Source organism: Zestosphaera sp., assembly GCA_038843015.1.
Lineage (GTDB): Archaea > Thermoproteota > Thermoprotei_A > Sulfolobales > NBVN01 > Zestomicrobium.
This window is the reverse complement of sequence record JAWBSH010000003.1, coordinates 115,343-200,072: the sequence shown is the minus strand read 5'-3', so window position 1 is coordinate 200,072 and position 84,730 is coordinate 115,343. Positions and strand designations below refer to the sequence as shown.

General features: G+C 43.1%; 77 protein-coding genes and 2 tRNA genes (1 of these 79 only partly in view). 39 read left to right on the top strand and 40 right to left on the bottom strand.

Features of this window, described 5'->3' with window-relative positions:
* Positions 1 to 85: 85 nt before the first annotated feature.
* Both QXL29_03735 and QXL29_03730 read left to right on the top strand, forming a co-directional pair.
* On the top strand, positions 86 to 310 hold the full coding sequence (locus QXL29_03735; GenBank protein MEM2283704.1) for a hypothetical protein: 225 nt from the start codon (positions 86 to 88) through the stop codon (positions 308 to 310).
* Between the two features lie 298 nt (positions 311 to 608).
* The gene (locus QXL29_03730) at positions 609 to 794 is read left to right on the top strand and encodes a hypothetical protein (GenBank protein ID MEM2283703.1); all 186 of its coding nucleotides are present in this window, start codon (positions 609 to 611) and stop codon (positions 792 to 794) included.
* A 5-nt stretch (positions 795 to 799) separates the two neighbouring features.
* Here QXL29_03730 and QXL29_03725 read toward each other — a convergent pair whose 3' ends face one another.
* Positions 800 to 1,549, bottom strand: coding sequence for a hypothetical protein (locus QXL29_03725; GenBank protein ID MEM2283702.1), 750 nt, complete (start codon positions 1,547 to 1,549; stop codon positions 800 to 802).
* Positions 1,550 to 1,646: 97 nt separating this feature from the next.
* Positions 1,647 to 1,721, bottom strand: a tRNA-Val gene (locus tag QXL29_03720).
* A gap of 297 nt (positions 1,722 to 2,018) precedes the next feature.
* On the opposite strand from QXL29_03720, the gene galT reads away from it, so the two are divergent.
* Positions 2,019 to 3,020, top strand: coding sequence for a galactose-1-phosphate uridylyltransferase (gene galT, locus QXL29_03715; GenBank protein MEM2283701.1), 1,002 nt, complete (start codon positions 2,019 to 2,021; stop codon positions 3,018 to 3,020).
* Positions 3,004 to 4,296, top strand: coding sequence for a galactokinase family protein (locus tag QXL29_03710; protein MEM2283700.1), 1,293 nt, complete (start codon positions 3,004 to 3,006; stop codon positions 4,294 to 4,296). Before galT ends, QXL29_03710 begins: the two co-directional genes overlap by 17 nt.
* A 10-nt stretch (positions 4,297 to 4,306) precedes the next feature.
* Here the strand turns inward: QXL29_03710 and QXL29_03705 are convergent, their stop codons facing one another.
* Positions 4,307 to 5,647 carry an MFS transporter gene (locus QXL29_03705; protein ID MEM2283699.1) on the bottom strand — a complete coding sequence of 447 codons (1,341 nt, stop codon included), beginning with the start codon at positions 5,645 to 5,647 and terminating at the stop codon, positions 4,307 to 4,309.
* A 249-nt stretch (positions 5,648 to 5,896) separates the two neighbouring features.
* Positions 5,897 to 7,348 carry a beta-galactosidase BgaS gene (gene bgaS, locus QXL29_03700; protein ID MEM2283698.1) on the bottom strand — a complete coding sequence of 484 codons (1,452 nt, stop codon included), beginning with the start codon at positions 7,346 to 7,348 and terminating at the stop codon, positions 5,897 to 5,899.
* A gap of 661 nt (positions 7,349 to 8,009) precedes the next feature.
* Here bgaS and QXL29_03695 point away from each other — a divergent pair.
* Positions 8,010 to 8,083: transfer RNA gene (locus QXL29_03695), tRNA-Pro, on the top strand.
* A 126-nt stretch (positions 8,084 to 8,209) separates the two neighbouring features.
* On the opposite strand, the gene QXL29_03690 is transcribed toward QXL29_03695, so the two are convergent.
* Both QXL29_03690 and rgy read right to left on the bottom strand, forming a co-directional pair.
* Positions 8,210 to 8,644, bottom strand: a complete 435-nt coding sequence (locus tag QXL29_03690; GenBank protein MEM2283697.1) for an OsmC family protein — start codon at positions 8,642 to 8,644, stop codon at positions 8,210 to 8,212.
* Between the two features lie 10 nt (positions 8,645 to 8,654).
* A complete protein-coding gene (gene rgy / locus QXL29_03685; protein ID MEM2283696.1) occupies positions 8,655 to 12,269 on the bottom strand; it encodes a reverse gyrase in 3,615 nt (1,204 codons plus the stop codon).
* A gap of 372 nt (positions 12,270 to 12,641) precedes the next feature.
* Between rgy and QXL29_03680 the strand changes: the two genes are divergently transcribed.
* The 6 genes from QXL29_03680 (at position 12,642) to QXL29_03655 (ending at position 18,411) form a co-directional block, all read left to right on the top strand.
* The gene (locus QXL29_03680) at positions 12,642 to 12,908 is read left to right on the top strand and encodes a ribbon-helix-helix domain-containing protein (protein MEM2283695.1); all 267 of its coding nucleotides are present in this window, start codon (positions 12,642 to 12,644) and stop codon (positions 12,906 to 12,908) included.
* 108 nt (positions 12,909 to 13,016) lie between these two features.
* Positions 13,017 to 13,535, top strand: coding sequence for a hypothetical protein (locus QXL29_03675; protein MEM2283694.1), 519 nt, complete (start codon positions 13,017 to 13,019; stop codon positions 13,533 to 13,535).
* Between the two features lie 211 nt (positions 13,536 to 13,746).
* Positions 13,747 to 14,769, top strand: a complete 1,023-nt coding sequence (locus tag QXL29_03670) for a BMP family protein (GenBank protein MEM2283693.1) — start codon at positions 13,747 to 13,749, stop codon at positions 14,767 to 14,769.
* 77 nt (positions 14,770 to 14,846) lie between these two features.
* Entirely contained in the window at positions 14,847 to 16,418 is a 1,572-nt protein-coding gene (locus QXL29_03665) for an ABC transporter ATP-binding protein (protein ID MEM2283692.1), read from the top strand.
* Positions 16,415 to 17,485, top strand: coding sequence for an ABC transporter permease (locus QXL29_03660; GenBank protein ID MEM2283691.1), 1,071 nt, complete (start codon positions 16,415 to 16,417; stop codon positions 17,483 to 17,485). The genes QXL29_03665 and QXL29_03660 overlap by 4 nt, the downstream gene beginning before the upstream one ends.
* Positions 17,482 to 18,411, top strand: a complete 930-nt coding sequence (locus tag QXL29_03655; GenBank protein ID MEM2283690.1) for an ABC transporter permease — start codon at positions 17,482 to 17,484, stop codon at positions 18,409 to 18,411. Before QXL29_03660 ends, QXL29_03655 begins: the two co-directional genes overlap by 4 nt.
* A gap of 8 nt (positions 18,412 to 18,419) precedes the next feature.
* On the opposite strand, the gene QXL29_03650 is transcribed toward QXL29_03655, so the two are convergent.
* From QXL29_03650 to QXL29_03630, 5 genes are all read right to left on the bottom strand, one after another.
* The gene (locus QXL29_03650; protein MEM2283689.1) at positions 18,420 to 19,175 is read right to left on the bottom strand and encodes an Mrp/NBP35 family ATP-binding protein; all 756 of its coding nucleotides are present in this window, start codon (positions 19,173 to 19,175) and stop codon (positions 18,420 to 18,422) included.
* Positions 19,172 to 19,567 (bottom strand): hydrogenase nickel incorporation protein HypA, encoded by a 396-nt coding sequence (hypA, locus tag QXL29_03645; GenBank protein ID MEM2283688.1) that lies wholly within the window; start codon positions 19,565 to 19,567, stop codon positions 19,172 to 19,174. The genes QXL29_03650 and hypA overlap by 4 nt, the downstream gene beginning before the upstream one ends.
* Positions 19,568 to 19,932: 365 nt before the next feature.
* On the bottom strand, positions 19,933 to 21,237 hold the full coding sequence (locus QXL29_03640; GenBank protein MEM2283687.1) for an MATE family efflux transporter: 1,305 nt from the start codon (positions 21,235 to 21,237) through the stop codon (positions 19,933 to 19,935).
* Positions 21,238 to 21,257: 20 nt separating this feature from the next.
* On the bottom strand, positions 21,258 to 22,394 hold the full coding sequence (gene hypD, locus QXL29_03635) for a hydrogenase formation protein HypD (GenBank protein ID MEM2283686.1): 1,137 nt from the start codon (positions 22,392 to 22,394) through the stop codon (positions 21,258 to 21,260).
* Positions 22,395 to 22,442: 48 nt separating this feature from the next.
* Positions 22,443 to 23,933, bottom strand: a complete 1,491-nt coding sequence (locus tag QXL29_03630) for a DUF2139 domain-containing protein (protein MEM2283685.1) — start codon at positions 23,931 to 23,933, stop codon at positions 22,443 to 22,445.
* 77 nt (positions 23,934 to 24,010) lie between these two features.
* Here QXL29_03630 and QXL29_03625 point away from each other — a divergent pair, with 77 nt between their 5' ends.
* The 5 genes from QXL29_03625 (at position 24,011) to QXL29_03605 (ending at position 30,145) form a co-directional block, all read left to right on the top strand.
* Positions 24,011 to 24,562, top strand: a complete 552-nt coding sequence (locus QXL29_03625; protein MEM2283684.1) for a hypothetical protein — start codon at positions 24,011 to 24,013, stop codon at positions 24,560 to 24,562.
* 22 nt (positions 24,563 to 24,584) lie between these two features.
* Positions 24,585 to 25,853 carry a SufS family cysteine desulfurase gene (locus tag QXL29_03620; protein ID MEM2283683.1) on the top strand — a complete coding sequence of 423 codons (1,269 nt, stop codon included), beginning with the start codon at positions 24,585 to 24,587 and terminating at the stop codon, positions 25,851 to 25,853.
* A 133-nt stretch (positions 25,854 to 25,986) separates the two neighbouring features.
* On the top strand, positions 25,987 to 27,063 hold the full coding sequence (locus tag QXL29_03615) for a hypothetical protein (protein ID MEM2283682.1): 1,077 nt from the start codon (positions 25,987 to 25,989) through the stop codon (positions 27,061 to 27,063).
* Positions 27,063 to 29,267, top strand: a complete 2,205-nt coding sequence (locus tag QXL29_03610) for a hypothetical protein (protein MEM2283681.1) — start codon at positions 27,063 to 27,065, stop codon at positions 29,265 to 29,267. Before QXL29_03615 ends, QXL29_03610 begins: the two co-directional genes overlap by 1 nt.
* A gap of 2 nt (positions 29,268 to 29,269) precedes the next feature.
* Positions 29,270 to 30,145 (top strand): hypothetical protein, encoded by an 876-nt coding sequence (locus QXL29_03605; protein ID MEM2283680.1) that lies wholly within the window; start codon positions 29,270 to 29,272, stop codon positions 30,143 to 30,145.
* Between the two features lie 330 nt (positions 30,146 to 30,475).
* Here QXL29_03605 and QXL29_03600 read toward each other — a convergent pair whose 3' ends face one another.
* Genes QXL29_03600 through QXL29_03585 form a run of 4 tightly spaced genes read right to left on the bottom strand, consistent with a single transcriptional unit; the run spans position 30,476 to position 35,055 of the window.
* Positions 30,476 to 31,153, bottom strand: a complete 678-nt coding sequence (locus tag QXL29_03600; GenBank protein MEM2283679.1) for an HAD-IB family phosphatase — start codon at positions 31,151 to 31,153, stop codon at positions 30,476 to 30,478.
* Positions 31,154 to 31,191: 38 nt separating this feature from the next.
* A complete protein-coding gene (locus tag QXL29_03595; GenBank protein MEM2283678.1) occupies positions 31,192 to 31,824 on the bottom strand; it encodes an indolepyruvate oxidoreductase subunit beta in 633 nt (210 codons plus the stop codon).
* A complete protein-coding gene (locus tag QXL29_03590) occupies positions 31,817 to 33,667 on the bottom strand; it encodes an indolepyruvate ferredoxin oxidoreductase subunit alpha (protein MEM2283677.1) in 1,851 nt (616 codons plus the stop codon). The genes QXL29_03595 and QXL29_03590 overlap by 8 nt, the downstream gene beginning before the upstream one ends.
* A gap of 32 nt (positions 33,668 to 33,699) precedes the next feature.
* Positions 33,700 to 35,055: a CoA-binding protein gene (locus QXL29_03585; GenBank protein MEM2283676.1), complete on the bottom strand. Its 1,356-nt coding sequence runs from the start codon at positions 35,053 to 35,055 to the stop codon at positions 33,700 to 33,702.
* A 124-nt stretch (positions 35,056 to 35,179) separates the two neighbouring features.
* Here QXL29_03585 and QXL29_03580 point away from each other — a divergent pair, with 124 nt between their 5' ends.
* Together QXL29_03580 and QXL29_03575 are read left to right on the top strand one after the other, a co-directional pair.
* Positions 35,180 to 35,761: a phosphoribosyltransferase gene (locus QXL29_03580; protein MEM2283675.1), complete on the top strand. Its 582-nt coding sequence runs from the start codon at positions 35,180 to 35,182 to the stop codon at positions 35,759 to 35,761.
* Between the two features lie 120 nt (positions 35,762 to 35,881).
* Entirely contained in the window at positions 35,882 to 36,541 is a 660-nt protein-coding gene (locus QXL29_03575; protein MEM2283674.1) for an MBL fold metallo-hydrolase, read from the top strand.
* A gap of 24 nt (positions 36,542 to 36,565) precedes the next feature.
* On the opposite strand, the gene QXL29_03570 is transcribed toward QXL29_03575, so the two are convergent.
* Entirely contained in the window at positions 36,566 to 36,745 is a 180-nt protein-coding gene (locus tag QXL29_03570) for a CopG family transcriptional regulator (protein MEM2283673.1), read from the bottom strand.
* 129 nt (positions 36,746 to 36,874) lie between these two features.
* Between QXL29_03570 and QXL29_03565 the strand changes: the two genes are divergently transcribed.
* Complete coding sequence (locus QXL29_03565; protein ID MEM2283672.1) at positions 36,875 to 37,228, top strand: hypothetical protein; 354 nt, start codon at positions 36,875 to 36,877, stop codon at positions 37,226 to 37,228.
* A gap of 97 nt (positions 37,229 to 37,325) precedes the next feature.
* Here QXL29_03565 and QXL29_03560 read toward each other — a convergent pair whose 3' ends face one another.
* From QXL29_03560 to QXL29_03535, 6 genes are all read right to left on the bottom strand, one after another.
* Positions 37,326 to 38,414 carry a tyrosine--tRNA ligase gene (locus tag QXL29_03560; protein ID MEM2283671.1) on the bottom strand — a complete coding sequence of 363 codons (1,089 nt, stop codon included), beginning with the start codon at positions 38,412 to 38,414 and terminating at the stop codon, positions 37,326 to 37,328.
* Between the two features lie 397 nt (positions 38,415 to 38,811).
* The gene (locus tag QXL29_03555; GenBank protein MEM2283670.1) at positions 38,812 to 39,192 is read right to left on the bottom strand and encodes a thioesterase family protein; all 381 of its coding nucleotides are present in this window, start codon (positions 39,190 to 39,192) and stop codon (positions 38,812 to 38,814) included.
* A gap of 64 nt (positions 39,193 to 39,256) precedes the next feature.
* Positions 39,257 to 39,949 (bottom strand): hypothetical protein, encoded by a 693-nt coding sequence (locus tag QXL29_03550; protein ID MEM2283669.1) that lies wholly within the window; start codon positions 39,947 to 39,949, stop codon positions 39,257 to 39,259.
* Positions 39,936 to 41,204: an ABC transporter ATP-binding protein gene (locus QXL29_03545; protein ID MEM2283668.1), complete on the bottom strand. Its 1,269-nt coding sequence runs from the start codon at positions 41,202 to 41,204 to the stop codon at positions 39,936 to 39,938. The genes QXL29_03550 and QXL29_03545 overlap by 14 nt, the downstream gene beginning before the upstream one ends.
* A complete protein-coding gene (locus QXL29_03540) occupies positions 41,204 to 41,941 on the bottom strand; it encodes an ECF transporter S component (protein MEM2283667.1) in 738 nt (245 codons plus the stop codon). Before QXL29_03540 ends, QXL29_03545 begins: the two co-directional genes overlap by 1 nt.
* Positions 41,942 to 42,021: 80 nt before the next feature.
* On the bottom strand, positions 42,022 to 43,341 hold the full coding sequence (locus QXL29_03535; protein MEM2283666.1) for a pyridoxal-phosphate dependent enzyme: 1,320 nt from the start codon (positions 43,339 to 43,341) through the stop codon (positions 42,022 to 42,024).
* A gap of 74 nt (positions 43,342 to 43,415) precedes the next feature.
* Between QXL29_03535 and QXL29_03530 the strand changes: the two genes are divergently transcribed.
* Complete coding sequence (locus QXL29_03530; protein ID MEM2283665.1) at positions 43,416 to 43,871, top strand: NUDIX hydrolase; 456 nt, start codon at positions 43,416 to 43,418, stop codon at positions 43,869 to 43,871.
* 10 nt (positions 43,872 to 43,881) lie between these two features.
* On the opposite strand, the gene asnS is transcribed toward QXL29_03530, so the two are convergent.
* Complete coding sequence (gene asnS, locus QXL29_03525; protein MEM2283664.1) at positions 43,882 to 45,183, bottom strand: asparagine--tRNA ligase; 1,302 nt, start codon at positions 45,181 to 45,183, stop codon at positions 43,882 to 43,884.
* Between the two features lie 205 nt (positions 45,184 to 45,388).
* On the bottom strand, positions 45,389 to 46,963 hold the full coding sequence (locus QXL29_03520; protein MEM2283663.1) for an acyl-CoA carboxylase subunit beta: 1,575 nt from the start codon (positions 46,961 to 46,963) through the stop codon (positions 45,389 to 45,391).
* A gap of 109 nt (positions 46,964 to 47,072) precedes the next feature.
* Between QXL29_03520 and QXL29_03515 the strand changes: the two genes are divergently transcribed.
* Positions 47,073 to 47,549 carry a biotin/lipoyl-containing protein gene (locus QXL29_03515; GenBank protein MEM2283662.1) on the top strand — a complete coding sequence of 159 codons (477 nt, stop codon included), beginning with the start codon at positions 47,073 to 47,075 and terminating at the stop codon, positions 47,547 to 47,549.
* Between the two features lie 23 nt (positions 47,550 to 47,572).
* Here the strand turns inward: QXL29_03515 and QXL29_03510 are convergent, their stop codons facing one another.
* A complete protein-coding gene (locus tag QXL29_03510) occupies positions 47,573 to 48,565 on the bottom strand; it encodes a nucleotidyltransferase domain-containing protein (protein ID MEM2283661.1) in 993 nt (330 codons plus the stop codon).
* An 89-nt stretch (positions 48,566 to 48,654) separates the two neighbouring features.
* Here QXL29_03510 and QXL29_03505 point away from each other — a divergent pair, with 89 nt between their 5' ends.
* From QXL29_03505 to gyaR, 3 genes are all read left to right on the top strand, one after another.
* Complete coding sequence (locus QXL29_03505) at positions 48,655 to 49,815, top strand: amidohydrolase family protein (GenBank protein MEM2283660.1); 1,161 nt, start codon at positions 48,655 to 48,657, stop codon at positions 49,813 to 49,815.
* Positions 49,766 to 50,434 (top strand): 2,5-diamino-6-(ribosylamino)-4(3H)-pyrimidinone 5'-phosphate reductase, encoded by a 669-nt coding sequence (locus QXL29_03500; GenBank protein MEM2283659.1) that lies wholly within the window; start codon positions 49,766 to 49,768, stop codon positions 50,432 to 50,434. Before QXL29_03505 ends, QXL29_03500 begins: the two co-directional genes overlap by 50 nt.
* Positions 50,435 to 50,533: 99 nt before the next feature.
* Positions 50,534 to 51,541 carry a glyoxylate reductase gene (gyaR, locus tag QXL29_03495; GenBank protein MEM2283658.1) on the top strand — a complete coding sequence of 336 codons (1,008 nt, stop codon included), beginning with the start codon at positions 50,534 to 50,536 and terminating at the stop codon, positions 51,539 to 51,541.
* A gap of 24 nt (positions 51,542 to 51,565) precedes the next feature.
* Here gyaR and QXL29_03490 read toward each other — a convergent pair whose 3' ends face one another.
* Positions 51,566 to 51,868, bottom strand: a complete 303-nt coding sequence (locus QXL29_03490) for a histidinol dehydrogenase (GenBank protein MEM2283657.1) — start codon at positions 51,866 to 51,868, stop codon at positions 51,566 to 51,568.
* A gap of 23 nt (positions 51,869 to 51,891) precedes the next feature.
* Between QXL29_03490 and QXL29_03485 the strand changes: the two genes are divergently transcribed.
* The 3 genes from QXL29_03485 (at position 51,892) to QXL29_03475 (ending at position 55,178) form a co-directional block, all read left to right on the top strand.
* A complete protein-coding gene (locus tag QXL29_03485) occupies positions 51,892 to 52,518 on the top strand; it encodes a hypothetical protein (GenBank protein MEM2283656.1) in 627 nt (208 codons plus the stop codon).
* A 126-nt stretch (positions 52,519 to 52,644) separates the two neighbouring features.
* Positions 52,645 to 53,625: an alpha/beta hydrolase gene (locus tag QXL29_03480; protein MEM2283655.1), complete on the top strand. Its 981-nt coding sequence runs from the start codon at positions 52,645 to 52,647 to the stop codon at positions 53,623 to 53,625.
* Between the two features lie 98 nt (positions 53,626 to 53,723).
* Entirely contained in the window at positions 53,724 to 55,178 is a 1,455-nt protein-coding gene (locus tag QXL29_03475; protein ID MEM2283654.1) for a NosD domain-containing protein, read from the top strand.
* A gap of 54 nt (positions 55,179 to 55,232) precedes the next feature.
* On the opposite strand, the gene QXL29_03470 is transcribed toward QXL29_03475, so the two are convergent.
* From QXL29_03470 to QXL29_03445, 6 genes are all read right to left on the bottom strand, one after another.
* On the bottom strand, positions 55,233 to 56,519 hold the full coding sequence (locus tag QXL29_03470; protein MEM2283653.1) for a glycerate kinase: 1,287 nt from the start codon (positions 56,517 to 56,519) through the stop codon (positions 55,233 to 55,235).
* Between the two features lie 721 nt (positions 56,520 to 57,240).
* A complete protein-coding gene (locus QXL29_03465) occupies positions 57,241 to 58,965 on the bottom strand; it encodes an energy-coupling factor transporter ATPase (GenBank protein MEM2283652.1) in 1,725 nt (574 codons plus the stop codon).
* Between the two features lies 1 nt (position 58,966).
* The gene (locus QXL29_03460; GenBank protein ID MEM2283651.1) at positions 58,967 to 59,779 is read right to left on the bottom strand and encodes an energy-coupling factor transporter transmembrane component T; all 813 of its coding nucleotides are present in this window, start codon (positions 59,777 to 59,779) and stop codon (positions 58,967 to 58,969) included.
* 112 nt (positions 59,780 to 59,891) lie between these two features.
* Complete coding sequence (locus tag QXL29_03455) at positions 59,892 to 60,902, bottom strand: alcohol dehydrogenase catalytic domain-containing protein (GenBank protein ID MEM2283650.1); 1,011 nt, start codon at positions 60,900 to 60,902, stop codon at positions 59,892 to 59,894.
* A gap of 66 nt (positions 60,903 to 60,968) precedes the next feature.
* A complete protein-coding gene (locus tag QXL29_03450; GenBank protein MEM2283649.1) occupies positions 60,969 to 61,712 on the bottom strand; it encodes a purine-nucleoside phosphorylase in 744 nt (247 codons plus the stop codon).
* Positions 61,705 to 61,914, bottom strand: coding sequence for a hypothetical protein (locus tag QXL29_03445; GenBank protein MEM2283648.1), 210 nt, complete (start codon positions 61,912 to 61,914; stop codon positions 61,705 to 61,707). Before QXL29_03445 ends, QXL29_03450 begins: the two co-directional genes overlap by 8 nt.
* Before the next feature lie 157 nt (positions 61,915 to 62,071).
* Between QXL29_03445 and QXL29_03440 the strand changes: the two genes are divergently transcribed.
* The 3 genes from QXL29_03440 (at position 62,072) to QXL29_03430 (ending at position 64,582) form a co-directional block, all read left to right on the top strand.
* Positions 62,072 to 62,347, top strand: coding sequence for a hypothetical protein (locus tag QXL29_03440; protein ID MEM2283647.1), 276 nt, complete (start codon positions 62,072 to 62,074; stop codon positions 62,345 to 62,347).
* A 5-nt stretch (positions 62,348 to 62,352) separates the two neighbouring features.
* On the top strand, positions 62,353 to 63,192 hold the full coding sequence (locus QXL29_03435) for a QueT transporter family protein (protein MEM2283646.1): 840 nt from the start codon (positions 62,353 to 62,355) through the stop codon (positions 63,190 to 63,192).
* A 70-nt stretch (positions 63,193 to 63,262) separates the two neighbouring features.
* Complete coding sequence (locus QXL29_03430; protein MEM2283645.1) at positions 63,263 to 64,582, top strand: amidohydrolase family protein; 1,320 nt, start codon at positions 63,263 to 63,265, stop codon at positions 64,580 to 64,582.
* A gap of 57 nt (positions 64,583 to 64,639) precedes the next feature.
* On the opposite strand, the gene QXL29_03425 is transcribed toward QXL29_03430, so the two are convergent.
* Together QXL29_03425 and QXL29_03420 are read right to left on the bottom strand one after the other, a co-directional pair.
* On the bottom strand, positions 64,640 to 65,296 hold the full coding sequence (locus QXL29_03425; protein MEM2283644.1) for an orotidine 5'-phosphate decarboxylase / HUMPS family protein: 657 nt from the start codon (positions 65,294 to 65,296) through the stop codon (positions 64,640 to 64,642).
* Between the two features lie 120 nt (positions 65,297 to 65,416).
* Positions 65,417 to 67,003 (bottom strand): D-aminoacylase, encoded by a 1,587-nt coding sequence (locus QXL29_03420; GenBank protein MEM2283643.1) that lies wholly within the window; start codon positions 67,001 to 67,003, stop codon positions 65,417 to 65,419.
* 177 nt (positions 67,004 to 67,180) lie between these two features.
* Between QXL29_03420 and QXL29_03415 the strand changes: the two genes are divergently transcribed.
* From QXL29_03415 to QXL29_03390, 6 genes are read left to right on the top strand one after another with little or no spacing between them, the layout of a single operon-like run.
* Positions 67,181 to 68,815: an ABC transporter substrate-binding protein gene (locus tag QXL29_03415; GenBank protein MEM2283642.1), complete on the top strand. Its 1,635-nt coding sequence runs from the start codon at positions 67,181 to 67,183 to the stop codon at positions 68,813 to 68,815.
* A 19-nt stretch (positions 68,816 to 68,834) separates the two neighbouring features.
* The gene (locus tag QXL29_03410; protein ID MEM2283641.1) at positions 68,835 to 69,779 is read left to right on the top strand and encodes an ABC transporter permease; all 945 of its coding nucleotides are present in this window, start codon (positions 68,835 to 68,837) and stop codon (positions 69,777 to 69,779) included.
* Positions 69,776 to 70,648 carry an ABC transporter permease gene (locus QXL29_03405; protein MEM2283640.1) on the top strand — a complete coding sequence of 291 codons (873 nt, stop codon included), beginning with the start codon at positions 69,776 to 69,778 and terminating at the stop codon, positions 70,646 to 70,648. The genes QXL29_03410 and QXL29_03405 overlap by 4 nt, the downstream gene beginning before the upstream one ends.
* A 5-nt stretch (positions 70,649 to 70,653) precedes the next feature.
* On the top strand, positions 70,654 to 71,628 hold the full coding sequence (locus QXL29_03400; protein MEM2283639.1) for an ABC transporter ATP-binding protein: 975 nt from the start codon (positions 70,654 to 70,656) through the stop codon (positions 71,626 to 71,628).
* A 5-nt stretch (positions 71,629 to 71,633) separates the two neighbouring features.
* Positions 71,634 to 72,647, top strand: a complete 1,014-nt coding sequence (locus QXL29_03395) for an ATP-binding cassette domain-containing protein (protein MEM2283638.1) — start codon at positions 71,634 to 71,636, stop codon at positions 72,645 to 72,647.
* 25 nt (positions 72,648 to 72,672) lie between these two features.
* A complete protein-coding gene (locus QXL29_03390) occupies positions 72,673 to 74,028 on the top strand; it encodes a serine hydrolase (protein MEM2283637.1) in 1,356 nt (451 codons plus the stop codon).
* Between the two features lie 222 nt (positions 74,029 to 74,250).
* Here QXL29_03390 and QXL29_03385 read toward each other — a convergent pair whose 3' ends face one another.
* The 4 genes from QXL29_03385 to QXL29_03370 form a co-directional block, all read right to left on the bottom strand.
* Positions 74,251 to 75,444, bottom strand: a complete 1,194-nt coding sequence (locus QXL29_03385; protein ID MEM2283636.1) for an amidohydrolase — start codon at positions 75,442 to 75,444, stop codon at positions 74,251 to 74,253.
* A gap of 48 nt (positions 75,445 to 75,492) precedes the next feature.
* Complete coding sequence (locus QXL29_03380; protein MEM2283635.1) at positions 75,493 to 76,122, bottom strand: MBL fold metallo-hydrolase; 630 nt, start codon at positions 76,120 to 76,122, stop codon at positions 75,493 to 75,495.
* 138 nt (positions 76,123 to 76,260) lie between these two features.
* A complete protein-coding gene (locus QXL29_03375; GenBank protein ID MEM2283634.1) occupies positions 76,261 to 77,820 on the bottom strand; it encodes a hypothetical protein in 1,560 nt (519 codons plus the stop codon).
* A gap of 614 nt (positions 77,821 to 78,434) precedes the next feature.
* Positions 78,435 to 79,064: a DUF973 family protein gene (locus QXL29_03370; GenBank protein ID MEM2283633.1), complete on the bottom strand. Its 630-nt coding sequence runs from the start codon at positions 79,062 to 79,064 to the stop codon at positions 78,435 to 78,437.
* A 493-nt stretch (positions 79,065 to 79,557) separates the two neighbouring features.
* On the opposite strand from QXL29_03370, the gene QXL29_03365 reads away from it, so the two are divergent.
* Positions 79,558 to 79,968 carry a hypothetical protein gene (locus tag QXL29_03365; protein ID MEM2283632.1) on the top strand — a complete coding sequence of 137 codons (411 nt, stop codon included), beginning with the start codon at positions 79,558 to 79,560 and terminating at the stop codon, positions 79,966 to 79,968.
* A 52-nt stretch (positions 79,969 to 80,020) separates the two neighbouring features.
* A complete protein-coding gene (locus tag QXL29_03360) occupies positions 80,021 to 81,373 on the top strand; it encodes a digeranylgeranylglycerophospholipid reductase (protein ID MEM2283631.1) in 1,353 nt (450 codons plus the stop codon).
* Here the strand turns inward: QXL29_03360 and QXL29_03355 are convergent.
* Both QXL29_03355 and QXL29_03350 read right to left on the bottom strand, forming a co-directional pair.
* Complete coding sequence (locus QXL29_03355) at positions 81,370 to 83,181, bottom strand: radical SAM protein (GenBank protein MEM2283630.1); 1,812 nt, start codon at positions 83,179 to 83,181, stop codon at positions 81,370 to 81,372. The two genes, QXL29_03360 and QXL29_03355, sit on opposite strands and share 4 nt — an antisense overlap.
* A gap of 118 nt (positions 83,182 to 83,299) precedes the next feature.
* Positions 83,300 to 84,229: an AIR synthase related protein gene (locus tag QXL29_03350; protein ID MEM2283629.1), complete on the bottom strand. Its 930-nt coding sequence runs from the start codon at positions 84,227 to 84,229 to the stop codon at positions 83,300 to 83,302.
* Positions 84,230 to 84,301: 72 nt separating this feature from the next.
* Here QXL29_03350 and QXL29_03345 point away from each other — a divergent pair, with 72 nt between their 5' ends.
* On the top strand, positions 84,302 to 84,730 hold the start of the coding sequence (locus tag QXL29_03345) for a transglutaminase family protein (GenBank protein ID MEM2283628.1). It continues 882 nt past the right edge of the window; 429 of the gene's 1,311 nt are visible here — the first part of the coding sequence; the start codon lies at positions 84,302 to 84,304; its stop codon lies off the right edge, out of view.

Genomic DNA, 84,730 nt, shown 5'->3' with positions numbered 1-84,730 from the left:
TACAGGGACTTAGACTTGCAAAGCGGTTACCCAAGTAAAGATAAGATAGACAAACTAGGACTAGATGTAGCGTTCAGTTAAGGTGGTGTCCCTGGCAACTATTAAGGTAAAGGTGTATCCAGATCTTGAGAAAACTGTGGTTGTAGAAGTCGATAACACAAAAGCCAAGGAGGTTATAGAGACTCTCAAAAATTTACTGAATCTTCAAGGACAGTACGTCTTGGTTATGAACGGAAGGATAATGAATGATGATGAATACGTAGATGATCATTATGTAATAACGCTAGTCCCAATAGTTGAGAGTGGTTAGGTTATTTAAGTGATGTTCGCGATTGATACGAGGAAGCGATTAGGTTACTTCGTGTTTCAGGCCTGCCTAAAAAGCTAAAACTGCTGTAGACTCCCGATTGAATGACCAGCGCCATGTAGAGTACTGTTCTAAGTTGTTGAAGATAATGTTGGCCGTCTTCAAGGTGAGGGGAAGGTAAATATAACTACAAAAACTCCCGTGAGTGAGCTTAAGATCGGGCTTTCCATTATGAAGACTAACTTTTTCCCTTTTAATTAACTTAAATTTTGTTATCACGGTATGAGATCTGGTGCTCTGCATGGGTAAGCCTGCGTTAGAAGTTGTTGAGGAGATCTTAGTTGAGGGCGGTAAGAGGTATAGAATAAGGCTAGTCAATACTAACATCACATTCAACGTCTCAGCAAGTAGTCCTGAGGAAGCTGTTGAGAAGGCTGCTGAGTTAGCTCTCAAATTAGGGCTTGTAGCCACCAAGAAGGGAGAGTAGGTAGTTTATCTAGGAGCTACCCAAGAAGTTATGTTTACTCCCTCCTCACTCGAAAGACTAACTTTTAGCGGTAGTGAAGGACCAAATTCTAGCGTCGCTACGTCAAAGACTGAAAGTACTGGTATGAGCGTCTTAAGTAAGTCTATGTCGTAAGTACTTACCGCGGCTCCTGAATAAGTAGACGTTAGTTCGAGGAGGTGCTTACCTCTCTCAAGAACTACCATATACTCTCTCCCCTCACTCGAAGAAGTGAACTCTACAGAGTCTCTAGAATACTTCATAGTTAGTTCTTCACCAACTAACTTAGCGTCTTTTATTATTTTCTGGAGTATTGAAGTCTCTACTCTAACTAGCACCGGCAACTCTACTTGTACGGGGTCTACAGGACCCTCTAACCCAGCGACCCTCACATCATAACTTCTCTCAACACCTGATTTACTGTTTATTAACTTAGCCTTAATAATCCCGCCTCCCTCCTCATAACTGAGCTGTATAGTATCATTTCTGCCCAGCTTCTTCAGAACCTTACTAAACTCGTCTCTCTCTAGAGTTAAGTCATTGACCCCGCTCGCACTGTATTCTGTGAAAGAACTACTAGGGATATTCACCTCAATCAAAATACTCTTGTCAGGGCTTAAGCCCCTAATCAAGAAACCCTCCTCAGATACTCTAAGAGGCACATCACTAAGAGGCTTAGTAGAACTCAAAACATACTTCCTAAAAAGGAGGCCCTCCGAATACTTAATACTAAACATACACACCACCAGCCAAGACTTCTTAAACCAAATATATAATTACAACTCAAACTTAAAAAACAACGAAGACCTCGATCACCGCAAGAAGCTTGAGGAGTGGGCCCGCGGGGACTCGAACCCCGGACCTCCGCCGCGTCAGGGCGGCGTCCTAACCAGGCTAGACGACGGGCCCAACCACTAAAAACATAAAACAAAACCTAATAAATCTTAAGCTGTGAGTTCCTCAATTGTTTCAGGACATCATTAGCGAGGAGCTCGCCCTCCAGGATTAATTTATAATCATCGCTACTTTCGGGAAGGGTCCTCATCTTAAGTGCATCAACAAGCTCTCACCCTCTAGTAGAAGAGCCCCAGTACTAAGCATAAAAGCAATACTAAACTAACTGATGCATATGGGAAAGTCGTCTCGAAATTCGAGTTTTGAGGAATTTTAACTAGGGTTAAGCTGTTATATTATTTGGGTAAGTAGATGCATGAGATTCGCTGGAATCCCCTCATAAAGCAGTGGGTCATAATAGCTCCTCATCGGGCTACCAGACCTTGGAGACCTGGAGAAGAAAGCACTCCATGTCCTTTTTGTCCAGGAGCTCCAGAACTTAAACAAGCTGGTTTATGGGATGTAGTAGTATTACCTAATAAATACCCTGCACTCACTCCTAGCCCGCCTTCAGCACCTGAAACTATATTCCCACCGTATAAGGTCTTAAATGCTAGAGGAGTAGCTGAAGTAGTTGTTGAGACTCCACAACACGAGGGGGACTTACATACGCTTACCCTAGAGCACGCGTGGAAAGTAGTTAAAGTCTACAAAGAAGAATTTGAGAAGCTTTCTAAGCTAGATTACGTGAATTATGTCGCTGTCTTCAGGAATAAAGGAAAGGAAGTAGGGGTTTCCCTACCGCATCCTCATTCCCAGATATACGCCCTACCTTTTATCCCTTCTAGGATAGAAGCAGAAATAGAAGCGTTTCAACAATATTGGAGAGAACACAATAATTGCATTCTCTGCGATATACTAAGCTACGAATCTACAGAAAAGTCTCGAGTCATATATGAAAACGAAGCCTTCACAGTCTTGCTACCGTTTTACGCAATGTGGCCTTACGAGCTACACGTGTATGCCAAGAAACACGTGAAATCTCTTAACGAATTGAGTGGCGAAGATTTAAGATTCCTCGCTGATGCTCTGAGGGTAGTCACGGCAACTTACGCCACACTACTAAAACGTGATGCTCCATACATTATGGTACTACACAATCACCCTTCTAAAGGGAGCTACGTATATCATTTTCACGTAGAGTTTTATCAACCCTACAGAGATGAAGAAAAGCTGAAGTATGCGGCAGGGATTGAATGGGGTTACTGGGTCTTTACGTATGACGGAGTGCCTGAAGAGAAAGCTAGTGAGTTGAAAGATGCTTGCAGAGAGAGTGTTAAGATGTTGGGTGACGTACTTGGACAGTGCTTCTGAGGTCATAGAGAGAATTTCAAGAGAATACGAAAACTTTTTCTCTACACTACCTCCTCTAATTGTGTCCGCGCCTGGACGCTTAGACTTCCTGAACACACACCAAGACTATAAGGGGCTGCCAGTCGTTTCAGTAGCTATCAATAAAAGAACTTATGTTGCATTATCTAGGGCTGAGTCAATCTCACGTGTTGTCTCAGTTAACTTATGTGGGGAGGTTAGTGAATGCGTTGATATATTCGATGCCCACACAACATCACTTAGGGAGGAGGGGTGGTTTGGTAACTACGTTAGGTCAGTCATTATGGCTCTTCGCGAGAGAGGGGCGAGTATAAGAAACTTCAATATGCTTATCTCTAGTGAGGTACCTATAGCGTCGGGACTAGCCAGTAGTGCTGCGTTGCAAGTAGCTGTAGTCACGGGCCTAAGCGAGTTATTCGGGTTAAGACTATCTAGACAAGAAATTGCTGAGTTAGCTTATCATAGCGAACATGACTTGATGGGAATTCCGTGCGGTAGGCTTGACCAGTATGGTTCAGTGATGGGCGGTGTGACTCTAATAGAAACGAAACCTCCCTTCAGGACCAAGACATACAATAAAGTATCTTTAACTTTCGCGGTCCTGGACTCAGGCATTAAGCACTCTACTAGAAGCGTGCATTCGACCCGGATAAGCGAGCTTGTTGAAGGATTACGTGATTTGTTGAAGCGTCCTGAAACTCCTCACAATATAAGAGCTCTCCTCAGCGAGGATGTCTATGAAACCAGGTGGGCTGACCTCAAACTAGAGGATCTCACACCACTACTAAATAACGTGAGCCCTGCCTCGAGCAAGAGAATACTCTTCACACTAAAAATGCATTCATCTACTGTGCTAGCGTTGAGGTTGATAGAAGAGGGCTGGACTAAAGAGCTAAGTAGACTAGTAGAAGACGTTATAGGAGAGGAATGCCCTCACTGCTTAAGTTCTTCTTCGGAATCAAGCGATAACATGTTGAGACTCCTCGGCGGACTAATCAATTACCAGCATGTCTTGCTGAGAGATTTATATGATGTAAGCACTCCGGAGTTAGAAATCATTAGGAATAAGGCCCTGGAGGCAGGCGCTCTAGGAGTAAAAATATCCGGTGCAGGCATGGGGGGTTCCCTACTCGCGTTAGTCGAGAGTCGAGAGAAGGGACTCGAAGTAATTCGCCAAACCAGGGATGTTATACGGAGAGGGTGGGTCGTCTCAATTGATGAGGGTGTTAGAGTTGACAAAAATAAGCTAACGAAATAAAAATTAGCTTTTAAATACCTCTCTCAGCCAGAGTCCTTCTTAACTTTGCCTTGTCCTTCTTGTAAGTCTTTAATGCAGGAAGCCATAAGAGCGCACAAGGAATCCACAGAAGGCTCACGGCTACCAAACCATGTAGCATGTTATCAGGTTCTGAAACACCACTAGAGAGAAAGAATACCATGAACGCACTGGCTACCATCGGACCGAAAGCCGAGCCTATGTTATCTGTTATGTTGAATATTCCAAAAATGGTTCCCCTATGTTCAGGTAATGAGACCTCACTGAGGACTGCAGGCACGTTGGGGGCGGCAAAAGTGACGAAAGTCATTCCCAGCAAACTAATAATTAATACCGGCATTAACGCCGCCAATGATTCTACCCCGTATGGGTAGGGGTATGAGAGAAGCGATATCACTGTGAAGGTTCCTATGAGAATCCCCGTGAAAGGAACTAATAATCTCCCATTAGACAAACCCTTGCTCACAAGCTTATCTGAGAGTAGTCCACCGATGAAGTATCCTACCATCATCCCCATCCCGGCCACGAACACTATGAGTGTTGCTGTCCCTTCAGACAGACCCCACTTCTCCTGGAAGAATGTGGGTGCCCAGTAAGGTATAGCGCCCCAAGGGAAAGTTCCAGGTACTCCCTGTAGATACATAAATATTAATGTGGGGGTAGTGATCAAGGCAGTAAGGAAGTCCCTCAAATTAATCCTGAACCTGTATTCACGTCCTGCCTCGTAGAGTCTCCTAATTTCTGGCTCAGCATACCCTAGCTTTACTTCCTTAACAACTGACAGAAACAGGGGGACTAAAATAAAGTTAGGTGCAGCCGCCAACATAAAAGGAACCCTCCAACTCAGGCCAAAACTCAGAGTTATGCCAGCTAATAACATTCCAAGAAGTACCCCGAAACCAGACCCGAAATTATACAACGCGTAACCTCTTCCTCTTTCCTCCGGAGAGTATAAATCAGAGATTAACGCTCTAGCTACTGGAGCCGCCCCGTTTATCCCGATACCTGTTAACGCGCGAAGAATTAATATCTGATAATAATCGTTGGCAAAGGCAGTCAGAAAGCACGGAATTTCACCAACTAGCACGGCTGTAGCAAACAGTGACCTCCTGCTTAACTTGTCTGCGAGATATCCCCATACGAACGTTGTAATGATCCCAGACAGTACAGGAATAGTTCCAAGCAAGCCAGCATAGTAATACCAGTCGTCGCCACCAATTATCATCCCTTCACTTCTTAAAGTCCTCAACATTGGAGCTACTAGGTTTTGATCTGCGTAAAGCATCATTAACATAGCAATGAAGAATAATACTATAATCTTCTTTGAGACCATACTACACACCCCAAACTGTGGTAATGCTTCCTTAGATTTGTCACTAATAATATTTTCTTCAATTACAATAAAATAGATTTACTAATTCTCTCAGCAACTAATACACTATTCCTGCGGAGGCAAAAATACTTCTAACTAATGTAGCTACTCTATCATGGGTCATTAACTAAGTTAAAGGCAAAAGTTCATTAATTTAGAGGCGTTGCGTTGGCTCAACAGGGTTTAACAGACCTTATTTAGCTAAGAATGTCACGTAAATAGAAGTTCCTCAGGTATTTCGCGCCTTGACGCGATCTCTCTATAGAGTAGGGCACTAGGTCTTAAATATCGTTTCTTCGTTGTCAAATCTACTTTAACTAATCCAAACTTCATGTTGTAGCCGGCGGCCCACTCATAATTATCTATCAGAGCCCAGTGTAGGTAACCCCTGACATCAACTCCCTTCTCCATAGCTTTCATAGTACTTAAGAGATGCGTTAATATGTAGGAGGACCTGTACTTGTCCGTGGCGTCTGCTATTCCGTTTTCGCTGACTATTATTGGTAGTTTATACTTATTGTAGGTTTCAACTAATATCTTCTCTAAACCTTCAGGGTAGACTTCCCACCCGAAGTCGCTACAGGGTCTGCCAGCCTTACTCAACCCCTCAGAGGCGCAGAGAAATCCGTAGCCTGGGACATACTTCCAACCCATAGCTACTCTCTTATCTGACGTGACAACCATTCTAGTGTAGTAATTCACGCCTATCCAGTCAAGCTTGTCTTTCAAAGAATCTGAAGAAATTAACATAGACGACCCTCGCGTAACAGAGTCTATGAATAAGTAATTATACATGTATGAGGCGTTAGATGCTGCGGAGAGGTCGTCTGGATTTTCGATGTTTAGGGGCTCGAAACACATGAAGTTATGTATTAGGCCGACAGGCTTTCTAGTAACTTCTTTTAGAGCATCGTAAGCCCTAGCATGGGCTATTACTTGATTTCTTAAGGCTATCATAGTATACTCAAGACTTGCGAGTCCTGGAGGAAATCCAGATTTGACGTTTAGGTAGCCTGCAGTAGCTAACGCGTTTGGTTCATTGAGTGTGCTCCACATATCCGCTAAATCGTAGAATTCGTTCGCTACTAAGTGAGCATATTTAGCGAATTCTATTATCGAGTCGTCACTTAACCAGCCTGAGGGCGCTGAACTAATACCACGCAACCTCAACTCTATCGGGTGGTGAATCCAGGAAGGAAGGGTAAAGTGATTTAAGTTAAGTATGAGTTTCTTCCCCCTATCACTCCAGTCCTTAAACAACTTCTTGTAAGTCTCTATAGCATTCTTATTAGCTAGTTCTCGAAGAGAATTCAAAGCACTCTCACTAACCTCAACACGAGTTATGACCCCCTCTTCGTCTCTCTCCACAGACACTTGTACTTGCTTCGTAGATTCAGGAAATATCCTGCTCCACTCTATTCCTAATCTCAACGTGTCGGCACCTAATTTCTCAGCTATGTCGTGGTCTGCCTTATACAGCGTTAGATAGCCGGGACCCTCTTCAGGTAGGTGACCACTCACAATACCTGAGATGATATTATTAGGGTCGTGGACCCACACCCACCAGTCCGTGTTAGGGTCTACTTGCTCAGGAAACCCCATCTCAAATTGAAAGCCTGATTCACTAAAACCAAGTAAGAAGTTCTGTGGGATCTTTACCATACACTACTCACATATAATATAACAGTTATCAAGATAAAACTTTTAATGCCTTAAAAACACGAGCACGAAGTAAAGATTAACGCTAGCACTTCAGAAGCTCTCAGAGATTACCGTTTCCCGTCCTAGGTTTTTCTAGGACGGGTTGTGCCTCTACCCCGCGATTCACTGTGGCTACTAGCCACTCCACGCGGGGGTCATGAGCACCCTTCAAGCCCAACGGCACGGGGCTCACATCTAGTTCCATCTTCAGGTGGCTTGAAGTATCTCTCATCATCATGAAAAAAATCCTACAAAAACCTTTATAAACCTAACACACTAAAACAGTTGTGAACCCTACTTAAAATATGCCCTATCTGAAAACAAGCATTTTAGCTCCTTACAATTCGCAACCAGCAATTATTTTTAATACTTACAACTCCTAAAGATTGAGACATTTTCGAGAAACTAAGACCATAAGTTTAGTTTTATTCACTTTACTATAATAAAGTAGTTTTATAGTCTTCTTGACTGCTGAGTCTTGAGCGGATGATTAGGAGAAAACTAAGACTTAAACTTGGAGGTTGTTAGCAGGTTTATCTCTTGATAGTTTATCTTAAAGACTTAAGAAGTTTGACTTGTTGTGATTAGCTTTATATATTTGGGTTTCTAGTTTTGTTAGGTGGGGGCCGTAGTTTAGCTTGGTAGAATGCGGGGCTTGGGTCCCCGTGGTCCGGGGTTCAAATCCCCGCGGCCCCACCTAACAGTAGTTTTAAGCTCTTCAAGAAAAAGAGGTTTTGAACTACTTGAGCTTAAAAATACGTGGCTAGAATTTCTAAACTCTTTTTATATTCTTGTCTTGACGCTACCTCAGTTATGCGAAAACTAAATATTTTTAACGTTAGTTATTACTGTAGTAACGTTAGATAAGTTATCGCCTACTGGACAGCGCTCCTCAACTAACTTGATCCATTTTCTTAGAGTTTCTAAGTCTGCGTCACTTTTGACTAGAACTTCAGTTCTTATTTCTTTATAGCCTGCTCTCTCTCCAACACCTGTTGTAAACTTGCTCGGGTTGAGCACTCCCTCTACACTCACTTCTAGAGTCTCAATATTTATTCCTAAGTCTTTAGCTACTAAAGTCCCGACTATATTTATGCATCCAGCTAGAGCAGCCAAAACGTATTCTACAGGGCTTGGCGCCTCACCCCCCACCTTATCTGTCACTACCTCGTAGTTGCCGCACTTCACGACCATCTTAGTCGGTGAAACTCTCTTACCATTAACTCTTATTATCATGTCTTTCATTTCTGTTTTCACGTCTAATCACCTAGTTATTTGATTTGACAGAGCTAATAAGTTTAGTAGCTCTATAAGCTCTTATATTCTTAATCTCTCTGTAAAATTCTCTCAAGACGCTTTCGGGGCTCTCCCTACCTGCTTCTATCAAATCTATCTTTTCTTGAAGCTTTCTAGTCCTTTCTTCATTAATTAAGTCACTGAATTTTTCGTTAAGGAATTTGAATACTTCCCTACCCCTAGAAGTAGCTACTAACTTGCCTTTCCCGACCTCTATCGCGTAGCCTCTCCTCCTAAGTATGTCTAAGATTTTAGCGTATGTTGACGGCCTCCCTATACCTCTGTCCTTCATGAGCTCTACTAAATCGCTATAAGTGTATAGAGGGTGTTCTGGTACTGCTCTAGAACTAACTTCAAGAACTACGTACTCGCCGTCCCTCAAGTTACCGAGACTGACGACGTTAAAGTACTTGTTTAGCTTGCTAAAGCCTTCCTCCACTACCTTAGTCACGAAAGTAAATTCTTTAACGAATTCGTTAAAGACTAGCTTAAACGAAGTCTTTTCAACTTTTGAAGGACTCATTTGACTAGCTATAAACCTCTTGAAGATAAGGTCGTATAGCCTGTAATCATCTGGTCTTAAAAGCACTGCGAAAGAGATCACGCCGGCAGCTCTCAAAGCCTTAATCTGTTTAGAATCAAGAGGTCTCGTAGGCCTTATACACTCGTGAGCGCCTTCCCTCTCCCATTTCCTCCCCTGAAAGAACTCTTCTCCGAAGACTCTCTGTATGTAGTCTTTAGCTATAGAAACACCTAGAGAACTAACAGTAGTGCTGTCTGTCCTATGGTAAGTTATGAGTCCGGCTTCAAAAAGCCTCTGAGCAGACTCCATGACCTTACTAGCAGAGACTTTCAAGACTCTAGTAGCTTCAGAAAGCATGGTGTCTGTGGTATAAGGAGGCGGCGGGTAAATCTCCTGAAGACTTCTCCGAACATCTGTCAAAATAACCTTGCCAGCCTTCCTAACAGCGTCAGCGAACCCTTTAGGAGCCTTAAAAATTAGGGGAGCATCAACTCCCTCAAGCTTTAAAGTCACTAATTCAGCCTTTATCTTGTGTTTGTTCGTGCGATCAACAATCCAGCCGAGAACAGGAGTCTGCACTCTCCCAGCAGATAGGAAGTTAAGGTTAAATTTCCTCCACAGTACAGGACTTAAGCTAAAACCAATCCATCTATCCTCAATTCTCCTGACTATCTGAGCATGAACCATAGACTCACTAACTGAAGTCAAGTTATTAAGTGCTTCAGTCAAACCCCTGCGAGTGACTTCGTGAAACTTAACTCTGTAGATATTGTTGTTTAGGGGCTTAAGCAGTAAGGTTATGTCCCAGGCTATCTTCTCGCCCTCGGCGTCAGGGTCTGTACCAACTAAAATCTCGTCTACCTGAGAGGCTAGCTTCCTAAGAACTTCTATGACAGGCTTACTCTCGACGAATACCTCACTACCACATGATGGGCACTTCACTTCATCTTCAGGCACGTCCCTCCCACACTTAACACACCTTCTTATAGGCTTGTAGATTGGTCTGAATAAAGAACCCTTCACCAATACTCCGAAGCGTCCTTCATCAGTAACTAAGTCTAGAATATGACCTCCAGTAGCAGTGATTATCATTAACCTGTTCTCAGTAAGTACTTCGTATGTCTGTAACCCACTAATCACTCTCTTAGTAGGTCTTCCGAAGAGCCTAGCTATGGTTCTAGCCTTATTAGGCGATTCAACAACAAATAAGGTAGTCTTCATGAGTTCCCTCCCCCTAACCCTCAACTTTCCCTCAAGAGCCTGCCTCACTCTAACTCTATCTCTATCTACCTCCTTCAAAACCCTGCTAACAAGCTTCTCATCATACTCTACAAACTCTACAGTCTCTAACAACCACTTGAGATCTCTTAATAACGCGTTGAAGGCCTTCTCCTCATCAACTACTAAAACGCTTAAACCCTTCGTGAGTCCCCCAACGTACAGCCTTGAAGTCCTCCCGCTCGCCTGGATATAGGATATTGCGTCAGGTATTACAAAGAAATACTCTCCTTCTCTACCACCAAACGTTATAGTCTTACTCTCTTTAAGTTTATTGATTACTTCAGGGTCTTTCAACACTTTATTCATGAACCGCAACGACTCTTCAGCAACTCTCCTCACGAACTCCTGATAATCACTAAGTTCTCTACCATTTTTCAGAGCCTCACGCACTAGTTCTAGAGTCTCTCTACTAGCTGTTCTGATCTTGATTAAGCCTCCCAGAATCTTATCGAATTCTTCCGGATACTTACTGTACACAGCGTCTCTAATCTCATTAAGTAGTATCAACCACCTGCTCGGCTGGAAATCCTCTACACTTATCCTTAACCTAAACTTAGGAACTCCCGCGAACACAGCATACCTTACTCTTTCAGGCAGGTCAATACCTCTAGTTAGGGGACTCCTATACGATGCAATACCTACTAAAGCATCTAATTCTCCCTCAACAAACTTATTAAACACTCTCTTTCTAGAACCTAAGTAAGCCTCAACTCTAAAACCTCTTCCCTTAAGAAAGTCTGTTAACCTCTTTACGTACTCAGCTCCTTTATCCATGGGTACGTAAATGAGGCCTCCGCCGCCAGCCTTCTTAATAATCTCGGCAACCAATTCCTCGATAGTCTCGTTACGCGGTCTAACATAGAAGTCAGTAATGTTTCTCCCTATTTCTGTTTTACCCCCTACTGTGAACCCGTAGAGAGTGTTAAGCATTTTTATCCTCTTAGTTCTTCGAGCTGTCTGTGTGGCACCACTAACTACTATAATTCCCTTAATTCTCTCCTGTAGAGAAGTCCTCAGCTTGTGTGCCTCATCAAGTACTCGCCTAGCCTCCTCAGGATTTTCTAGAGCTAACTTCCTAGCCTTACTCTCAAGTTCTTGTACCTTGTTAGCTAGTTCCTCGTCCTCGCCTGCCACACCTAACATCCTCAAAACGATCTCAACACTCTTACTCCTCCTGAGGAAGCTATCCACGTCATCTATGAAGGCAATGCTTACCGGCTGCCTTAACTCAGGCTTCTTCATCAGCGAAGCTGGGGTCGTTATTATTATAGAAGCCTCACTGACTTCCATAATAGCTTCTTTCTTATTCTTCTCAGTCATTAAGCTGTGATAAGCTACCACCCTAACATCACTCAACCCTAACTTATCGCGAATACTGAGAGTCTTGCTATGTACTTGACTAGCTAGCAGGCTCGTAGGAACTAATATTAAGGATCTCCTACCTTCTCGAGCCGCGTATAAGGCCAGCATAATCTGCATCGTAGTCTTGCCGCTACCAGTAGGCGCTATCATAGCAAAGCTCTCGTTGTTAAAGAACCTGCGTGCCCAGAGTCTCTGAAGACCCCACATCCTAGAATTAACTACTTTAAGAAACACCTCATCTACTTCCTTAACCTTCTCTTCAATTATTTTAAGCTTGCGGAGATACCCGTCTCTCATTAGCTCTAATTCTCTCTTAGAAGACAAACAACTCGAGCAAGGTAAACCCTTAGCCAACCTATTCGACTCTACATCACCACCACAGTTAGGGCACAAACCCCTGAACACGGCTTCTATAGTCATGTCTCTGTACCTTTGCTACCCATCCTAAAATACTACTAAGATGTATGGAGGCTTAAAAATCTAAGCGCTCGCGGCGATCTAGCTAGGCTCTCTCAATACAACTAAGTCGAGCAAGCCACACTCAAGATCCCTTACCCGACCCTCTACTAAACTACGTATTCGGGGTGGGGAGACCAGAAATTATAACTTTTTTATTCCTACGTAAAGTCGTAAAAAGTAATACTCATTAGCCCTAATAATACAGGCCTCACAAATAATGAAAAAATGCTTAGGTATTATTCAATGCCTAATGACTAATATTCTTTAGACCTTAAAAAGGTCTAGTCGCCGTCTTTTTTATGAAGCTATGTAAATAATATAGTGGTGATACTAATGTTCGTTATGGAACTTGACGTTAAGAGGACTAAAACCCTCACGTTAAGAGTTCCCGCAGGAATCAACGACTTGCTTGAGAGAGCTTACAGAGACTTAGGCTACTCAACTAAGAGTGACTTCATAAGAGAAGCTGTAAGAGAGTACATAGACGAAGTCCTCAAAAAATCTACGTATAACATCAACGTAAGTAGCGAGAAATTAAAAACTACTAATAAGTCTAGGTCTCTCCCAATTAAGAATACACGACTACTCCTGATACGATAATTAATCTAAACTATCTCACAACACTTCATGCCAGAACCTCCTCAGATCAACTTAGACGTCAGTTTAAAGCTTTAAAAACCTGCCTGAAAGTTTTAGTGGTGCTAAAGAATGTTCAAGAATGCTTTAGAAGTAGTTGATGAAGCTCTGAGAGCTTACGAAGATATGAGGACTAGAGAATTCTCTGAGTTTAGTAGAGTAGGACTTATTAGCGTAACTATAGTAAGCGAAGTACTCACTAAGATAAAGTCACTAGTGACCACACTCTCCACGATTGAGGCAAACTTAGAAAGCTCAAGACCGGCAATACTTAAGTTGTGTGAAGGCCTAACCTACGTTAGTAGCGACCAAACAACTTCAGTAATTCATAGATCACCTCTTGCAACAGTCTCATACAACAGCAAGGAAGGCGAGGTATCAGTAAGTAACAAACACTTAAGCATTACTTTAAGAGACAAGACGCTAGAGATTAAATTTAGGAGCCACACAACTAGCATCAACTTACTCACTAAAGAAGACTTAGAGAAGCACGCCAACTTAATTAAAGCACTAGCATCAGAAAAATTACAGTTAATAAGTTACTTAATGACAATAACAGAATCTTGCAGAAAGAAATTAGGCCTAAGATAACGAACCTCCCAGTAAGACCAGAGAACCTTACCTTAATCAATAGTCAAGCCATGCTGACCAAATTAAAAAATCTCTAATTTTAAGTTTAGTTACATGAATTACTATCAGAATTCATTATCACGTGTTTAAGACATTTCAAGAACACTAACATCATATATGTATACAAATATTTTTAAGTCTCAAAAAGAACTTACAAGCAGGGGTGACATAGTTGGCTCTTTCAAAAACATTCGTCATAGCCGTAGTAGTCATAATAGCTATTGTAGCTGGTTTAACTGGTTACTACGTCGCCACGTTAACACGTCCCCCAATTACAGAGAGAGTTAAGATAGCTTTCATATTCCCCGGCAGCGTCACTGACACTGCGTGGAATGAAGCAGGCTATAGAGCGATGGAGGCTTTCCGCGGTCGGCACCCAGAAGTAGATATTGCGTGGGTCCAGGGAGTGTATGATCCGGCTCAGATTGAATCAACCATAAGGAGTTACGTGGAGCAAGGATTTAACCTGATAATAGGTGTAGGTTTCCAATTTGGGGAACCCATGGCTAAGATTGCCGGAGAGGTAACACGAGAAGTTTACTTCTTAGCTATTGCTGGAGCTCCTCAATATAAGGGCCCGAAAGTTAGCGTGGGTGATGTGAGAACAGATCAGTCGTGTTTCGTAGCCGCCTATATAGCTAGCAAAGTCACTAAAACAGGCCATATAGGCTATGTTGCCGGCATGGCGGTAGCAGAACTCTCTAGGTGCGAGATCGGTCTTAGGAAGGGTCTTGAGTATGTGGGTTTGAATCCTGACCAAGTACTTCACGTGGTTTATACAGGAGACTTCCACGACGTACCTAAAGCGAAACTAGCAACAACTGCTTTAGTTGAGCAGTACAGAGTTGATGTGGTTAAGACTATGGGTGATGGATGTCAGCTAGGCGGGATTTCAGGCGCTAAAGACGCAGGAGTCTACGTTATGATGAGCGGCACCTATCATCCAGAGATATACCCAGAAGGCCTCTTACTAGCTGAGATCTGGGATTGGAGTGTCATATTCGAGCAATTCTATCAAGACTACCTGAGCGGCAAACTTAAAACAGCCGGCGGCCAGGAATACTGGCTAAGCTTAGAAAATGGCGGTCTAAAGCTAGCGTCTGGAGGCGCCTTACCTTCCGAGATCTGGTCAAGCGCGCAGGAAATAATTAATAAGATAATTAGCGGGCAAATATCAACAGGTTTTACTCCTTAAGCTCAAACAACTTTAATTAAAGACTAAACTTCTTTTTCTCTCAAAATATTTTCTCCATAGAACTGGAGGTGCATGTAGTGATTCAGGAACCCATACTAAGGATGAAGAACATAGTCAAGAAATTCCCGGGAGTAGTGGCAGTCGATCACGTTGACTTAACTCTCAATAGAAGTGAAGTGTTAGCGATTCTTGGCGAAAACGGCGCAGGCAAAACTACGCTTATGAACGTGCTTTACGGTTTATTACGTCCAGATGAAGGAGAAATCTACATAGAGGGCAAGAAAGTTTCTCATCACTCACCGATCGACGCTATTAGGAATGGTATTGGTATGGTCCACCAGCACTTCACGCTTGTAGAAGATTTAACAATTTCAGAAAACATAATTTTAGGCTTGAAAGAATTTGGTTTCTTTATCGACATGAAGAAAATAACGCGAGAGATAGAGGAATTCGCTGGTAAGTTAGGTTTAAAGATTAACCCTAACGTTAAGGTGTGGCAGCTCTCCGCAGGAGAAAAACAGAAGGTTGAGATATTAAAAGCTCTTTTCAGAAACCCAAGAATCTTAATACTTGACGAGCCTACTTCAGTCCTCACCCCTCAAGACACTAAGGAACTCTTTAAAGCCATACGAAAACTGAAACAGAATGGCTTATCAATAATATTTATATCACACAAACTTGAGGAAGTTCTTCAGATAGCAGATAGGATCGTAGTTTTAAGACGTGGTAAAGTCGTGGGAGAGTTACTCAGAAATGAAGCTGAACCTAGACTCTTAGCTGAATTGATGGTAGGCAGAGAAGTACTTCTAGAAGTTAAAGCAACACCTAAAGCGCAGGTAGGTGAGGTTATTCTAGAAATTCAAGGGCTAGAAGCCTTAGGAGATAGAGGCAACCTAGCTCTAAGGGGGGTCAGCATGAAAATCAAGAGTGGTGAAATCTTAGGTATTGCAGGAGTCTCAGGTAATGGTCAGAAAGAACTAGCTGAAACCATTTACGGGTTAAGGAAACCAACACGAGGAAAGATATTCTTCTTAGGACGTGACATAACTAAGAGTAGCGTTCTCGACAGGATCCAGTTAGGAATTTCCTATATTCCAGCAGAGAGACTGAAGTACGGTGTGGTGGGAGATTTACCACTCTACGAGAACGCAATACTGACTAGAATCGCGGAAAACCAAATCATTAATAGTCTCCCGGTAGTGCCCCCGAGCTTAAGACCCATGAATATCAAAGTTATAGAGAAATTCGCCACAGACTTGATAAGTAGGTACAGCGTAGTCACGCCCTCTCATAAAACGTTGGTTAGGAATCTCTCGGGCGGAAATATTCAGAGAGTAATTGTTGGCAGGGAGATTGACAGGAAACCCAAGCTTCTCATAGCTGAAGAGCCTACAGCCGGGCTCGATATCGCTGCCACAGAATTCATTAGAGAGAAGCTTATTGAATTAAAGAACAACAACTGTAGCATATTGTTAATATCTAGCGATCTTTCAGAACTATTGTCATTAAGTGATAAGATCGCCATAATGTACAATGGCGAGATAGTCGGAGCATTTAAACCCGGCGAGCTCGACATAGACGACATCGGGTTAATGATGTCTGGATATAAGAAAATGCTTAGGGAGAGGATTGATTTATATTGGGCGTGACTTTAGTATTTAGAGAACGGGAAGTTAGCTTAGCACACATACTGATACTGCCTTTACTCGCTGTAGGAGTAGCGTTCTTAGCTGGTTCGTTATTAATGATATGGGCGAACGTTGACCCGTTAGTTGGTTACGCATCATTTCTTAGCGGCTCTCTAGGAGGATATGTGCAAGTAACCGACACTCTCTTAAGAACCACGCCTTTCCTCTTAATGGCTGTCGGCATAGCGTTCTCTAATAGGTCAGGAGTTCTAAACGTTGGTGCAGAGGGTCAGTATTTAATGGGTGCCATAGCAACAACTGCCACCGCACTCTACCTGCAGAGTGTCGGCATAAACCCCGTGGTAGTTCTAATAATTAGCGTAATTGCGGGAGCAACCGCAGGAGCTCTCTGGGCCTCTGTTGCAGGTTTTATGAAAGCGTACTTCGAGATTAACGAAATTGTGGTCACGGTGATCATGAATTGGCTAGCATTAAAAATTATGCAGTGGTTATTGAGAGGTCCGTTAAAGAATCCCCTCTCTCAGATGTGGCCTATGTCACCACCCGTAGGTGTTAAGCTACCCATAATATTACCGGGAACAAGACTTCACGCAGGCTTTATTCTCGCTCTAGTGATAGCTCTCTTAACACACTACATTCTCTTCAAGACCAAAACAGGTTTCATGGTGAGAGTGTTAGGGAGTAACCCCAACGCAGCCAAGTACTCTGGCTTGCCAGTTAAGAAACTCATAGTCTTCAGCCTAGCATATAGTGGTGCGTTAGCAGGCTTAGCAGGAGGGATAGAAATTCTCGGAGTTTTCCACTTCTTGTATGAAGGCATAGCCGTCGGCTTAGGCTATACCTCAATAATCGCCTCATTGCTTGGAAGAAACAATCCAGTAGGAATAATAGGTTCTTCGCTAATCTTCGGAATGATATATAACGGGACCGTCTATTTACAATCAGCTACAGGCTTAACATACACGTTCTCTAAAGCAGTTGAGGGATTAATCTACATATTCTTCATGCTGTTCACTATATTGATACTTTACGAAGTAAAATTAGTTGTTAAGAGGGAGGAGTCATGAGTCTAGAATTAGTTCAATCTATAATAGGTCTAGGCTTAGCTATGTCAGCTCCTGTAGCCATCTCTAGCTTAGGCGAGGTATTTAGTGAAAGATCAGGTTTAATAAATTTGGGTATTGACGGCATAATGCTTATGTCAGCCTTTGTAAGTTTTCACGCAGTATTCTTAACAGGCAATATCTTCGTAGGGTACCTGCTAGGCATAGCAACGGGAATCATGCTAGGACTCCTACTAGGGTTCTTTACCGTGATTCTAAGATTTAATCAAGTAGTAGCAGGCATGGGATTATACTTCCTAGGCTTTGGTCTTTCCGACTTCCTCTACAGGGCACTATACGCTGATAAGATAGTCTTCATACCAAAGACTTCTACTCTAAGAATACCTCTCCTCTCTGAAATCCCCTTGATTGGTGGGGCTCTCTTTAACCAGTATCCAGGTGTGTACCTAATGTTTATACTTACTGGAATAATGCACTTCATCCTTTACTATACTAGGGTTGGATTATGGGTTAGAGCTCTCGGCGAGAATCCGCGAGCCTGTGATGCGGCGGGCATTAACGTCACCTTATATAGGTTATTCTCGTTAGCGCTAGGCTCTGCTCTAGCGGGCTTGGCAGGAGCTATCCTATGCTTAGAAATAACTGGTCTCTTCTACGAGAATCTGACGTACGGCATGGGGTTCATCGCTATAGGCTTAGCGTACTTCGGGAAGTGGAACCCCTCACGCAGTTTAGTAGGAAGTCTAATATTCGGTGTTACGTGGTCTGTAGGCATAAGCCTACAAGACATCTTCATAAAGATTGGTAGGCCTGAGATGACATACTTCATGATCATGTTGCCGTATCTAGCAGTCTTGCTTTCGCTACTAGCTATATCTAGGGGGGCAAGACCTCCAGCGTCTCTGGGCAAGCCATACTACAGAGAGTGAAGTGATGCTTAATTAGGTCTTAAATACTTGATTATCTCAGCTACCTTACTATAAGCTTTCGTCTTCTTTATGATTGAAGCGTTTCCCACGCTGAATGCCAGTAGAGAATCTAGCGGTACGTTACCTAAATACTTGACTCTAAACTCTCTACATAAACTCATTACGAGGTCTGTGGGGTTCTCACTCATATTTTCTACTAGCCCTATTATGGGGGACCCTACCTCTTTAAGCATTTTTAAGAGAGATTTCACAGGACTTACTGAAAGCACGTGGGGTGTAGTCACTACTAACGGTTTTGCTTTCCTTATATTGTTGATTATCTCCATATGTACGTCGCTCATACCAGGCGGTGTGTCTATTATGAGGTAGTCTAGATTACCCCAGATAGTTATTGCTAGAACCTCCCTAACAACTTCAGTTACTTCAGAGCCTCTTAACGGCAGTGGCCTCCCCTCAGTATAGTACGCGACGCTCATGACTCTAACCCCCTGAGTTTCAGGAGGTATTACCCCTTTATTCTCTAGTGGCTTCTCATCTAGTCCCAGATTTAGAACTACGTGAATTGAAGGGTTAGTTACGTCTAGGTCCAGTAACCCTACACTGTAGTTGCTCTCAGCCATAGCCAGCGCTATGAGAGCTGAGATCACAGTCTTACCTACACCGCCCTTAGGACTCATCACAGGAACAACATTACTGACATTCTTAAGTCTCTCTTCAACGAGGATTTTCCTCGGGTCATCAATAAGGTGCCTCAACGCATTCATTCAGTAATCACCTCAAGGACCTCAACGCCTCTTCCCTCAACCACCTCAAAATCTCTTGAGCCACACTTAGGACATGAAAGATAAGCGTGTATCACCTCAGGTATGAAGTGAATAGCTTCTTTCTCATCATCACCTAAACTCACGTTGTTGAGACTCCAAGAATACCCGCACCTCCTGCACTGAAACCTAGCAGCCCTCTTAACAAAAACTACAGAATCCTCACTAAGTTCGTAACCTTCAGCTTTCATAAGCTCCGTTAACGCAAATCTTAAAATCTCCTCATCAACAGACTGTAATTCACCCAACCCAATCCTAACACTCTTAAGTCTCTTGACACCTACAACACTACTTAAGTACCTAGCAATGCCCTCAGCCAATGCCCACTCATGCACTACTCAAGTCACCAACAAATGATACAGTAAATGACTAATAAGGCTACAAACAAGTGTTTTGCTAAAGTCGTTTCTCGGTGAACGGCTCTTCACAGGTTTTCATGTTATTTCGTATTCAGCCTCCCAGCCCTCTACTTCTCGACAGCTTATTCTTCTCCCACCCCGCCTGCAAGAGCACGTCTCCAGCTACCGCCAGCAGTTCACCCAACTCCTACAGCGAAGAGTGATTCACAGAGTCTCGTCCCTTACCAACGACTCATCAGCTCACAGACTCCAAAAACACTCAAACACTTAATCATTTATATCCTAGATAATTCTCGGAATCCATAGAAACAACCAAAACAACCTATAGACAGTCTTAAAACCTATACAACCTTGACAAGAAGTCTTGACTTAAGTCTCACGTACATAAAGTAGGATATGAGGAGTCGCCCATACATATCAGTTATCTGAGTAAACCAGACGCCATAAACACCGTAAATTGGTTGGAGAACCTGAGCTAACATGGCTCTAAATAACAATACAGTAGTAGAACTTATTACGAGCGGTGCCCAAGTACTCCCCATACCCCTGAATATGCCGTAGAGTGCCTGTGAGGCGCCAAGCCCAACCTCCGATATAGCAGCCATAATTAAGTAAGCCATAACTAACCTAACGACTTCCTCACTACTCGTGAAGAAGCTTCCGATGAACGGCGATAAACCAATAAGTACTGCCGTAGCGGCAGACATCCAAACAACACCGATCTTTAGCGCTTCCTTGGTTATCTTGTCTAAGTCTTCAACGTTATTAGCGCCTACATGATGTCCTGCCTTAGTAGAAGCAGCTATGTTTACTGCGAAGACAGGACCTATGATTAAGTTCTCCACACTTAACCCTATATTATGAGCCGCTAGAGCGTCAATACCTGACCTAGCAACAGCGTTTATGTATATATTATGTCCCGCACTCCCAACAAATCTCTCTATAGAGGCAGGAACTCCCACAGCTAATATCTTAGTCGTTATTTTTGATGGCACATATAATCTCACCCTAATCGGGGGTCTCAGAAATATATACACAAGCAAACCAGCATACTGTGAAATTGCCGAGGCTAGACCCATGCCAGAAACTCCTAACTCAGGTAACCCTAAGTAACCTAGGGCAAGGGAAGGCACGAGAACAGAACTAATCACGCCAACACTAATGGAGGAGTAGGTTGGTGGCCACGGTTCCTCCACAGCTCTGAATAAAGTAGCTATCACAGAGTTAAGCATCAAGGCAGGTATAGAGAGAATTCTTAAGCTTAAGTAAGTCACGGCAACCTCACTAACTACTCCCTGACCACCTGAGAGTACGCTTATGTAGGTAGGTAGCCAGAGAGGTGAGGTCACGACCGCCGCGACCGAGAAAAGAACTGACGCGGTAATAGCTTCGCCGAAAGCTCTCTCAATTAATTTTAGGTTATTGCCTCCATAAGCTTGAGAAGTAATTACTAGTAAACCTACCATGAAAACCGAAGTCACAGCATTTACTATCATGAACAAGTATGAGGCGAGACCAGTACCTGCTAAGGCTTCCCTACCAATTTTTGATGCAGTAATCATTCCTACGAGACTGATTACTGAGTCTGGGATCATTCCTACAAGTATCGGGAAAGCTACCCTAGAGACTTCTCCTTTCGAACTCAAGAACTTAAACACCCCTCAACTCACAGCTTAGTAAGTAGGGCGTGAAGATTCTCAGCCCATATCTTGCAAGTGCCTTCTGAACTAACCATGCAGGGGCCGTAGGGGTTCTCGGGAGTGCAAGACTTCATGAAGAGAGGGCATGAAGTAGGCTTCACTTTACCTAGCGTCACCTCACCACACCTGCATCCAGGCAGGACATCGCTGAAGTCAGGTTTTTCTCTTATTCCATACCTTGATGACGCATCATAATCTCTAAACTTATCTTTAAGTAAAGCACCGCTAGAAGGAACTACTCCTATGCCTCTCCAGTATGAGTCAACAACCTCGAAGACTTCATTAATTATTCTCTTGGCTCTAATATTGCCTCCCGGCTTAACAACTCGAGCATACTCATTAATTAGAGCTGGCTTACCATCAACCTTACATTTAAGTATCGCAAGTATGGCTAGAAGAACATCAACAGGTTCGAAGCCGGAAATTACAGTAGGTATATTAAAATCTCTCACTAAGAATTCCCACGCGTTATATCCTATCACGGCCGAGACGTGCCCGGGTGCTATGACACCATCTATCCTCACCTCACGCACGTTCTCTAGCAAGTACCTCATGATTGGCGGCGTGAGTCTGTACGCGCTTAAGACTACTAAGTTATCGGGAAGTAACCTACTGTATACGGGCTCCGCCACTGCAGGCATAGTAGTCTCGAACCCTACAGCAAAGAAGACATGCTCTTCACTTCTCCTCTTATTAGCTTCCTTAATCGCATCCAGGAAGCTGTAAATCACCGTAACCTTACCTCCTAACATCTTAGCTTCAGCCAGATTCCTCGGCTTAGCTCCCTTGAGTGAGGGTAGCCTAAATGAGTCACCGTACGTGAAGACATTAACTCCCTCAAGAGACAGCTTAACTAGGCCTTCAACGTAGTGACCGGGAGTAACACATACTGGACAGCCAGGACCCGCAACCAACTCCACGTTCTCAGGCATTAGACTCCTCAAACCATAGCTTGTTATAGTCCACTCATGAGTACCGCAGAAATCCATTATCTTAACTACTTCCCCACCTAGCCGTTGAGCTAACCCTCTTATTAGCTCAATTATTTTAGGTGTTTCAGGGTTCTTAACGAAGAGCTCCCTTAACTTAGTTCTTAAGTCCATTTACTCATCACTAGCTAGATAATCTTCGGTGGAAAAGCTAATAACACTTCATCTTAAGTAAATGTTGATTAATGCGTTTTCGTCAGGCTTCTCCAGCTTGAAAGAAACTATATCTCTGTAGCTCCTCAGGTCTATTTTGTTAAGTCCTTCACTCAACTTAAGTCTCTCAGAACCGTAATTTAGCGGTGGCAAGCCAATATCGTAGATATTAATGAGTATCTCGTTATGTTTACTGCTTCTCACAAATAACTCAGCTTCTTTAAAGCCTGTAAGTGGTATGCCTCCAAAGCAAGCGTTTCCTACCGCCCAGCCAGGCACTCTGATAGTTAATGGTGGGTTACTACTACTTAACAGAGTGTACTCGTCCACGGACATAATACCTCTCACACCGCCGTCTACAGGCGTTGAATCTTTACCTCCGAGATTAGGGGTAGTGTTGTACGCTATGAGTATTCTACTCCCTGCCTTAGTCATGCTAGTTATTCTGGCTCCAAACGTAGCTACTATTCTTGCTTGAGGTGGCGTTATGTAGACGAGTGCTGTGGGCGCAACTACGGTGTTAAAATACTTTCTAAGATCTGCTTCTCCAGAACTACTCTCGTGCGGATGTAGGAATCCGTGAGTGCTTGCGTTAAATACTGCTAATATCCCGCCACCTAAATTGAGTGCGTTGCTCCTGTGCGGAGCGTAAACATTCATACCGAAATCAAATAACCTCACAAACGTGGGTTTCTCGACTTCAGGCTCTACAGGATTACCGACTAGAACACCTCCTCTCATGAAGTGCCAATACCTAGTGTACGCGCTCGCGGCATAACCAGACGTCCTGTACGAGACTCCGTAACCGTCTAGTGACACTTCAGCCCAGTCCTCTATAGTGTGCCTTACCCACACTCTCCTAACTAAATCTAAGCACTGAATACCCTCGACTCCCCTCATCCAGTCCGGCTGCATATCAAAGCACGCATAATCAAGATATAGCGAGCCCTTAAGCGCCGGCACTTCACTTAACTTACTGAAAATTCTCCCGTCTCTGCTTAACTCATAAACGCCTAAGTTCTCCATGCCGTCTGACCTCCCTATAATCAGGACGTCCTTTACCGGGTCGTAAATTATTTGAGACACTTCCCCAGCCCACCTAAACTCGTCATGAATGCTTTCCTTCCAGAGTAGTCTCACTTTTCTTTCTCTGACGTCATATTCGTGTACGTGACTATACTTATTCCTGAAATCTATCTCACCAGCGTGATTTCTCTTACCTTTAAATACTGCGGGGTTATGTACCCAACCCCCAAAGAATATCTTGTCGTCAACAACGTCTACAGCATTGTAAGTGTCTCCACCAGATGCGGGACCAGGCCCTAACTCGCTGAACCTGTACTCTAATATCTCGTCGTCAACGAAGTATGCTGAAGCTTCAAAAGCGAGCGTATAGTAAAGCACTCCCTTAAAATACTTAAGACCAAAAATACCTCCACTACCCCATTCAGGACCATACCTTGGTGGGTATTCCTGAAGTACTCTATCTATCTTACTCACCATTAAGCACCTTAGTTAATTACTTCAAACTAATTTAATTTTAATCTAATCCTTACCCTATTATTTTGGTGAGTTGAGTGAGTGACTCGAAGTTCAGAGAGATAACTCCTGAAAACAAACACGGCATCTATAAATATTTGAGAGGAGAAAACACGTGGGTTTATTTGAATATAGAGGGGATAGACCCCTTCATACCTAGAGATAAGTACGCGGTAATGTATTTTGATAATGCTAAGTGTCACGCGTGCAGGAGATACGACATATACTGGTTCCCTTTCGTCAGGAGCTTAAGTAGTGAAAGTAATGAGTTTAGTTTCTATATAGTCCTCTGTAATTGGTTCGCTAGAGATTGTGAGTCGTTAGTTGCTTCAGCTACTTTCACATATTTTGATGTTCACTCATCCCCTACAACACTTCTCCTGAGCTGGATTGACGGTAAGGTAGCCTATAAAGAGAAATATGATGGAGTCTTAAGCGATATAGACTTAAAAAATATTGTCCCGTCATTCCCAGAGAGAGTCAGCAAGTTTCTGAAAGGAGAGCCTGTGAAGCCCCCATTAAGTAAGGAAGACACGATCATAAGTCTCCTAAGTAAGTTGCTAAAGGGAAAGGAGAGCGCTGAAAGCTGATTTCTAGTTAGAGGTGCCTAACGTGTTAGATGTTGAAAAGATTAGGGAAGACTTCCCAATCCTCAAGCGCAAAATCAACGGGAGGAGACTCATATATCTAGATAATGCAGCCACAACTCAGAAACCAAGGCAAGTCGTGGCAGCTATAGTCAAGTTTTACTTCAATTATAATGCCAACGTTCACAGGGGCTTCCACACGCTTTCTCAAGAAGCTAGTCAAGCATATGAGGAAGCACATGAAGTCTTAGCTAAGTTCATAAACGCTTACTCCTGGGAAGAGATAATTGACGTATCTAACACTACCGATGGATTAAATCTAGTTGCTTGGGGTTGGGGACTAGATAATCTAAAGCCTGGCGACGAGATAGTAGTTACTGTCATGGACCACCATAGTAACATGCTCCCGTGGAGAGCTGTTGCTGAGAAGACTGGCGCTAGAATTAAGTACGTGAATGTAACAGAAGAGGGAACACTCAATTACGACGAGCTTGAGAGAGCTGTTAGTGAGAAGACTAGAGTAGTTGCTTTCCCAATGGCAAGCAACGTCGTTGGAACAATAAACGACGTGAGGAGAATTGCGAAATTAGCCCACTCTGTAGGAGCTATAGCTGTAGGGGATGGAGCTCAGTACGTGCCACACGTTCCAACAAATGTGAGAGAACTAGAACTAGATTTCATCGCGTTCAGCGGGCATAAAATGCTCGGACCTACTGGGAGCGGCGTGCTTTGGGGTAGGAAAGACGTTCTGGAGTCTATGAAGCCCTTTAGAGTCGGTGGTGACACTATAAAAGACGTGACGCTAGATTCTGTGGTGTGGCACGACCTACCGTGGAGGTTCGTAGCCGGAACACCAAATATTGCTGGCATGATAGGACTTGCGGAAGCGGCTAAGTATTTGATGAGGTTGGGAATGGAGAACGTGAGAGAGCACGATGTAATTCTAGTACATGAGACTCTGAAGAAGTTTAAGGAGCTAGGTGATGAGGTGATAGTCCTAGGACCTAAAGACCCTCACATGAGAACAGGGCTAGTAGCGTTCAACGTTAAAGACCTGCATCACCATACTGTGGGTAAAGCACTAGACCTTTTCGGGATAGCCGTAAGGACTGGAGGGCACTGTGCTCACCCACTACATTACAGACTAGGATTCAGTGGCTCAGTGAGAGCAAGTTATTATGTGTACAACACATTAGAAGAAGTGGAAGTGTTTGTTGAGGCGTTAAAGTTAATAATATCGTTGAGAGAAAGGCTTGCTAGAGAGCCTGTCGAGGAAGTTTGTACTGGAACCTGATTCTTCCGCATAATCTAGCAAGTTAAGGAAAACTAAAAATAAGTACCTAGATGTAGCGATCAACGCGGCCTAAAGAGTTCAATAAGATTATTTATAGAAATTACGAGTATATTAATAGGGTTGGTGAGTTTTAGTGAGTATATGGTCTGTGAACATATTTGAGAGCTTTATGGGCTCTCTTGATTTCATAGACCATAATAAGTTAGCCGTGATTATGGCGCCACAACTTATTGAACACATTTTAAGCGAGGCGTTAGTTAGTAGAGGTTACCTAATTATTAGAATTAAGGAAGGGTCTGAAAAGTCTCTAGAGTTCTTTAAACCTAATAGTTACGTGCTTTCAAGACCTTCTGAAGACTCGTATAAGTATAGCATGTGGGTAAGCTACTTAAAAGAAGGAGTTTCTCAAGAAGGAACTTTCGAAGAGAGTGTTCTTCCCTCATTAATAACTGAGGATGTAGAGGAGTTATTCCTGGTATCTAGAGTTCAAGCTAAGGAATTATCTGTAGCTTACAAGACTCTTGAGGTTTTCAGGTCTCTCAAGAGTAGTGCTAGCAGGGCGGAAGCCTTGATCGTAATAGATAGAGAGCTAACTCTCATTAATAGATTTAACCTAGTTACGTTTTTAGCTAAAGTCTTGAAAGAAAGACTAGTTAATAGGGTGAGTGTACTAAGGATTGACAGATTCTATAGATATCTCAGTCCTCAAGGAGTTGAGGAACTACTTAGGTGGGGTTTAAGACTTTATTCAGATAACTTAGGCAAGGAAATCCTACTAACCGACACTAGAGAGATGAGACACTTATACTTCGTATCGTTATTGAGTCTCGAGGAGGCTTCACTACTAATAAAGAACCTAGCTGGAGCTTCTCAACTAGCTAAGTTTCTTACATGGGGAACCATATTTGCTGGGAGTATGGGATACGCGTACCTAGAAGGCAACGCGGAATTACTAAATCAAGTCAATATCAATGAAATGGTTAAGGTCTGTGGGTGGGCAGTCTACAAAACATTTACTCCTAAAACTACGACAGAAGACTATGTGCGTATTTTTATTAGTGAGAGTAGTGATGACTTGATAATAAAGTTGTCAAAAGATGTTTGGGACGCTCCATCAATACTAAGCGAGGAAGAAAAAGACCTTAGAGTATTGATTCCTTTAATGAAGCTGACTAGAGAGTTCCTGACTACGACGGAGAGGGGGTCTTAATGATCAGGCAGGAGTTAGACGGGGCTAAGAAGTCTAGACTAGAAGTTATTTGGGCATCACTCATAATCTCTCTATGGATCGTACTGACTAATTATGCGCTAGGCCTAATGAAGGAACCTATAGGGATTCCGCTCGCAGGCGCTTTAATAACCTTGACTTTGCTCGCCCCCCTAATATATCCTAGGGACTTACCCTACTATGACTCGCTGGCTTTCTCGCCTCTCTTCGTGAGCTACATGTTGCTCCTCAACGTAGTTTTCTCACTACCCAGCATTAAGCTGCCGTTGCTAGGGAGTCTCTACGTGCTATTCTCAACACTCCTATTATCGGCTGTGGTTGCGTGGAATCTAGTCTCGAAACTGAATATTTGGGAGTTGAGCGTCCACCTGCCTATATTCTTTTTCGTTACGTTTGCTCTGACAGACGGCTTATGGGGGGTTAGCCTCAGCGTCTATGAGTTTATATGGTTACTCTCACTCTCTGTCGTTACTGTCAAGAACTTCAAAACATATTTCTCAGGGATTATGAGCCTCATGTTCTCGCTCCTAATCTTCTTAGGTCTTTATTACGTGTTACCTGACCTCACAGGAGTTCCTCACATGAGTATAGGCACAGCAACAGAGTTCACACAAGTCTACGTATCTCTCTTGATAAGCTTTACTGTAGCTTCCTTCATAAACATAATATCTTACAGCTTAGTAGGTAGGGAGACAGTCAACTTAGCTATAATCGTCATAAGATACTTCATATCTTCCTTAACGTTTGTCGGGCTTTTCTATATCTCTATGTCTGTAATTTTTCTAGAGCCTTTCTACCGGTACTTAGAGTATAACTTGACTTCAGCCTTCTTAGTAGCCGTAATAATCTCTTCTGTTACAGCGACAGTAGCTTATCTGAGAATAATGTCAGAGAAAAGAAGACACTTGAGTTCCGTTCTGGGGGCCTTAGAACGCGAGGTGCAGAGTCTCACGACAGTCTATAACGAAGTGGGCAAGACTGGTTTATGGTCTGAAGACGCGCTTAAAGAAGTCGAGAATAAACTGAATGTAATAAAGGGGAGCTTAGAGATGTCTAAAGCCATTATTTTAAAGAAGCTTGTTCCCGTAAGCAGGCTCCAGCTAGTTAGTGACGTTCTTAAGAATGCTGAAAAACAGTTGATTGAGCTCTCAGATCATATGAAGTCTATGTATGCTCACGCACTGATCACCTACTCGAAGGTAGTAGCTTTAGTCTTAGCAACTCCTTACGGAGACCGCCTCAGAGAAGGAGCTCAGAGATTTCAGGAGATAGAGAGAGTTGATAAGATACCTCAGTACGTGGGTTCAGTAGCTAATACATTGAGAGAGAGCTGCACCGTGCTTAAGAACCTAGTCCTAAACACTTACATAAGCGTGTCAGAACAATTGTCTGTAACGCCTATAGAGACTGAGAAAATAGAGAAGATAGACTGCATGTCTAGCAAATCTTTATTAGAAGATATATACTTCATGCTAAAAAGCTATGATAACATGATCAGCGTAACCCTACCTAAGCTTAGGGAACTACATAATAGGTTGATACAAGCCAAAGGACTAGTTACTGACAAGGTGAGGAAATTAAAGAAGAAGCCTCTAGAAGGACTTGAAGCTTCAGCAGTCTTAGAGAAACTGTATAACGAGCTAGACGAGATCCCCGGAATAGTGAGTGAGTTAGAAGTGATTTCTTACCTGAGAAGATATTCTATCTTGTACAACAACTTACTCACCATCATAGACGAGTTAATTAACACGTTAATCACGGACGTGGAGAAAGTAAGCCTAAAAATAAAAGCTGTTTACGGAGGGGACGTGGAGATAGAAGACATGTTGTTGGGAAGAATGAAGAGGAATATAGACCTTGTTAGGTCCAAGCTCAGCAGAGACGCTATCCGGTCTCCCGCAAACCTCATGGAAGGTTTTGAAAACTTACTTGCTGAATTACCTACAGTACTTGAAAACACTTCATTAACTCTAGAAAGGTTAGCAGTCCTCAACAACCTTTCTAAACACCTGACTCTATTCGGTGACTACATACTGCAGGAACTCGCAGAGAAAAAATCCATCAACGTTAATGAGCTGCCCTTCACTACAGAGGTCTCAGTACAGCTTATTTGGGTGCTCTTAATGAGCAGAAGCGACATAGAAGTTTACGAAGGCGTAATACGTCTGAAGGAGGGAGGGAGTTAAGGTTGTCTACTAGATGCTATGAAAACAAAATAGAGTACAAATGTGTCGTGAGAACTAGCGACACTTCATTAATAGTAGAAAAGCTTGAGATGCTAGGCGAGATAAAGAGAATACCTCTCAAGAGTGTGAGAGAGATGGTAAGACTCCCCAGCGAAGGACTCGAAATAAAGACTGTAGAGGGTGACGTAATAAGGATAGCTATTAATGAGCTAGTAAAAAAAGATGTAGAGCAGTTCATGTTTCTCTACTACTTCATGAGAGAACAGCAAATCATTAGAGACCTCCTTGAGAGGAATCTACATAACTACGTTTTCCTAGTTTTACCAGCTTTCAGAATTCTTCAATCACTCACTAAAGGCAATATCCCTCAATGGGGTTTTTACAAGGAGCTAATCGAGAGGCTACAAGACTTCAACGACACGCTCTCCTCGTTAAAAATGAACGACCTTAGTGAGATGCTATCAAGATACGTGAAGACATTTACGAGTTCCATAGAAAGAAGAAGTGTAACGTCGTTAGTAGTCTCTCTGAAGAACTACGTGAAGTTCTTAACGATTTACTTCAATTCTTTCTTGAAAGAAGTGATTAAACATGTAGATTTCTCATATCTCGTTGACTTAACCTTAATCGCGTACGTATACTTCTACTCTAGGAGTTGGGGGCTACCACTTCAAGCTGAGAGAGCTCGTGTAGAGTTTAGTCACCTAGTCCAAGAACAAATCTATAAGTTTAGTCTACTTGATGAAACACTTAAAGAAAGAATTAAGTCAGCTCTAGAGCTACTACTCCAGACATCAAGAGGACCTGAAGAAGTGCCTCAAAGACTGGTAGAGATACTTGAAGAAGAGATAAATAGATACGCATCACAAACATCATAATATTGTAGTCTACACTGAATTACTGGCCTTGCCTAGTGCAACTGTTTTGTGTTTTGTAAAGGTTTGTAAGGGGTTTGATGTAAGTTGCTTTATTGTGGGTTGAGCTCGCTCACGATGTGGGTGTGTGGTGAAGACTCGAGTGGGTGGGGCGTCTAAAGCCAGTATGTGGGGGTTTCTCCGCAGTCGTGAAACTGGTGAGGGGCTACGAGTTGGGGTTACCCTGAAAGAGTAGAGACCAATGATAAGGTCTCCGATGAAAGGCGCCTTGAGGTCAATGAAGCCAAGGGTCGATATCAAACAGCATGAAACCCGAACCCCCTCAAAGAGTTCTTAACTACGGTTAAAGCATTTCGTGAGAAACTCTATTACCTCATATAAGGTGTTGACTATAATGTATTTAGACTCTATTGAAGGCTTTACGTCGCCGTAGTTGAGGAGGACGGGATACCCAACAAGGTTTAAAGCCTCAAAATCCCATTCAGTGTCTCCTACATACATAAATTCACTAAGTGGTACTCTAAGCTGTATTGATAACTTCTTCAACAGTTCTCCTTTTTTGAGAGGATTAACTACTTCAATACCTCTCGGTATTAGGTATCCCTTCTCGTCAAAGACTAGCCTGTTAGCGAATGCCGCGTCTACACCTAGCTCTCTCTTTATAATCTCAGCTAGTAAGTCAATCCCCCCACTAACGATGAGGGTGTAGACTCCTCTCTCTTTCAAGAAGTTGATTAAGTCTTTGGCACCGTCAACTAGCTCATACCTAGAGAATGCTTTAATTATTTCTTCTCTAGTTGGGGGCTTTCCAAGAGCTTTGATTATAGCTTCTAAATCTCTCCTCATCCATTCCTCATAAGTTATTTCGCCTCTCAAGAATTTCTCGGCGTCATTACTTTCAACGATTAAACTTAAAGAGCCGAAATACTCGTGTAGAGCTCTCCAGGAAGATCTCCACCTTATTAAGACACCGTCTAAGTCAAAAGCCGCCACACTTACCTTACAAGGCAAAGCACTTCAACCTCTTTAGGGCTTCAGGATATTAAGTACTAAACTGTGTTTGGTGCTCGTTGCTGATTCACGTATTTATATCCTTCTCTGTAAGCAGTCAGAGAAAGCTCCCTGGCTCTACCTTCAAAGAAGTTTGATATAGCTTCCTCTATCTTCTCATTATCAAATAGTCCTGAGATTCTATTCAAAACACCTAGTAAAACCATGTTAGCTCCTCTAGGATTACCTAGACTTGAAGCAATATCCCTTGCTGGAACAACAACAACTCTCTCAGGACCAACTACGTCTATGATTTGCTTGATTACCTGCTCTCTAAAAGCAGAGTTTTTACCTGCTAAACTCATTGATGCCGGAGGCTTTATAGTCTTATCTAGTACTATGATGCCGTCATCACGCAGATACTTCAGTGCTCTAGCACATTCCAAGACCTCCATACACACGATGTAGTGAGCTTCATTAAAACTAAACAGAGGTGAATATACTTCTCTACCTATACCTACCCTCACGTAACTAACCACGCTACCGAATCTCTGAGCCATACCTAGAGTCTCGCCAGTCCTTACATAATACCCTGAAATAACAGCACTTAACGCTATAACTCTAGATAGCGTTAGACCTCCCTGACCACCGACAGACGATATGAGTATATTGAATATTCTGCCCTCACTCATGAGGACTCACCTCAACAATAGCTTTATACGGGCAATACCTAGCACATAGACCACACCCCACACAGTCATCCATCAAGATCTTCACCTTATTATCGTCTCCTATATATAGGGCTGGACAACCAGTTAGTCTTACACAAGCTAAGCAACTAACACACTTACTACTCAGAACAGTGTATTTTTTCTTCACTCCCTCTCTCCTAACCTTAAGGAGCGCACAGGGAGCCTTAGCAACTATCACGTTAACGCCTGGCTTTTTAATAAACTCACTCACTTTATTAATCATCTCATCTATCTCAAAAGGATTAACTACTGCTAGATTATCAACACCTATAGACTTGAGCACATCAACTATCTCCACGGGCTTCGTGACCCTACCAGATTCTGTAGTCTCCCAAGCAGGAGTTGACTGATGTCCCGTCATAGCAACAACTGAATTATCAAGTACTAAGACTAGCAAGTCCACTCTCTTGTTAACTGCCTCAATTAGTGGCTGAATCCCCGCATGAAAGAAGGTTGAGTCCCCTATAGTTGCTATCACGGGCTTATCAAACCCTCCTACCTTAAGACCCATAGCCATCGATATACTAGCTCCCATGCTGTGTTCGGTCCATATAGCATTGAGCGGGGGATTAACGCTTAACGCATAACAACCAATATCTCCGAAGACAGGTATCTCATCACGTTTATAGCCTGCCTTAGCGATACCTAGAAGCATCGCAATATAAGAGTTTCTGTGAGGGCAACCAGGACATAAGGGGGGCGGGCGTGTAGGAACTTCCAGATCTTTAATCATTCCATCATGATAGGGTTCAGCAACTTCATGACCTAGAATCCTTGAGACTGCTTGAGATACTACGCGTGTATTGAGCTCGCCCTCTAAAGGCAAGTAACCGCTTAACTTACCGAATACCTTTATCCTTAGGTCTTGGTCTTGCAACAACGCCTTAATAGACTCCTCTAAGTAGGGGTCTAGCTCCTCAACAACTAAGATCTCCTTACATCCGCTTAGAGAATCCAGCAAGAAGTTCCTCGGAATAGGGTATAACACGTCTACCTTAACGACTCTAATCTTGCGCTCCCACGACTCTACCCTACTTAACACTTCCATAACGTAATTATAGCTCACACCCTCAACAACAACACAACTAGAACCCTCACCCCATACTTTGTTTAGCCCGTACTTCCTTACGAGACCCTCAACTGTTTTGAGCTGATTATTAAGCCATTTATGCCTCTCTAAATTCCACGCCATACCCGCCCTCACGTACCTCGGAGGGTCTTTACGAAACTCACGGTACTTCTTAGGAGGCCTTACATCACCTGTTATGACTTCACTTACTGCATGGTTAACTCTGGTAGTAGTTCTCAGTATGACTGGCAACATGACGTCCTCACTGAGGAGCTGAGATACTACAGTAAAGTCTTTCGCTTCTTGAGGGGATGAAGGAGTTATCATAGGCAGTTTAGAGAGCTTAGCATACCACCTGCTGTCTTGCTCTGTCTGTGTTGTTATGGGTCCTGGGTCGTCAGCTACTAATATGGTGAGACCGCCGTTAACACCTGAGTAAGCTGCTGATAAGATAGGGTCTGAAGCGACGTTAAAGCCCGGCCCCTTCATGGTCACGAGAGACCTAGCACCACCTAAAGAAGCACCTAACGCTATCTCAAAAGCTACTCTTTCGTTTACAGCCCACTCGGCATATAAGTCTAGACCCTCACTATACTCGTGAAGAGTCATTAAGACTTCACTAGACGGGGTTCCCGGATATCCAGTGACGACGTAAGTTCCTGACTCAATAACGCCCCTAGCTATAGCTTCATTACCCATGAGAGCTAATCTCACACCAGCAGGGGCTTTTAAAGGGTTTAAAACGCTCATGACCTAAACCCCCTATTAAATTCCCTCATGTATATTAATGCTCTACTTAAAATCCAGGACGAAGAAATCACCGGAAGATATTTCGAGATTCTAGCTACAATCTCGTACGAACCCTCACCAGCGAAGTACCCTATTACAGGCAGGGTGAAACTAGACTGTTTCTCTTCAATAACTTTAGCAATCTTTTCAGGGGTTTCTGCGGCTGTCGGAACATAAGCGAGTACTGCCAGGTCATAGTACTCCTTGAGTTCTCTCAACGTTAGGATGTCTGTCAGAGTCTCTATGTATGTGTCGCCGCCCAGGTCTAGCGGGTTAGATGCCGCGTTCCTCAAGCCCAACTTGCTTAGGGCTTCAACAAGCTTAGACGGCGGTCTAGGTATCTCAAAACCGCTTAAATCTAGGTGTGATGCTGCAAGCACTCCTAACCCGCCAGAATTGGTGACTATTATAATTCTTGAAGGATTAAGTCTTTTAAGACGTCTCGCAAGCTCACAGACTTCTACAGCGTCTTGAATCTCTGTAGCTAAATAGCCCCTGATCTTTGAAACCGCTGCTTTAAAGACTTCGTAGCTGGGCGTTAACCCACCAGTATGAGACTTGACAGCCTCTGAGCTCTGCTTACCTACTCCCCCCTTAATAACACATAAGGGCTTCGCAGTACTCAGTAGCTTAAGACCGTTCTCCACGAATTTCCTCCCGTCACGCAACCACTCAAGATAGAGTATTAGTGCGTCAGTATTTTCGTCTTCCGCGGCATACTCTAACACTTCCTCGGGAGACACGTCAGCACAGTTGCCTAAGCTAACAAAGAAAGAGACACCTGATGAGTATTTTTTCAACTCGCTAATTATTACCCCGCCTACAGCCCCGCTCTGCGCAGCTATGCCGACACTACCTCTCGTAGGCAGTACCTCAATACTTGCGTGAAGAAATAAGCTACTAAGAGTTATTCCGGCGGAGTTAGGTCCTATAACTCTAATCTTATAAGACTTAACTACATTTTCTAACTTTTTCTGAAGACTGAGCCTCTCATCCTCACTAAAACCTGATGAAATCACTATAGCTAGCTTAGCTCCCACACTAGCAGCTTCCTCAACTACCTGCGCTACCGCGCCCGCAGGGACTGCCACCACAACAATGTCGGGTTTTTCAGGGAGTTCTTTAAGATTCTTATAAGACTTTAAACCTAAAACAGAATCATATTTTGGGTTAATTACGTAGACCCTCCCATTAAAACCGTACCGCAGGATATTATCAAGTATTACGTTACCTACCTTACCTCTTACCGGCGAGCCACCCACTACCACAACAGACTCTAGAGATCTAAAAACTTCTGTTAGAGTGAGATTCATACTACCTCCACTCGCTCCTAAATCGATAATATATAACCTTAGAAATATTAAGACTTAATTACTTAACCTTAATAATTACATTAAGTAATAGAACGGAGTTTCAAGCTTGAGTAGGGGGTAGACTATGAGCGAGTTTCTTATACTAACTTGGAAGAAAATATATGAAGCCGTTCTTAAGTTAGCTCTAGACATAATTAAGGAAGGTCTAGAAATAGACTTAATAGTAGGCATATTAAGGGGAGGATATATCGTAGCAAGAATACTCAGCGACATACTCGGGACTGACAATATAGGAGTAGTTGAGGTAAAGTTTTATAGAGGAATTGAAGAGAGAGCTGAAAGACCTATAATAACTCAGCCTCTAACAGCTGATGTTAGAGGAAAGAATATACTGATAGTAGATGACGTGGTTGACTCTGGAAGAACCTTAGAAATAGTCACCGAGCAAGTTAGGTTAAGAGGTGCTAGGTCAGTTAAGACGGCAGTTCTCTTCTATAAACCTAAGTCAATCATTAAACCAGATTTCTTCGCTCAAGAAACAATGAAGTGGGTTGTATTCCCGTGGGAATTATGTGAATTCATAAGAGAGTTAAAAACACGTGAGCAGATAAGCGATCTCGAATCACTTATTGCGAGATTAAGGTCTATAGGATTCCCCGAAGAAGAGACACAAATACAGGAACTTATAAACACGTGTAGAATCTAGCTATTCTCACAGCCCTCTTATGGGTTTCCCACTCACTATGGGTGGTGTTGAGAATGTTAACTACGATCTTCAAGTCACTATTTATTTTTCTCGAGAAGAATGTCTTAGTGAGGGTGTTTCATGGTTCTAGTTAAGTGGCACGGTCATGCATGTTTCGAGTTAGTTGATAAAGAAGGCTTCACTATAGTTATCGACCCTCACGACGGAGCTAGTATAGGGCTTCCCGCACCTAGTGTTAAGGCTGACGCTATACTGATAACTCACGACCATTTTGATCATAATGCTTACCAGCTAGTTAAGAAGGGAAGCGAGACTAAAGTCTTTAGCATGCGCAGAGGGGAGTTTAAGGTAGGTAAGCATAACGTAGTTGGCATTGAGACATACCACGACAAGTTTAAGGGGAGGAGGAGGGGTAGGAACGTCCTCTACTTAATAGAAGTAGATGGTGTCAAGTTCCTTCATACAGGCGACTTAGGAGACCTTCCAGACCCGCAAGACATCAATTTAATTAAAGAACCGCACGTGGCGTTCGTCCCAGTAGGAGGAACATTCACTCTAGAACCTGAGGAAGTTTTAGAATTGATTAAAAGTATTAGACCTAAAGTTGTAGTGCCCATGCATTACTGGCTTGAAGGCACGACACTACCTCTCAAACCTCTTGACTACTTCCTTAAACTCTCTCCTTACGAGACTTTGAGAGTAGGTAGAGAATACGACTTCATGTTAAGGGAGTTAGAAGAGCGAATAGAAACGAAGATTATAGTCTTTTCGTTGAAATAAGAATACATAACACAGTACTTTTCTTTAAGTCAGAACAACGTGCCTTATCTTAACTCCCTGTTTTTTAGGACTTATGTTTTCTTTCGACATGTAGCTAAGGAGTGCTAGCCTTATTATTTCGGACCTAGAAATACCTAACTTAGAAGCTAACTCATCAAGCTTCCTCAACGTTATCTCATCTAATTTGAAAGTCACTATTCTCATCATGCCACCATTAAATGATTACTCTTAGGAAGTATTCAATACACAGTAGATAATCACCATATAGATTCTTCTTTAAAACAGAAGACATGAAGTAGGATAACTTTATATACTCCTCTTACAATATTACTCTTGAGGATGAAGACTATTCCAACAGTGCATCTGTCACTCCCGGATAAGCTCTATGAAGAGTTGCGGCAGCTAGCTAATAGTATGGGCATTCAAGTAACAGACTTAATCAAGATATTCATTAAGCAGGGACTCTATGGAAACATACAAGTCGAGAACCCAACTCTCCAGAAACTAAATGATTATGACGGTGAACTCACGTACGTTAAGGGCAAGATCTACATGATTGAAAAACTTATGAACGACTTAATAGATAAGTTAGACACTTTAGAGAGAAGGTTAGAAGAGCTGGAGTCACCGAATCTTCTGGCCAGAACTAGAAGACCGGTTCTCAAGAATCAACAGGTTAAAGCTTAATAACTTCATACCATATTATTTTACTGGCCCCGCTGAAGTTCCCCGAGTCTCGGGGTATTATGATGCGGGGAGGGCCACCCCCGGCCCTTCTCACTAACTACCTAGAGATAGACTGCGTTATCACTTCAATCATTTCTTTATATTCTCTACTACTCAGTAGCTTGTCACGTATAGGTCTTATAAAGTTGATTAAGTAATCAGCTACAGCGTTTTTGAGATCAAGTGGGTGAATCATTCCGCTCGTGTACAGCTTAATTAGCTCTTCTTGCGACCACACGTCTATAGAGCCTCCGAACTTCTGTGGCCTGTCTATCGTCAACCTCTTTTCCTCACCTCTAAATATTATGTGTTTAGCTATCTCTATCACGGGATTGCCTTCAATGACCTTGGGCGGGCAGTAAGCTTTAAGTATTTTATCTCTTATGAGACTGTCTGAATCTGTCACGAAAATAGCTGATTCCGGCTTCGACTTACTCATCTTATGTTCTGTTATGAGTTCCTCAAGAGCCTCCTCAGTAAGGCCTGTTAGGTCCATTCTACCAAGTCCCTGAAGCGACGGTATTAAGTGGGTATGAACAGCTACAACTTTACGCTTCTTCAGCTTCTCGGCAACATCTCTCTGAAGCATGTGTGCTTTCCTCTGGTCAGTTCCTCCCAACGCTATATCAACTCCTAACTCAAAAATGTCTGTCACCTGCATGAGCGGGTATATCAGCTTAGAAAAGTCTGACTCTCCCTCATCAGCTCTCCTACCTAGTATCGTCAGAGCTCTTTTCACTCTAGCTAAGCTAGTTGATTTAGCTACTTTAAGTAAAGTAGCCCAGTAATCTGGGTTGCTGACTAAGTCCTCAGCATAAACAAGCCTATACCTCCCTTCGATACCTAACGAGTCAATCACCGTAACCACGTGCTTAGCAGCCGTCTTGATTAAAGACATATCACCACCTAATTTGTCGTTGACCCACGCATGCCAAGTAGCAGCAAGGAGATTCATCTTAACTCCCGCATCAATCAAGTCCTTAAATTTGAGAGCCCACACAAACCAACCCACGTGAAAGATACCGCTAGGCTCAAACCCCAAGTACCCGGACCCACCACCCGTCTCAAGAAGACTTCTCAGTTCTTCTACAGTAACTACCTCAGCCACGTCTCTAGTTACTAACCTAATCTTTGATTCAATATCCACTCAGACCACCTAACTAAAACGCTGAACAATAAAAATAAGTTAGAGTATTGAGTGGTTTCCCGTATCCGTTAGCTAAGTTTTCTGGTTGTTTTAGTTGTTTTGGTTTTTCTGGGTACGGGTTCATCCCACCTGTTTATCTTTTTTCTCCCTGCCTACGGTTCCAGGGGTGTCGTAGGGGTCTCCAGAGCCATCGGTGAAGAGCGGTTCACAGAGCCTCGTCCCTCGCCAACGGCTCATCAGCTCATCGGCTCCCAGCTATTAAAACACGTGGATGCTTATATACCTTTACGTCAGCTCCCGAAACCCACATAAATAACCCAAATAACCAGAAAAACCAAAACTAAACAACATACAAACAGTCTTGGGTAAGATAGTTTGCAGAGTGACTATTGTTTCATTAGCTCTTAATCTTTGATAAAAACTTTTCTTTTTCTACCACAACTCTCTCGTGAAATCCGTAACCTATTAATGCTCCTGAGCACCAAGCCTCAACCCAAAACATAAGTTTCCTGCCATCAGATTGTAGTAGAGTTGAGTGTATCTCTACCTCACTACCTATTGGTGCTGGACGTACGTGATATACGTCTACGTGAACCCCTACAGTAGTCTGGCCTTCGGGTAGGTGTTCATCAGCAAAGATGCGGCAAGTCTCCTCCATGAAGAGGATCATAGAAGGAGTGGAAAGAACCTCTACATTCCCTGAACCCACATGCTTTGCAGAATGCTGCTGTGTTGTGACGTATTTCCTCACGTGCTTCATACCTGGTGTAAGACTCATTACTACTCACTAACTAAATATCATGTTAGGTATTTTATAAGCAACATGTGTGTGGCCTCGTTACTCAACCCAGCAACAACACGAGACTCAAAGCAATTAAGACTACTATAGTGGCGAGCGTGTGTTTAACACTATACTTGTAGGAAGGCTTATATTCGGGCTTGCTAAACAACCCCTCCTCATATAGAGATACATACTCTTCAGTCGTTAAAACAGCGATAGCTAGACTCTTCCAAGCTTCTACTCTCTTCATCTCGCCTACAAGCAATGCCGTCTCCACATCTCTCATTATATGTGGTACTACCCTCCAAGTAAGGGCTGGATATAAAGACAGGTTCTCTAGACGAAGCAACCTCAGTATGAACGAAACCTCTACAGGATTTAAGAAGTAAAAGAAACAAAGAAAAGATAGACTCACAGTAAATACCCTCAAAGCTATTAAAGCTGATATCGAAAAACTCATCGTGAAAGGTAGCGAAACAACGAAATACCACATAGTAGGTATTAAAGCTAAAACACACGAATAAATAATTACTTTGCTAGACCCTCGAACTACATATAAGAACAGGATGGATGCAAGCACAAATAATAAGCGCTCACTACCACCCCTAGCTACTAAAATTTGAGTAACTAGTAGTGCGAGATTAATAATGAGAGGAACATGCCTCCCCTCAATATCCCCGTAAATGAAGATAGATCTAAACAGTAGCGAGGTAAACAGTCTTAAAAGTTCAGTGATTCTCCTAAGAACGCTCAACACATACCACCTTATTAGCTATCATCTCTACGAAGGGGTCATGAGAAGCTATCACAAAGCCTATACCCATTTCGGCAGCCTTAATAATCGCTTCAATAACATTTAACTTATTCAGCGGGTCTAGACCTGCTGTAGGTTCGTCCATAAAGACATACTCGTAACCTCTTGAAAGAGCTGAAGCTATAGCTAATCTCCTCCTCTCACCGCTACTGAGCTTCATAATAGGAGTTCTAGCCTTACCGCCGATACCTAAATACTCAAGATACTTCAAGCCGTCTACACCGACCTCTTCCTCAGGAGTAGGTGAACTCAAATAAAGTAAGGGATTATCAGGAACTAAAACAGCCTTACAGCGACTCCCCTCAGAACTGACTACCCCGTTATTTTTTAGACACCCACTCGCTATCAACTTAAGTAATGTAGTCTTCCCAGACCCGGAAGAACCCTTAACAACTACTACTTCCCCCTTACAGACTTCAAAACGTATGTTAGTTAGTAGAGGCTCTCTCGAGTCAGGAAACTTGAAGCTCTCAACACGTATCTTCAGACACCCATCATTTCCCGAGTTCGGAGGTCTTAGCGTGTGAGTCATGTAATCAATGACTTCCTTAAAAGGATTTTCCGACGTCTCAGTGAGTCTCCCCTCACTAAGGTACAAGACCTTACTCACGTAATCACTCCAAAGTGTCAAGTCATGATCTACTATAACGAACGTTTTGCCGTAATCTCTACTAATCTTACTGACAAACCTCACTAAGTTCTCGGAATTGTATTTATCTAGGTAAGAAGTAGGCTCATCTAACAGGATTACTTCCTTCCCGGAATTTACAGCCATCACGAAAGCAAGTCTCTGAATCTCGCCAGCACTTAATGTATATGTAGTCCTGTTGACGTGTCGGTCAAGTCCGAACTCTTCGAGAACTCTTTGGAGGTCGTTTAGAGACTTTATCGAGGTGTAGCCCGCGATCTCTGACCAAACATAAGGAGTTGAAATAAAAAACCAAGGCTCTTGATGCACATACATGGTCTTCTTCTTAAGCACTTCTAGAGGCGGACTAGAAAAACCCTTAACAAAACCCTTAATGACTGATGGTATCACTCCACTCAATGTTTTCAGCAACGTTGATTTCCCAGAACCTGAAGGTCCTATCAACAAAACTATGCAGTCCTCACCAACACTAAAGGAAACGTCCTTCAGTATGTGGTGCTCGTTTATCCATACGTTGAAATCCTTAAATTCCATCAAATTAAGCACTACCCTCTAGCTCTATTGACAAACGTTATAACAGGTGACGAGAGTGCTAGACCTACCAAAGCCTGACCCAAGTTAACAGGAACTTCAACGAAAGCTTCTTCAGGAGGTATTCCTTGGAGGGGGTTAGAAACGAAGTACTCGTAGAGGAAGTATCCCGTAACCATTATTAGCCCACTAATTAAGACTGGAATTACGAAACTCAGGCTTTCACCCCTAACTCTGATCACGAAATAAATTACTAAAGCAGTGACAGCCAGGCCGACTAAGACCCAGAACCAAGTAGCTAGCGAGAACTTAGTAGAAAGCACTATAACTTCAAAGCCCATAACACTGAGCGGTACAGAGTATACTTCAACTTCCCCAGTGAAAAGAACTATCCCTAACCCAGCTATCAGAACTCCTAAAAGCACTCCCATAATTAATGACGCTACTCGCGCCCTAGAAGGGGATAATCTCTTCCTAAAAGAGGAAATTAGTGACGACGCTATGAAGCCCTCAACAAACTTAATCACTAATGTGCCGGGCGCAAAAATCCCGTAGCCAGTCACTAAGTCTGCTAAAGCTGAACCCACGCCCCCCGCAACACCTGCTATGAGCGGCGAGGTTAGTGCAGCAACAGTATATATAGCTACCTCACCAAGGTTGAAATAACCTCGGGTAGCGGGCGTGTATACTTGGAGTACTATAGTAGCTATTAAGACTAGCGCAGTATAGAGAGAGACTCTAACCACACTCACTGACCACACCTCACGTAGGATAATGTGAGAATGCTTTTAGGCTACTAATACACTATTAGGTTCACTATAAACTCTTAATATTACATAAGATGCTTCAAGCCCGATTCTGTTATAGAGACTATCTTCCTAGTTCTCCCCTCAACCTTCTCATAACCAACTACTCTCAGTAGGCCTAAGTTGATGAGTTCCTCTACATGTTTATAGATGCTTCTCCTGCTTAGATCGAGTCCGTGCTTCTGCTTGAGCTCTTTCCACAGCATGTATGGGTGAGTTGGATTACTGTAAGCAAGAATCTCTAAGATCTTCACCTTAGTAAAGCCTAGAGTTACTACGTGCTCTTCAGGCTTCACAGTCTTCTCAAGAAGAGCCTTGATAACGTATGGGTCTTGCAGCGGATCGCCTGACATCAAAGCCACCGTAATGAAGTCTTTCATCTCTTCAGAAAGTACTTTCTTAAGTGCGGCTATACATGATGCTCCCACAGGACCTATTAAGAAGCCTTCCTTCTTAACTATGAATTCACTGGCTTCAAGCGCCTCATCATCACATACGCTGACAACCTCTATGAAGCCCAGGTCTTCAAGTCTTTTAAGATATTCCTGGAGCATTGGTTTAGCAACGTAAATATCTCTCAGTAGTGGAGATTCTTTACATGCTCTGACTCCTAAGATTTTGTGCGGGACTCGCAGATCTTCGAGAACATAATGAATACTTATAGCTAGAACGCCATCTCCTATCGGCACTACAATTACTAGAGGTCTTTTCTTACCTAGCGAGTGGACTACTTCGATAGCTACCGTTCTGTACCCGTCAATCAAGAAAGGGTTAGTAGGCAGTACTACCGCGCCGTAAAACTGCGCACTCTTTAAGGCTTTAAGCAATGCCTCCTCATAGCTCTCAACAAATCTAACCTTATCACTCACTAAGAGAGTTTTGTATGCTTTGCTTAAAGTGACACTAGACGGTATGTATGCTCTGCTAGATATCCCGGCGCGCTTCAGATACGTCGACACAGATATACTTAAGTCTCCCGTTGAAGGGACTGCTACTGACCTGACCCTAAAATACTTTAAGGCAGTAGCTAGCGTAGCAGAACCCCTGTCTATGAAAGAGCCTGTAGGATTCTTAGACTCATCTTTTAAATACAGTGTTAAGCCAATACTTCTCCCAATCTTAACGGACTTTATGAGGGGGGTGTTGCCCTCACCTAAAGTAATTTTTGGCGCCATACGTGAAGTGTACAAGCTACTGCCCCAAGCCCAAACTCCTGAACTCCTGCCCCTCCTTAAAGACTCGGGAGAACGAGCAATTAAAAGACCCCCACAATTAGGGCAGTAATCAACGTACCTGACCTCACTCACCTCATAACCACACTTGACACAACAGAGCCTGACCCCCAACTCTCACAGCACCTAAGACGTAATTTAATGAAAAGATAAAACGTTAATCTGTAACTCTTTAGTAGGTATTCACGATGACTGAATGGCCTAGAGTAGCTGTCGGGGCAGTAGTACTGAGAAATAATGATGAAATCCTCCTTATTAAGAGGAAGTACCCTCCCTCACCAAACTTATGGTCGATACCTGGTGGACACATAGAGGCAGGAGAACCGGTGCTCGTAGCCTTGTTTAGGGAGTTAGAAGAAGAGACTTCACTCAAAGCTAGTAAGGCAACACTACTAGCTATAACTGAGTATATAAGACTGAAGAGAGACTACAGCGTCAAGTATCACTACGTAATACTAGATTATCTAGTCACCGACGCTGAGGGTGAGCCTATAGCAAACGAAGAGTCTCTCGGCATAGGGTTCTTCAAGTTTAGTGATGCTTTGAAGCTAGAGTTGACAGACACTACTAAGGAGTTAATACGGCTAATAATGAGTGAAGGAACAAATAAAGTGAAACATATAGTTAACGTGGTCTACGAGTAACAAACCCCAACTAAGGATAGATGCGTCCTCTCCATCTAGGGAAGGGTATCGCGTCCCTTATGTGGTCTATCCCTGAAACCCACATAACTAATCGCTCAACGCCTAATCCGAATCCTGAGTGAGGTACGCTCCCATACTTTCTTAAATCAAGATACCACTCGTAATCTTGGTAGTTGAGTCCCTCCTCTATTATCCTGTTGTATAATTTCTCATAGCTATCTTCTCTCTGCGAACCTCCTATGATCTCGCCATAACCTTCTGGAGCGAGCAAATCAAATCCTAACACTACTTCAGGCCTGCTAGGATCTTCCTTCATGTAGAAGGCTTTTATGTGTTTAGGAAAGTGAGTTACGAAGAACGGGGTTTCAAAATCTTCTGTTAAAGTCTTCTCTTCGTCAGCGCCGTAGTCATCACCCCACTTGATATTGAAGCCTTTCCTCTGAAGAATCCTGATAGCGTCGTCGTACGTTATTTTGGGGTAGGGAGTCTCAAGAGCTTTCTCAAGCTTAGAAGTATCCCTGTTGAGGAGTTTAAGCTCTTCTTTTCTCTCCTCCAGCGTCTTAGCTACTGCATAGCTAACGATGTCTTCCGCGACCTTCATCATGTCCTCCATATCATACCAGGCAGCCTCAACCTCTAAGTGCCAGTACTCGCTGAGGTGTCTTCTAGTCCTTGATTTCTCAGCTCTAAACGAGGGTGTTAGAGCCCAAACCTTATTGAGTGGGAATATCAACACCTCAAGATATAGCTGGGCTGACTGAGAAAGGTAGGCGGTCTTGTCGAAATACTTAACTTCAAATAAAGTAGCGCCACCCTCTACAGCCGACCCAGTAAGTATCGGTGGTGTAGTCTCCCACCACCCATCCTTTATCAGCCAATCTCTTAAAGCTTGAATCACCGTATGCTTAATCTTAAGTAACGCTATCATCTGCCTAGATCTAAGCCAGAGATGCCTCACATTGAGTAAGTACTCTATGTCTTCACCCCCCTTTATAGGGAAAGGAGGTGAGTAGCCGTAAACGACTAAGCTGTTAGCTACTATTTCCTTGCCACCAGGAGCTCTGGCGTCGACCCTCACAATACCCTTAACCTCAATACTAGACTCTCTAGTCAGCTTCTCTACAGAGTCCCAGTCACTAGACACGTAACTCTTATCAAAAACAACCTGGATGTAGCCTGAGTGATCCCTAACCCACGCGAAAATCTTGCCACCAACTTTAAAAATCCTATAGACCCAGCCACGAATAACTACTTCAGACCCTTCATCAAGTTTTTCAAAGACTTCAGTTATATCCGGCGTCTTAGGAAACATCCTCACTACCTACTCAAATTAGAGTTCACGAACTTAAATAACTTAGTGTCTAAATGACTTAAGGCTTTTCACTAGCCACATCTAATTGACTACTAAACTTTCTTGAGAAGACTTTATGCTGAAATTAGTTTAGCATGCTTCTCCAGGTTTTCAATACTAAGAGAATTAACAAAAATGACGAGTAGTCTTTGATATCTAGCTCGCGCTACATTGGAATCAAGCCGTGCTTCTTCGGCGGCATTCTAAACCTTACTTCACGCTTTGTAAGGAGAAACTCAAGAGCTCTCACTAGCGTAGGCCTAGTTTCTGCTGGTTCTATGACAGAATCTATGTAGCCTCTTGCTGCCGCTATATATGGGTGGAGGAATTTATTCTTGTATTCGTTAGCTAACTTATTGAGTAGTTCTTGTCTCTCTTCAGGCGTCTTAGCTTTGGAGAGCTCAGCTCTCCATATTATCTCGGCAGCTCCTTCAGCACCCATAACGGCGATCTCGGCGGTGGGCCAGGCTATCACGAAGTCTGCGCCTAAGTGTCTAGAACTCATTGCTATGTAAGCACCTCCGTAAGCTTTTCTCACTATAACGGTTAACTTAGGTACTGTCGCCTCACTGTAAGCGTAAAGCACTTTAGCACCATGTCTTATTATGCCGTTGTGTTCTTGGTATGTGCCAGGTATATATCCTGGAACATCTACGAACGTGACTATAGGTATGTTAAACGCGTCAAGTATTCTAACAAACCTAGTTATCTTGTCTGACGCGTTTATGTCGAGAGCTCCTGTCAGAACCATTGGCTGGTTAGCTACTACGCCGACTACCCACCCGTTCAGTCTTGCAAACCCTGTTATGGCGTTTCTAGCGTAATCTCTTGAGACCTCGAAGAAGGAACCCTTATCAAAGACTGCCTCAATAACCTCGTACATGTTGTAGGCTTTCAGAGGGTCTTCAGGAACGAGAGTATTTAGCCTCTCCTCTGTCCTCTCTGGAGGATCGCCCGAGAGTATTCTGGGCGGTGCTTCCATATTGTTTGATGGGAGATAACTAAGTAGTCTCTTCACTATGCTTATAGCTTCTTTATCGTCTCTGGCTATGAAGTGCGCTACACCACTCTTAGTCACGTGTATTCTGGGGCCGCCTAGCTCCTCCTCCGTGACTTCCTCTCCTATAGCTGCCTTAACTACTCTAGGGCCTGTTATGAACATGTAGGAAGTCTTATCAACCATTATCACGAAGTCCATGAGTGCTGGAGAGTATACTGCACCGCCGGCGCAGGGACCCATTATGACAGCTATCTGAGGCACCACACCTGAAGCCATGACGTTCATGTAGAATATGTCTCCATAACCCTTAAGAGAGTCTACACCTTCTTGTATTCTGGCACCGCCGGAGTCGTTAAGGAATACTACAGGCATGCCGGCAGACATGGCGTACTGCATCGCTTTAACTATCTTCGCTGCATGCATCTCGCCTAGCGACCCACCCATAAACGTGAAGTCCTGAGCTATCCCTATTACGGGCCTATTATTGACTCTACCCATCACAGTGACTACCCCATCACCGTAAGCTCTTCTCTCAGCCATGCCGAACTCCGTAGCTCTGTGAGTCACTAACATATCGAACTCTAGCATAGTACCAGGGTCAAACAGCAATTCAAGTCTTTCTCGCGCTGTTAGTTTGCCCTTAGCATGTTGTGCTTCAATAGCTTTCAAACCACCACCTAACTTAGCTTCCTCTTTAAGCTTTCTCAACTCAAGTATCTTAGCAGGTAAGGACTCCTCCACCAATTTTAAACTCCCAGATATATGTTAGGAGGCATTAAAAACAATCCATAATGACTCATTGATTATTTTTAAGGAGTATCATGTAACTATATGAATGGGCTGAGCGGAAGTGAGCAACTCAGTATATGTCGTAGAAGTTGGTGATAAGAAATACAGGGTTGAGATAAGGGAAGGCAGTAATGGCACTTACTTAGTTAAAGTTAATAACAAAGACATAATAGTTAGAGTTAGTAGCGAAGCTGAAATTATTCAAGAACCCAAAATCAGTGAGGTTGAGGCGCCGCCAGGGAGTGAGGCCACACAAGGAACCTCGTTAGTAGAAACAGGGCTAGAGCAAGTACTCGAGATAAGAGGTCCTGAAGTTCCTTCGGGAGCTACGATAATCTCTTCAGAGATCCCTGGGAGAATACTTAAAGTATTAGTCACAGAAGGCTCTAAAGTAGGCGTTGGAGATACTGTAGTCACGATAGAGTCTATGAAGATGGAGCTAGAAATAAAATCTCCGAGGAACGGGACAGTAGAGAAGATTTACGTGAGACCGGGAGACACGATAAACGTAGGCGATAAAATAGCTTTAATTAAGTAAGATTCGTGGAGAGCACGAGCTTCTTAGACCCCGTACGGCACCACGTAACCCTTATTCTCTCTCCCGCCAACAACCACGTAGTATTCGCTATCCGGCATTGATTCCTCAAGCATTCCGGAAATCTTTAATAGTCCTCCTCTATACAGGAGGTAGTTGTATTCCGCCTCGTAGCTAATCACTTCCCTAACTCTAGGCCCCTCAAGAACCCTGTCAACTCGAGTTCTTGAGGGGTAAAAAAGAGACCTACAGTCTCCACCGATAACCTCGACTACAAGGCTTACAGGCTTGAGAGGTCTTAAAACTAACTCACCATACCTGTAGTTCCTCTTCTCAACGAACGCGAAGGTTATTGGCACCCCTTTAAAACACGTGAACTTATAAGGCGGGATTATCCTGACGTACATTTCAGGCTCTATTCCCAACACTCTAGAATTTTCTAAGACCTTAGCCGCGATTTTTTCCTCAGGTAACTTACCTATCTCTAGACTTGCTTGAACAAATTCTAAAGCCTCTCTACAACCGTAAATAACTAGGTCTACGTCTGAGTGAGGGCCGTGAATCCCTGCGAGAACAGATCCTGTAACACCCATACTACCGGCACTCAATCCAGTGAGGTCGCTAATAATGTCTGACACTTCAACACTAACTAACTCAATAAGATCATCAGCACGTCTCCTTAATCTCTCTAGCTTTTCTTCCGGCTTAAGCCATTCCTTAACTTCCGAGGTCTTGACTACAGGTATAGAAACCCCTAGTGTCGGGTCATAAAACTGTGCCCCTACTTCCGAAGAAACTCGTAAAACCTCCTCAACGCTGTATTCTCTAAGAATCCTCTCATAGTAAGTACCTCCCTTACCCCACATAGTGGGTTTTTTTGAAGGGACGTACTTAAGGTAAGCAACTACTAAGCCGTTAGGGTGAGTGTTTCCGACGACTAGATATATCCTCTTATCTCGGTCAACTACTAAGTCATGGTCTAGAAAACTCCTATCCTCAGACGGTTCGCTACTAATCATCTAAATCATCCAGTCCCGCGTCATCACCAATATAAGTTTAGTATAACAAGTTATAACTCTGAGTTAAGCAATATCCTTAGGTCTAGTAAATGAAAGAACTCAGTATTACCGTAGCTGGAGGATTCTTAGGGCCCTCACTAGAGTTTGTTGAGGGTCCTCTCACGCTAGTCATTGAGAGGGACAGAATCCATAGCGTATCTCGTGGGGCTGGAGGAGCTTACGACATGCGTGGTCACGTAATCATGCCTCCTCTAGCAAACATGCACACTCACATATTAGATCACGTAAGCCCTGAGGTTGGCTGGGACCTAGATATAGACTCTGTTGTCGGAGAGCCTTATGGGCTTAAATACCTGGTACTCAGTAAAGCAGGAACCAGCTTATTGAGCTCGGTAGTGAGTGAGGCTATAGAATATACGTTGAGTTCAGGCGTAGGATACATAGCTGAGTTTCGTGAGTTGGGGGTAAAAAACCTTAAGCTAGGCAACACTAAAATCAAGACTCACTACGTTCTTAGTATGCCTTCAAGACATGAGGAAGTGAGTCGTGAGGTAGGAGAGGTAATCACGTACTCGGACGGTGTCGGAATCTCATCACCGCATTACTTCACTCTAGAAGATTTGAGATTTATTTTCAGATTAGCTAGAAGTTCAGGCAAATTAATTCACTCACATGTCTCAGAAACTAAAGACACACATGAAGAGAGAGACTTAGAGAAGCTTCTGAGTGCTGGCAGGCCTGACGCAGTAATCCACGGAGTCTGGCTAGACCCTGAAGAACTTCAGCTTCTTAAGGACTTAAGAATTACGTTAGTCTTATGTCTTAGGTCTAACTTATGGTTCATGTCTGGCTTACCTAAGTTGAAGAGTATTTATGAGTTAGGAGTAGACGTAGCTTTAGGCACAGACAACTTAGGCTGGATTAAGCCCGACTTGTGGAGGGAGGGCGAGCTACTCTTACTTCTAGCACGTAACGTAGGAGTTAATGACCCAGTCTGGGTCCTCAAAGCCCTGACCAACACTAATCCAGTGGGCGTGCAGAACTACTTGGTTGAGGGGGGTGCCGCTAACGTATTGTTTCTGAAGTATTCAGGTACCCCTCTCGAGAGAGCACATAATAAGCACCTAGCTTTAGTTAAGAGGGGAGGATATGAGTTAGTTACTGCTCTCATGCTTGGTGGTAGGTTTAAGTACGTAGGTGATGAGCTTGAGAAGACCTTACGTGAGAGTCTACGCGACTATGTCGGTTGATGGCAAGATAGCTTCGAAAACCGGTGACTCAAGACTTAGTTGTCCTTATGATAAGTTAAGACTACACTCTATGAGGTCTATAGTTGATGGTGTAATGGTTGGCGCTAACACAGTCATCAGAGATAACCCTCAACTCACTGTCAGGCTCGTTGAAGGAAGAAATCCTGTGAGAGTAGTTGTCGACGGTTCTCTGAAAATACCTCTTAACGCGAAAGTTCTTGATGTGAGTGTAGCACCGACAATCATAGTAACTTCTTCCGCAGCCGACACAGGAAAAATAGATCAGTTGAGGAGATTAGGAGTAGACATAGTGATCATAGAGAGTGAGTCAACACAAGTAGACATGAGTAAAGCGCTGAAGATACTGTACGAGAAAAACTTGAGAGACTTGCTTGTTGAGGGGGGAGGCACCCTATTATGGTCTCTGACCTCACAGAGACTCGTAGATGAGTTTAGAATAACTGTCTCTCCCTACGTTATAGGAGGAAGGAATTCAGTGTCTCTAGTTGGGGGAGAAGGCTTCGGCAACTCTAGTGAGTGGTTAAGACTAAAACTAGTTAGTCATAAGGTCTGCGAGTGTGGAGATGAAATACACTTAATATATAGAGTTGCAGACTAGTTCTCAGCCCTCTAAAACAAGAACAGAAGTCGTGTAGTGCTTAACCCGGGCGTCATATTAAAGTATTTCCTTAGTATAAAATTTATTGAGGGGTGTTTAATGAGACCTAAAGTCTTCATAACTAGAGAACTATTTGATGATGTTGTGCACAAGATCTCACAATATTATGAGGTTGAAGTTTGGGACAGGTATCAAGCTACTCCGCGTGAAGTGTTACTCAATAAGGTTAAGGAAGTTGACGCATTAGTCTCCCTACTTAGTGACCAGATAGACTGTGAGTTACTTTCCTCATCTCCTAAGTTACGGATAGTAGCTCAGTTAGCTGTAGGATTTGATAACATAGACCTAGAGTGTGCTACTAGACTCGGCATATACGTGACAAATACCCCGGGAGTTTTAACTGAAGCGACAGCAGAGTTTACTTGGGCTCTCATACTAGCCACTGCTAGGAGAGTTGTTGAAGGAGATATTTTCGTGAGATTTGGTGAATGGTGGAGACTTAAGACTGCTTGGCATCCTAAAATGCTTTTAGGTACTGAGTTACGAGGCAAGACTTTAGGCATAGTAGGCTTAGGGAGAATCGGGAAGAGAGTAGCTGAGATAGGAGTTAAGGGCTTTGGTATGAGAGTAGTGTATTACGATATAAGGAGAGACATAGAGACTGAGAGAGAGCTAGATATTGAGTATAGAGAGCTAGAGAACCTCTTCAGAGAATCTGATGTTGTTAGTGTTCATGTTCCTCTTACTTCTGAGACTAGGGGTTTGGTTAGTGAGGGTTTGTTGAAGTTGATGAAGAAGAACGCAATACTAATAAATACTTCTAGAGGAGCCGTAGTAGACACTAAAGCACTAATAAAAGCATTAAATGAAGGATGGATAGCAGGAGCAGGACTAGACGTATACGAAGAAGAACCACTACCACCAAACCACCCACTAACAGCGTTCAAGAACGTCGTCTTAGCACCACACGCGGCCAGCGCCACGTACGAAGCAAGACACGGTATGGCGGAAACAGTTGCTGAGAACCTTATCGCTTTCTACGAGAAAAGAATACCACCAAACCTAGTGAATAAAGAAGTAACTAAAGTGAGGGCTCCAGGATTTTAAACAAAGTAAAGATTTATTTTCCCGCTAGCTAATCTTAGACAACCTCACTTTGATAGATTCGGCGTGATTGTAGAGCCCCTCAGAACTAGCTATCGTGATAGCGTGAGGACCTAACTTCTTAATGCCTTCCTCATTCACTATCTGAACGTCTATTATTTTTATATAATCAAAAACGCTTAGACTACCTCGTGTAGCGGCGTTACCTCCTGTAGGTAGTGTGTGATTAGCTCCTGTTATGTAGTCACCCATTGCTACTGGAGTATTGTTACCTAAGAATATCGAGCCAGCGTTTCTCACCCTACTTAATATGTTGAGGGCTTTGCTCACGTTGTTGGTGAGTATCTCTAGGTATGATAGGCCCTCTAATCGGTATTTGGGCTAGACTAATAATAACTGAGATAGAAGACCCTAATCTAGTCATACCTACCCTAGCACTAAATCTGTTACCAGCTCCTCTCTTCGCGTTATTCACGGTAGGCTTGCTAGCACTCATAATGAGTAGTGCTGACAGCTCACTAATAATACCTCCTTCAGTAATCGTGAATAACTTAATACCTATGGTGCGCCCCAACATGAGCGAAAAAACAAAACTCCTTCTAACTAGAGTCTTAGTTCTAGTCTCAGCTTTCGTTTCGCTAGCCATTGCTTTATGGGCAGCCACAATATACTTCCTCACACAGATAGCCTGGTACTTAATACTCTTCGTTCAGGCTATACCTTTCATCTTCGGCATATACTGGAAGAAAGCCAACAGAACGGGTGCCATAGCTAGTGTAGTAACTAATGTGGTTCTCTGGATACCCTTCATATACTACTTCTACCAGCAAACTGAAGACATATGGCTGGCTATATACGCTCCAGGACCCTTCGTAATACCTATAGGAGCAGCAGTGTTTGTTATAACCTCACTACTAACACAAAAGAAAGACCCGCCGAAGCAATTGCTAGACATTGACGGCAGACCTATAGAAAAGTAAGTTAGAACACCGCGCTTTTTAAGTATTTAATTAGTTTCCCTAGGCGTAAGTCGTGTGTTTGCCTAAACGATTACTTACTGTGGCCTGACTTCTTAAGAGTACAGTATAGTATTATTTGGTGTCCTCATGAAGAATAAGTTAAGATCTCTCACTAAGAAGAAATCTTTCAAAATAATTCTGGTCTTGCTACTTATCATGACAGTTTTGTATCTCTTGCCAGTACCCCCTGTAGGGGAGCCTGTTGAATCTTTAGCTCTAGAGTACAGTAAGTTCGTGAGTGTCGAGGGGGTTAGAGTACATTACGTTGAGGTACCCGGTAAAGGTAACATGACTTTCGTTCTTCTTCACGGGTTCGGAGCAAGCGTTTTTAGCTGGAGAGATGTAATGAGTAATTTGACTAAGTATGGTAGAGTCATAGCTTTTGACAGGCCTGGATTCGGACTCACTGAGAGGGCAGACCCAGCTTCACTCAGCTTCAACCCATACTCTACTGAGGGGCAAGTAAAACTAACTTACGAGCTCCTGAAGAAACTCAACGTCAGTAGCGCAGTACTGATAGGGCACTCTGCAGGCGGGGGGCTGGCTCTCCTCATAACACTGGAACACCCAGAGATCGTTGAGGCTCTAGTGCTGGTTGCTCCAGCGTGGAGAGCAAGGCAGAAGAGCTTGCTTGAAAACATCTTTTACTCGATGCCTTTAGCTGACAAATACGGACCTCTAATAGTGAGGAGCTTTGTAGGTCAGCTAGAACAAATCCTTTATCGAGCTTGGTATAATAAGTCTATGCTAACGAAGGAAATCATAGAAGGATACAAATACCCTTTAAAAGCTAGAGACTGGGACAAAGGACTCTACTGGTTGATGAAGTATGGGGAATTTCTAGAAATAAGTAACTCATTAAAGAACTTAAAGAAACCAATCTTGGTAATACACGGAGTAAACGACGAGATAGTGCCGCTAAGCAGTAGCTTAGATCTAGTGAATCTGTTAAGTAATGAGTCAAAACACACGCTAGCAACAATAAGTGGGTGCGGCCACCTACCACACGAAGAAAAACCGGAAGAGTTTCTCAAGATAGTTGATGAATTCATTAAAGAAATTACGTAAAAGACGATAATCCTGGCAAGTCCTCAAGAAAACGCGGTAATCAATACCTTAAACGTTTATTAACTAACCAGCGAATTGGAATATTGAAGGTGTACTTAATGGACGTTAGATACGTTTTGCTTTTAACGCTAGCTATTCTAGTATTAACATCCGTTACAACGCCAGCTACTATCCCCGAAAACATTGTGGGGAAGCCCCGCATCTCTAGTCAGTCCTTAAACCTCTTGAGTTATGTGCCTCCTAACGAGACAGAATGCGACATCATAGTGCCAGATAATTACCCAAGCATAAATATGTCTGTCACGGCAGCACAGCCCGGGCAGACAATCTGCGTTAGACCAGGAACCTACACTGAAGTAAACGGAACTATCATAAACAAAAACGGCTTAAGACTCCTAGCTCTTGGGAGACCTGAAGTACCTGACGAGAGCGTGGTCATCAAGAAGAGCGGCTTCCTCTTAAGAATCCAAGCCAATGACGTTGTTGTTAAAGGATTTATCATAATTCAGGAGGGTAACTGGCACGGCATAGACGTCTACGCAGGCTCTCAGAACGTGACGATCGCTTATAACATAGTAACAACGACAAACTCCTCAATAACCGGCTACTACGGAATTAGAGTGTATAGGTCGTCAAACGTCACAGTCGCGTATAACAAGATACATGGATGGATTAACTCATACGGAATATTCATTAACGAAGCAAGCAATAACACCATAGCTAACAACACAATAGTCGATAATGGTAACGGCATTAGAATCCGCGGCACGACAAACCCGGCAAGATACAATAGAATATTCCTTAACACGATCGTCAATAACACATACGGGATATACCTCTCCATAACCTCAGGAGGGATCCTCTCTGATAACATGATATACTTGAATACTTTCAGTAATGCAAATAATTACGACATCTACGGGACTCCCGGTACTAATCGCTGGTATTCTCCCGACAAGTACGCGTTCGCGTATGAAGACAGGTACTTCACGAGTTATATGGGTAATTACTGGAGTAATTATAATGGGAGCGACTTAGATAATAATGGGATTGGTGACACCCCATACGTAATAGATTCTAATAATATTGATGAGTATCCTCTCATGAAGCCGCACCAAGAATATTTGCTAGGTGCAGAGACGCCGACACCGACAGAGACAACCACAGAAACGACTACAGAAACACCAACCGAAACAACTACAGAGACAGAAACCCCGCCCCCGCAAATAACGGTAACGGTTACCGAGACTCAGCCTATCACCATTACTACCACCATCACCACCACAATGACTCAAACAGAAACATATACGTACACGACAATCACGCCAGCACCTATTCAAACACAAACAGTTACGTTGCCACCAGAAACTGAGACTAAGACCGTTACATCTGTGCTTACGTATAAAACTACTGAAAGAGAAGCAACTACCGTGAAAGTTACAGAGACATCTCCAGTAGAGACTCTCGTAGTCGACTACACAGCTACCGCTGTAGCAGGTATAATGCTATTATTAGTTGGGTTCTTAATAGGGTTTGTTCTTAAAAGAAAATAAGTTGGATAACTTAACTACTTTTTAAGTTAAGTTTAGTCAAAGAATTGCTGGATATTATTTTATGAGTGCTACGAATATGTCATTAACGTTAGTGCCCGTGTATCCAGTATATATGGCTCTCCTCATCATCTGAAAGAACGTGTAGCTATCATTATTTAGTAAGTATTCTTCGGGGCTTAGTCCTCTCTTAGTAGCTTCCTCGAAGAGTTCTCCATCTACTACGGCGCCAGCAGCCGGGCTAACACCATCTATCCCGTCAGTCCCCACACAAGCAGCTACTACGTCACGTAATCCCCTAATAGAGGCAGTAAATGAGAGACACAATTCCTGATTTCTCCCACCAACACCGCTCCCTCTAACTGTGACTACGGTTTCCCCACCCGCCAGTATTGCGGCCGGCGTACTTACGGGTTTTGAGTAACGCTTGATATTCCTCACGATAGAACCAAGAACTTTGCCGACCTCGCGAGCTTCTCCCTCAAGCATAGACGTTAGTAGTATAGTGTTGAAGCCTCTCCTCGACAAGGTAGAACTTAAGTATTCTAAAACTAGTTGGTTACTAGCTATAATGAAATTACGAACCTTATTAAAGAGCGGGTCTCCTTCTTTTAGGGTGTCAGGTACTTCGTTAGCTAGTCCTCTCTCTATGAATATTCTCACCTTATGAGGTAAATCATCCCATAAATTCTTCTTCTTCAGTATTTGGTAAGCGTCTCTGAAGGAAGTGTTATCTGGTACTGTAGGTCCTGAAGCTATTACGTCTAGTCTATCACCTACTACGTCACTCATAATCAACGTGACGATCTTTTGAGCCTTCACATACTTGAGTAGCTTACCTCCCTTAACTCTCGAGAGCTTCTTCCTAACAGTATTGAGTTCTACTATATCAGCGCCTCTCTTCATGAGCTCCTTAGTAACTACAGAGACTTCCTCAAGAGTCAACTCATCTTCAGGAACCTCAAAGAGCGCTGAACCGCCGCCAGACACCAACACCAAGACTAAGTCGTTCTCTCCAACCTCTCTTTCTAGATAATCAAGTAGGTGAAGAGAGGACTTTAAAGTGTTGATTGTGGGGAAGGGATGATCGCCTCTCAATATCTTCACAGAACCAGCCCAACCCTCAACATCCGGCGTTATTACAACACCACCACAAATTACCTTACCGAGCAAATCCTGAAGAGCCCCCAACATCTTCATAGACGCCTTACCAAACCCGACCACGTGCACACGTTCAGGAATAGAGACCTCATACCCCCCTATAGTGAGTCTACCATCCCTTACACTAAGATTCCTCATTACCGCGTCGTAAGGGTCTGCTCTAGCTAAACCTTCCTCAACCACCTCTAATAAAATCTCGTGAAGTAGTGAAACACTCAATTCACTAATATTCCGAATAAACCCCATACTAGTCCCTAACTAAAAATTACTCTAAACCCGTAAATTAGTCATATCTCCATACAATATCTCTATCTAAAGCTTAGCAAGTTTACTAAAACGCGAAAGTACATGATGAAAGTGAGAGCATACACGTCAGTGGCGAACCCAGCGATTCTCCTATCTCGATATTGCTAACTAGCTCCTCGTCTACTAGGTGTCTCTATTAGCTTACTATTACGCACCCAAACCTGCTTACGCTTACTCTCGACTGCAGTTACCTACGAGCTCCTAAAAGCCCCCTAACGTTTTAGAGAGTTTTAAAGTTACCTCAGACATTACCTGCTACTTCGAGGATGAAGTAGCCATGCCAAACCTATTACCTGTGGACACCATCTATAGAGACTATACTATTTAATCTATGTTCCAGCACTAATACACATAAGACGATTACGAGCGGATTAGCGCTCTCAATAGTTGGTTTAGCTATAATGCTAGTCTCCGTGTTAATATATTTGTTAATTAATATATTTTCAAGATAATCATGCAAATCACTCCACGGTAACTAGGAGCTCGTCTTTACCACTATCAGGTCATCAAGACTATTTTAATGATATGTAACTGCCAAACATTTATATCAGGTTTTGTTTATGACTCATGAACTAAGACAGTTCATGTAGTAGAGAGGTTAAGATTTAAGAGCATTAACAAGCGCTTCTGAGATCTCGCCAGTCTTGACTAAAGATTTCAGACCTACCTCCCTAGCTAGCAACACTGACTGGAGAGGTGTGAAACCCTGAGTTTTTAGCCACTCGGCATCACTTAAGACTTCTCTCATAGCGCCGATGCGCTTTATAGTGCCGTTCTCTAACACAACCACTTTATCAGCTACTTCACTGATTAACTGGAGGTCGTGCGCTACTAAGACTACAGTACCTCCATCCTCAACAAATCTTCTTAAAGCTAGTAAGAGCTGGAGACTCCTCTTGTAGTCAAGTCCTGAGAACGGCTCATCTAAGACTAGTACTTGAGGCTTTAAAACAAGCACTGAAGCTATAGCTAACCTATGTTTCTCGCCAAAACTGAGGAGGTGAGGTGATATGTCTAATGGTTTAACTAAATCAACTATTTCAAAAGCCTCTCTAATTCTGCTTTCTATCTCCTCCTTCTTTAAACCAATCCTCTTAAGAGAGAAGCTCATTTCCTCATATATAGTGCTCGCGAAGAACTGAGCTTCCGGGTTCTGCATTACCATACCAACAACTCTTGCTAGCATGGATGTGGGCACCCTCCTAGTATCTCGTCCTGCTACAATCACATTACCTCTCACAGGCTTTAACAAGCCATTAAAGTGTTTTACTAGAGTTGTTTTTCCTGCACCACTATGCCCTATGATAGCTACGAACTCCCTCCTACATATGTCTAAGTTAATGTTCTTAAGAACCCACGGCGAATCTTTCCTGTACCTGAACCAGAGATCCTTAACACTAATTAAAACGTCCTCACACGGCTTTTCAGACCCGCCCTCCACAGGAACCAGATGAAATAATGTGTTCGTGTTAAGCCCTGCCTCACTTATGAGGTTGAGAGCCTCACTCATCGTCACAGGTATCCCACTCTTAATTAATTGAGGTCTGCGTTCAGCTACCTTGTAAAAGATTTCAGAGACTTGAGGTGGTCTCACACCAGTCTTTTGAATTAACTCCTTATCATTGAATATCTCTTTGGGTGTTCCCTCTCTCACGAACTCGCCGTCCTTCATTACGATAACTCTGTCAGCGTGTTCTGCTATCCACTCAATCCTATGCTCAACAACCAGTAGAGAAAGATTCGTTTCTCTCTTTAGCTTCTCAACCAAACCTAATATCTTAGAGGTACCTACGTGATCTAACATAGAAGTAGGTTCGTCTAAAACGAGGATTTTAGGTCTTAAAGCAAGTACTGACGCGATAGCTAGCACCTGCTTCTCCCCGGAACTCAAGGCGTGCGGGTCCTCAAACTCTCTTCCTCTAAATCCAATAAAATCTAGGACTTCAGTCACTCGTCTTTCAATTTCTTCTCTGTTTAAGTTTAAATTCTCTAACCCGAATACTAACTCCTCAAGAATAGTAGGCATTATGACCTGGAGTTCAGGGTTCTGGAAAACAAAGCCTATGTGCCTACTAAGTATTTCAGGCCTCACCTCCTCAACGTTCATTCCTAGAACGTTCACCTTACCTCTTAATTCCCCCCTTATCACGTGCGGTATCATCCCGACTAGAACATACAGTAATGTCGACTTACCACAGCCTGAAGGACCCATGATGACTACCGTCTCACCCTCTTTCATTTTAAAGTTGATGTTCTTTAGAACCCACTCGCTACTAGCTAAATATTTAAACCATAAGTCCTCAATACTGATTACCGTAGACACTTCACACACCCCTCAAGAAGTAGTAAGTAGAAAAGCCTGTTAGCTTGAGGAATATTATCGATAAATACATTGCTGTTAGCAATGACAATGCTATCGTATCTTTCTTACCCCACTTAAGAGAGAAGTAGTATGATCTCTTGGGGTGTGCTCCAAACCCTCTAACACTTAAAACTATGCTTAAGTCCCACACGTAACTCATCATCCTTATTACTAGAGGGACGAAAATCGGCACTACGTAGACTATTTTCTTAATAGGGTTTCTTGAGTCTACTTCTAGCCCCCTAGCTTTCTGAACATCAATTATGTTTTTTATCTCAGTAAACGTGTAGGGTAGTAAACCTAAGGCTAGAGTAAACATAAAACCTGCTTTATACGGTAACCCGGCTTTAGTGATTATGTAGTGCAAATCGTACATCCTGGTGGTGGTCATGAGTAGCAAAAAAGCTGTGATGGGGTTTACTATGAGGAAGAATTTTCCAGTCCCTACTAAGAGTCCTGCGTCAGTCAACCTAATATTGATTAGAGGGAAAGTAGTGATGTAGTTGCCCACATCCTGGTACATAGACGCCCACACTAAAGTAGTTACTAGAAAGAACACTACACTATACACTATAGTTAGAATAGCTCTCTTCACAGATATCTTAGCAAGCGCCAACCCTACTATAAGTGATAAATACACAAATACCGAAACAGAACCATCCCACTGACTAGCTATTGAGGCTGCAAAAGCTAAAATAAACCAAGCTAATTTAACACGAGCATCTAGCTTATGGATCACAGAATCTCTAGGCAGATAAAGTCCCGAAAGAGACACTGCAACCACCTGCTGACATCTTATAATCCTAGTAGAAATTAGGATTTAAAAATTGTTTCAACGTGTGAGTAAAAGGAAGCCTCGTAGCTGTGGAGTTGCATGAGATTACCTATCAAGCGATTATGTGAACTTTTATCTCTCTTCTCTCAAAGCTTTTCTCAAACGCTTCAATGCCTCTACTTAAGGGAAACTCTGAAGTAACTAGCTTCTCTACTTGGATGACCCCCTCTCTCAACAGTTTTATGGCTTTCTTGAAGGGGCCACACCTACTCCCTACAAGACTAGCTTCTTTTACTACTAGCTTAGTCACGTCAATTTTAGTCGGGATGCCGTGTGTAGACTTGACTGCTACGACACCACGTGGTCTCACGATCTCGACAGCTTTTTGAAGTCCCTCAGGAGTTCCTGAAGCCTCAACCACGTAATCAAACCCAGCTCCTTCAGGAGTATTTCTAGCAACCACCTCTGCTAGTTCCTCACCAGATAATACTTCGTGCGCGCCCATGTCGAAAGCTACGTTTCTCTTAGGAGTGTCTGGTCTAGCCACAGCTACCAAAAGTCTGGGCTCATAGAGTCTTGAAAGAAGTCCTAAAGTTAAAAGCCCTACAGTCCCAACCCCTATTACCGCTATGTTTGCGTTATGTTGTGGTGGCGCCAACTCAACCATTTCAACTACAGCTGCGAGGGGTTCGACAAAAGCTGCCTGAAGAGGTGTTAAATCATTTACTACGTGTATTAAATCATGCCTACTCACTACGTACTCTGCGAAACTACCGTCAACAGATATACCTAGGGTTTCCCTATAAGGACAGTGTGTGGGTAAACCATTTCTACAATACCAGCACTTACCGCAGTAGAAGTTTATTTCTGTAGTAACTCTAGCGCCAATTATAGATTTATCGATACTGGCGTTCTTGCCCAAATCAACAACTCTACCAGAAACTTCATGACCCAGTATTATCGGTGTTTTACCAGGTCTGTAGGTTCCCTTGTAGAAAGCCTTATCAGTACCGCAGATACCTGACCTCTCGACTTTAATCAATACTTGATTCTCACCTAATACAGGGTCAGGAACATCTGTTAATCTCAAAACACCTGGTGAGTAGAGGAGTAGAGCTTTCATCTTAACTCGCCCGCGATTAAGTAGTCATGAAATAATTAAAAACGAAGACTTAAAGACTTAAAATGCTTAGCGATTGAGTTGCTTCATGTCGGCCGGCGTCTTAATAAGTGCTTCTAAAACACTGACAGCTACTCGCTTAACGAAGCTCTTTAACTCATCAGCTAAGAGGAATCTACTAGGTTTAACTAATGAGTTACTCACAATTAATACTGAAGCTGTCTTCACGTTCCTCAAGAGACCTAACACGTACAGTATAGCTGTCTCCATGTCTACCGCTACCGCACCTCTCTTAACCCACTTACTAATAAATCCCTCCTCAGTATAGAAAGCATCACAACTTACTATAGGAGCTACTAAATACTTAATACCAGACGAGTGTATTTCCTCAACGAGGTTCTTAAACAACTGGAAATCAGGAATCGCTGCCTGAGAAACTAACTCACCCAAGTACTGATAAAAAATCCCGCCAGAATAGTACGAGGCGCCAGCAGGCATTACAACATCACCCACATCTAACTCTTTAATCATAGCGCCGCAGGTCCCTAATCTAACCAAGACTTTAGCACCCAACATGATTAATTCCTCTATTACTAAGGCGGCTGACCCAGAACCTATCCCATGAACAGCAAGAGTGACTGGCACACTCTTATAAGAGCCTGTATAGACGTGATAACCTCTCACACTACTTACTAGTCTGGGTTCTTCTAAGAATTCCCTCAATAGATCAATGCGTGCTGGATCACCAGCAATAATAACTCTCTCAGCAACGTCTTCTTTTTTACTAACTCTTATGTGAACGGTCTCACTCACTTGAATTCCTCCCCGTCATGAATAGCAGGACTCTGGAGAGTTTAAGACTATATCCCTCCTCTATCAGGGATTTAACCTCGTGCCAGGTCTTGGAGACACCACCTCTATTCCATATAATGTGAGGCGAGGACGTAATTCCCGAATCTATGAGAGGCTCGCTCCTCAAGTATTCTGAGGTAACTATCATGAGCAAGTATCCCATCAAAAGATACTGTAAACACAAGCATTATAAATCTTTCTACTCATTCTCGTTCCAAGAGACTAGGCTTTCAGATGCAACAACTTTGTTATGCTCTTTTAATTCAGAGAGCTAAAAAACTTAAATTTACTATAATAGGTATTATCATGTGGTGAATCCAATGATAGATCAGTACCTTCTATTAACAGTTATAGGAATCATAATATTTGTTGCCGGCATAGTCTTGTTAGTTAGTAAGGCTAAGGGGGGACTTTTAGTCTTGCTAATAGGGCTTCTATGGCTTCTCACTATGGGGATTTACTATCTTTTCGTCTATGCTGGAGTATATGAGTCAGGTCTTTACCCAGTAGCTAATATAATAGGTGTGGCATTATTGGTTGTCGGCCTGGGTGCAGTACTCTATTACTGGATGCGGGCCGGCGTGTTAAGGAGGTGAGCATGATGGCTTCTAGACCCATCTCATCAGCATTATGGATTATTGCCTTCATAATAGCAGCTATCTTCGTAGCCTTCATATTCTACATAGGGTTTGACATACTAGCTAAAGGACTTGACAAATCCAGTGAATGGATAATAACACAACCTTTCAACATCTTAGGGAGAGATGGACTATTCGCAATTAGCGGGGTCTTGTGGTTAGTGGGTACACTCATATTCTTCATGGAGTTAAGTGGCAGGACTTTCAAGGGTTTAAAGATAGTGAGGCAAGTAATAAAGTGGGACGCGATTGACGTGTCTGTGGCCGCGCTGTCTGCAGCTGTCTACGGTGGCGCGTTAGCAGCTACTGGGGGAATACCTATAATACCTGGCTTCACGTGGGTTAGACCAGCCAACGCCCTCGCACCGCTTTTCGGAATACTATTCGGCATTCCTGGCGCCTTAGGAACATCAATAGGTAACTTCATAGCTGACGCGCTAGCCGGATACCTAAGCGTAGGTAGCTTAGGAGGTTTCGTGGGGAACTTCATAATAGCTTACGTACCTTACAAGCTAATGAGAGACCACTCGTTCAGGACGCCGCGCAGCATCATCGAGTTCTATGTATGGGGAGTTCTAGTATCTAGCGTGTGGTGCTCACTATATATTTCTTGGTGGCTCGACTTCGCAGAACCTGTTATAGGATTACCTAAAGCGTTCATATGGGGCTTTTTCGCGCCTTGGGTGATATTCAACAACGCATTCATAACAGCCATAATAACTCCGATATTAGGCTTCATACTGTATCCCCCAATAAAGGCGCGAGGCCTCTACTGGGCTGACAGAATAAAAATCTTAGGGTAAGTCTTTTTAAATTAAATCATAATTCCGTACTTAAGTTTTGTTGTTAATGAGATATTGGGTGTTCATAATAATGATCGTGTGCTTAAGAGGACTCATAGTATCTATGAGTAGAGAATACGGGCTAATAAGTAACGGGCTAGTTGCGTTTGATGACGCTACTGGATTGATTGAAGAAGTGACGAGATGGGATAAGAGAGATTCAGTAAGGTGTGATCTCGTTGAGGGAGATGAGAACGCGATAGTGATGCCCGGACTAATAAATACTCACACGCACGCACCGATGCTAATTCTCCAGGGCTTAGGAGCTGGCTTGACTGGATTTGACTGGTTGAGGAAAATCTGGTGTGTCGAGGGTCTGTTAAGACCAGAACACATCTACGTGTCTACGAAGGCTTCAATACTACTGATGCTGGAAAACGGTATTACTACTTTCGCGGACCAATACTTCTATGAAGAAGAAGTAGTCAGAGCTGTTGAGGAGTTAGGTGTTAGGGGTGTTCTAGCTAAGGGTGTCGTAGAGTATAGTGAGCACGCACCAAAACACACTATCGAGGACTCAATAAACTTCGCTTTAAACTTCAACGGGACCGCAAACGGCAGAGTGAAGACTATGATAGGAGTTCATGCAATGTATTCGTGCAGTACCGAGACTATACTTAAGGCTGTCGAATTCTCAGAGGAGAGCGGCATAAGAATCCATATGCACTTCTCTGAGTCTCTACACGAGCTTGACTACGTTAGGAGTAAATATGGAGTGACGCCTACGGACCTAGCCGCAAAACTGGGTATCTTGCGAACCAAACCTTTACTGGCTCACGCAGTGTATCTTACAGACGAAGATATTAAGGTGTTGTCTAAGCACGAAATATACGTTGCGTACTCACCGTTCACTATAATGAGTTGGGGTCAAGACATAGCGAGGGTAGGAGAGCTTTTAGAGAGAGGTATTACAGTATCTCTAGCTACGGACGGGCCCGTAACAGACGGAGACTTAAGTCTCTTCAAGCAAGTAAAGCTAGCTATAGCTGCACAGTCAAGTCGTTATAGAACGCCTGGCAAGCTCCAACCAAGAGAAGTTCTTGAGATGATTACTAGCAAAGCTGCCAAAAGCTTAGGTATAGGAGAGTTAGTTGGAGCATTAAAACCTGGCATGAAGGCCGACATAGTGGTCCTGAAACCGCCTAAGACCAGGATTGCGAGTTTGAGAGAAGACCCTTACACTACCATAGTCTATAACATAGGAGATGAAAGCGTTAACGATGTATATGTGGATGGGAAAAAGATAATCTCTAATAAAAAGCCTTTGAGAATAGACTCGGAGAAACTTTACGAGAAGTTGCTAGAGCTTCGCAGGGAACTCTTAAACGAGGCTATAGTGTGCGATAAATAATTATCTCAACTAAATTTTATCACAAAAATTTGATGTTTCTAAGAAAGTGCTTAAGTTTTACTTCATGTACGTGAGCGTCTTCATAACCGCTTCTATAGGTCTTTCTGAGTTAGTTATGGCTCCCCCTATTATGACTATGTCTATGCCTTCTTCTACTATTTTCTTAACGTCTTCTGGTTTGATACCACCTGCTACAGCTACTCTGAGTGATGTTTCCCTCTTTATTCTCGCCGCCTCATTCAGTAAGTCTATTGCTCTCAAACCCCGAGCCCTCTGAACGCTTATCCCTATATGATAAACTATCGTGTCCACACCTAATCGGTGGAGTTCCTGTGCTCTCTGAAGTGGTCTAGGATGACTTATTAAATCTCCTATCACAGACTTACCATAACTACGTGCGGCCTCTACAGCTTCTTTAATCATTTCGTCTTCAGCAACAGCCAGGACCGTGTACGCGTCAGCACCGGCTTCATACATTACTGCACCCTCTAAACCAGGTACGTCCATAGATTTAGTATCAGCTACGACGAAGCAGCCCGTAAGGTCCTTCAGAGACTTCACTGCCAACGTGCCCCAAGACTTGATTAAGGGAGTCCCTGCTTCAAGCCACACACTCTCACATTTAGTCACTGAAGCTACTTCTACAGACAGCTTAAGAACTCTTTTTAGATCTGTTGAATCGAGTGCTATCTGAAGTATCGCCAACGCAATCACCGCTCGTGTAATATAAGTCAGGATTTATTAAATGTCTTACGTCTAGGGATGAGTCCACCTTCATAGAGTAGGTCAGGTTTTTGAGTGATGTGAGGTAATGAAGATGGGAAACAGTCTAGCTTAAGACTTCCTCAATAGCTTCCCCGACTTAACTCCTGTGTGTTTACCCTCTTTTACTACGAGCTCGCCGTTAACTAGCAAGTACTCTACGCCGGTCGAATAAGTGTGTGGATTCTCGTAAGTCGCTCTATCCCTTATAGTGTAGTAATTAAATACTACTATATCAGCTTTGAAACCAGGCCTTAATACTCCTCTATCGTATAGCCCTAATTTTCTAGCAGGTAAGGAAGTCATTTTCCTTATAGCTTCCGGGAGACTTAAGACCTTCATCTCTCTCACATACTTAGCGATGACTCTAGGGAATGTCCCGTAATTTCTCGGGTGTGGTACTCCCTCGCCAAACCTCATCACGCTACCGTCGCTTCCTATAGCTACTAGAGGGTGTGATACTGCCTTAACAACATCGTCTTCATTCATAGTGTGCATCACAACATTTGTCAGACCTTCATCTTCTACAAGCAACCTAACTATAGCGTCTACAGGCTCAACACCCCATATTCTTGATATTTCTTCTATGTTCTTCCCTAGAACCTCTGGATGATTTTCTGAGTATGAAACTCTTATCTTATCCCAGTCACTATGCATTTCTTCAGGTATGCCGTACCTCATTAGAAAACTTTTTAACTCATTCAGTAACTCTGGCTTCTTCAACTTCTCAACCATTTTCTCGTAACCCCCCTCTCTAACCCAGGCAGGTAGTAGTGCTTCCAGGCTTGTAGAACTGGCCGCGTAGGGATATGCATCGGCACTGAAGTCGTAACCTCTCCTAGCATACTCCTCTATTAAGTCTAGAACCTTAGAAACACTTCCCCAAGCAGGCGGTCCAGCTGCCTTAACATGTGATAACTCTAGACTGACGCCACTAGCTAGCGCGACTTGCGTTGCTTCTATGACTGCGTCTATAAGTCCAACACCCTCATTCCTGATATGAGTTGCGTAAACACCTCCGTATCTCGAGACTACTCTAGATAATTCAATCAACTCAATAGTGTCTGAGAAAATTCCAGGGACATAGATAAGACCTGAAGACATGCCGAAAGCTCCCGCGTTCATAGCTTCAATCAATAAATTCTTCATCTCTTCGAGCTGTCTCGCCGTAGGTCTTGCTTCCCCCGCGCCCAGGACTGCACTCCTTAGAGTCCCGTGACCAACTAGAGTAACTACGTTTAAGCTTTTCTCAAGTAATTCAAGATTCTTAAGATACTCACTAAAAGAACGCCAGGGAATACTGCCGAACTCCTTAATAAATTCTCTCTCGCCATACTCAATAAATTCTTTGTTCTCCTCTGTTAAAGGAGCTGGAGAGTACCCGCAATTACCTACTACTATAGTGGTGACGCCTTGAGTAACATAGTTGTCTGCTGTAGGAAGCATGAAAATACTGCTGTCGCTATGGTTATGGATGTCTATGAAGCCTGGAGCCACGAAGAAGTCGCGGGCTTCAATAATCTCCTCAGCCGACTCACCAGATAAGTCACTTATCTTAACTATGACGCCATCAGCTATTCCGATATCTCTTCTGAAGGGTGGTGCCCCAGTCCCGTCAACGAGCACACCTCCCCTAATTATGATGTCATATTTAGACATTAACCCCCTCCCCCATAGACAGTCCATTGAATCACATTAAAAGTATTTTGAGTAGTTGAAATAAGTTAAAATGACTTAAAAACTAACACCTGATTAGATAAAGTATGTCAAAATAACGTTAATGAGACTTGAAAGTTTATTAGCTTCAATATAACGACTCTTTAATGAGGTGATCTCGTGCATTTAAATAAAGCTATATCTAAGTTCACTGTAATCGTTCTAATTTCAGTTGTGATTATTGCTTTATTAGCTACATACTTTACTCTAATGCCTGCACCCACCCCTACCCCAACCTCGCCTGCGGCGACTACTCCTCAATTAAAGAGGACTTTAGTTATTGCGATACCTGAGGAGCCTATGGGCTTAGACGTGCAGCAAGTAACCTGGTCTAATGAAGTTCATGATCTGATTTTTCAACCTCTGGTAGTGCTTGGGCCAGATATGAATATAGTCCCTGACCTAGCTTTGAGTTGGGAGGTCTCAGAGGACGGCACAGTCATAACCTTTCATATACCTGAAGGCGCTAAGTTCTCTAATGGAGACCCACTGACGGCAGAAGCTATCAAAGAATCAATAGAAAGATATAAAAGCATATCACCTTATGCAGAAGACTTCGCTGACGTGGCAGAGATTATTGTCTTAGATACGTACACACTTAAATTAATTCTCAGCAGGCCGGCACCGTATCTTTGGGCCGTGCTCGTAACTAATTATGGAGGGGCTGTCAACGCTAAGGTAGCTAGAGAAGTTGGTGATGACGCCTTCAACAGACTTCCAGTAGGTAGTGGTCCTTACAAAGTCAAAGAGTGGGTTAGGGGCTCTCACGTAACTCTAATAAGAAACGACAATTACAGAACTAACATGCCCTTCGTGAATAACAAAGGTCCCAACCCATACATAGACGAAATAGTGATAAGATTCATTCCAGAAGACCTTACTAGGATAACAGAGCTTGAGGCAGGCAGAGTAGATATCGTTAGGGGGGTGCCTTTAGAAGAAGTTAGGAGGCTCAGAGAGAACCCGAACATACAACTCTACGAGACCCTGTCTCCAGGCATACACTACATAATGGTTAACGTTAAGAAAGAACCTCTAGACGACATTAGGGTACGTCAAGCAATAATGACGGCACTTAACAGGAGTGAGATAGCCGCAATACTAGACAATAACGTAGTACCCTGGTTTTCTTTCCTCTCGCCCTCACAAATATGCTACAATGAGTCAGTCGAGAGACTTGCTGAGAATCTCTACGAACACGACTTGAATAAAGCTAGAGAACTCCTCAGGCAAGCTGGCTGGGTAGACACAGACGGTGACGGGATAGTTGATAAGAACGGCATCCCGCTAAAAATGACGCTGCTCTCACCAACTGATGACCCAGCACTCAAGAAATCTGCCCCCTTAATTCAAGCACAGCTGAGGAAAATAGGAATACACGTAGAAATTAAGGAATACACGTATGACTATATAAGAGAATTGACTAGTGAGTGGAATTTTGAACTAGCTTTGAGGAGGTTCTCGTGGGCTGACCCAGACATACTGATTTACCTAGTTCACAGCGAGTACGGCAACTACACGTACTCAAACCCTGAAGTAGATGAGTTGCTGGAGATGGGCCGCTCCGTGAGTGACATGACTGAGAGAACTAAAGTTTACTCTAGGGTACAGGAGATATTACTTAAGGATCTCCCGCTGATACCTCTCTTCGTACTCAAGGAATACACGGCTGTTAACAAGAATGTTAAGGGGTTAATAGTGCTCCCACCTTACGGTACGCTCATAATTAACGATGCGTGGGTAGAGCAGAGATAGTAGTGGAGTAGGTACTAAGATGGGTCTACTCACATACGTAGCCAAGAAACTCTTAATAGGGATTCCAGTTATTTTTGGTGTAACGATAATTCTTTTCTACATAATGTATATGTTGCCAGGAGACCCCATAAAACTCCTTCTAGCTGGGGAAAGAGTAACTCCTGCTAAGATTGAGGAATTAAGGAGGGCTTGGGGACTTGACCAGCCCATATACATACAGTACTTCTACTGGCTCTCACACGTCATTAGAGGCGACTTAGGAGTCTCCATAGTTACTAAAGAGCAGGTATCTTCACTTATATCTCAGAGACTGCCTTACACTATGATGTTAATGCTCATCTCGACACTACTATCTTACTCTATTGGCGTGACGACAGGACTCCTGACAGCGCTGAAGAGGGGAACTCTAGTAGATAGCGTTATATCTGTAGCGGGAGTTGCTAGTTACTCAATACCTGGCTTCTGGTTTGGTCTTATGTTGATGTTAGTTTTTGGATACTACCTAAAGCTCTTACCCATATCTGGTTATGAGGGATTACACTCTCTGATACTGCCCGCGCTATCGCTAGCACTCCCCTCGTCGGCTTACGTGATGAGACTCACGAGAGCTGAAATGATCGAAGTCCTTAACGAAGACTATATAAGGACTGCCTGGGCTAAAGGACTTAATAAGAAGAGGGTATTATTAGTTCACGCACTTAGGAACGCGATGATACCAGTGGTCGTTATGTTCTTTCTTGATGTGCCGTGGCTGATAGGAGGTGCAGTAGTTATAGAGACTTTATTCGCTTTGCCGGGGATGGGTAGGTTACTCTATGTTTCAATAATAAGACAAGACTACGCCGTGGTTCAGGGTATAGTACTGATAATAACTGTCCTCACAGTAGTTTTCAACACATTAGGAGATATCGTGGTGGCTGTCTTAGACCCGCGCGTACGTATAGAGAAGGGTGGTGGCTCATGACACTACTCATTAGAGAAAAGATTAAGTCATTAAGTAGCAGCGAGGAATTTATGCTCTTCTTAAAACATAAGAGGGGTTTAGCTGGCTTAATCATTTTGTCCTTCATGTTATTCATTGCTTTAACAGCTGACTTCATAGCTCCTAAGAAGTTTGATGAGGTAGATCCTTCATCTAGACTACTGCCACCATCTACAACGAATGTTTTCGGGACTGATCATCTAGGGAGAGACGTCTTCAGCAGGATTGTTTACGGTGCTCGGATAGCTTTATGGGTAGGTCTGCTAGTAGTCTTGATTGAAGCGGGGATAGGAGTTCCTTTAGGCTTAATAGCTGGGTACTACGGGGGGTCAATTGATAAATTAATATCAGCGATTACTGACATGCTCTGGGCTTTTCCCCCAATAATCTTGGCTCTAGCTATAGTGACTATATTGGGTCCTGGACTAACGAACGTTGTCGTAGCAGTCTCTATAGTTAGTTGGGCTCCCTACACGAGGATAGTGAGGGCTAAGACGCAGTCAATAATAAGCAGAGAATTCATAACTGCTGCGAGAGCTGTGGGTGAGTCTAGCTTGAGCATAATGTTCAGGTATGTTTTACCAAATACACTAGCTTCTGTTATAGTCCTAGCAACTTTAACTATACCTTCAGCGATACTCTACACTACAGCACTTAGCTTCTTAGGTTTCGGTGCTCAACCCCCGACTCCTGACTGGGGCGCTATGCTCAACGAGGGAAAAGACTACATATTCAAAGCACCGTGGTGTTCCGTGTTTCCCGGGCTATTCATAACCTTGACTGCATTGAGTTTTAACCTTCTAGGAGACGCTCTAAGAGACGTTCTAGACCCTAAGTTGAGGCTGGGGTGACGCGAGTGTCTGAAGCGCTTCTTGAGGTAAGGGACCTACACATATGTTACGAGACTAGCAGAGGCTGTGTAAGAGCAGTTGACGGAGTAAGTCTAGCGATTTATGAGGGTGAAACCTTCTGCTTAGTCGGCGAGACAGGGTGCGGTAAGAGTACGTTGGCTTTAGCTATACCCAGACTACTCCCTCCTAACGCGAGGCTCTTACGCGGTAATATACTCTTTAAGGGCATAGACCTGTTGCGAGCTAGTGAGAGCGAGCTACAGAAGATCAGGGGAAGAGAAATAGCGATGATATTCCAGAACCCCATGACGTCTCTGAACCCAGTTCACACTATAGGTTTTCAGGTAGCTGAAGTCCCACTAATACATTTCAGAATGTCGTGGAAGGAAGCATTAGTAGCCGCGGTAAAACAATTAGGTAAAGTAGGGATACCTGACCCTGACCTAAGATCTAAAGACTACCCCCATACGTTTAGCGGGGGAATGAAACAAAGGTCTATGATAGCTATGATGACCACATGTAAGCCCAGCCTACTAATAGCTGATGAACCCACAACAGCTTTAGACGTCACTATACAGGCCCAGATACTCAAGTTGTTGTATGAACTCAAGAGTGAGTACGGACTCACATTACTACTAATAACACACAACTTCGGCATAGTAGCTGAAGTATGTGACAGAGTTGGGGTGATGTATGCTGGGAAAATAGTTGAGGTAGCTGACGTGAGAGAGATATTTGAGAACCCCCAACACCCCTACACTAAAGGTCTGATAGAGTGTGTGGTAGCTAGAAGAAAATCAAAGACCAGACTAAACCAAATACCTGGAACACCGCCTAGCCTCCTGAATCCACCCAGTGGTTGTAGGTTTCACCCAAGATGTCCCTACACTACACGTAAGTGCTTGAGAGAAGAACCCCAGATAATTGAAGTACGTGAGGGCCACTTAGTTGCTTGCCACAACTACGATAGAATTAGGTGACTCTCATGGAACTCTTAGTAGTTGAGGACTTAAAAAAGTATTTCGAATTCAAAAAAAGTTTCTTCGCTAAAAAGCAGTACGTGCGCGCAGTTGATGGAGTCTCCTTCAGCGTCGAGAAAGGAACTACGTTAGGCGTTGTGGGCGAGTCAGGTTCTGGCAAGACTACCCTAGGATTAACTATCTTGAGATTAATTGAACCTACGTCAGGCAAGATAATATTCAATGGTAGCGACATAACAAATCTTAATAAGAAGGAACTAAAACAATTCAGGAAATCTACTGGAATAGTTTTTCAAGACCCTTACTCATCACTAAATCCGAGAATGAGGGTGAAGGAAATACTTGAGAGACCTCTGAAAATACACAGCAGTGAAGACGAGAAGACACGTATAGAGAAAATAATCAAGACTTTAGAAGAGGTAGGTTTAAGTGCGGAGCACTTAATGAGATACCCGCACGAACTCTCAGGAGGTCAGCAACAGAGAGTAGCTATTGCTAGAGCTATAATACTTAGACCACTTTTAGTAGTACTTGACGAGCCAACCTCGTCTCTCGACGTGTCGGTACAGGCGCAGATACTGAACCTACTACTAGATCTTCAGGACAGGCATAAACTGACCTACATTTTCATCACGCATGACTTACTAACAGCTAAACACGTCAGTGACTTCATTATGGTGATGTACTTAGGGAAGGTCGTAGAGTATTCGACTGTACACGAGGTTTTCGGGAACCCTAAACATCCCTACACAGTCTCTTTACTCTCCTCAATACCTTTACCAGACCCTAAGTTGAGGGATAGGAGGCGCGTGGAGGTAGTGGGCGAGCCTCCGAGCCCACTCAACCCGCCTAAGGGTTGCAGATATCATCCCAGATGCCCCTACGCTACAGAGGTGTGTAGGTCGAAAGAACCTGAACTACTTGAGCTCAGTAAGAGACACTTCGTAGCGTGTCATAGAGTAAGTGAGTTAAGTTTTAACGAGTTCCTCGCCGACATAAGTAGTTTTTTATCTGAGTAATCTAGTACTATTGTGGTGGGTTTGATTGGACTTCACTGCTCTCGAGAATTTTATTCAAGAAAGACTGACTAAGTACAAGTTTCCAGGCATTAGTGTGGCTTTACTAAAGGGCAGGGAGGTGATCTACTCTAGAGGTTTCGGCTTCCGAGACATTACCGAATCACTACCTGCAACACCAAACACAAACTATTGTGTTGGCTCCGTAACTAAGACATTCACCGCCGTAGCGACCATGCAGCTAGTTGAGAGAGGTCTAATGAGTCTCGAAGAGCCTGTAAATAAGTTTGTTGACGTGATTAAATCTAGCGATATCAAGGTTTATCACCTGCTTTCGCATACTTCAGGAATACCCGCACTAGGTTATGCTGAAGCCTTAATAGACAGCTATTATGGACTGAGCAACTACTGGTTTCCTATAGCTACTCCAGACGACGTCGTGAGCTTCATGAGAGATTATAACGAGTGGCTCACGCACAAACCTGGTGAGAGGTGGTTCTACTTGAACGAGGGTTATGTCCTTTTAGGGAAGATAATAGAGAAAGTTAGCGGGGTAAGTTACGAGTCTTATATCAAGACTAACATACTAGATAAGCTAGGTATGAAGAAGAGCTACTTTACTAGAGACGAGTATCTGAGAGACAGCAACAGAGCGACGCCGTACCTCATAAACAGGGAAGGCAAGCACGTCAGGACAGAGCCGGTGTTCGGGATCTCGGCTGATGGAGGCTTATTTAGTAACGTGATTGACCTACTCAGGTTTACCGAAGCACTAATTAATAGAGGGGTACTTGATGATGTAGAGATTCTTAGTAAAGACTCAATCATTTTGATGGAGAGAGCATTCACTCAATTGCCTTACGAGAGTGTCGTAGCTGACTCTTACGGTCTTGGCTTAACAATACGTCACAATTTCTTCGGCCGTAAGTTAGTCGGTCACAGCGGGTCTGTGTTAGTTTATACAGCTTACGTAGGCTACGTGCCTGACGAGAAAATAAGTGTTGCAGTCCTAGCTAACTCGTCAGGCTACCCACTCTCTCTCATTGGCGGGTATGCTCTAGCCATGTTACTAGGGAGAGACCCCGAGAAAGAATTGCCTTACGTACTGACTGAGAGGACATATGATAAATTAGTGGGTACATACAAAAACTATAAAGAGACTGTCAGGATACACGTTAAGAGGAGTGGAGACATGCTTTTCCTAGAAGAAGATTCTAGGGATTCAAGCCCCGTGCCCTTAGTGCTTGAGAAGATGTCTGAAGACTACGTATTGTTTAGGATCCACACATTAGCTGCCAAGATCCCAGTAGAGTTTTACATAAAGAACTCGAAAATCACGATGGTTTACGACAGGTACGAATTAATAAAAACAACTTCTTCATAATTTCTCAGAGAGACTTTGTTCTCTTGAGTGTCTTCTTAGTGAAAACTTATAAGTTGTTACTACCATGCTTGGAGGTAGGTCTCATCATAGGTGGAGAGCATATCTATCTCTTGAGGTAGTCCCGCTAGTGCCCGCCGATGTAGCCCTTGATGACCCCACGAAAGATGGGGCCCGCGTCCAGAAAAGCCAGAGTAACCCAGATGAGGGGCACGTGGCAGACACTTACTTAGCTCTCTTGAGGTAGTTATATGCTAGTAACGCGTGTAGCGCTGTTCCTAGCCAGAGCACGTCCTCATCTACGTTGAATCTTGGGTGGTGATGCGGGTATATAATGCCTTTGCCTTCATTCCTTACTCCGAGCGATATGAACGCGCCAGGCACTTCTTGCAGATAGTATGAGAAGTCTTCAGCTCCCATAGTCATTAAAGCTTCGGAAGTCTTGGTTATCTTGTTAGCTACTTCCAAGACGAAGTCAGCTAGTTCAGGGTTATTGACCACCGGAGGGTAGAAAACCTCGCTTAACTCGAGACTACCCTCGCATTCCCATGCTAGCGAGTAATACTTGACTATAGATTCTATTCTAGCCAAAACTCTATTCCTAACATCTAGGTCAAACGTTCTTAGAGTTCCAGCTATTCTTACCTCGTCAGGTATCACGTTACTTGCCTTACTCCCCTCAAACTTCGGGGTAGTTATGACGACAGGTTTTAACGCACCTACGTTTCTAGTGACTATTTTCTGTAAAGCATTGTAAATGTCTGCGGCAGGCGCTGTAGGATCTTTAGTTAGTTCTGGATGTGCTGCATGACCCCCCATACCCTTAATCCTTATCACGAATGAGTCTGCTGAAGCACACATAGGTCCTCTCCTAGTAGCTACTGTGCCCGCAGGCAAGTCAGACCAGACATGAATACCGAATATTGCGTTAACGTCTTTCAGATGCCCTTCCTCGACTACTTTCTTAGCTCCCGCACCCCCCTCTTCAGCAGGTTGGAAGATCAACTTAATGCTTCCTCTCAGATATTCTTTAATGCTTACGAGTACTCTGGCAGCACCCAACAACATAGCTACGTGCGCGTCATGACCGCAAGCATGCATCTTACCCTCAATTCTAGACTTATAAGGTACTTCATTTTCTTCCTGTATTGGGAGAGCATCCATATCAGCTCTCAGAGCTACAACGCGATCACCGCTTCCCTTAACAAGACCTACTATTCCGGTCTCAGCAGCTCTAACGTACTCGATGCCGACTTTAGTCAACTCTTTCATAATGACCTCTGATGTCCTGAATTCCTCAAACCTCAACTCAGGATACATGTGAATATCTCTCCTCAAACCAATAATGTAGTCACTTAATGACTTAGATAACTCAATAATTCTGGCTTCAACAGGGTCTAGCACAGTGTTAGACACCATTAAATTAAGTTAAAACACTGTTAAAACCTTAACTAACTTACTCCCGTATTATTCGAGCAACCTCCTCAGGTACTGATTATTTCTCTTCTCCTGATCAAGAGTCGTGACTTCACCATGACCTGGGAGAATTACGTAATTATTGGACAGCTTAACGAGCTTAATAAGCGAACTCTTCATATCCTCAGCAGAGCTCTCAGGGAAATCGACCCTCCCTATAGTGCCTTTAAATAAAGTATCTCCACTGACAAGTAAGTTCCCTACTAGCAGGCATAAACTACCTCTCGTATGGCCTGGCGTGTGGAGAATCTTGACCTCAAGTTCCTTAAACCTTAAGACAACATCGCTTTTCACGAGTTCTATAGACTCCGGCAATTCTAAGACATCGCCGTAGAGTTCCTCGGCTAAGAACTTATACCTGCTAATTAAGCCTATGTCTAACTCGTGGATTAAAAACCTAGTGCTGAGGAGCCTAGACACTCTACCAGCATAGAAAACGTGGTCAAAATGTCCGTGCGTGGCTATAACTGAATATACTTTAGTAACACCTAATTCTTCGATAACCTTCATTATAGAGTCTGGGTTAACACCCGGATCAACAACTATCCCGCTATTCTCTGAGTATATTATGTAGGTGTTAGTCTCTAGAGGACCGCCAACTATCTTGCGATACCTAATCACTAGTTACCACCCAGAACTACTGGCTATCTTAGCTATATTATAAGTCACTAATAATTGTTGATTCTTTAAGCTTAAACAACGCTAGAAATTATAGAGAAAACACTTTAATTAAAGGACTTAAAAACAGACTGTTTCAGATTAAGAAGTTATTTTCTTTTGCTCTCCTATACTGTTTACTATTTCTTTTACTTCATCTCTAGAGAAAAGGTCCATCTCAGCTAATCTAGTTAACGCTAATTCGATTCTCTCCAGCGTTATATTGACGAGGAGGTTTTTAGCCTCAAGCTCAGATTTCATTTCAGTCTTCTCTATTAGTTCTCTAGACCACGACAAGTAATTACGTAAACCCTCAACAATTACCGGACTGAGTTTCGGGCCGAGCCATCCGCCAGGCTCTAGAACTACTGGAGTAATTATTACTGAACGTCGAGACCCATCAGATACGTATGAGGTATAAGCTACTGGGATCATGTACAGTCCAACACCGCTGGAAGGAATTGAGAGACTTATCTTTTCTATTTCTTTTTCTACCTTAATTAACTTCTCTCGATACTCCTGGAGATTACTTCTTATTTTGTCAGACCTTCTATCAGCTTCTCGAGTCAGTGATTCAAGCTCGTTCCTTAGTGCTTCTTTCTCCTGAAGGAGTGACTTAACCTTATTGTTCTCAGCCTCAGTCAATTCCTCAAACTTCTTTTCAGCTCTCTTAACCTCGTTCTCATAGTTTGCTCTCTCATCACTCAACTCTTTCTCAAGATTTTCTAAAGTCTTCTTCAACTCACTCAACTTCTTCTTCAGGTCTGAGACGTCTCTCCCGTAACTCTTCGCTCTCTCAATCTCTTCCTCAAGCTTCTTCATGTTTTCTTGAGTTTCAGCAATTCTCTTCTCAACAGCTTCTATGTGTGGCTGGTATCTCCCCCTAATTAACGCAAGCTCTTCATCCTTCTTCTTCCTAAGTTCTTCAATATTCTTCATCACAATTTCTCTAGTTTCTTTTATTTTCTGGTCTAGTTCTGTGATCTTGACTTCATACTCTTTCTGAACGCTCTTTTTCCAGTTACTGAGTAAGTCATTGATTTTCCCTGAGACGTTACTCACGTAACTTATTGAGTTACTAATCTCATTCAGCACGAGCTTAACATTCTCAGCTTCTTTAGTGCAATCAACACTAATCCACGGTATCTCCACGAATGGGAGGCCATAATCGGTCGTATGATTTAAGAAGAGCTTGAGGTCATTAATGAAGGAAGAGTCTGAAACAACATTCTCTAACTCTACAGACCTTCTGATGACGTGCCCTCTACTGCCGGCAATATCTTCTGACAGCTTGTCTATCTTAACCAGAATATCTAGAAAAGACTTCCCAGAACTAGAAGCCAGCTCTACGAGAGCAGAATCAACAGCTTTCTCGTCAGGAACGTCGTAAGTTAACGTGAGTTTACCCCGCCTCAAGGGATCTATCAATATCGCGCTCCCGCTAGAGTAGGCCTCTAGCAAAACAGGATAGAAAGCGAGAACTACCTTCTCTATACTCTCCCCCTTCCTCCTCAAAATACCTGGCTTTTTCCTCTCCTTCTCTGACCAATACATAATAAACCCAACAACCTCGTCATCACCCAACTTCTTATAAGACTCACTAGTCTTCCTAATAAGGAATGAGAGATAATTCTTCTTAAAAGAAGATACATCAAAATTCACAATACTTCCCCCAATTATACTAGTCGTAAGGTTCTTATAAACCTTAATTCATTCCCTCAACAATAATCAAGAAAATTCTAGGCCGAAATACGCTCTCAAGTATTCACGACTAAAAACCCTTGTCCTCCAAGACCGAAATGAAAGCCTATAAGTATTGTGCTTTATAGCGCGTTGATGACGAGCCTCTTCGTATTGGCTATCTCAGAATCTCTGGAACAAGCTCATGAGAGTAAATCCAAAGCCATAGTCCTGAGTCACGTAATATGTGAGATAAGGATAAACACCAAGGACTCAACACTAGATAAACCACGGAACGAGCCCTCAATTCTTCTCGGTAGGTATTAGTTCATTAACTTTCATGTTCTATGACGTTCATCTCTTCTGCTGTTTTCTGAGAACAACTTCCATCTAAGTTTGAGCAACACTCTAATTATTTTCAGAGCCTTAAGAGTATAAATAAATTAATGTCATACCTCTTCACCAACGAAGCATACATTTAGTCTTGAGCCTTCATAACTTGATTTCTCCTTCGCGTATAGGACGTGGCTTTTAACGTGTTCTTTGAGTTTATACTAGGCTATTAGTACTTCGTAGTCTCTAGTTTTCTTTTCTCTTCAAATCTGGCTCGAATATTGTGATCTTCGTAATTTCCTAACTGTATTACTTAGAGCGGAGTAGGTAAGTGCCCACGCAACCGCGCCTAGTACTGGAGTAGCGATGCCTAGACTAAATATCAGAGACACTACATGAAATATGAAGAGTATGCCGGCAATCAAGTATAGTTTGTCATCATACTCGTCGTAGAACTCAAAAGACAATAATATTATTCCTACGTAACTTATTATTAATAAGACGAGCCCAACAGTCACTATCATAACGCCTATAATGACTGGGATTAGCAATAGGCCCACCGCAATAAGTAGCGAACCCCACAAGGGGAATTTAATTAATAAAGAAATTTTCGAAAGCTCTGAATTTACTTGAGCTAAGTCTTCAACGCCAGAAGAGATTCTAACAAATCCGGCGAAAACCACCATAAACAAGATCACGAGCAACACGACCGCCGCACCAACAAGATGCGGGAATGTCCGTAATGGAGAAGTGATTATTTCGCGAGCGATCGCGAAGATAACGACTAGAAAAAGTGTCCATGCAGTAACCTCAATTAATGCTCCTTCCCGCATTCTCCGGAACGCGTCAACTTCATCTACTCTTGATTCTTCAATCATTTCTACGAAAGACATAACACCCTATTATTTATTACGAAAACTCTATATATATCCTTTTAAGCACTACCAGAACGGGTCCTGAAGTCATAGATTACTTTCAGTCTGTTTTGTCGTGCGTGATTTCATAAACATAATTCAGAAACGACCTGAACAACATATGCTGACACGAAAAATCAACATTATTCAGTGAAAAAGCGCTAGACTCTAGTGATTCTCGACTTAAGAAGAGCTCTTACACTTGTTAACTTGAGATCCTTGGGAAACTCAAATCAAACTACTAGGAAGCCGGGGAAATAAGTCATAAAGCTTATAAGGCTTCCATTATTTACATGTTTGTCAGTGTCCTCAAGATTCTGAGTCTCGTAAAGCTTTGAAACTCTCGTGATATGGCTGGAACTGCTGTGGTGTAGGCTTTGAAGAAGTTGTTGAGAAGTGGAAGTAAAGAGGTTCGGGTGTCAGTACGTAAGAGTCTACAAATCATTATCTGCCGAAAGGCGGTGTCTTAATCATGGTTAAGAATGTCTTGAAAGGAGTTCTTAGTAGAGTTGTTCTGTTTTTAGGTCTCCTTGTTTTCTATGCTTACGGATTCTTATGGACTTTGAAGCCTCGTAGAGTAGAAGCTATGAGTGAGTTGTTAGACTTGTTTTATTACAGATTTCTCAGACTCAAGAAAGAATATGTTGAGGTTGTGAAAATCACTAATGAAGAGTTAGTGACTATAAGCAGAAACCCATGCCCTATACTGAGGCTTACTATGTTTTTAGGGTTGGACACGAGATACACTTGTAAGTTAGTCTCAGAACCTGTATGCAAATATGTACTTAAACGCGTGAATCCTAAGCTAGTCTTCGAGAGAGACTATGACTACATAAGACCCTACAGAGATGGATGCATGGAGAGAATATACTTGAAATCTTAACACCCACACTAAAAATTTATTCTGTCCCTCATAGTATAAAAGGTGCGGTCACTTGGTCTCATACGATGTGGTAATAGTAGGTTCCGGGATTGCTGGCGCCTCACTAGCTTACTTCCTGAGTAGGAGTAGTTTCAAGGCTTTAGTACTAGATGTTAAGCCTTTTGAGAGATTAGGTGACAAACCTTGTGGTGACGCCATAGGCAAGCACCACTTCAGCGAGCTAGGGCTTGAAGCACCTCCTGACGAGCTCTTAGAAGGTTATGTGAAGGGCATTGACGTGTATTCCCCCTCAGAGAAAATAAAGTATAGAGTCTTGGGTGAGGGTTATGAAGTTCATCGAATAAAGTATACTAAGTATTTGTTAAGTGAGGCTATTAACAGAGGCGTAGACTTCTGGGGAGAAACTCAAGGAGTAGAGCCTCTAATTAAAGACGGCTCCGTCGTCGGTGTTTCCGTGTGGATTAAGGGTAAGGGAAAGCAAGAAGTGAGTTCTAAAGTCTTGATAGATGCTTCAGGGATGGCTAGAGCTATAGTCAGGAAACTTGATAGTAGGTGGCCTGTAAGAGAAGATATAGACCAGAGAGACTTAAATATAGCGTATAGAGAAGTTAGGAGACTGAAGAGAGAAGTAGATGAACCAGAGATCCTCAGGATTTATGTTAGCAAGAAAATAGCTCCAGGAGGATACTGGTGGTTTTTCCCTTACTCTAAAGAAGGGGACGTAGTCAACGTCGGTTTAGGCGTTCAGGGCGGCATGAATTACCCCAATCCTAGAGACCTCCTACACCAATACATCATAAGCAGAGAAGAATTCAGGGGGAGTGAAGTCATTGAGGCAGGCGGTGCGGCAGTACCCACTAGAAAACCCGTAAAAACTCTCGTCTGGAACGGCATCGCAGTAACTGGAGACGCTGCTTATGCAGTGAACCCAGTACATGGGGGTGGTAAAGGCTCTGCTATGCTAGCTTCGTGGTGCATCTCTAAGTCAATAGAACACGCACTAGAATTAGGTAATCCTTCAGCAGAGAACTTGTGGGAAGCTAATATATGCTTTAATAAGAGATATGGAGCAAAGCAAGCAGCTCTCGACGTCTTCAGGCTTTTCCTCCAGAAACTAAGTGATGATGATCTAGAGTATGGGATGAGCAAGAAGATAATAAAAGAAGAAGACTTAAATGAAGTCTCCCTCAAGGGAGACCTAGAACTCAGCGTCGTTGAGAAAGCTATGAGACTACTAGCTGGTTTATCAAGACCCTCTCTCCTATTAAAGCTCCGCAGAGTTGCTAACTATATGAATGACGTTAAGCGCTTATACCTAAACTATCCTGAGAAACCTGAAGGCCTGGCTAGGTGGTATGATGAAGTCGAGAGACTGTATTCAAGGTTTAAAGAAGAAATAAGTTAAGCTAGTAGAGAGTCTTTAAGCCACGGGTACATATTAATCCATTTATGGATGAAGTCTTTGTATGTCTCTATGTAGAGTGGATGTGATGTCATCTTCTTTATTAAGTCTAGGTTCCTCCTATACTTTACTGCTTCTCCTATGCTGTTAGGTCCCTTCATCTTAACCCACTCTTCTAAAGTAAACATATACTTCTTCTGCACGTAGTCTCTATACACATCGTTAAGCACGTTAAACGTACAGAACGGGACTACACGACCATCGGGCATCAAGTAATGTACGTTGCATCTCATTACCCTCTCAACATCGTAGTTGTAGAGATCCATGAAATGCATCATGCCCAAGAAAGTAAACTTGTAGTGCCACTCGCCGAGAGACTCATACGTGTGCTTGACTAGCACCTCACTTATTAGCTTACGCAGGATACCCTTAATTTCTGAGGGTACGTCACTCCACCTTATGTATTTCAGTAACGCCGAAATTATTAGCTTAGACCCGACTAAGTATCTGCTCCCACCACTCTTTAGCTCCATAGATTTATCTCTGAGGTAATCTAAAAAGCCCTGAACATCTATCATCTTGGTAATAGGTATGTATTCAGGTTCCCCGTCATTCATTCTTATATATACGTAAGTCCCTACACCACATTCTGGGTGATTAGCCATTTCAAACCTGAACTCTCCGCTGAACCCCTCAACGAATTCTGATATAGGCACTGATGCCGGCACGGGGAACCAGTCACTAACTTTTATTTGACCCTTAGTTTGTTCTTCTATCAGCTTAGCCACATCATATATGGTTACTCTTAATTCGTCTCTCTCAGCTTTCTTTATCATTCCAGTTAAGGACACTGGCTGCAAATTAACAGACCTAATAATGTCTTTGTTAAGAGCGGCAAACTTTATAATATCTCCTAATTCATGCGTGTTGAGACCCTTAATCACTGTAGGAACTAAGACGACACTAGTCATTCCTGACTTCCTGAAAGCGTCTAAAGCGAACGGGACCTCCCAATGATTCTTAGGATTTGCTTGCGGCGAGACCCCGTCGAAACTCATGTATATCGTGTTAACTCCTGCTTCTCTAAGACCTTTAGAAAACCTTACTGCAGCTTCCTCACCCTCAAACAAGTACATCTTAGCAAATCTAGTTATATTAGTGTTTAGCTGTATATGCCTAACCCCCATCTCTCTCAACAACTTAACTATCTCAATTATGTCGTCTCTTAAGGTAGGCTCACCGCCAGTAAGCTGCACGGCTGGTGTGACGCCCTGCTTAAGAAGTTGCTGAACCATAAACTTGATCTGCTCTATAGTTGGTTCGTAGACAAACCCTGACTTCTCAGCAAAGAAGAAACAGTACCAGCAGTCTAAGTCGCACCTATTCGTTAAGACTAAGTTAGCTAGTGCTGTGTGGTTCTTGTGTATAGGGCATAAACCACAGCTGTAAGGGCATGGAGCAGAGAAGTTCGTGTACACGTGTCTAGGACCCCTGCCCTCAACATACCATTTCTCTATCCTCCTAGCAAACTCGGAGCTACCCTGATATAACTCCTCAATCTCCCCATGCTCAGGGCACTCCTTCCTTATATATAGTTTCCCGTCTCTCTCTAAGATAACCGCGGGTAGTAGCGCGTAGCAGTAGGGACATATAGATTGTGTAGTCCTAACCAGTTTCTCATTCTCGTTAAGTTTAGGTAGGGAACCCCATATCTTAACTTCTCTGTCAGCTATCTTAATAGATTGCGTCGTCCGGTCATAATATGATGGCGTTATTAACTTTTCTTCCCTAGAGCTTTGACTGTTGCTCAACTGCATTACCTCCTAAACTTTCACTCTGTTAATAATAAATATTTTCAGTTTTTATTGGTTTACGAAGCCCCTGGCCCAAATTGAGTAAGACTGCGTTGTTTTACGATGATTAAGGTCTCTAGAGCCAGCCCCTAAGGTTATCCCAGCCACCGTGTAGCTCTTGCTCTCCTAAGTATATGCGGCCTGGAGAACCCTCAATAACTTCTCCTATGAGGATATAGTCTTCAGGCATATTAAGGTCCGTGAAAACAACTATAGAGTACTCCTCCCCCATGTAACGTAAAACACTACTTAAGTCTATAGAGTACTGCTCCGAGATGTCTAGTATTTCCCTACACACACCCTCAAAACGTAACTTCATAGCCACGTCATTCATTCTTAAAACACTCCTTAACGATTCTAAGCCGTCACTAACGTCCGTAGCTGCTTTCACCTTATCAAGGTCTTTCAGAAACTTTAACGGTGGGTCGGGTCTTCTCAGAACTTTAAGGAATTTCTTAAGGACTTCATCATCTAGTACTCTCTCGTAATGCGTTAGTGCAGGGATAGAAGAAACACCTAAGCACTTCGTTGAGTACACCTTATATCCTGGTTTCAGCCCTTTATTGCTTATCGGGGTTCTTGAAATTCCAAGTACGGCGACATCTAGCCAGCCCTCTTCAGAAGTGTTTAGGTCGCCTCCCAGGAATAGCGTTCTGAGTGCTTGGCACGAGTCGCGCAGTCCGCGAGCCACCCCCTTAACGTCCTCCAAGTTCATGTCTTTCGAGAGACCTACGGAAGCTGCGAGAGCTATCGGAGTACCTCCCTTAGCTATCACGTCAATAGCAGCGCCTAGAGCTACTCTATATGCTAAGTCGTCAAACCCCATCCAAGGATACCTCGATGTCTTGAATGACGTGCCATCTATCTTAAGGAAAAACCACTTGCCCAAAATTCTTAAAGCTCCTGCGTCATCTAAGTAACCGAAAGGTATCTTAGTATAATACTCACCAAGTATGTTAGCAATGACTTCAATTAACTCCCGCTCACTAAACCTACTAACACTCATTAATTACGCCCAAATAGAGAGAGTTTATAAGAATTAAAAGAGATATGTTATGTAAATAAGGTGACTAATCTAGTGCTCAGAAGTCTTAATGAGAGAGTTAAGGCGTATTTTTTACTCACCTTCTCCCTAGTTCTCATACTTTCTTCCTTGACATCCCCACACACTACTCCGGCCGTCAGCTACGCTCAGGAGACCCCCAGTTATGAAGTTTATAATTTCGTGTACGTGGACGTAGCCGCGATCACGTACGCAAACAATGTTTCTGAAGGGTATTTCGAAATACCTATAAACTACACTGAACCACACTATACTCAGGTAGTGCAAGTCTTCAAGATTGGCGGAGACGTTGTAGTTAATTCTTCCGGAAATAATACAGTTTTTAAAATACTGATAAGTAATAACACGCAAGGCTATGTAATACTAAACGTCACATTAATTCGTGAGTCACGTAAGGAGTTAAGCATTGTGTCGCGGGCCCTGTATCTGGGAGATATAACTCTT

What these genes read in the sequence shown, in the direction of transcription:
- QXL29_03730 (MEM2283703.1), top strand. Translation starts at nt 609, where the DNA reads ATGGGTAAGCCTGCGTTAGAAGTTGTTGAGGAGATCTTAGTTGAGGGC.
- QXL29_03725 (MEM2283702.1), bottom strand. Translation starts at nt 1,549, where the DNA reads ATGTTTAGTATTAAGTATTCGGAGGGCCTCCTTTTTAGGAAGTATGTT.
- galT (MEM2283701.1), top strand. Translation starts at nt 2,019, where the DNA reads ATGCATGAGATTCGCTGGAATCCCCTCATAAAGCAGTGGGTCATAATA.
- QXL29_03705 (MEM2283699.1), bottom strand. Translation starts at nt 5,647, where the DNA reads ATGGTCTCAAAGAAGATTATAGTATTATTCTTCATTGCTATGTTAATG.
- bgaS (MEM2283698.1), bottom strand. Translation starts at nt 7,348, where the DNA reads ATGGTAAAGATCCCACAGAACTTCTTACTTGGTTTTAGTGAATCAGGC.
- rgy (MEM2283696.1), bottom strand. Translation starts at nt 12,269, where the DNA reads ATGACTATAGAAGCCGTGTTCAGGGGTTTGTGCCCTAACTGTGGTGGT.
- QXL29_03680 (MEM2283695.1), top strand. Translation starts at nt 12,642, where the DNA reads ATGTTCGTTATGGAACTTGACGTTAAGAGGACTAAAACCCTCACGTTA.
- QXL29_03675 (MEM2283694.1), top strand. Translation starts at nt 13,017, where the DNA reads ATGTTCAAGAATGCTTTAGAAGTAGTTGATGAAGCTCTGAGAGCTTAC.
- QXL29_03655 (MEM2283690.1), top strand. Translation starts at nt 17,482, where the DNA reads ATGAGTCTAGAATTAGTTCAATCTATAATAGGTCTAGGCTTAGCTATG.
- QXL29_03650 (MEM2283689.1), bottom strand. Translation starts at nt 19,175, where the DNA reads ATGAATGCGTTGAGGCACCTTATTGATGACCCGAGGAAAATCCTCGTT.
- hypD (MEM2283686.1), bottom strand. Translation starts at nt 22,394, where the DNA reads ATGGACTTAAGAACTAAGTTAAGGGAGCTCTTCGTTAAGAACCCTGAA.
- QXL29_03610 (MEM2283681.1), top strand. Translation starts at nt 27,063, where the DNA reads ATGATCAGGCAGGAGTTAGACGGGGCTAAGAAGTCTAGACTAGAAGTT.
- QXL29_03595 (MEM2283678.1), bottom strand. Translation starts at nt 31,824, where the DNA reads ATGAGTGAGGGCAGAATATTCAATATACTCATATCGTCTGTCGGTGGT.
- QXL29_03585 (MEM2283676.1), bottom strand. Translation starts at nt 35,055, where the DNA reads ATGAATCTCACTCTAACAGAAGTTTTTAGATCTCTAGAGTCTGTTGTG.
- QXL29_03580 (MEM2283675.1), top strand. Translation starts at nt 35,180, where the DNA reads ATGAGCGAGTTTCTTATACTAACTTGGAAGAAAATATATGAAGCCGTT.
- QXL29_03575 (MEM2283674.1), top strand. Translation starts at nt 35,882, where the DNA reads ATGGTTCTAGTTAAGTGGCACGGTCATGCATGTTTCGAGTTAGTTGAT.
- QXL29_03570 (MEM2283673.1), bottom strand. Translation starts at nt 36,745, where the DNA reads ATGAGAATAGTGACTTTCAAATTAGATGAGATAACGTTGAGGAAGCTT.
- QXL29_03555 (MEM2283670.1), bottom strand. Translation starts at nt 39,192, where the DNA reads ATGAGTCTTACACCAGGTATGAAGCACGTGAGGAAATACGTCACAACA.
- QXL29_03530 (MEM2283665.1), top strand. Translation starts at nt 43,416, where the DNA reads ATGACTGAATGGCCTAGAGTAGCTGTCGGGGCAGTAGTACTGAGAAAT.
- asnS (MEM2283664.1), bottom strand. Translation starts at nt 45,183, where the DNA reads ATGTTTCCTAAGACGCCGGATATAACTGAAGTCTTTGAAAAACTTGAT.
- QXL29_03510 (MEM2283661.1), bottom strand. Translation starts at nt 48,565, where the DNA reads ATGATTAGTAGCGAACCGTCTGAGGATAGGAGTTTTCTAGACCATGAC.
- QXL29_03505 (MEM2283660.1), top strand. Translation starts at nt 48,655, where the DNA reads ATGAAAGAACTCAGTATTACCGTAGCTGGAGGATTCTTAGGGCCCTCA.
- QXL29_03500 (MEM2283659.1), top strand. Translation starts at nt 49,766, where the DNA reads ATGAGCTTGAGAAGACCTTACGTGAGAGTCTACGCGACTATGTCGGTT.
- gyaR (MEM2283658.1), top strand. Translation starts at nt 50,534, where the DNA reads ATGAGACCTAAAGTCTTCATAACTAGAGAACTATTTGATGATGTTGTG.
- QXL29_03485 (MEM2283656.1), top strand. Translation starts at nt 51,892, where the DNA reads ATGATAGGCCCTCTAATCGGTATTTGGGCTAGACTAATAATAACTGAG.
- QXL29_03480 (MEM2283655.1), top strand. Translation starts at nt 52,645, where the DNA reads ATGAAGAATAAGTTAAGATCTCTCACTAAGAAGAAATCTTTCAAAATA.
- QXL29_03475 (MEM2283654.1), top strand. Translation starts at nt 53,724, where the DNA reads ATGGACGTTAGATACGTTTTGCTTTTAACGCTAGCTATTCTAGTATTA.
- QXL29_03455 (MEM2283650.1), bottom strand. Translation starts at nt 60,902, where the DNA reads ATGAAAGCTCTACTCCTCTACTCACCAGGTGTTTTGAGATTAACAGAT.
- QXL29_03445 (MEM2283648.1), bottom strand. Translation starts at nt 61,914, where the DNA reads ATGGGATACTTGCTCATGATAGTTACCTCAGAATACTTGAGGAGCGAG.
- QXL29_03440 (MEM2283647.1), top strand. Translation starts at nt 62,072, where the DNA reads ATGATAGATCAGTACCTTCTATTAACAGTTATAGGAATCATAATATTT.
- QXL29_03435 (MEM2283646.1), top strand. Translation starts at nt 62,353, where the DNA reads ATGGCTTCTAGACCCATCTCATCAGCATTATGGATTATTGCCTTCATA.
- QXL29_03430 (MEM2283645.1), top strand. Translation starts at nt 63,263, where the DNA reads ATGATCGTGTGCTTAAGAGGACTCATAGTATCTATGAGTAGAGAATAC.
- QXL29_03420 (MEM2283643.1), bottom strand. Translation starts at nt 67,003, where the DNA reads ATGTCTAAATATGACATCATAATTAGGGGAGGTGTGCTCGTTGACGGG.
- QXL29_03410 (MEM2283641.1), top strand. Translation starts at nt 68,835, where the DNA reads ATGGGTCTACTCACATACGTAGCCAAGAAACTCTTAATAGGGATTCCA.
- QXL29_03405 (MEM2283640.1), top strand. Translation starts at nt 69,776, where the DNA reads ATGACACTACTCATTAGAGAAAAGATTAAGTCATTAAGTAGCAGCGAG.
- QXL29_03395 (MEM2283638.1), top strand. Translation starts at nt 71,634, where the DNA reads ATGGAACTCTTAGTAGTTGAGGACTTAAAAAAGTATTTCGAATTCAAA.
- QXL29_03385 (MEM2283636.1), bottom strand. Translation starts at nt 75,444, where the DNA reads ATGGTGTCTAACACTGTGCTAGACCCTGTTGAAGCCAGAATTATTGAG.
- QXL29_03370 (MEM2283633.1), bottom strand. Translation starts at nt 79,064, where the DNA reads ATGTCTTTCGTAGAAATGATTGAAGAATCAAGAGTAGATGAAGTTGAC.
- QXL29_03365 (MEM2283632.1), top strand. Translation starts at nt 79,558, where the DNA reads ATGGTTAAGAATGTCTTGAAAGGAGTTCTTAGTAGAGTTGTTCTGTTT.
- QXL29_03350 (MEM2283629.1), bottom strand. Translation starts at nt 84,229, where the DNA reads ATGAGTGTTAGTAGGTTTAGTGAGCGGGAGTTAATTGAAGTCATTGCT.